91 protein-coding genes and 2 tRNA genes are annotated in these 82,699 nt (G+C 49.0%); 25 read left to right on the top strand and 68 right to left on the bottom strand.

The window, feature by feature from the left end; all coding sequences use genetic code 11:
• Together AAB417_02560 and lepB are read right to left on the bottom strand one after the other, a co-directional pair.
• Positions 1-2,522 (bottom strand): hypothetical protein (locus AAB417_02560; GenBank protein MEK7630884.1); only part of this gene is annotated, 2,522 nt, incomplete at its 3' end.
• 241 nt (positions 2,523-2,763) lie between these two features.
• Entirely contained in the window at positions 2,764-3,258 is a 495-nt protein-coding gene (lepB, locus tag AAB417_02555; protein MEK7630883.1) for a signal peptidase I, read from the bottom strand.
• Between the two features lie 52 nt (positions 3,259-3,310).
• Between lepB and AAB417_02550 the strand changes: the two genes are divergently transcribed.
• From AAB417_02550 to fmt, 3 genes are read left to right on the top strand one after another with little or no spacing between them, the layout of a single operon-like run.
• Entirely contained in the window at positions 3,311-5,164 is a 1,854-nt protein-coding gene (locus AAB417_02550; protein MEK7630882.1) for a hypothetical protein, read from the top strand.
• Positions 5,165-5,171: 7 nt separating this feature from the next.
• On the top strand, positions 5,172-5,714 hold the full coding sequence (locus AAB417_02545) for a peptide deformylase (protein MEK7630881.1): 543 nt from the start codon (positions 5,172-5,174) through the stop codon (positions 5,712-5,714).
• The gene (gene fmt, locus AAB417_02540) at positions 5,711-6,637 is read left to right on the top strand and encodes a methionyl-tRNA formyltransferase (protein ID MEK7630880.1); all 927 of its coding nucleotides are present in this window, start codon (positions 5,711-5,713) and stop codon (positions 6,635-6,637) included. The genes AAB417_02545 and fmt overlap by 4 nt, the downstream gene beginning before the upstream one ends.
• A gap of 1 nt (position 6,638) precedes the next feature.
• On the opposite strand, the gene AAB417_02535 is transcribed toward fmt, so the two are convergent.
• From AAB417_02535 to AAB417_02515, 5 genes are read right to left on the bottom strand one after another with little or no spacing between them, the layout of a single operon-like run.
• Entirely contained in the window at positions 6,639-8,087 is a 1,449-nt protein-coding gene (locus AAB417_02535; protein ID MEK7630879.1) for a PKD domain-containing protein, read from the bottom strand.
• Positions 8,088-8,144: 57 nt separating this feature from the next.
• The gene (locus AAB417_02530; protein MEK7630878.1) at positions 8,145-9,161 is read right to left on the bottom strand and encodes a cellulase family glycosylhydrolase; all 1,017 of its coding nucleotides are present in this window, start codon (positions 9,159-9,161) and stop codon (positions 8,145-8,147) included.
• Positions 9,158-10,054, bottom strand: a complete 897-nt coding sequence (locus AAB417_02525) for a DMT family transporter (GenBank protein ID MEK7630877.1) — start codon at positions 10,052-10,054, stop codon at positions 9,158-9,160. Before AAB417_02525 ends, AAB417_02530 begins: the two co-directional genes overlap by 4 nt.
• Positions 10,054-10,344, bottom strand: a complete 291-nt coding sequence (locus AAB417_02520) for a hypothetical protein (GenBank protein ID MEK7630876.1) — start codon at positions 10,342-10,344, stop codon at positions 10,054-10,056. Before AAB417_02520 ends, AAB417_02525 begins: the two co-directional genes overlap by 1 nt.
• Positions 10,341-10,856 carry a hypothetical protein gene (locus AAB417_02515; protein ID MEK7630875.1) on the bottom strand — a complete coding sequence of 172 codons (516 nt, stop codon included), beginning with the start codon at positions 10,854-10,856 and terminating at the stop codon, positions 10,341-10,343. Before AAB417_02515 ends, AAB417_02520 begins: the two co-directional genes overlap by 4 nt.
• An 87-nt stretch (positions 10,857-10,943) precedes the next feature.
• Here AAB417_02515 and AAB417_02510 point away from each other — a divergent pair, with 87 nt between their 5' ends.
• On the top strand, positions 10,944-11,360 hold the full coding sequence (locus AAB417_02510; protein MEK7630874.1) for a DoxX family protein: 417 nt from the start codon (positions 10,944-10,946) through the stop codon (positions 11,358-11,360).
• Here the strand turns inward: AAB417_02510 and AAB417_02505 are convergent.
• Positions 11,341-11,748: a cupredoxin domain-containing protein gene (locus tag AAB417_02505; protein MEK7630873.1), complete on the bottom strand. Its 408-nt coding sequence runs from the start codon at positions 11,746-11,748 to the stop codon at positions 11,341-11,343. The genes AAB417_02510 and AAB417_02505 overlap by 20 nt on opposite strands.
• Before the next feature lie 77 nt (positions 11,749-11,825).
• Here AAB417_02505 and AAB417_02500 point away from each other — a divergent pair, with 77 nt between their 5' ends.
• Entirely contained in the window at positions 11,826-14,225 is a 2,400-nt protein-coding gene (locus tag AAB417_02500) for a heavy metal translocating P-type ATPase (protein MEK7630872.1), read from the top strand.
• A 14-nt stretch (positions 14,226-14,239) separates the two neighbouring features.
• A complete protein-coding gene (locus AAB417_02495) occupies positions 14,240-14,458 on the top strand; it encodes a heavy metal-associated domain-containing protein (protein MEK7630871.1) in 219 nt (72 codons plus the stop codon).
• A gap of 3 nt (positions 14,459-14,461) precedes the next feature.
• On the opposite strand, the gene AAB417_02490 is transcribed toward AAB417_02495, so the two are convergent.
• From AAB417_02490 to AAB417_02480, 3 genes are read right to left on the bottom strand one after another with little or no spacing between them, the layout of a single operon-like run.
• Positions 14,462-15,220 carry a hypothetical protein gene (locus tag AAB417_02490; GenBank protein MEK7630870.1) on the bottom strand — a complete coding sequence of 253 codons (759 nt, stop codon included), beginning with the start codon at positions 15,218-15,220 and terminating at the stop codon, positions 14,462-14,464.
• An 8-nt stretch (positions 15,221-15,228) separates the two neighbouring features.
• A complete protein-coding gene (locus AAB417_02485; protein ID MEK7630869.1) occupies positions 15,229-15,408 on the bottom strand; it encodes a hypothetical protein in 180 nt (59 codons plus the stop codon).
• A gap of 5 nt (positions 15,409-15,413) precedes the next feature.
• On the bottom strand, positions 15,414-17,339 hold the full coding sequence (locus AAB417_02480) for a cytochrome c biogenesis protein CcdA (protein ID MEK7630868.1): 1,926 nt from the start codon (positions 17,337-17,339) through the stop codon (positions 15,414-15,416).
• Between the two features lie 92 nt (positions 17,340-17,431).
• Here AAB417_02480 and AAB417_02475 point away from each other — a divergent pair, with 92 nt between their 5' ends.
• Positions 17,432-18,427 (top strand): hypothetical protein, encoded by a 996-nt coding sequence (locus tag AAB417_02475; protein MEK7630867.1) that lies wholly within the window; start codon positions 17,432-17,434, stop codon positions 18,425-18,427.
• Positions 18,428-18,511: 84 nt separating this feature from the next.
• On the opposite strand, the gene AAB417_02470 is transcribed toward AAB417_02475, so the two are convergent.
• The 8 genes from AAB417_02470 to AAB417_02435 form a co-directional block, all read right to left on the bottom strand.
• Positions 18,512-19,579 carry a prohibitin family protein gene (locus AAB417_02470; GenBank protein MEK7630866.1) on the bottom strand — a complete coding sequence of 356 codons (1,068 nt, stop codon included), beginning with the start codon at positions 19,577-19,579 and terminating at the stop codon, positions 18,512-18,514.
• A gap of 155 nt (positions 19,580-19,734) precedes the next feature.
• A complete protein-coding gene (locus AAB417_02465; GenBank protein MEK7630865.1) occupies positions 19,735-21,687 on the bottom strand; it encodes a hypothetical protein in 1,953 nt (650 codons plus the stop codon).
• Position 21,688: 1 nt separating this feature from the next.
• Positions 21,689-24,193, bottom strand: coding sequence for a lamin tail domain-containing protein (locus AAB417_02460; protein MEK7630864.1), 2,505 nt, complete (start codon positions 24,191-24,193; stop codon positions 21,689-21,691).
• A 3-nt stretch (positions 24,194-24,196) separates the two neighbouring features.
• Positions 24,197-24,619, bottom strand: a complete 423-nt coding sequence (locus AAB417_02455; protein MEK7630863.1) for a signal peptidase I — start codon at positions 24,617-24,619, stop codon at positions 24,197-24,199.
• Positions 24,620-24,628: 9 nt separating this feature from the next.
• Positions 24,629-25,123: a hypothetical protein gene (locus tag AAB417_02450; GenBank protein MEK7630862.1), complete on the bottom strand. Its 495-nt coding sequence runs from the start codon at positions 25,121-25,123 to the stop codon at positions 24,629-24,631.
• Between the two features lie 132 nt (positions 25,124-25,255).
• Positions 25,256-26,011, bottom strand: coding sequence for a hypothetical protein (locus tag AAB417_02445; protein MEK7630861.1), 756 nt, complete (start codon positions 26,009-26,011; stop codon positions 25,256-25,258).
• 35 nt (positions 26,012-26,046) lie between these two features.
• On the bottom strand, positions 26,047-26,853 hold the full coding sequence (locus AAB417_02440) for a hypothetical protein (GenBank protein ID MEK7630860.1): 807 nt from the start codon (positions 26,851-26,853) through the stop codon (positions 26,047-26,049).
• 194 nt (positions 26,854-27,047) lie between these two features.
• Entirely contained in the window at positions 27,048-28,451 is a 1,404-nt protein-coding gene (locus AAB417_02435) for a vWA domain-containing protein (GenBank protein MEK7630859.1), read from the bottom strand.
• Between the two features lie 522 nt (positions 28,452-28,973).
• On the opposite strand from AAB417_02435, the gene AAB417_02430 reads away from it, so the two are divergent.
• Positions 28,974-29,762: an undecaprenyl-diphosphate phosphatase gene (locus AAB417_02430; protein MEK7630858.1), complete on the top strand. Its 789-nt coding sequence runs from the start codon at positions 28,974-28,976 to the stop codon at positions 29,760-29,762.
• On the opposite strand, the gene AAB417_02425 is transcribed toward AAB417_02430, so the two are convergent.
• The 8 genes from AAB417_02425 to lexA form a co-directional block, all read right to left on the bottom strand.
• The gene (locus AAB417_02425; protein MEK7630857.1) at positions 29,759-30,370 is read right to left on the bottom strand and encodes a VTT domain-containing protein; all 612 of its coding nucleotides are present in this window, start codon (positions 30,368-30,370) and stop codon (positions 29,759-29,761) included. The two genes, AAB417_02430 and AAB417_02425, sit on opposite strands and share 4 nt — an antisense overlap.
• A 91-nt stretch (positions 30,371-30,461) precedes the next feature.
• Positions 30,462-30,665, bottom strand: a complete 204-nt coding sequence (locus tag AAB417_02420) for a hypothetical protein (GenBank protein ID MEK7630856.1) — start codon at positions 30,663-30,665, stop codon at positions 30,462-30,464.
• A gap of 116 nt (positions 30,666-30,781) precedes the next feature.
• The gene (locus AAB417_02415) at positions 30,782-31,300 is read right to left on the bottom strand and encodes a hypothetical protein (GenBank protein ID MEK7630855.1); all 519 of its coding nucleotides are present in this window, start codon (positions 31,298-31,300) and stop codon (positions 30,782-30,784) included.
• Positions 31,300-31,968, bottom strand: a complete 669-nt coding sequence (locus AAB417_02410; GenBank protein ID MEK7630854.1) for a DUF3105 domain-containing protein — start codon at positions 31,966-31,968, stop codon at positions 31,300-31,302. Before AAB417_02410 ends, AAB417_02415 begins: the two co-directional genes overlap by 1 nt.
• 18 nt (positions 31,969-31,986) lie before the next feature.
• The gene (locus tag AAB417_02405; protein MEK7630853.1) at positions 31,987-32,778 is read right to left on the bottom strand and encodes a PD-(D/E)XK nuclease family protein; all 792 of its coding nucleotides are present in this window, start codon (positions 32,776-32,778) and stop codon (positions 31,987-31,989) included.
• Positions 32,778-33,248: a thioredoxin-dependent thiol peroxidase gene (gene bcp, locus AAB417_02400; GenBank protein MEK7630852.1), complete on the bottom strand. Its 471-nt coding sequence runs from the start codon at positions 33,246-33,248 to the stop codon at positions 32,778-32,780. Before bcp ends, AAB417_02405 begins: the two co-directional genes overlap by 1 nt.
• A 5-nt stretch (positions 33,249-33,253) precedes the next feature.
• Positions 33,254-33,451, bottom strand: a complete 198-nt coding sequence (locus tag AAB417_02395; GenBank protein ID MEK7630851.1) for a hypothetical protein — start codon at positions 33,449-33,451, stop codon at positions 33,254-33,256.
• A 7-nt stretch (positions 33,452-33,458) separates the two neighbouring features.
• A complete protein-coding gene (gene lexA / locus AAB417_02390; protein MEK7630850.1) occupies positions 33,459-34,028 on the bottom strand; it encodes a transcriptional repressor LexA in 570 nt (189 codons plus the stop codon).
• A 119-nt stretch (positions 34,029-34,147) separates the two neighbouring features.
• Between lexA and AAB417_02385 the strand changes: the two genes are divergently transcribed.
• From AAB417_02385 to AAB417_02365, 5 genes are all read left to right on the top strand, one after another.
• A complete protein-coding gene (locus AAB417_02385; protein MEK7630849.1) occupies positions 34,148-34,486 on the top strand; it encodes a hypothetical protein in 339 nt (112 codons plus the stop codon).
• 280 nt (positions 34,487-34,766) lie between these two features.
• On the top strand, positions 34,767-34,922 hold the full coding sequence (locus AAB417_02380; GenBank protein ID MEK7630848.1) for a hypothetical protein: 156 nt from the start codon (positions 34,767-34,769) through the stop codon (positions 34,920-34,922).
• Positions 34,923-35,002: 80 nt separating this feature from the next.
• Positions 35,003-35,317, top strand: coding sequence for a hypothetical protein (locus AAB417_02375; protein MEK7630847.1), 315 nt, complete (start codon positions 35,003-35,005; stop codon positions 35,315-35,317).
• Positions 35,318-35,342: 25 nt separating this feature from the next.
• Complete coding sequence (locus AAB417_02370; protein MEK7630846.1) at positions 35,343-35,534, top strand: hypothetical protein; 192 nt, start codon at positions 35,343-35,345, stop codon at positions 35,532-35,534.
• Between the two features lie 98 nt (positions 35,535-35,632).
• Positions 35,633-35,764, top strand: a complete 132-nt coding sequence (locus tag AAB417_02365; protein MEK7630845.1) for a hypothetical protein — start codon at positions 35,633-35,635, stop codon at positions 35,762-35,764.
• A gap of 167 nt (positions 35,765-35,931) precedes the next feature.
• Here the strand turns inward: AAB417_02365 and AAB417_02360 are convergent, their stop codons facing one another.
• Genes AAB417_02360 through AAB417_02350 form a run of 3 tightly spaced genes read right to left on the bottom strand, consistent with a single transcriptional unit; the run spans position 35,932 to position 38,302 of the window.
• Entirely contained in the window at positions 35,932-36,648 is a 717-nt protein-coding gene (locus AAB417_02360; GenBank protein ID MEK7630844.1) for a GDSL-type esterase/lipase family protein, read from the bottom strand.
• Positions 36,649-36,906 (bottom strand): MGMT family protein, encoded by a 258-nt coding sequence (locus AAB417_02355; GenBank protein ID MEK7630843.1) that lies wholly within the window; start codon positions 36,904-36,906, stop codon positions 36,649-36,651. It abuts the gene before it with no gap.
• A 4-nt stretch (positions 36,907-36,910) separates the two neighbouring features.
• Entirely contained in the window at positions 36,911-38,302 is a 1,392-nt protein-coding gene (locus AAB417_02350; GenBank protein MEK7630842.1) for a leucyl aminopeptidase family protein, read from the bottom strand.
• Between the two features lie 53 nt (positions 38,303-38,355).
• On the opposite strand from AAB417_02350, the gene AAB417_02345 reads away from it, so the two are divergent.
• Together AAB417_02345 and AAB417_02340 are read left to right on the top strand one after the other, a co-directional pair.
• Positions 38,356-39,585, top strand: a complete 1,230-nt coding sequence (locus AAB417_02345) for a diadenylate cyclase (GenBank protein ID MEK7630841.1) — start codon at positions 38,356-38,358, stop codon at positions 39,583-39,585.
• A gap of 107 nt (positions 39,586-39,692) precedes the next feature.
• The gene (locus AAB417_02340; GenBank protein MEK7630840.1) at positions 39,693-40,535 is read left to right on the top strand and encodes a hypothetical protein; all 843 of its coding nucleotides are present in this window, start codon (positions 39,693-39,695) and stop codon (positions 40,533-40,535) included.
• 66 nt (positions 40,536-40,601) lie between these two features.
• Here the strand turns inward: AAB417_02340 and AAB417_02335 are convergent, their stop codons facing one another.
• The 17 genes from AAB417_02335 to AAB417_02255 form a co-directional block, all read right to left on the bottom strand.
• Positions 40,602-42,293, bottom strand: coding sequence for a SulP family inorganic anion transporter (locus tag AAB417_02335; GenBank protein ID MEK7630839.1), 1,692 nt, complete (start codon positions 42,291-42,293; stop codon positions 40,602-40,604).
• An 11-nt stretch (positions 42,294-42,304) separates the two neighbouring features.
• Entirely contained in the window at positions 42,305-42,544 is a 240-nt protein-coding gene (locus AAB417_02330) for a F0F1 ATP synthase subunit epsilon (protein MEK7630838.1), read from the bottom strand.
• The gene (atpD, locus tag AAB417_02325) at positions 42,541-43,917 is read right to left on the bottom strand and encodes a F0F1 ATP synthase subunit beta (protein ID MEK7630837.1); all 1,377 of its coding nucleotides are present in this window, start codon (positions 43,915-43,917) and stop codon (positions 42,541-42,543) included. Before atpD ends, AAB417_02330 begins: the two co-directional genes overlap by 4 nt.
• On the bottom strand, positions 43,917-44,840 hold the full coding sequence (gene atpG, locus AAB417_02320) for an ATP synthase F1 subunit gamma (GenBank protein MEK7630836.1): 924 nt from the start codon (positions 44,838-44,840) through the stop codon (positions 43,917-43,919). The genes atpD and atpG overlap by 1 nt, the downstream gene beginning before the upstream one ends.
• A 1-nt stretch (position 44,841) precedes the next feature.
• Complete coding sequence (atpA, locus tag AAB417_02315) at positions 44,842-46,368, bottom strand: F0F1 ATP synthase subunit alpha (protein MEK7630835.1); 1,527 nt, start codon at positions 46,366-46,368, stop codon at positions 44,842-44,844.
• Positions 46,369-46,377: 9 nt separating this feature from the next.
• Positions 46,378-46,755: a F0F1 ATP synthase subunit delta gene (locus AAB417_02310; GenBank protein MEK7630834.1), complete on the bottom strand. Its 378-nt coding sequence runs from the start codon at positions 46,753-46,755 to the stop codon at positions 46,378-46,380.
• A complete protein-coding gene (locus tag AAB417_02305; protein ID MEK7630833.1) occupies positions 46,752-47,261 on the bottom strand; it encodes a hypothetical protein in 510 nt (169 codons plus the stop codon). The genes AAB417_02310 and AAB417_02305 overlap by 4 nt, the downstream gene beginning before the upstream one ends.
• Before the next feature lie 20 nt (positions 47,262-47,281).
• Positions 47,282-47,521: an ATP synthase F0 subunit C gene (atpE, locus tag AAB417_02300; GenBank protein ID MEK7630832.1), complete on the bottom strand. Its 240-nt coding sequence runs from the start codon at positions 47,519-47,521 to the stop codon at positions 47,282-47,284.
• A gap of 45 nt (positions 47,522-47,566) precedes the next feature.
• Positions 47,567-48,313, bottom strand: a complete 747-nt coding sequence (gene atpB, locus AAB417_02295) for a F0F1 ATP synthase subunit A (protein MEK7630831.1) — start codon at positions 48,311-48,313, stop codon at positions 47,567-47,569.
• A 380-nt stretch (positions 48,314-48,693) separates the two neighbouring features.
• Positions 48,694-49,383 (bottom strand): HAD-IB family phosphatase, encoded by a 690-nt coding sequence (locus AAB417_02290; GenBank protein MEK7630830.1) that lies wholly within the window; start codon positions 49,381-49,383, stop codon positions 48,694-48,696.
• Positions 49,384-49,386: 3 nt separating this feature from the next.
• Positions 49,387-51,387 carry a hypothetical protein gene (locus AAB417_02285; GenBank protein ID MEK7630829.1) on the bottom strand — a complete coding sequence of 667 codons (2,001 nt, stop codon included), beginning with the start codon at positions 51,385-51,387 and terminating at the stop codon, positions 49,387-49,389.
• A 109-nt stretch (positions 51,388-51,496) separates the two neighbouring features.
• Positions 51,497-52,267 carry an ABC transporter permease gene (locus AAB417_02280; GenBank protein MEK7630828.1) on the bottom strand — a complete coding sequence of 257 codons (771 nt, stop codon included), beginning with the start codon at positions 52,265-52,267 and terminating at the stop codon, positions 51,497-51,499.
• A complete protein-coding gene (locus AAB417_02275; protein ID MEK7630827.1) occupies positions 52,264-52,992 on the bottom strand; it encodes an ABC transporter ATP-binding protein in 729 nt (242 codons plus the stop codon). Before AAB417_02275 ends, AAB417_02280 begins: the two co-directional genes overlap by 4 nt.
• Positions 52,993-52,997: 5 nt before the next feature.
• Positions 52,998-53,405 (bottom strand): methionine--tRNA ligase subunit beta, encoded by a 408-nt coding sequence (gene metG / locus AAB417_02270; GenBank protein MEK7630826.1) that lies wholly within the window; start codon positions 53,403-53,405, stop codon positions 52,998-53,000.
• A complete protein-coding gene (tgt, locus tag AAB417_02265) occupies positions 53,380-54,522 on the bottom strand; it encodes a tRNA guanosine(34) transglycosylase Tgt (protein ID MEK7630825.1) in 1,143 nt (380 codons plus the stop codon). The genes metG and tgt overlap by 26 nt, the downstream gene beginning before the upstream one ends.
• Before the next feature lie 30 nt (positions 54,523-54,552).
• Positions 54,553-56,454 (bottom strand): hypothetical protein, encoded by a 1,902-nt coding sequence (locus AAB417_02260; GenBank protein ID MEK7630824.1) that lies wholly within the window; start codon positions 56,452-56,454, stop codon positions 54,553-54,555.
• 16 nt (positions 56,455-56,470) lie between these two features.
• The gene (locus tag AAB417_02255; protein MEK7630823.1) at positions 56,471-56,809 is read right to left on the bottom strand and encodes a 4a-hydroxytetrahydrobiopterin dehydratase; all 339 of its coding nucleotides are present in this window, start codon (positions 56,807-56,809) and stop codon (positions 56,471-56,473) included.
• 103 nt (positions 56,810-56,912) lie between these two features.
• On the opposite strand from AAB417_02255, the gene AAB417_02250 reads away from it, so the two are divergent.
• Positions 56,913-57,140: a hypothetical protein gene (locus AAB417_02250; protein MEK7630822.1), complete on the top strand. Its 228-nt coding sequence runs from the start codon at positions 56,913-56,915 to the stop codon at positions 57,138-57,140.
• Here AAB417_02250 and AAB417_02245 read toward each other — a convergent pair.
• The 11 genes from AAB417_02245 to AAB417_02195 all read right to left on the bottom strand — a co-directional run bounded on the left by AAB417_02245 (position 57,137) and on the right by AAB417_02195 (position 64,731).
• Positions 57,137-57,739, bottom strand: coding sequence for a DedA family protein (locus AAB417_02245; GenBank protein MEK7630821.1), 603 nt, complete (start codon positions 57,737-57,739; stop codon positions 57,137-57,139). The two genes, AAB417_02250 and AAB417_02245, sit on opposite strands and share 4 nt — an antisense overlap.
• 67 nt (positions 57,740-57,806) lie before the next feature.
• Positions 57,807-58,727 carry a methyltransferase domain-containing protein gene (locus AAB417_02240; GenBank protein MEK7630820.1) on the bottom strand — a complete coding sequence of 307 codons (921 nt, stop codon included), beginning with the start codon at positions 58,725-58,727 and terminating at the stop codon, positions 57,807-57,809.
• A gap of 68 nt (positions 58,728-58,795) precedes the next feature.
• Complete coding sequence (gene queA, locus AAB417_02235; protein ID MEK7630819.1) at positions 58,796-59,845, bottom strand: tRNA preQ1(34) S-adenosylmethionine ribosyltransferase-isomerase QueA; 1,050 nt, start codon at positions 59,843-59,845, stop codon at positions 58,796-58,798.
• Complete coding sequence (locus AAB417_02230) at positions 59,842-60,555, bottom strand: RsmE family RNA methyltransferase (GenBank protein ID MEK7630818.1); 714 nt, start codon at positions 60,553-60,555, stop codon at positions 59,842-59,844. Before AAB417_02230 ends, queA begins: the two co-directional genes overlap by 4 nt.
• Complete coding sequence (locus AAB417_02225; GenBank protein MEK7630817.1) at positions 60,548-61,111, bottom strand: Gmad2 immunoglobulin-like domain-containing protein; 564 nt, start codon at positions 61,109-61,111, stop codon at positions 60,548-60,550. The genes AAB417_02230 and AAB417_02225 overlap by 8 nt, the downstream gene beginning before the upstream one ends.
• Before the next feature lie 2 nt (positions 61,112-61,113).
• On the bottom strand, positions 61,114-61,743 hold the full coding sequence (locus AAB417_02220) for a rhomboid family intramembrane serine protease (GenBank protein MEK7630816.1): 630 nt from the start codon (positions 61,741-61,743) through the stop codon (positions 61,114-61,116).
• 65 nt (positions 61,744-61,808) lie between these two features.
• On the bottom strand, positions 61,809-62,030 hold the full coding sequence (locus AAB417_02215; protein MEK7630815.1) for a DUF378 domain-containing protein: 222 nt from the start codon (positions 62,028-62,030) through the stop codon (positions 61,809-61,811).
• Between the two features lie 120 nt (positions 62,031-62,150).
• Positions 62,151-62,477 (bottom strand): hypothetical protein, encoded by a 327-nt coding sequence (locus tag AAB417_02210; GenBank protein MEK7630814.1) that lies wholly within the window; start codon positions 62,475-62,477, stop codon positions 62,151-62,153.
• Between the two features lie 274 nt (positions 62,478-62,751).
• A complete protein-coding gene (locus AAB417_02205; GenBank protein MEK7630813.1) occupies positions 62,752-63,504 on the bottom strand; it encodes a hypothetical protein in 753 nt (250 codons plus the stop codon).
• On the bottom strand, positions 63,488-64,177 hold the full coding sequence (locus AAB417_02200; GenBank protein MEK7630812.1) for a hypothetical protein: 690 nt from the start codon (positions 64,175-64,177) through the stop codon (positions 63,488-63,490). Before AAB417_02200 ends, AAB417_02205 begins: the two co-directional genes overlap by 17 nt.
• Positions 64,178-64,182: 5 nt before the next feature.
• Positions 64,183-64,731 (bottom strand): RNA polymerase sigma factor, encoded by a 549-nt coding sequence (locus tag AAB417_02195; GenBank protein MEK7630811.1) that lies wholly within the window; start codon positions 64,729-64,731, stop codon positions 64,183-64,185.
• A gap of 98 nt (positions 64,732-64,829) precedes the next feature.
• Here AAB417_02195 and obgE point away from each other — a divergent pair, with 98 nt between their 5' ends.
• The gene (obgE, locus tag AAB417_02190; protein ID MEK7630810.1) at positions 64,830-65,804 is read left to right on the top strand and encodes a GTPase ObgE; all 975 of its coding nucleotides are present in this window, start codon (positions 64,830-64,832) and stop codon (positions 65,802-65,804) included.
• On the opposite strand, the gene AAB417_02185 is transcribed toward obgE, so the two are convergent.
• Positions 65,801-67,036: an N-acetylmuramoyl-L-alanine amidase gene (locus AAB417_02185; protein MEK7630809.1), complete on the bottom strand. Its 1,236-nt coding sequence runs from the start codon at positions 67,034-67,036 to the stop codon at positions 65,801-65,803. The two genes, obgE and AAB417_02185, sit on opposite strands and share 4 nt — an antisense overlap.
• A gap of 173 nt (positions 67,037-67,209) precedes the next feature.
• Here AAB417_02185 and AAB417_02180 point away from each other — a divergent pair.
• The 5 genes from AAB417_02180 to zwf all read left to right on the top strand — a co-directional run bounded on the left by AAB417_02180 (position 67,210) and on the right by zwf (position 71,211).
• A tRNA-Asn gene (locus AAB417_02180) sits at positions 67,210-67,284 on the top strand.
• 25 nt (positions 67,285-67,309) lie between these two features.
• Positions 67,310-67,435: a hypothetical protein gene (locus AAB417_02175; GenBank protein ID MEK7630808.1), complete on the top strand. Its 126-nt coding sequence runs from the start codon at positions 67,310-67,312 to the stop codon at positions 67,433-67,435.
• Positions 67,436-67,520: 85 nt separating this feature from the next.
• Positions 67,521-67,733 (top strand): hypothetical protein, encoded by a 213-nt coding sequence (locus AAB417_02170; protein MEK7630807.1) that lies wholly within the window; start codon positions 67,521-67,523, stop codon positions 67,731-67,733.
• A 119-nt stretch (positions 67,734-67,852) separates the two neighbouring features.
• Complete coding sequence (locus AAB417_02165) at positions 67,853-68,428, top strand: DUF2585 family protein (protein ID MEK7630806.1); 576 nt, start codon at positions 67,853-67,855, stop codon at positions 68,426-68,428.
• Between the two features lie 425 nt (positions 68,429-68,853).
• Positions 68,854-71,211, top strand: a complete 2,358-nt coding sequence (zwf, locus tag AAB417_02160; protein MEK7630805.1) for a glucose-6-phosphate dehydrogenase — start codon at positions 68,854-68,856, stop codon at positions 71,209-71,211.
• Here the strand turns inward: zwf and AAB417_02155 are convergent, their stop codons facing one another.
• From AAB417_02155 to mltG, 8 genes are read right to left on the bottom strand one after another with little or no spacing between them, the layout of a single operon-like run.
• Positions 71,212-72,426 (bottom strand): sigma-70 family RNA polymerase sigma factor, encoded by a 1,215-nt coding sequence (locus AAB417_02155; protein MEK7630804.1) that lies wholly within the window; start codon positions 72,424-72,426, stop codon positions 71,212-71,214. It abuts the gene before it with no gap.
• Positions 72,392-74,191: a DNA primase gene (gene dnaG / locus AAB417_02150; protein ID MEK7630803.1), complete on the bottom strand. Its 1,800-nt coding sequence runs from the start codon at positions 74,189-74,191 to the stop codon at positions 72,392-72,394. Before dnaG ends, AAB417_02155 begins: the two co-directional genes overlap by 35 nt.
• A gap of 3 nt (positions 74,192-74,194) precedes the next feature.
• Positions 74,195-75,448, bottom strand: coding sequence for a tyrosine--tRNA ligase (tyrS, locus tag AAB417_02145; protein ID MEK7630802.1), 1,254 nt, complete (start codon positions 75,446-75,448; stop codon positions 74,195-74,197).
• A gap of 40 nt (positions 75,449-75,488) precedes the next feature.
• Positions 75,489-76,028 (bottom strand): DUF4199 domain-containing protein, encoded by a 540-nt coding sequence (locus tag AAB417_02140; GenBank protein ID MEK7630801.1) that lies wholly within the window; start codon positions 76,026-76,028, stop codon positions 75,489-75,491.
• A 13-nt stretch (positions 76,029-76,041) separates the two neighbouring features.
• Positions 76,042-76,674 carry a 2,3-bisphosphoglycerate-dependent phosphoglycerate mutase gene (locus tag AAB417_02135; GenBank protein MEK7630800.1) on the bottom strand — a complete coding sequence of 211 codons (633 nt, stop codon included), beginning with the start codon at positions 76,672-76,674 and terminating at the stop codon, positions 76,042-76,044.
• A gap of 1 nt (position 76,675) precedes the next feature.
• Positions 76,676-77,953, bottom strand: a complete 1,278-nt coding sequence (gene eno / locus AAB417_02130) for a phosphopyruvate hydratase (GenBank protein MEK7630799.1) — start codon at positions 77,951-77,953, stop codon at positions 76,676-76,678.
• Positions 77,954-78,012: 59 nt separating this feature from the next.
• Entirely contained in the window at positions 78,013-79,614 is a 1,602-nt protein-coding gene (locus tag AAB417_02125) for a fused MFS/spermidine synthase (protein ID MEK7630798.1), read from the bottom strand.
• Entirely contained in the window at positions 79,611-80,654 is a 1,044-nt protein-coding gene (gene mltG / locus AAB417_02120) for an endolytic transglycosylase MltG (protein MEK7630797.1), read from the bottom strand. The genes AAB417_02125 and mltG overlap by 4 nt, the downstream gene beginning before the upstream one ends.
• Before the next feature lie 83 nt (positions 80,655-80,737).
• Here mltG and AAB417_02115 point away from each other — a divergent pair, with 83 nt between their 5' ends.
• Positions 80,738-81,139, top strand: coding sequence for a hypothetical protein (locus tag AAB417_02115; protein MEK7630796.1), 402 nt, complete (start codon positions 80,738-80,740; stop codon positions 81,137-81,139).
• An 82-nt stretch (positions 81,140-81,221) separates the two neighbouring features.
• Here the strand turns inward: AAB417_02115 and AAB417_02110 are convergent, their stop codons facing one another.
• Complete coding sequence (locus AAB417_02110; GenBank protein ID MEK7630795.1) at positions 81,222-81,452, bottom strand: hypothetical protein; 231 nt, start codon at positions 81,450-81,452, stop codon at positions 81,222-81,224.
• Positions 81,453-81,541: 89 nt separating this feature from the next.
• Here AAB417_02110 and AAB417_02105 point away from each other — a divergent pair.
• Both AAB417_02105 and AAB417_02100 read left to right on the top strand, forming a co-directional pair.
• Positions 81,542-81,626: transfer RNA gene (locus AAB417_02105), tRNA-Ser, on the top strand.
• A 144-nt stretch (positions 81,627-81,770) separates the two neighbouring features.
• Positions 81,771-82,699 (top strand): RNA-binding domain-containing protein (locus AAB417_02100; protein MEK7630794.1); only part of this gene is annotated, 929 nt, incomplete at its 3' end.

The following is an 82,699-nucleotide window of genomic DNA, read 5'->3' as shown; positions in this document are numbered from 1 at the left end:
CCATCAGCCGTGGTCGCATTCCCTACTCCAAGACCACCAGAGATGTAGGTGTCACCCGAGACAGCGAGTACGGCGAGGGGTTGTGAGGTTGTCGCGGCAAAGATGTTTGAGTAACCGATGAGTGTTGCTCCCTGTACCGTTGATGAGGCATATATGGAAGAGCCGGTGGTGGTCGCGAAGATGTCACCCATGGAGTAGAGGTTGGTTTTGACATCGAAGCGAGTGCCGGTGAGTGCAAGGTTGTTGCCAGCCGTGTAGGTGGTGTCGGTATCAGCATCAGTGCCACAGATGATCGCGCCATTCGCATCGGTATCAAGAGTACTTGCTCCCGTACATGAAAGAATATGTTCGAGGCGGATAGAGTCAGCAACTATTCCTCCTCCGGTGAAGGTGGAAGTACCGGTGTTTGCTTTGATGAGGTTGCCGAATACTCCGTAACTTGATGTTTCAAGTACACCATCAGCCGTGGTCGCATTCCCTACTCCAAGACCACCAGAGATGTAGGTGTCAGCAGTTGCTGATCCTGCGCCTCCCAAAGCAAACCCCGCGAGAGGTTGCGAAGTGGTACCGCCAGCAAAAAGATTTGAACCTAGCCACACATTACCTGAAGCATGTAGAGTACTCGAGGCATTTATCGACTCGGAGACAGTCAGTGACCCAGCGATTGAAGATGACGCCGAAGAGACAAAACCATCGGCAAAGCGAAAAGCAAACTGATCGACAGTTGATGAAGCGGTAAAGTACTTTGTACCGCTAAACGCGCGATACACGAGATTAGGTACCGTAGAACCACCGCCCGTAGCATCAGTACCACAGATGATAAGACCTGCGGCATTGGTATCAAGAGAATCACAACTGATAGTGCTTGTACTCGTCAGGGGCCCCACCTTGAGAGCGCCTGTGATAATCGCGTCTCCTTCTACACTTAAAACACGCGCGGGCGATGTCGTACCAAGACCCAATGAGCTATAACCAAAAATATTACCCGAAGCCTGTATAGTACTTGATGCGTATACAGAGCCCGAAGAAGTAGCAAAAATATTGCCGAGGGAATAAAGATTAGTATCAAGATTAAAAGTGGTACCATCGAGAGAAATATTTTTGCCATCAAAATAAGTAGTGCCGGCCGCACAACTACCATTCCCCGCAGTACATACCGTAGATCCATTAAAAGTAAATGCAGTACCCTTGGCGAAAATTTTACTAGATCCTGCTGCACCAAGATTAACCGTTTTCCCATACGCGCCGAAATCACCTGCTACCTCAAGCACTATATCAAACGAGCCAAACTTTGCTGACAGCCCACCATTGTGCATACTCATACCTTGAAAGACGCTCTGACCATCCACAAGTAAATTATTCCCGCGTAAACTTTGAGTCGCATAGATTTGGGGAGCATATATTTCTTTTGTACCCATGATCGTCTCACCTTGTAGGATTCTCGCAGTCACATAATCTTGCGCAAAAAGATTTCGCGTATTGATATCGCCATGTACCTTAAGGCCCTTTGAAAATACTGCGTCACCCAATACCGCAAGACCCCCATCAACCTGCAATGATTGCAAGAGATGAGTAGCTCCTTTTACCAAGAGCGTCTTACCCACCTCGACCTTGCCCTCCAAGTACACATCGTCATAGGTGATATTGCCGTTTTTAGTTACAAACGCTAATGTCATTTGTTCGGTAGAAATACCATCGAGAAAATCAGCGTTGAGATTTTCTACTTTTGTCATCGAACGCACTTTAATCGGTGCAGTACCATCTGTGATATTTGAGATCAACTGACCGCCGGCTTCGATAGTATTATCAGAGATTACATTGCCATAGATTGCTACATTGCCATTTTTATCAAGCAACAAAACTTCATTGGCATGCGTACCCGCGCGATGACCCATCAATGTTTCGGAATCGCGTATTTTTTCATACGCCGCGAAGATAGCATCGTCTGCCGCACTCAACAATACACGCGCGGGAGAAAGCACCAACAATATGACAAGAAAAAATAAAATCGTGAATGTGCGCTTGTTGGTGATTATTTCTTTTGCCTCCTTTTTGATGCGGCGCCATAAGCGATGTGTAAAACCAAAATGACCTTCGATAGAGACATCCATGAAAGCCATAAATTTGCCGATAAACTTTTCAAAAAGCGTATCGCTTTTGAGGTCGAGAGATGAATCGAGTTGAGGATAAATTTCAAGTGATTTCTTTTCTTGTTTTTGTGCTGGCTCTGCGACATCTTCCCATGCGCGCAATTCTGCAGGACCTGCAGTGGTAAAGTGTGCCTCTGGTTTTTGGAAGAGTGTCGTGGCATAGGTATCGAGCATCGATACGCTCGAATTGCGTTGGGCAATTTGCTTTGCCAAATACTTGCGCACGGCCTCTTTGGTTGTATACCAGTTGCGTCCAATTTTTTTTGATTCAATTTTGCCCTTACGACAAAGCAAACTCAAATACTCCGTGCTGTACGGAGTGTCTTGAGATGCTTCCGATACGGGAATAAATTCTTGCTTTTTTTCTTTCATATCAGTCATCCGATGATGTATCGGATACCTGATTTATATTGTAAATGAAAGAAAAAAAGGAGATAGCGATAAATCTCCCTTTTTAGCAAATCCTTGTGGAAAGAATAATACTTTAGAAAAATGTTTTGATCGCTCTGGAGTCCTTTTATGCCCTCTGGTGACTTCTTATTGTATTCATATTTTTTCTTAAAACATTGATAGAGATTATATAAACATTACTAACCTTACTATACAAACATTACTAATTATTAAAAAAAGCTATCCGAGAAAATGGATAGATTCTCGCTATTGGTGCACCAATAATATGGCGCGTATCGATAAGACCATAAAAGTCTTGTGTAGCATGATCTGGCATCACAAATACCTCATGCGCATCGATTTTTCCAACGCCTGGCAGAGTCAATGTAACCGTACCAAAGAGCGGCAATTCCTTGATAGCTGTATCTCCGTCCTTATCTGTTATAGAAACTATGCCATCACTGATGGTAATACGCTCTTCCGGTAGGGCAATAATGCGCCTTAAAGAGCGCTCGCTCTTTAAGCTATCCCTAAACACAATGACTGTATTGCGATGAAAAGCGGCAAAACGATTGATCAGCAATACATCTCCTTTATAAAACTCAGGCGCCATAGCATTATCAGCAACCACAAATGGCTGTACGGCTATATACCGCGTCATAATACTAATAAAAAGCGCAAAAATAAATATTTTGGCAAAAAGTATCGCGTACTTCATACCCCTATGGTAGGACTTGTGAGAATCCTTGCAAGACCCCTACAATGAACAAATGCACATTGTTTCTGTGAGCCCCCTCGTACCATTACCGCGAAAGTATGCGGGTGCTTTAAGTTATTTTGCAAAAGAGACTATTGCCTCTGGCACTCTCGTGTTGGTGCCATTTCAGAAGCGCATCATACCCGCAATGGTACTCGCGAGCGAACCGCTCTCGGAAAAAAAGATTGCGATCAAAAAAGGAGCATTTGCGCTCAAGCGTATTCATAAAATTTTTGCATCAAATAACATTATACATCCTTCTCTGGTCTCCATCGCACGCGATCTTGCAAACTACTACCAAGAGCCGGTCGGGCAAATCGTAAAACTTTTTTTCCCTACTTTTTTTCTGAACACGCCGCCCGTAACGCGCGCGCTTGAAATCCCTCCTCAAGTACTCCAGCATCAACACCCTACGATCGTCTTGGGATCGTTCGCTGAACGCATCGCGTATTACTCAACTGCTGTTCGGGAAGCATACGCGAAAAAACAATCAATCATTATTTTCGCCCCAACGCTCGCGGTACTAGAATACATCGCCTCATCGCTCTCTCACTTACCACTCAATCTTGTCGTTCTTCATGGATCACTTACACCGAAACAAACGCGTCTCGCGTGTGAACGCATTGTTGCAAAAACATCTCCATCACTCGTCATCGCCTCCCCTCTCGCACTTGGTCTTCTTTCTGGATTTGAAGATATCATCATCATTGAAGATTCCGACTCCCCTCACTACTCGCGTAAGGAACGCCCGCGCATTCATACTGCTAAAGCATTGACTCTCTTTGCGCAACATATCCGTGCAAAATGTATCGAAGGAAAGATGCTGCCAAGTATGCGAGATTTAAAAGATGAACGACAGCTCCAATACCTTTCGTCACGCATCAAACCACACGCACCAGGTGCTCTCATTGACATGCGTCAACAAAAAAATCCGATCATCTCTGGCGAGCTTTTGGCGCTCCTGACCACCCAAACTGAGCGAACGCTTTTATTTACCACACGAAAAGGATTTTATACTTTCATTATATGTAGCGATTGCAGTACACTCCTTGTCTGCCCTGGATGCCAAGTTCCTCTGGTCATGCACGATAGTGGGAAACGCCTGTATCACTGTCACCGATGTGAGCGTGAACTGCCGCCTGAAATTCCCTGCCCCAACTGTAAGGGGTGGAATCTCCGTGGATATGGTATAGGCACGCAACGCGTAGCCGAAGAGCTTAAGGCGCTTGGAGTTGTTCGACCATTCTGGATCTATGATGATACTGTGGCACCAAACAAAACTACACGGGAAAAAATTATAACTCAATTTCTTGCGTCGTCTAATGGTATTTTGATAGGTACTGACGCATTACTTGAAGAACCGCGCCTCATGGCATCTCACGGCGCCGTGGTGAACCTTGACAACCTATTCTCAATACCTGATTTCAGAATCAACGAACGCGTGCTCTCCATACTGCTTAAACTCTCGGGCAAAGTATCGGAATCATTTATCTGGGTACAAACACGATTCCCTCTCCATCAACTCTTTGGGCACTTTATACGCCAAGATACCAAGGGTTTTCTGCAAACAGAATGCATGGAGCGCGTACAAGCCCAATTGCCACCCGCGGTACTTTTTATCAAAGCAACCTTGCACGATGCACAACGAGATCGTCGTGATGCAAAAGTAAAAGAACTCGAAAGTCTTATCTCCGGGCACGCCGAATATGTCTCAAGCTACGCGGCATTCAACGATACCTCTCGCCATCACCTTCTTATTAGTATCAATGAGCACCAATGGACAGAAAACGCCGAAGACCTCAAAGGTATTCTTGCTACCCATGCGGACCAGTGGGACATTGTCGTCGATCCAGAAAATATCTTATAGTAATGCCATGACCTCACTCATCGTCACTCTACCCAATACGATACTGCGCAGGACGGCGAAACCTGTAGCCAAAGAAGAATTTGGTTCGCCCGAACTTGCGAGCATTCTTCGTGATATGTCAGGAACGCTGCGCAAAACGCCTGACGGCATTGGTATTGCGGCCCCTCAAATAGGCATCTCAAAGCAAATATTTCTTGCGTCCGAAGAGGCTCTTGCCATCGATGAAGGTTGGGAGCCAAAAGACGCGACTGAAGAAAAGGCAAAGAAAAAAAGTTGGAAATATGTCATATTTATCAATCCTACGATTCTTAAAATCGCTTCAAAAAAAGTAGCAGGCACCGAGGGATGCTTGAGTATCCCGAAGACTTACGGCATTGTGCCCCGCGCGGAAAAAATACGCGTACGGGCATATGACGAAACCGGCAAAGCATTTGAGCGAGGTGCTACCAAGCTCTTTGCTCGCCTCTTGCAACATGAGATTGACCACCTTGGTGGTACGCTCTTTATCGATCACGCTACCAAGATCACCAAGATTAAAGACACTAAATGAAAAAAACTCGCGTAGTATTTTTTGGCAATAGTGCTTTTTCGGTGACGATACTCGACGCGCTCGTGCGCGCAGATTTTGATATCGTCGCAGTTATCGCAAGTCCTGATGAACCGAGCGGACGAGGACACGCACTCACCGCTCCCCCAGTAGCACTCTACGCGAAAGATCGCGCAATCCCTCTTGTGCAAGCAAAACGCGTAGCAAACAATGATGTCCCTGCGTGCGATCTTGGTATTATCGCTTCATACGGACATATCATACCAAATGATATTTTGGATATTCCCACGCATGGAACGCTCAATGTGCATCCTTCACTCTTACCGCACTACCGCGGCCCGACACCCATACAAACGGCACTTGCTAACGGTGACGATACTACAGGCATTACCATCATGCTCACCGATAAAGAGGTTGATCATGGCCCTCTCATAGCCCAAGAACAAGTAGCTATAGATGACACTGATGATGCGCTCACGCTCGAAGAAAAACTCGCGCAGAGAAGCGCCGATCTTTTGGTGTGTGCTATCCCCCTTTGGATTAAAGGCACGATACAAGCGCGTGAGCAAAATCATACAGCTGCGACTTTCACCAAAATGCTCACTAAAGAATCGGGACATATCGATTGGAACCAGCCCGCACAAAACATTATCAACGCCGTCCGCGCGTACAAGGCATGGCCAACATGCTGGAACATACTTGGCGGAAAAAATTTTAAAATACTAGAAGCCTTAATTACTGACATACCGCGGACTGAAAATGAAACGCCGGGCGATCTGGTCACTCGTGACAAACAGGTCTACGCCGTAGCACAAGATTTTTTGATACACCTCAAAACAATACAGCCATCGGGCAGTAAGCCGATGGCTGGTAGTGCGTTTCTCGCGGGACTGCGCGAGGACACCGCGAATCTAAAACTTCTATAATCTATTGTGAGACGCTCACGGGCATGGTTGCAGTAAAGCCATTCCAACTTGCCAGTATTTTTGTTGATCCGACTTGCTTACCTTCTGCGATGACATAGGTGCCACAGTAACTATAAACCGATTCGGGAGCCATGCACCCTGGCATCGCATATTGAAACCCTATGATACTAGAGTTCTCGACACTAAATCTTGCGTCTACGCGATAAGAGGCGGGCATTACTTGTGCACACGCCATACCAGTAGGACAGGACGGCATCGCGGGCTGAAAATATGCCGCAACCCCCTGTGTCTGACCCACTCTAAGATTCATCGAGTCCGGTCGAAAATACAAAGACCCGTTGGCGATTTTCTCGCCCACCTGAATAGTCATGCTTGATTTTGCCTCTTGCCCTGCGTTGTCACTCACGACAAAGCGTATCGTATAGGCCCCCGCTCGAGCATATGAATGAGTAAAGGTTGTCGTCTGCGCGTTAGTAGCACCCCCTTCTCGGCCAGAAATATCTGAAGGACTCGCATAATTATTCTCATCACCCCACATCACTGAGTAACGCAAGCTCGCGCGCTCAGGATCGTATGCCTCGATTATCCATCCGCCCACTTCGCCGACACTAAGCTGTGTAGGACCTTTGACGCTTTTGATAACGGGCGGCTGATTGGTAGTTGAGTCTTCTTTTCCTATTTTAAATGTTGCCTTACTCTCACTGATCTCAGAGAGTGTGATTGGCAAACCCATCACATCAATAGTCTGGCCACGCGCCATTGTATACTCCTGACGAAAACTTGGCGCGCCCAAGCAACGCGGATCAGCATCTATCCCACATCCACCCGGCGTTGCAACCTCAATCTGAGCAAATATCGGTGAAATACACGGTGTCGTGATACACACGATTTTGGTAAGCGAGATATGTTTAAGAGTAATCGTCATATTTTGATAGTTAACTACGCGCGCAGTGGTATTGGGTGTAATCGTAAAGACTGCAGGCGTTTTGACATCGATATTTTGCCCGGTCACTGGTGGGCGCGTACACCCATAGAGCGCGTTGAGTTTTGCGCGGGTACCTTTGCCTACATATCCAGTACCGTTTGAGAGCCCTACGGGGCGCAAGATGTCATCACGATATTTTTCTTGAAACGCCGTTACACTTGCGGCAAGCGTCTCATCAAAATCGGCGCTCGCGTCTCTTCGTGTATAGATGCCTTCGCGGCGCAATACTTCTTTGAGCTCCATCGTAGCATTATTCTTATCTCCGATGCGTAAGTTTTGTTCAAAGCTATAGCACCATACATTGCCCTGCCCCTCGACGCTCGCGAGCTCTTTGCGCAATGTCATTAGCTTTGTCTCGATCTCCTTAATCTCAGCACGAATTTCATCTGCGGTTCTTGCCGAGACAAATGATATTAAGGGTACAACGAGTACCCCCATCGCTACGATAATAAATATTTTTTTCATACTCTAGTTTACTAAACCTAATAATGATTGATTCATAAGGTATAACGACCCAAAACCTTATTTGTGACTTTCATGGAAAAGTGTGCGCGCATCTTCCCAAAGCTCTGGTTCACCCTTTGTTTTGAGTGAGTACCAAAATTCAACCCCCCAGAAATAAAAAGTATCGAATCCTGTTTTAGTGGCATAGGCAGTCATGGCCGGTAAGTCATCGTCGCCAAAAGATTTCTCGCGCTCCTCACGCGTAAAATGTTGAGCATCTCCAGGCCCCCACGGCTCTGCTTGTAGTTCGATAACAACCCCCTGCCTCTTGCCTGCAAAAAGCTCCGCTGCCGCGCGCTTCAGACGGAAAAATGACGGCGGCAAAGGATAAGTGATATAGCCAATGCGCCCATTATAGATAGTACGGTACATAGTCGTACCAAAAATATCCGCGCGCGACATGGCCGGCACCCACATGGAAAGCTCTCCCGAATCGGTAATCATGATAGGTCGTGATGGATCGAGCTCGCGCACGAGTGCTATCTCGCGATCAAGAAATTCTTTGCGAAACGGCGGACAAACGCCAAATGGCAAAAAAGGCTCATTCTCAACTTGCCACGCCACTACCTGCGGGAAGCTTCGATAACGCTCGACCGCCATACGCATATAGCGCAACAGAAACTCGTCTTTTTCTATATCGGGCATGCCGTAGGTCCACGGCGCCTCATGACACTCCGGCCAACGCGGTACCTTGCGACCAATCGCCATGATAACCTTTGCGTCCATATCGCCCGCACGCGCCAACATATAATCATAATCATCAAAAGACCATTGATCCCGCTGATGCTCGACTTCGGGCCAATACACCGGTATACGCAGATGCCGCACACCCAAATCTTGCAACACCGCCTCATAAGTCTCAATCCATGAAAGCCCCATAGAACGGGCGTAAATATGTGAGAATGTCACCCCCCATATGCGCGGCTCTTGTACAGGTATGCGTAAAACCAAAACGCCCACTACCAAACAAACAAACAGCACCACCCCAACTAACATGCGCAGTATTCGGCGATGCTTTTTTTTCTGATACCTCATGCGATAAAGAGCAAATATGAAGCTACACCAAGCGCCGCCACCCCCGACAACTTCATGAGCGCGGCGCCACGCGAGAAGTCTTCTGCCTTATACTGTGGCAATAGATGCGAGAGAACACCTGCTAGTAAAAACGCGAATAAATATTCAAAACTACCCAACGCATGCACAAGGGAAACCGATATCTTTGCAAGCGCCAAGTTGATCAAAAAAAGACCTGCCGCACCGATAAGTTTGTTGAGACCGAAGATCGCGATACCCCGCCGCGCGGGGCGCTTGGCACCCCTAAGCGCGCGGCGCACACTTGGAAACAATATCAATGAGAGTGCAAAAAGAATAAGCCCAAATCGCGTCCAGATAAGCCCATTGATAAAAGACGGCGTCGCGTCAAAAACAATACGCGCAGATACAAAGTGTACTGAAAGAGCAAAAGCGGCGGCGAGAGTCCATCCACCCAACAGTGCGCTGAAAAGCATATGCCCCCTACCCTCCCATGCGAGTAATACGCCGCCCAAAATCAAAAGCGCGAATACTCCAAAATTCCAGCCATCTACCCGTTCACCCAGCACTTTTGCCGAAAGTGCGATAGTGATAAATGGCGCAATACCGACAAAGAGCGGCACAACACGCGATACTTCAAAGCGGCGCAACGCACTATAAAAACAATATAATGATATACCAAACGCAACTCCCGACAACAACGCCCACCCCATGATTTTGAGCGGCAAGAGATGAAATCCGAACGGCGCGAACAAAATAATAAAACTGCTTAAAATCCCCGTCCATACGGTATAGACTCGAGGATCGGGAATAGTGCGTGCTAAAAGACCCTTATCAATAATTTTAGAAAGTGCTGAACAAAAATATCCTACAAGCGCGATAGCTGGCCAGATCATTATTGATTTCCTAGTAATACCTGAATATCCGCTAATCCTTCACCGGCCGTGTGAAGCTCAATGGCACGCAAATCTCTTTCGATAGCATCTGGATCGATAGAATCGCCCGATGAAAGCGTCTGTTCGATTACTGGATCATATATCATTTGTGGCATCTCAGATGCTGCGGCATTTGTCGTCGGCTCTACTATCCGTACCACATCGCGCATCCAAAGCACACTAAAGGTCGTAAGCGCCGAGACAAGCACGATAGTTACTATAGATAAGTGATGCTTGATACGCGAAATCATTGGATCTCCTTGAGTTTGAGTACTACACCCATCAGCATTGTATGCGCGCCCCGCATCGGGATTGCTACTTCCTTTTCAAATCGACCGCGCATCCTACCCATCCGCGTACGCGGTGTTGCCTGTAGATCAAAGATAAAAATATTTTCAAAATCACCCTTGATGCTACTAAGCGCCGCTCGACTTTCGGCAAGACGCGTACGCGCGTGCGCGAGCTTCGTTCTTAATTGCTGAGCATCACCCATAAGTTCACGCGCGGCGATCGCCCGTTCAACGCGCCCCGCTTCATGTTCAAAACGAATATTGGTTGCCAATATTCGATTATATGTTGAACTAAAGTGGTCTTTGAGCTTACTGCGCACATCAGCTCCAATCGTGTATTCAGGCGCAGGACTTTGAAAATCAATGAACTTGAGCTCGCTCGCCAAAAAAACTTCTCGTGGTCCTGCGTACACAAAAGCAACATGTGCGAGACCAAAAACAAGAGTACTCATTGCGATAAAACGCCATGACATGCGTCTATTTTAGGGTGAGTGCACTCCACAAGCTATGCATATCTTATCCACACGATATACAGTGATTTTCCATATATACTTACTCTTATGGAACGGTTTAACAATATTGGTAGAAAACTCTCATGGCTTGCACCCATCATTCTACGGCTTGGGCTTGCCGTTGTTTTTATACTTTTTGCGATTCATAAACTTACACCAGCAAGCGCAGGGCAAGGAGCCGCCGAGATCGAACAACTCTTTGGCATAGGGCGTGAGCTCTCACGGCCTCTCAATTTTTATACAGGTATTTTAGAAGCACTCATAGCGCTCGCGCTCATCACCGGTATTCAGGTGCGTCTTGCTGGCTTTCTTGCGGGCGGTATGATAACCACTATTTTTGTAGCGTATGTAAACTTTAAAGGACTTAAACTGACTCCTGATCTCTACCGTGATGTGGGGCTTGCCGCCGCTGGCTTTGCGGTATTTCTGTTGGGTAACGATCGTCCTACTCCTCGTGGACGATGAGCTTGCCTATTTGGTCATAATGACCATCGCCACAAGCGACCGAGCAATAAAATTGAAACTCCCCTTTTTCTGAAGCAATAAATGTCACGGTTGTCGTACTCTTGGGGAAAAGGCGTTCATTGACGGCGAAGTTATCAATGCCGATGCCATGATCATAGATATCTTGATTATAGATATGCAAAATCACCTTGGCTCCGCGTTTAGTCTCAAGCGTGTTGGGCTCAAACCGCCATTTGTCTGCGAGTGATATCATATTGCGCTCAAGTACCGTCACACCATCCCACGCGACAGCTCCAACATCTTTCGGACGGTAATACTTTTCGTAGACAATGCCGCTACCAATCAAAAGCGCTCCAAATAAAAGAAAAATGATATATTTGTTACCCATATGTATGCACAGGGAGCTTTGCGTTCCCGTGATAAGATAGAGTTAATAGTATTACTATAGCATATTTCTCACTCTATATGGCAACCATTCGTCAAAGTTATCGAGTACAGGGCATGCACTGCGCAAACTGCCAAGTACTCATCAATAAAATTCTTTCAGCGCAAAAGGGCGTCACCAAGGCAAACGCAAACTACAGCTCAGAGCGCCTCATCGTCGAATATGACCCCACCACCATCACACTCGAGGCAATACGGGGCCTTCTCAAAAAACTGGGCTATGGGCTTATCGTACCCAAAGAGGGCGCCCTCGAAGAGGAAGAAGTAGAAAAACACCGCTTGGCAGAGATACTGCACCTGCGTAATCGCACGATTATTTCGTTTCTGCTCGCTACCCCCATTATTCTCTACTATATGGCGGTGCATATGCTCAATCTCCAACACGGCCATGCACTTTGCGCCGGTGGTGATGCGATCATCAAAGTTATCGATGGCGCGTGCACCAATGGCACCTTCATAGATCTCAATTGGGTATACCTCATCATGACCACACCCATCCAGTTTTTTGTGGCATGGCCATTCTACCGCAACGCCTTTACCGCGCTACGCGTAGGATCGACCAATATGGATGTACTCGTGGTATTGGGAACCACTACCGCGTATCTTCTGTCGGCATTTGGATTTTTCTTCTCGATGACATTCAAACTTAGCCCTGACTCATTCTTTTACCAACAACTATGGCAAGGATTGAGCCACCCGTATTGGGAATCTTCTGCCGCACTCATATCGTTTCTTATTCTTGGCCGCTACTTTGAAGCCCGAGCCAAAGGTCAGGCATCGAGCGCTATCCGCAAACTCTTAAAACTCGCCCCTCAAGACGCTATCGTCATCCGAGATGGCAAAGAAGTCACGGTAAAGATTGGGGACATCCAGATTGGCGATGTATTTTTGGTAAAACCGGGTGAAAAAGTAGCTACTGATGGCTTAGTTATTGAGGGTGAGACGGCTATCGACGAGAAAATCATCACCGGAGAGTCAATCCCCGTCAATAAAAAAGCTGGCGATCAGGTCATCGGAGCAACTGTAAATAGCTACGGGCTCCTCAAATGCCGCGCATCCAAAGTAGGTAAAGATACACTCCTTCATCAGATCGTAAAGATGGTAGAAGAGGCGCAAAGCGCTCGTGCTCCTATCCAAGACTTTACTGACAGGGTATCTGAATACTTTGTACCTACTATAGTAGTCATTGCACTCTTGTCATTCTTCTATTGGTATTACATCGCGGGCAAGATTATTGCTGTCGCACTCTTGGCCGCTGTCTCTGTGCTTGTGATCTCGTGTCCGTGCGCGATGGGTCTGGCGACGCCAACCGCCATCATGGTAGGTACGGGGCGTGGTGCCGAGTTTGGCGTACTCCTCAAAGGTGGTGAGGCGCTCGAAAAAACCCGCTCGCTCAATGCTATAGCATTTGATAAAACAGGTACGCTCACAAAAGGTGAGCTATCAGTTACTGATGTAGTTCCCATGGGCGGGATGTCACGCGATGAGGTGCTTAAGATTGCGGCAACTGCTGAGCGCGGATCAGAACATCCGCTCGCCCAAGCGGTAGTGAAAGCCGCCAAAGATTTGAACCCCCCGGAACCCAAAGAGTTCAAAAACGTTTCAGGCAAAGGAGTTTCAGCTCTTTATGAAGGTAAGGTAGTTCTCGTCGGCAATGACGAAATGATGAAATCGATGAACATTGATTATATCGCGGGCGAGAAAGACTTGGATCGCCTGCAGGACGAAGCGAAGACCGCCGTCTTTATCGCCTACGACGGTAAGCTGATAGGAGTTCTCGCTATGGCTGATACGCTCAAAGAACACGCCAAGGAAACTATTGCCGAGCTCAAAAAACGCGGTCTTGAAATCATCATGATCACAGGTGATAACCAAAAAACCGCAGAAGCCATCGCCAAGATGGTGGGTATTGATCGCGTCATGGCAAAAGTATTACCAGAGAAAAAAGAAGAAGTGATCAAAGAACTCCAGCGCCAAGGGAAGAAAGTAGCTATGGTTGGTGACGGAGTGAACGACTCCCCCGCTCTCGCACAAGCCGAGGTGGGCATCGCTGTCGGCTCCGGTACTGATGTGGCAATCGAGACTGGTAGTATTGTGCTGATCAAAGATGACTTGCGTGATATTGTCACAGCGCTCGATCTCTCACGCAAAACGATTCGCAAGATTTGGCAAAATCTTTTCTGGGCGTTTATTTATAACATCGTGGGTATTCCGCTGGCGGCAGGTCTTCTCTTCTATATCGGGCAAAATTATCCTGCCTTTGTCGCCAGTCTCCCATGGGGCAAGAGTGCGTTTAATGCCTTTCTCAAACCTGAATATGCCGGCTTTGCTATGGCGTTTAGCTCGGTATCGGTAGTAGGCAACTCTTTACTTCTGAAATACTTTCGTGAACCCAAGATTGCACGAGAAAAAACGGCGTAGTACCATAACTCTATATGGCAATCGTAAAAAAACAATTTGATGTAGGTGGTATGCATTGTGGCTCATGTGCGGCGGGTATCCAAATGGTCCTTTCAACCCAAGACGGTATTCAAAACGCCTCAGTGAGCTGGGACACCAAATCAGGTGAAGTAGAGTTTGATGATTCAAAAGTGACCGTAGAGCAAATCCAAAAATCGGTCTCCGAGCTCGGCTATTCAGCTACAGCAAAGTAGCCCCTACTCGCTTCCTTCTTTAAACTTTTTGATAGCTCCGTAGTCTGCAGTAGGCATACGGAAGCTTTTTATTTCGGTATCTTGAGCTTTACGATACCCGTGTCCTTGCGATAAGATTCTACCCCCAACGGCATCAGCAACCTCTGGCACCATGAGCTGCCTACCAAGACGCTTTAGTATTGCTGTCTCAAAAAGCGCGAGTGACTCCTGCTCTACATCGGCATTGCCAAGTTGAGCTGTCGTTTCATTGAGACGCATCGAGATGACCTCTTCGGGAGACAATACATAAAGACCTGACTCGAGCTCACCGGTCACCTCGGGACGAAAACCGAGCACGATTCCATTGGCATTTTCCCACCATCTAATGGGTCCTGTGCTCTTACCAAACTCACCACTCACTTCAAGATGCTCTTCTTTACGCGTCCACCAGTCAATACCGCCTTCAAAATCTTCAAGCTCGGCATCTGGAGTCAGTACCAAAATATCGGTATCTTTGCGACGCGCGAGATCCTGCGGCCTCGCAGAGCGCCATACGGCCTCGGCAAGGCCGCCTATCAGCACGCCTGATACTCCTTTTTCTTTCAAAATCGCGTTGCCTACCTTAATCCCCTCAAAACCACGCACGGCATCAGGCATTTCTGGATGACGCAAAGCTTGCTCCAAGCGTAAAAGCGCCTTGAGTTCTGCTTTGTATTGAGGTCGTATCTCGGGCTTTTGTTCAAGATGGAAACCGAGGGTGGGGCGTCCTTCAAATCCAGGCATATGCCATTCTAAACACTAAATACGATAAGTGACCAGATTAATGCTGCAGATATAGTGAGCGCTAAAAGACCTGCGATCAACGCCTGCACGAGTGTTATTTTCTTTTTACGAAATGCAATGCCAGCAAGTGACGGGCCTACTATAAAAAACAAAAGCGATGCCGCCCAAAGTATTCCGAAAATATCCATAAAAATTAGTGGTTATGCGCACCTGCCTCCATCATGGTGGCACCTTCGGGTCCTTGGGTAACCGCGATATCAAAGGTAGTGGTGTAAACATCGCCATCACGCGAGAACTGCGCAAATACACGATAAAGCCCCGGATACGGGAAAGCGGTATGTGCATCGATCATAGGACCAAATGACGCATCTGCGGGCACCTGGTGACCATAGCCCGGTACTTCACCGTGTGTATGGAGGAAATAGCCAAGGTCATAGCTCCAAATAGCCAGATGCATGGGCGCGCCGAGATATGAGACCATATCGCCCACTGGCTTACCGCTATCGTCAGTCATCGTATATTCGAGGTGTGCGGGCACGCCTGACTGGATTTGATCTGGATTTGTCTTGAGACTGACAGCGAATCCTTTGAACTTTTCTTCGCGCATGATATTTTTTACAATCGCTACTGGTTCTGGCTTGCCACCTACAACAGTTATAGTATTGCGCACGGTGCCCTCGTGATTTTTATGCGAAAATCCGGTCGCGAGTGAATAGGTACCGGCCCTTGGGAATGTAACATATATCGGAAACTCTCCCTTGGCGCGCATCTCGTCGGTGATTGGTCCAAAATCATCAGGGTGAACATGCATAAAGGTCTTCAAATCTTCGGAGACAATGATGACATGTATCAAACGCTCGTGCTCTTCTTTGAGATCTTGAAGGGGCAAACCTTTTTCATCTTTGAGCGCAATTGATATCTTTGTCATCTCGCCCGGCTTAGACATGATAGGATCAGTATTCACACTGCTATTGAAAACTGTCGCCATATCCATATGCTTCGTATGAAATTGGAAATTGTGCGGTAGTACCCATCCAAAAAGCGTATAAAGACCGACTGCAAGCCAAACGATAAAACTGAGATAGGTACGCGAGTCGTGTATCTTATGATCTCGCTCCGCCTCAGGTGCCGCATATGCCTCGCGGCGCTTGCGTAACCAAAGCCAGACAAACGGCACAAGCCAAATAGTCACCATTATATAACTCCCAATCCATAGATTACCGGGGGGAGGAGCTTCATGCGCATGGCCGAGTTTGCCTATATTTGACCCTAAAATGGTCGTAATCGCCTCCTCTTGCGTCACGCTCTCTAGGTATGTATGAATGCCTGAATAGACATACCAATCATGAGTAAAAGTACCGAGGGTAAAGAGAAAACCCGCGATAAAGATCATTGCCCAACCAGTTGATTTCTCGACTTTGGTGCGGTGTTTTACCAAAAATCCGGTGGCGTTTACGCCCAAAATTGCATAAAAAGTCAGTATAAAGAGTGGCGTCACGCGCCCGAGCGCCTGTACTACCATGATGAGCCACCCCTGAAACGCGCTGCCGCTCACCAAAATCTGCGGGATTATGACACCATTGAAAAGCGGATTGGGGCACCCCACGCCCACATTGCCCAAAAAGAGTCCGAGTAAAAACGCTTTTACAAATTCTTGTTGTTTTTGGATAAAGTCAGGAAACGCGCCACTGTAGGTTGGCATCTTGAACCCACGCAAACCAATATCATGAAATGCAAACAAAAGCCCCATGGCGCCCGCAAACATATACATCCAATTTTTTGCCGTCTCAGCACTGCCCAAAAATGTCTGACCGATGGCACCTAACAACGCTCCGTAAAAACTGAGTGTGAGCGTCACGCCCGCGGCAAAAGCGGCCGCAATACCAATACCTCGTATATAGCCTTTGCCCATCGCGAGTGGTACCACCACAAACGCGAGCGGCAGCGTACACGGCAAAAAGATCATAGTAAGACCCACCGCATAGTCATACAAATAGAAGAAGGCGCTATCGGTCGAGGGAGACGCGAAAAACACCCATCGGAGCCCGATGGCAAACACTGCTGTCAAAATAACGGTAAGGACAAGAAGCGGAAGGCGCGTCTTTTGGCTTTCTTCCATGCCATTAGTATAGCAAGGTACAAACAAAAACCCCTTGTTGATAAAAAGTCACATGATTGCCGTGCCGGCAAAAATACGCTACGGATAATGACATGCGGAGATTGCTTGTTGGTACGATGATACTCACAACTCTGGGCGCCCTTGCGTCCTTTTTTTGGTACGCCAATACACTAGCGTTTTTTACCCAAGAGTTTCGTGATGCGTCGCCGAGTGAGCATCATGCCCTTTTTGAGAAGTATTATGGCAAACTCACTGCAAATCAAATGGCAACAGCTATCGAAAGTACCTCAGGTATTTGCCATGGGCAGACACACGAACTCGGTAAAGTGGTCTACGCGCATACCAAAGATATAGGCGAAGCATTTCGCGAGTGTGGTAAATCATGTACCGAAGGATGTTTTCATGGCGTACTCATGGCGGCACTTGGCGCTGACAACGCCGCTGGCATCAAAGATGGCCAACATATAAAGCTCGCGGACCTCTCCGCCAAAGTAAGCGATATTTGTGCGACCGCGCAAGACCATCGGCCAGGCAACTGTGCCCATGGCATCGGACATGCGTTTACCTATCTTGCTGACTATCGCCCTGACATCGCGTTGCCGCTCTGCGAATCATTCCCTACCCTGCCGCTCAAATTTTACTGCGCGGGAGGCACCTATATGGAGTTTGATATGAATAAATACGACCTTGTGTGCGACGACACCACGCCCTACACAGCCGTATGCTGGACCTACAAAGCGCGGCACTTTATTGGCAAGACGAAAAGTTTTGGGGAAGCATCCGAAAAATGCCTCGCACTCCCCGGCCTCCAGCGACGCGGATGTTTTCGCGGACTTGGGTTTATGTATATGGGCACCGTCGAGAACTACCCCGATCTTTTGCCAAGCATCTGCAACGCTGGAGATTTAGATGACAAAATCGTATGTATTGAGGGTGTTATCGAAAAACTAGCAGACGCGCACGAAGCACGCGCGATAGAGGCATGTAAATATTTTGGTGAGCCACTCCGTGCCGCTTGCGACCGCGCAGCGCGCGATAAACTCTACGCGCTCGATAAACCCTTTGAGCGATATCTAAAAGCTGAATAAAAAACAGCCCTCGGCAAGATTTGCGCTGCGCGCATTTCTTACCGAGGGCTTTACTACTTTGTGTGTTCCTACCGTACCGCCTGACTACTTCGCGGCGGGAGCTGACAGTGGTGGGATCTGTAAGATCATCCCACTCCCCACCCCCTCCACCATAGGGCGGGCGCCATTCCACTTCTCGATGGCGCGCCACTGGATGAGCTCGGGCGTAATCGACTTCGCCACGAGCAAGTTTGCCTCGGCTTCCGCCTTGGCATTCAAGAGCCGCGCGGCCGCCGTGCCGTTTGCCTTGGCGACCGCCTTTTGAGCCTCGGCCGTTTCCTGCCGGAGCTCGTTCTCGACACGGATCGCATCCTGCGTCGCCTTCACCTTCGCGTTGAGCGCGGTGGTGACGGCTTCGGGCGGACGCGGCGCACCGATCACACCGAACTGCTCGATGACCACGCCGTACTGCGCGAGCTGGTCATTGACCCGCTTCCTGACAGCGAGCATGAACTCTTCGCGCTTGACGCCCATGTGCTGCTCGGCACCATAGAGCGGGCCGACATCATTGAAGTGATCACGCGCCACATTCCGCAGGAACCCGTGCGTGAAGGTCTCCAGATCGTCCGACCTGAACTTCACGTAGAACGACGGGACCTTGGCCGCGTCGAGGTACCACGAGATCGAAAGGTCGATCGCGATGGCGAGGCCGTCCTTGTCCGAGAAGATGATCTCCTCGTTGTTCGGACTACCCTCCTGCGTGTTGTGCGTCCAGACCGCGGTCTGGACGAAGGTTGGGTACTCGAGGACATCCTGCGTGGCCGGATTGTACCAGATGACGCCGGTCTGGGCGGTATAGTCTTGCACCCCCTTTTCCGACCCCATCTGGTTGACCACGATGCCCACGTGACCGGGCTCGATGCGCGTGCATCCGCCCATCATGCCGACGGCCGTGATGATGAGCGCGACACTCAAGTACTCCTTGAGATACTCGAGCCCGCGGGCCGCCGCTTTGCGACCGCGCGGCAGCCAGAGCGCCACGATGACCACGATGAGCGCGAACCCGAGCAACACTTGGATGTCGCTCTTGGCGCTCAAGAGACTGAACGCCCAGTTCACACCGATGAGCGTCGCGAACAGCGTGAACGCCCACACCACAAACTTCGTCTGCATCTTTTCTCCTCCTTCTTCCCATGCCTGCCTTTTGGCTAGGACTTACTGGGATCTATGGTTTTGGAACACGAAAAATCAAGTTACAACTGAAAGGCATTGTACACTATATTTACTTGTTTGTCAATACCCTACCGAGTATTGAAAATTATGAATTATTAAGGGTTAAGACCGAAATCGGCACAGCTTTGCCACATTGGCTGGGGTTCTGCGTCCGCGCACGCACCTATATTATCAACACCATTGGCGTCTGCTGGAAATATCGTGCCGGTGTTGGTAACGCCTGTACACGAAGTCAGATTATTAGTGCCATCAGTACTATTGGTACCGGTTGCATCGGCAGATATAACGCTGTTGGTGCCATTGGTAACGGCTCCCTGATACGCACGGATAAAGTTGGAACCGCCATGACTGCCGCCACCGCTTGAGCGCGCATCGAGTGTCGGGCCGAAGTCAGCATTGAGACCGAGGCGCGAGAGAAAAATATTTTTACCGCTTGCGAGATTGATAGCGCCGTACGGAATAGTATCGTTGGCATTACGCGCCTCTACATCAAACGCCCGATCGCTACCTGAAATATTTCCCGAAAGAGATCGTACATCCACAAGACCGCCATTGGAACCGCTCGAGAACGCCTTTGCCGATATTGCACCAAAGCTATCATAGGTACCTTTGCCATGACCTCGCACCGTGATATCTTTTTCTGCCTGCACGCGCACTGCGCCGGGTTTATAGTGTCCTGAGATCCATGAGATGAGTCCTCCCCACATGCTCTTGGTAGAACCACTGTATGAGAAATGCGGATAGAGAGGTTGCGTAGTATTGGCATTGACTGCCACGGATCCGGCAAACGATGCGACATTGATCTTTGGCTGTGATTTTGGATTTGGTGAATTGATAGATGCACGACCCAATACTAAACCGTTGATTTCAATATTGCCTACATCACACGCGAGCAAATTGATAGTGCGCGCACCCGCATGCCTACCCCAATCATCTACCCAACCGTCTTTACCTTGAGTGATGTCTCCGCACCACGCGGCAACCGTGATATTGCCAGGACGCCTCAGTGACGCGCCTTGCTGATTGCGGATCAAACCATTGATCTTGGCATTGTGGCCCGTGTTGATGACGATATCGCCTGCGTCTTGGTTAGTCGAATGTACGATAATCTCTGAACTCGCGTCAGCGACAAGATCACACTTGGTTTTGATCATAATACCCGGCGCGTATTTCGAATTGCCAGTGCCTACCGGCACAGTGGTCAGCGTCACGCCCGATCCAAAATGTATTGATTTGCCGCCGGTATCAAAGATGGCATTCCACCCCGAGGGCGTTGAACTCGCTTTGCTATACATAAAATATGGCTGTAACGCGGGGTCACCAATATACGCAGGTGGGTTTTGATTGAAATCAATCGAGATGTCATTTGCTACCTCAATAACAATAGGCTGACCATCGGGACCGAGCTCGCAGGTCGGGCACTTTTTGTTGTAACTAATACTCAACACTTCTACCACGAGATCGCAACCAAATACTTGACCATTCATTGATGGGTCAAGCTGATAATGTTCGGGCACGGAGTTGGTCTGATCACACTGGCCACGAAAACACGGCGTATGCAGATCAATCACCCAATTGTCTTCGATATCGTTGTCAGATTTTGCAAGGCGCCCGTACGCAATGCTCGATGGCGCATCAGGGTCATGATACGCAGGAATGCTTGTATCGTTGGCTGGCGTATTGTCAGCGGTTTTTGAAAGATACGGGCAAAGCGACGGATAGCAACGAGTAAGGTCATTGGGGAAATGGCTGCAATACTCGCGCTCCTCGGGCGAATCGATGCGCGGTTTTGGTTTTTGTACAATGCGATACTCTACATCATCCAAAATATCCTCGCCCAAAAATGAGTCTGAAAGATTTACTACCAAGGGCTTATAGTGTACTTCGCCGGGAAATACCGTTTCAAACGAAATAATATTTGGCGAGATCGAAAGATTCGCATCGATAGAGACTACCTGCGCGCCTACCTGCACAGTGCTTACCAGTACACCGACGATAATCAACACGCCGAGCGCGCCCAATACTTTTGGCTGTAAAAGTTTTTTCATATTATTGTGTCTCCCCCGTGCTTACTTCTGGCGCTGGCGATTCGGCTACAGGAGCAGGCGCTTCTGGTGCTGGTGCCTCTACTAACGGTGCGGGAGTTTCTTCTGGAGTAATCTCTGCTGGGGGCGTGGACACTTCTGGAGTTTCTGCCGTCTCTGTTACTTCGGTATTTTCAGTAGGAGGTGTACCGTCGTCGCCATTGTTTACGGGCGCTTCTTCCACAATCGCTACTGCAGGCTCTTCAACCTTTGCCTTTTCTTCTTCGGGCGCGATCGTTGCCGCCTCGCTCGCAGGCGTGGGTTCAGAGACTGGAGAAAACTCAGGAGGTGTCAGATCAAGGGTTTCGCGAGACAAGAATATCACCGCGATATCACTAAAAAGAACAGAGGCGTCAGGAGTAAAGAAAAAATTATTTTCCTCGCCGGGCGTACCTTCGGGGTCAATCCAGTTTGAGGAGCCGTCAGGAATGCGTGCAAAAGATTTGTTGTCGCCAGCGACTGCAGTATAGGTATGACTATCGACGAGTACACCGCCGCTACCTACCGGACCACTAAAGAGTCGTACCGTATCACCTGTTGAGTTGTTGAGCTCAAAGTCACCATCACCATCGCGATACACGACAAGGCGTCCATGTGAAGGAATAATCGTATCGCCCGTATTGGTGCGCACGCCATTAATCTCGAGCTCATTTGCATTGCTCGCGTCATAAAGCCACCAGCTTGCCACATCAACTGAGCTGTTGGTTGGGTTAAAGAGCTCTACCCACTCACCATCGAGCGCGCCACCTGCAGTCCCCTGATCAGATCCTGATGGATTTGGTACAAATTCATTGATGAGAATATGCGAAGTCGATTCAAATGGTTGGCGCGGTCCGCAGGAAATTTCAGATGGCAGCTCTGAATAATCGACGGTCACATTGGAATCAAGACGCACCGCTGCGTTAGCATCGGCGTCAGTGCCGGTGCCATGAGCTGCAAATGCCGCCCAAATGGTACGATCTGAATGTACATGGATATCACCATTTGATGCGTAGAGTACTACTTTGCCAAGATCAGAATTATTTGAAGCTGTCTCAATGGCCGCATCGTCACCCGCTACTGCGCCCTTGATCGAGATTAAGAGAAACGCGCCACCATCTATTGAACCGTTGAATGATACATTGGAGCCGATATCAACCGTACCATCAACGACAATTGCTACGAACTTTTTACCAAAGCCATTGTCTTGTGTGATAACAGTATTTGACCCAATATTCAAATTGCCATGAATATAGATCGGGCCTTTGACGAGTAGCGTATTACCACTACCAAAGGTCACATTGCCCATGATTTCGGTAGGACCCATCTGAATACCCACGGTATTGTTCGGGAAGTTAAAGCTCCCTGCGATAGCGCCACCATCAGCCGCGCGTGCTTTCCATTCGCTGATCATGACATCAGGCAGGTTTGCGGTGCTGGCATTTTCCAAAATATCTTCTGACACATTGATGCCGTCATCAACCTGATCAGTCGAGGTAGCACTACCGTTGATAGCCACATTAGACGCGCCCGTGGTGCGTTCGATATCATCGTTTGAACGCGCATCACCGTTGATAGTGACATTGGACGCGAGAGCGATATCATCATTGTTCTCGGAGATCGCGCCTGCCGCTTGTACCGCGAGTCCTGATGTCCAGTTGATTGTCTTTGGGCTGCACATAAAGGCGCTCTCAGCATTGAAAAAATCTACCGCTTCAGTCTCGGTACCTGAAATCACCACATTGACTGTCTTGGGGCTAATATAATCCCATCCGTCGCGCGACTCTTCTTCGAGCGTATAAATATCGGGTGCGAGACCAGCAAATGAATAATATCCCTGCGCGTTAGTCACCGTTGAGGTCGCAAAAGTTGAAGTGGCGATTTGAATCTGCCAACCAGCTATTGGAAAATCACCGGGTGTGAGCGTGCCCGATCGATCAACATCGTGATACTTAAAGCCCTGCACCATACCCGCGGTATGTGGGAATGTATATATTTCTGTCGTTACAAAACTACCATGCGCGTCACTGCCCGCGCCATCACACGCAATCGCTTTGATGACGGTGTCTTGTGTGACCTGCAAAGGGCCTTGCGGCTTTGGCCCACCAAAGGTATCTCCGCATACGGGGTCAGGTGCACCGAACGGATCTGCAGTGAAAGTGAGTGTATAAAAAATATGCGTCGCGTCAGTGTCACTATCGTCAATGATGATATCAACGGGTTCGATGTACTCGCCACCGGCAGGCGTGACGACAGGTGGATCGATGCGTGCCACCTCGGCCTTTACATCAACGACATGCGCCTCAAATGCCACGAACGCGTGCGCGTTTGCCAACACTAAGGTGACCGCCAAGAAGCCCGCGAGAAGTTGTTTCTGAATAGTAAGAAAAACGCGAAACGCGCCACGTGAATTACGCTCAAAGATTTCAATCTTTGAGCCCCGAGGTTTGATTTTTTTTATGTCTGACATAATCACGATGCGCTTTGGCATAGCTTAGCGTTGAGATGCATACATAGTAATGTGCCCGAGGTACGGGATTCGAGCATTCTTGCCCCATACCTGATGTGTGCGACCTACTACATCTTCATACTTTACGGGGTCGTCTTCCGTAAAGTTTGCGTCGCCCTTCGTCACCAGCGTGTTCTCTCCCAATCTCACCACACGGTGGATGGTAAACCCACTCGGGTTTTTCCATACCACAATGTCACCGATGCGTAGATCACCCTTGCCTACGCCTTCGATAAAGACCAAATCTCCCGTGTGGAGTACCGGCCACATCGAGCCCGAGGTAATCGCGGCCATAGGATACGGCGTATGCAGATACCACGAGAGAAATCGCGGCAACCCAAAGAGCACGCCAGCCACAATGGCAACATACACGGCAAGATTGAGGAGAAAAAAGAGCGCGCGCTTCATAATCAGGACTTAAAAGAATGGTGCGGGAATCTTAAAGACGAATACCCGACCAGTGTATTTCGTACCGACTGGCGCTGAAGCAGGCATATAGACCGTAAACTCGACCTGTTGCTCTTGGCCTTTTCGAAGAATAAAATTATTTTTCTCAAGCGTCATAAGACCGCTGATTGATCCGAGTCGCAATACGCTGACAAACATCGGCACCGGTGTTGAATTATTTATCGTCACCGTGCGCGCTGACCGCGTACCTTGTGAGAGATCGCCAAAATCAAGTTTTTCGGTAGTGGGGTTTACGCCGACTCTTCCTTGTCCTTCTATCACGCGCACTTCTGCCTGATACTTGTTGGCATCAAGTGTGACATAAAATACGAAGAGGAAGACGACAAGAAATATAATGCCTAAGATTTTTTCATGAGTCTTGAGCTTCTCGCCCGTCTTGCGTTCCCACCAGCCCTTTTTTTTCTCTGGTTCCGAGCTATCAAGGTTCCAAATTTCTTCTGCCATAATCTGTATGTTGAGAGACTTCTTAACCTATGCACCGCCGCGCCGATCAGTGCCTCTATGATAACCACAGAGATATCTCTCGCCCCGCCTCCCTTGGAAAACCCAAAGAAAGCGCGGGCCAAAGATTTAGGATTAGTAAATTTTGGTGACTTCAACCCAGAGATCACAGCCCAAGACCTCGTGTTCGAGGCTCGGCGGCAGCATAAAGTCATCTGGATCAGCTTCTGGATTTTTTGAGTGAACAAAATCTGCCCAGTCTTGCGCGCAGAATCCGTTGAAGCACGGTACCGAAAGATCAATCGTCCAGGTATCTGACGGGTCGTTGCCGACCGTGTTACCCGGCGTGTTGAACTTTACGATAGTCCCTGTCGCTGACTCGAGCTCCGGATTGTGAAATGACGGAAGCCCGTGGTCATTGAACTTGTTTTTGCCCGTGCTGGGATTGTTGTCAGGATGCTTTGAGAGATACGGACACAGCGTTGGATAGCAGTTTACATAAAATGCGTCCCACGCTGGCGTGCTCGTCGCATATCCGCGGTAGAGCGGATCAGGAATGTTGTGGTGGCACCAATCACGCGCCTCCTCAACACCTGCACTGGCCACAAAAGATTCTTTCGGCTTTGGCTTCTGCTTGATTACATAGTCAACCTTTCCTACTCGCTGCTGCGTGGTCTCAGAAAAAGACTGGCTGAATGCGATAAAGAAAGACGACTCGAGATATTCTTGCGGAAAAACCGTGCCGAATTGAAGCGATTGAGGATGCACATAGAGCGCGTTCTCAATCTTTGCGGTCACATTGATGACATGCGCTTCAAACGCAGCAAAAAGGGGTAGGGTGACGATCGCCACCCCCAAAGCTCCTACCGCTACAAAGATTTTGCTTTTCATAAGAGTTTAGGTACCCCTTTAAACTGTTAATAGATTTAGTTGTCTGTTGGAGTTTCGCTCACGCCGGTTACCTCAACCCAGAGATCGCAACCAAACACTTTGTGTTCGTTTGAGATTGGCTGAGTGTAGGCTGCTGGATCTGCGTCAGGGTTTACACCATGAACAAAATCAGCCCAGTCTTGTGCGCAGTAACCGCCAAAGCAAGGTACTGCAAGGTCAATCAACCAAGTGTCTTTGACATCGTTGCCAATCTTTGAAAGACGGCCACGAACTTCAGTCCAAGTGATAGTTGATGAAGCGGCATCGATAACCCATGGTGCATGGAATGATGCAAGAGCGCCATCTTCATATCCGCCCTGTGCAAGCTTCTCTGAATGCTTTGAGAGGTATGGGCAAAGGTTTGGAAGAACACCCCAAGTCTCGGCCTGTGCAAGCTCGCGAGGTGCAGAACCACAATCAACCCATGGCTTGCCGTCTGCGTCAAACTTGATGTGACCAGTGCCGGTAAAATCATGAACGCCATTGTGATCTGCATCTGAAAGATCAATCACGGTGCCATTCTGTGAAGTGATTGCGCACTTCGGCTTTTGGCGAATCATGTACTCTACATCGTCAACACGGTCTTCGTCCTTAAATGATTGAGAAAGCTCAATCATGACGGGCTTCTCAAGTTTTTCTTGTGGGAACACAGTACCGAAATTGAGAAACTGCGGATCAACTTTGAGCGCGTTCTCAATCTTTGCGGTGACATTGATGACATGGGCTTCGAATGCTGCAAACAACGGAAGGGTTGCGGCAGTGATTGCGATAGCGCCAAGTCCTAATACGATTTTTTTCTTCATAATATGATAAGTATTTTATGACTTAGCTAAATAATATTTTCGCGCATCTGTATCTTGTATATCGACCTTTGTCATCCGTGCCCCTTAGATGCGCTCGGGCTTCGGAATTGTTTGCTTTTAATTTTGACCGAAAGTAATTCCGGCCAAATCCCCGCCCCTCTCTTTTTGAGACTGGGGGCGGAGTTTGGCTACAACTAGTCTTCGCAGTTTACGATGTCTGCAAGCGTTGTGTTGAGAGTACCAAAGTCACCTGCAAAGTAGTGATCTTCACCACTTGCGATAGTCTTCAGATAATCTGCGTCTACACCACTTCCAACACCGACTACATAGATTTCAATGCCTGCTGCCTTGGCTGCGGTTGCTGCTGCCAAAGCTTCTGCATCGGCCTCTCCTGCACTGCAAGAGCCGTCAGCACAGACATTTGGTATGCCGTCGGTTACGATCACCATAAAGTCTGGCGCATCAGCTCGGTCGCGAATACTTTCGAGCTCGAGCTTTGCCTCATTGATACCAGCGGTCATATTTGTCGAACCGCTTGAGACTAATGTGTCGATTGCCGCCTTCACCAATACTTCATCATCAGTCAAAACCTGATCTAAGGTTCCGAGTGAAGCAAAGCTTGATTGGCCTGCGTGCGGTCCATCAAGAGCAAGTACCAAGGCATCAACGAACGCCTTGAGGGCAGTTCTGACTGCTGCCATGTTGGTACTGCCGATGCTACCTGATCGGTCAACAACCAGCATCAAGTCAATTTTCTTGTTGCAACCAAGGCCTGGAAGGCTGATGCCTGTTACTTCTACCCAAAGATCACAACCGAAAATCTTGTGTTCGTTTGCGATTGGTTGGGTATAGGCTGCTGGGTTTGCGTCAGGGTTTATGCCATGCACAAACTCTTCCCAATCTTGTGCGCAGTAACCACCAAAACATGGTACGGCAAGGTCAATGGTCCAAAGGTCTTTGGTGTCTTTTTGAGACTTTGCGAGGTGACCCTTGGTGTCATTCCATACAATGCCATTTTCAATGATTGACCATGGCTTGTGGAACGAATCCATATGACCATCGTTGAGCGCGCCAACGGTGTTGGTCGCATCTTGGTCGTCTTTGCCATCAGGATGCTTTGAAATGTATGGGCAAAGCATTGGAAGAGCGCCCCAAGTCTCGCCTTGTGCAAGCTCGCGAGGTGCAGGACCACAGTTAACCCATGAAGTTTCAACTGCATCGGTAGCTGGGTTGTCACCAACTACCACATGGCCAGTGCCCGTGTAGAGGTGATTTTTGCCATCTTGATCGAGGGTTGCATCAAATGAGGTGCCCCCAAGAGTCGTGATAGCGCACTTTGGCTTTTGGCGAATAATATAGCTGACATCGTCTACGCGATTTTCGTCCAAGAACGACTGCGAGAGATTGATATCGAGCGACTTATCGAGGTGTTCTTGTGGAAACACCGTTCCGAAATCGAGGTAACCGAGCGGTACATTGAGGGCATTTTCGATCTTTGCGGTGACATTGATCACATGCGCTTCAAATGCGGCAAAAAGCGGAAGTATCGCTACTCCGACTGCCAGTGCTACGGCTCCAGAAAGAATTTTTCTTTTCATGCCGTTAATAAAGCTTATAACTGATAATATTTTCTCGGCCATGCACTCGCATGCGCTGCCGTTCAAATTTCAACCGGGGGTTAGCTGGCACTCAAATCTCACGGATACCGCTCGACAAGTCGAATAGTATTCCATGAGACTGGCGCAGGCGCCAGCTCACCTCCGGCAAAAATCAAAAAGGCGCGGGCATCTGACATTGACCGAAAAACCTGCGCCATATTTTTGTTAAGGACAAAGCGACAGTGCTCGCCTCGAACCATTCTTAACAAATCAATAAAGTAAGTGTCAAGAAAAAATACAAAAAAACTTATCCACTTTTGTGGATATCGGTAAATATGTTGCCTACACGCGCAAAAACTTCTCTTGACTGATTTACTATTTTTCAGGATTGCGTTTTTTTGAGACCACATAGGACAGAAGTTGGCAAATATCTTTTTGCAAAATATTTACTTCGTGTAGGGTCATTCCTACTCCTGCGCGACTTCATTGTCAATCCTTGACGAGTAAGGCATCATAGGTGATATGCAAAGCTATGTGATTGCGACACTTTTGGGCATCGTGCAGGGGTTTACTGAATTTTTGCCCGTATCATCCACCGGACATCTCATCATCTTTGAAAGTTTTTTTGGTATTGCCGCAGCTGATGCCGTACCGTTTGATGTCGCCGTACACCTTGCGACAGTCCTTGCGGTCATCTGGTATTTTCGCGCTGATTGGTTGCATCTCATAAAATCATTTACTTCGCGCATCGATACGCGTGGCAGGCAGCTCCTGCTCAATATCATCTTGGGTACTATACCGGCCGGTATCGCGGGTATTTTATTTGAAGATACCATCACCAATACCTTTCGTACCTCTCTTGCGGTCGCCATAGGGCTTATCGCGGGTAGCGCGCTGATAGCGGGTGCCGAATATATGCGCCACCGCCGTAATCACGATAGCGGTATGATCTTGCCATACGAGGGGTTTATCATCGGTATATTTCAAGCGCTCGCACTCTTTCCGGGCATTTCTCGTTCAGGGGCAACGATTTCTGGAGGTTTACTCCTCGGCAAAACGCGTGTTGAAGCCACTCATTATTCGTTTTTACTCTCTACACCTATCATCATTGCCGCCAGTCTCAAGACAATTGTCGCGCGACCCGAGATAGTTATTACGGGACCCAATATCTTTGGCTTTATCGCCGCGTTTGTATCAGCCATCGCCGCTATCAACCTGATCACTAAAATAGCCGAGCGCTCAACGCTGATGCCGTTTGTGTACTATCGCCTCGCACTCGCGGGCGCCATCATCATCACACTCGCGCTCTAGCGTGAGCGCCTTTTGTGTGCCAAATACTCACGCCCTACATGAAATACGCCCGGCAACATCGAGACCGTGATGATCACTAAAATAATCGGTATCAGATACTGATCAACGCCCGGCACAAACGCACCCAAGAAATACCCGATGAGCGGCATACCGATAGCCCACAACACCGCGCCGATAATATTATAAAACAAAAAAATTGGGTAATGCATATGCCCTACGCCCGCCACGATAGGCGCGAAGGTACGGATCACAGGAGTGAAGCGCGCGAGCACCAAGGTTTTGGCGCCGTGTACTTTGTAAAATTCTTCGGCCCTGCGGACATGGTCTTTGTGAAAAAAAATCGAATCATCTTTTTTAAAAATACGCGGGCCCACGCGCCTACCAAATGCGTAGCCCACATTGTCACCCAAGATGGCCGCAGAAAATACTAGCGGTACCAAAAACCAAATATTGAGCAAACCTTGCGATGCCAAAAATCCAGCGGTAAACAGTAGTGAATCCCCCGGCAAAAAGAAACCGACAAAGAGTCCTGATTCGGCAAATACAATAGCAAAAAGGCCAATGTATCCGGCCGTCTTAATCAAAAAGACTGGTTCGAGAAAACCCATAGAGTAGCTTTCTTAGTGTAGCAGGAAAAGATTTTTGAGAAAACAAAAACCCTCCCGCAACTGCGGGAGGGTTTTTGTTGCTGATTTCCGCTTAGCGGCGGAAGCCGCCGCCTCCACCACCGCCACCTCCGCGAGGTTGACGATTGCGGTTGCAGTCGCGACAGAAGATGCGGCCGTAGGTTCCATCGTCACGCTTTGTGGGCGCAAACGGAAGCTCGGTCACTGCATTGCCACAGCTTGCGCAGGTGATTCCCAATGATGTAACATCGTGGATCTCACGCGCTGGTCGTTGCATATCCATGTGAATGTGCCGTTGCCTAGTTTTCCTTATAATCCTCCTTCGAGCTAGGCAAACGACTTCTTGTTTCTCAAACTCTGAACATTGCCTAATCGTTGAGTGCGTCTACTATGCTATATTTCGCCCTTGCGTGCAAGCACTATCTTTGTGAATATCGCGCCCAGAAACAACCCGCCAAAACCCCATAGCGCAAAAGACTTATCGCCACCTGCCTCTTGTGCTGGCTGCACATCGAGCAAATAATCTGATGCGCTCATGACTTTCGTAGGACTATCCACAAACGCAAAATCGATATAGATCTCATGGAATCCTACCTCACGAAAGGTATACGAGTACCCAAGCGTCGAGCGCTCGGCTTTGATGTTTTTTTCTTCAAAAATAAACTGCGGCTCGTCGCCCGGACTTGCAAGCCGTGCTACACGCAGATTGATGATCGCGTCTTTATCGGATACATTGCCTGACGCAATATCAGATATTGAGATCAACAATTTGGTAGGCACGCCCATGCGTGGTGTAAACGGCGCGCGCGACATACTGACAATGTATGTACCATCAACTACGCGTTGCTCACCACCATGCGCGCCCGCTACTAGTGGAAGGGCGAGCATGAGTGCGAGTAATATTTTTTTCATTAGTATTCCTTGCCCGTCATGAATGGCACTTTTTCAGGGCCCTTATCACGATACCGATCAATAAAATCTTGTACGCGTACAGTGTCAAAACTGCCATCGGCGTTGAGATTAAACGAATCAAGATGATTCCATGCCGCCAAAGCTACATCGGTTTCATTTGCGGCACGCACCGAGACTACCATATAGGTGTTTTTACGAGCAAGCTCTTTGAGCGCTTCTTTTGTGGCATCAGGAATACTTGGCTTGTATGAAATCCAAATACGACCATGCTCGAGTGAGTGCACCACGCCCTCCTCTGGTAATTCTTTGTCATAGATACCATCGCGCTGGGGGTCAGGCCAATGTGGACCTGATACGGGTGGGTTTGATTTCCAAGTGGTAGTCTTCTCGCCCTCTTTGGTGTGGTCTTGCCCACCGTCTTCGATAGTGCGTGAGTAATCGGTACCAAGCTGACGCTCCTCTGGCATTGATTGATAGACAAAATATCCACCACCGACGACAAGTAAAATAACAATGACCCCAAAGCCAATCTTTTTGACCTTGCGCATCTGTACGCGGCGTAGCGCTACGGCATCACGCGCGGCGCGCTCTGCGGCACGCTGATCTTTTTTGGTAGAACCTTGTTCCGGTGTGTTTTGATTTTGAGGTTGTGTTTGTTCGTTTTCCATAGAGACTAGTATAGAAAATCACGGGCCAAAAAGCGAGTTTTGTTTTTTGACGCGGGGTTTTTTGCCAAGCGGTTTGAGGGCGCGCTCTGCCTCTGCACGATACAGACAATATTGGCAGCCGACACCTGACGCGGGCAAAACATCACTCGAGAGCGTTTTATGAATCTCTTTGATGGTGCGCTCGAGCCATGAATCATCACCCGTATACGGGATAATCTTTACATCAAACTCAAGCTTGGCATCAAACGCGGCACGATCACGCTTGCCGTTGGCGTAGACAAAATAGCCCGTATCAGAAACTTTAAAACCCACGCGGCGCAGGAGCCACTGGTAGATTTCCATCTGCCGCTTGTAACCATCTTGCCAGTCAGCATCAAGCGTCACTTCACCCTCTTTGCTCGTAGCTTTGTAATCAACGACATGGAGCTCACCTTTGGGATTAACCCAAATATCATCAACTGCACCCGTGATGATAAAATTGGTCGCTGGGTGGTGGTATTGCACACCCACAAAGTTTTCGCGCCACCGGCCCATCTCTGGATGGTCAAATGGTATAGCATCAACACCGTATGACTCCATGAGTGGGTGCGCGCTTCCCTTGGCGCGATGCACATCAAATTCTTTTTTGAGTAAATGATCTACCGCGCTGTTGAGGTTAAATGGATACCCGTCAGGCTCACTGACACCCAAGCGACGGTCAAGATACGAACAGCGCTGGCAACGCATATAATTTTCGATCTTTGAGCGCGAAAATCGAAAAGGCGCTGCGGATGCGGGATCGTAAATATTTGATCTGCGTTTGACGGCCATCAGATTGATTTATGATCAGCAAGCACCTGCTCGGCGTGCTCTTTGGGTTTGACCTCGCTATATATCTTAGCGATTTTGCCTTCGGGATTTATGAGAAACGACATGCGGCGCGTGCCCATATAGGTACGGCCCATAAACTTTTTTTCACCCCACACGCCGTAGGCCTCTACCATCTTTTTGTCTTCATCAGCCAACAGTGGAAATGGCAATTGAAACTTTTTGGCAAATTTTTCGTGTGAGGTAATCGAGTCAGTAGAAACGCCCACTATCGCTATCTTTGATTTTTTGAAATCAGTAGCGTTGTCACGAATAGCACAGGCCTCAACGGTGCATCCCGGGGTATTGTCTTTCGGATAAAAATAAATAAGCAACCACCTGCCTGCATATTCTTTGAGTGAGTGATTGACGCCTGATTGGTCGGGCAAATTAAATACTGGTGCTTTTGATCCTTCTCTAATCGTATGTGCCATGATCTCTAGTGTAGCGAGATCAGCGAAGAAAACCAACCCGAGCGAATGCCGCCCCTCTCAAGACGCCCAAGCTGCGTGACGAGCATACGGTGACGCTGTGCTTCTCTCTGGTATGACTTGCCACGCAAAATCTTGATATCAATGCGGTCATTGACCCGGCCTATCTCGTGTACGATGCTTTTGTGAAGTTGTGTTTTGCTCATATGATTGTTAACGATATTTTCTGATAATGCCGGTGACGACCGCGCCTATGTTGAGTGACTGTTCTGCAAATATTGGTTTAAAATTTCTATTGGCAGGTTCGAGATAGGTAGTGCCGTTTTTCTTTCGTAAATATTTCATAGTCCACCCGCCATCAATCTCCGCTATCACGATATCCCCTTCCTTTGCTTGCTTGCCATGCTCGGCTACCACCAGATCACCATCGCGTATACCCGCATCAATCATCGAATCGCCTTTTACGGTCAGTACATAGGTGCGATCTCTATTTCTAATCAAAAGCTGATCGATGCTGATCATCTCGGCGGCTTCTTCGGCGAGCGATGGAATACCGGCCTCTACCACACCGAGCATGCGTACTTCGCCAAGCATGCGAGTTGGCACCAAGCGGCCTTGCGAGTCTTTGTCGAGCACACCCATATCAATCAATTTATCAATCACTTTTGATGCGGCGTTTTTTGATTTGAACCCGAGGAGGGTCGCGATCTCGCCGTAGCTCGGCATGCGCCGATTGCCCTCATAAAAACTCATGATTTTTGATTTGTATTGCTCGATGCTCATGCATATATCATAGGTGAACGCTCGTTCACCACACAAGTGCTTGGCGCCAAAAAGCTGTGGACAACGAAAATATCTTTACAAAATAAGCAAAAAATGATTTGGTGAAAACGGAGGTGGCCATGTCTGCGAAACTAATTAGACTTGATCCAGAGCGACGCGACCCCAACCGCACCTACGGCGTACCCGAGACACATACGCGACGCGTCATACCCATCAGTGAGCGGCGACAAAGCGCGCTGGCAAAGATCGCCAAAGCGCAGACTAGCAACAACCGCATGCTGTGGGTGGTGATAGCGCTACTTATCTTGCTGGCGGTGATGATCTCGATGACGCTCTACCGCGTATCAAACGCACCCGCGCTCGTGCGCCCTACGCGCGAGACGCCCAGCATCCAGACCCTACGGAGACACATCCGCGGGGTCATTTTTTATATTGACAAAAGAGTAAAAAACAGGTAAGATATTTTCTGAACTCAGAACCTTGGAGGAAGTATCGTGTTGTTGCAAGTTCTTGGATTCGTTGCGGTCTGTGGTGCGTCACTGTTTGGCCTCGGCTACTTCGTAGCCAACGCCATCGAACAATCAAACGAAGAGATCTGGGAGTACAACAAGGAGGAGTGATGACCGTGGCAATGTGGGCTGGTGTCGTCGTCGCGGTGGCGCTGGTGCTACTGCTCGTGGGCGCGCTTCTTTCAAATAGACAAGATCGCAAGCGCTCTGGCGGAGTAGACTGATGATCGTGAAGATCATCCTAGGCGGCACCGTAATGGCACTCCTCGCCGTTGGCCTTGGCCGACGCATCAAACAAGCCGCCAAAGACCTCGAAGTCTTGGCAGACCAAGAGTACAAAGAACGCGAAGAGCGCCTCGGGCGCACCAAACCCCCGCAGCACTAGCAAGTGCTCGGGGGGATTTTTTATATAGACAGCACAATAAGATATATGATACACTAACTTTGCACTAGGAATTAGTATATATGCCTAAAATAAAAGAAACTTCCGAAAAACGGAGACCTACCAGCTTCGCGCTTAAACCAGCGATGAGCCGCCTTGTCACAGAACGCGCAAAAGTATGGAAGCGAAGCCGCTCTTCATATCTCGAAGAGCTTATACTTGCGGAATCTGGTAAAGCGTCAACTATTCCATTGCGCCCTATCTCTACCCGCACGCCAACATCTACCGAATTGCAGGCGATCAAAAAAGGCCGCGCATCAGAGTCCATGACTATTGATGACTTCTTTGCTCATGTGGAATATCTCGCTTCGCAAAAGAGCGGCAAAAAATATCGCTAAAGCTCCACAAAAAGAGCGCGAGCATATGGAACATGCGATCCGAGACATGTATGCGGATCCGCTCGCTGGTGATACGATAAAGCTCAAAGGATTAGAGACAAGCTATCGGCGCAGGGTTGGCGCTTGGCGTATTCTTTTTGACCTCTATACGAAAGACTGTCTTGTCGATATTACCGCAATCGAGCGACGTGCTTCTACCACCTACCGAAAACGATAAATATAGACAAACAGGCGTTTGTATGGCACTAATATATCGAACTTGATCTTCAACAACGAGAGCGAAGAGCTCTCCTGACAAAGGAAAGGATAGAGATCATGAACTCGAACGCAAAGCGACCGACCGGCAAGATGGACATCTGGGCGATGCTCAACCACACGGCGATCCTACTCGCCTTCCTCATCGGCTTCCTCGCCGACAACGCGGACTGCCGTTTCCAGTCTTACTAGCGCGGGGTGTAGAAGCTACTCAAACACCTTCCAAGATACGCTTCAGATCTCCGAAGTGGCTCTCCCGTTCTCCGAACCCCTCGCGTACCCGCTCACCATCGGCCTCGCACCCTGATCGTCGCGCACAGCGCGACTCACGCCAACCGGCAACACCGGTTGGCATTTTTTTATTCAAAATTTACTTTTGCATCGAGCGCATCTGCCCACAGCTTGTATCCAGCATCACTCGGATGAAAAAGATCGCTCGCATAATATACATACGGCTCATCGCGAAACTGCGTACCACCAAGCGCATAAATATCGATATGCGTTATTTTTTTATCACTCGCAACGCGCGCGGCAAGCACACTTAGTTTGGGACTTTTAGTCGCCCAATATTTACGCAGTGGATACGGCACTATCAGCACATCGCCCAAATCACCCGGGGTCAGCAGCACTACACGCTTTGCTTTTTGTGATACCGCGCCAAGCGCACCTGACAAGTCTCGTTCAACACTCGCCCACTCGGTACCATGCGTCACATCATTGCCACCTATCGATATGATGGCAAGGTCACTGTGCCCCATACTCTCAATCTGACGCGCAAGGTCAGCGGTGCGCGCGCCTACCACACCTTTATTTTGTACATCAAAAGAATAGTTGTTTTTGTGTCGTTCTAAAAATTGATAGTGATAGGTTTTAGTATAGCCACTCGCTCCTGTACCTACCGCCGTACTATCACCCAAAATTGTGACTGATAGTTTTTTCTCGCCACCTGCAATCACATAATCTTGCCGAGGGGTTGAGCTCATGAGCAACTTCGCGCGTCGCAAATAAAACCAAAAACGCGCGCCAGACGCGAGTGTATAAACTACCAAAAATATAATAATCGCCTTGAGTATCATTTAGAGAAGTATATATCCTTCAGCTCGTAACTTTTTTTCTTTGACGCGCGTGCCACCCATACTATATCCGCCTATCTTGCCGTCAGTGCGTATCACCCGATGACACGGAATCCGTGGGCTGCGATTGGTGCCGATGATATTACCCACCGCACGCTGTGCACGCGGGCTACCCGCGCGACGAGCTACCTCGCTATAGGTGAGCACCTTACCCCGAGGAATCTTTTTTACTATTGCAAAAACTTTATCGCGAAATGTCACCTATCTATTGTGACTCAAGAAAGGCGATGAGTAAACGCATGGGCTCACCGGTTGAACCCTTGGCCAAAAAATCGCCTTCCGCAGAACTCATACGCGGCGCCATATCGATATGCACCCACGGCGTACCTTTGATAAATTGCCACAAAAACATTGCGCCCTCAATGGCGCCTGCTCCGCGCGTTTTGCTCGAATTGGTCACATCAGCAAAGGTGCCCTTGATCATGCTCTCGTATTCTTCCCACAGTGGAAACGGCCAGACATAGTCGCCAGACTTTTCACCGAGCTCGCGTATTTTTTTCTCAAGTATTTCGTCAGTGGCAAAAAATGCTGACGCTTTTTGCCCGAGTGCTACTTGGGCCGCACCTGTCAGTGTGGCTACATCGATAACAACTTCGGGTTTGTAGCGTTTTGAATATTCAAGCGCGTCTGCGAGTACCACGCGGCCTTCGGCATCAGTGTGGCCGATCTCAATCGTCTTGCCATTCATAGTACGCAATACATCACCCATACGATAACTTCTACCTGACGGCATATTTTCTGCGGCAGGTACGAGCGCCACAATATTGCGCTTCACACCCAGCTTGGCTGCAGCAGTAATCGCATGGATGACAGCCGCCCCTCCTGACATATCCATATGCATCTCTTCCATCGACATACCCGGTTTGAGATTGAGCCCTCCTGTATCAAAAGTGATTCCTTTGCCGACGAGCACGATAGGTTTTTGCCCCAACTCGCCTGCCATATACTCCATCACGATAAACTTTGGTTCAGAGTCTGATCCTTTGCCAACGCCAAGAATACCGCCCATGCCCAAAAGCTCCATCTCGATCACACCGAGTACCTGCACATTGATATCCGTATCGTCTGCCGCGTCCATCGCCGCCTTGGCGAGTACTGCGGGCGTCATCTCACCTCCCGGCGTATTGGCAAGCTCACGCATTTTATTTATCTCGCCAGATATAATCTGACCCCTACGAAAACCTTCGCGCATGTCTTTGCTTTTGGCGCCTTTGATAGTTATTTTTTCTACGAGATTCCAACCTTCTTTGGGTTTGGTTTTGTAGCGGATAAACTCAAAGTTTGCGAGCTGCATGTTGATAGCCGCCATCTGACCAACATCGCGTATGGGAAGTGCCAAGTTTGCAAACGCAAAGTCATTCATATCTATTGCTAACTGTTTGATGCGGTTTTGCTTGGCGATTGTGATCACGCGGCGAAAGAGTGTCTGGAGCTTGCGGCGCGTCATCTTTTTGAATGCATCTACACCAATACGAATCTCGCGGCTACCCGTTTTGGTACGCGTAACCTCGGTGTCTTTTGACTCAACGGGCACCACACGGGCAATATCCTTGCCCTTAGGAAGCTGGTCGGCAAAGCTAAAAGTGATTGACTTCATCGCCATAACCCTAGCAGGTGGAAGGGCTTTTTTCAATATGGTAGAGTAGTCGTATGCCAGAGGTACTTGCGGTGATTTTACCCTTCTCAAAGCTCGCGCGTGAATTATATTTCACCGATGTTTTTGATGTACTCATGGTCACCGTCATCATGTACGCGGGACTCATGCTCTTTCGGCGCACGCGATCAAACTCGGTATTTGCGGGTATCGCGATCGTAGTCGGTATTTATGCCTTCTCGCAAGTATTCAATCTCTATCTAACCTCGCTCATACTCCGCGCATTCTTTGGCGCATTCATCGTAGTGCTCGTAGTAATCTTTCAGGATGAACTGCGTAGGTTTTTTGAATTTCTCGCACTCCTTGGCACGCGCCGCGAACAGCGCGACGAAGCTATGGAAGTCTCGCCACTCATCAACAGCTTGTTGCAGGCCGCGACTAACCTTGCGTATCGCAAGATTGGCGCACTCGTCATCATCGCTGGCGCGGAAAATATCGACCGGCATGTTGAAGGTGGGCGTGTGGTTGACGGCATCGTCTCACAAGAACTACTCGAGAGTATTTTTGATCCGACCTCACCCGGACATGATGGTGCCGTCATCATCAGACACAATCGTATCGCCATACTGGGCACGCACCTGCCGCTCTCGCATGATTTCGATCAAATAGGCAAATTTGGCACGCGACATGCAGCGGGCCTGGGTATCGCCGAACGCTCTGACGCGCTCGCACTCATCGTATCGGAAGAACGCGGGCAGATATCAATCGCGCAAAACGGTAAGCTCGAAACCTTTGATGACATCGGCAAAGTAGAAGATAGAATGCGAGATTTTTTCCGTGTAAAATTTCCGCGCGAGGCCTCACCCATTTGGCACAATATCGTACGCAGAAATACGAAAGAAAAAGTGGGCGCACTCGCGATCTCTCTGGTTCTTTGGTTTTTCTTGGTGTACCAAACGGGTACGATTAGGCGTGATTTTGTTGTACCCATCACCTATCGCAATCTGAGCGAAACGCTGGTGGTAGAAAACTCAAACCCCAAAACGATCACGATCACACTCGAATCGCGCGGACGCGCGTTTGACCAACTTGACCCTGCATCACTCGAAGTATTGGTTGACGCAATCGGGTTTGCTCCCGGCAAACGAAAACTAGTCATCGATGACAATATGGTCAAACGGCCTCTGACCTTTTCAGTCATCTCACTCTCCCCGCCAAACATCCAGCTGACCATCGGCAAATCTCCTGAAGTAATAGAAGTCAATCTAGTACCCGAGCGCCCCTAGCGCGTCATTGACAACCCTCCCGCGCGGGGGTTTACTTGACATGGAGAAGGAACCGCGAGGTTCCTTTTGTGTTTAGAACCTTTCAAGCCAAGTAATATGGAGGGGATGTGAAAAAAGAGGGCCTCGCAACCAACAGCGCCCGAGCACGGCTTGCCAAGCTCATACCACCGCAGTACTGTGCTCATCTGCCTGACGCAGATTACCGCGCCATACGATTCTACCGGCACCCGAACGTCCGCGTCCTCGATGACGTAGCGCATGACCAGCTTGAGCTGGAAAAAGGCGTGATCGTCATCATGTGCCCTGACGGCGACCGGTTTTTGGGTGGACTCCTGTCTATCGCAGGCATGTTCGCCACCAAGCACCGGTGGAGCACGCGCATCGCAAGCTGGATGAAGCGTACCTCGCTACTCTTCATCTGGGCGTTCCTGTACATCTACCCACGCATGCACGTGATGAGCTGGCATGCGGGCGCGCACCGACTGGTACGCGGATCACGTACCAACATCCAAGGCCGCGCGACCGACAAGGACCTGCTCGCCGAAATCATGGACGCGATCGCGCTCAAGGGCATCTACCAGATCGTATTGTTCGACCACTGCTCATGTCTCAAGCTCGCCAAGCACAAGTTCACTATCGATGAGCAATTCCATGACCTCATCGTCGCTCGCGACCGGATCGTCGCCGAATACGAAAGAGTCCGTACGGCAGAAGCCGTCAGACTCGCCGAAAATGGTGAGCTGGAAAAGGCGACATCTCTTCCGCGGCTCAAGGTGACCTGCATGTGTCAGGTCGACTACGGCAAAAAGTCCGGCTGGTGGCGACGGCGCAAACTCCGCACCTACTACCTCGATCCCAAGCAGCTCACGGAAGTCGATGCGACGAAAGTCGATCCGAGGCGCAACCCCAAGATCGCCGACGTTCTCACCGAATACATCATGGCCGCCTAGGCGACCACAACGCACAAGGCCCACGCAATAGTATTGCATGGGCCTTTTTTCTTTTTCTGCTAAGTATTATTGATACTCGTGCGCGACGTTGAGATCAAACCCGAGCTTTTCGAGCGCATCGGCGGTATGAGGAAATACCTGATCATTTTTTTCGAGCCTCTTGAATGCATGACTCTGACGCAAGATATGAATCGTTAAATCATTGGCTCCGGTGATATATACTTTTCTGCCGCGTTGCTCGATGATTGAGATAATTTCATCAAACGCGTCAACTCCATCAAGATCGACGAAATACAATTCTCGCAGACGCAAAATGATATTTTCATACCCATTGAGATTGAGTTCAAATCGCGAGATGTGCGCCTGACTATCAACATAGGTCAAATGCCCCTTGATAGAATATACCAGCGTGTGAGAGTTTTGTGTGATCTGGCCAATGTCATGACCAGAGAGCCGGCCTACGATTTTTTTGTTGGTATCGTTGATTACAAGATCAAACTGACCGCGCGAGAGCGTATCAAGAAAGAGTACGAGCGACACCGCAGCACCCACCAAGATACCAGCGATTGGATCTTCATAAATAGTGATGCTGGCGACCACAAGCGAGATGATAAAACTCTTTTTATCAATCACCCACATGCGGCGGAAATGCTCGCGCTCAACCATACGCACCGCGACTGTCACCAATATCGCCGCGATTACCGCGAGCGGTATATATTGAAACGACGATAAAAGCGCAAACGAGATAAGGGCCACGAACAACGAGCTCATCACCGCGGATGACTTGTGTGTGCCGCCGCTTTTGATATTGAGCGCGGTACGCGCGAGAGCGGCAGTAGCGGGAATGCCACCGGCGAATCCTGATGCAAGGTTTGCGAGGCCCAACCCCAACATTTCATTGCGTTTGTTGTGCTTGGTCTTGGTCATGCCATCAGCGATTTTTGCCGAAAGCATGGTCTCTAAAATAGCGATAAGCGCGATCGTCGTCGCGACAACAAACAAAGATCGGTCAATGTGGAATTGAAAAGAATACGGCAAGAAAAGCCGTGGAGCAATATCAGCATAGCGCATGCCGAGTGTTTGTAACCCCAAAGCTACTGTACCTGTTGCAGACAAATATCCGAGAAGAATACCGAAAGGCGTCAAAATAACAGCCGCGGGCAAATGCGGCATTTTCGGTATCTTCTTCCAAACGCGCTCGATCGTAAACATTAAAAAAAAGAAAGTGGCGAAAGTGAGAATAGCAGCAAGAGACGAATCGCCGATGTGGCGGAAAGATTCAATAAGGTTGTCGATAAAAGCTTCATGCTTGGGAAGTCCTGACAGCCCGAACGCAAAGTTAAACTGATTGAGCCCAATGATAAAGGCAACACCGAGTGTAAACCCTTGTATAGTGTTTGCGGGGATATAGATCAAATAACGTTCCAAGCGAAAAAACCACGCCACCAAGATAAGCGCTCCAACCAGCATTGAGAGAAGCCACAAACTATTGGCGCCGTGTATAAATACAAATGTTGCTAGTAAGCCCGAGAGCGCGCCCGTGGGACCGGTAATATTGTAATTACTGCCACCAAAAATACCTGCGATGACACCCGCCCAGATAGCGGTCACGATGCCTTGGGTTGGTGTAGCTCCTGCAGCAACTGCGAGTGATATAGAAAGAGGAATAGCGACCAGCGAGACTGTAAGCGCGGCTTTCCAATTGTGCTTTGCTTCTGCAAAAAAATGGGAAAATCCTGAAGGCGTATGTCTTTCCATAAAAGAAGGATTTAGTTGATAAGCAATATAAGCTCGTTCTGATCGTTCATCTCTAAAAATCCTGATTCAATCGGTATATCGCGTCTGTCGCCTGCCACCTGTTCGATAGTCATAACTCCCTTGGCAAGTACCGTCATGAGTGGATGATGGTGATCGAGCACCGTGATCTCACCTAACGCGCTTTTTGCATTGAGTGATTTAGCATCGCCTTCAAACTCAATACCTCGAGGTGAGAGAATGCGCAACATCATACAGACTCCTCGCCGAGCGCGCCCTTCATATAGAAGAAGTCTTCGGGCTTGTCATCATACTCGCCTGCCAATATTGCTTTGAAACTCTCGATTGTTTTGGCGAGCGGTACAAACTGACCTGAGATGCCGGTGAATGTCTCGCCCACAAAAAATGGCTGAGACAAAAAGCGCTGAACCTTGCGTGCGCGCGATACCAAGAGTCGATCTTCGTCAGAGAGTTCTTCAAGACCCAAGATGGCGATGATATCTTGGAGTTCTTTATAACGCTGGAGCACCTGCTGTACACCACGCGCCGTATTGTAGTGCTCTTCACCTACGATCTTGGGATCGAGCGCGCCTGATGATGATGCAAGCGGATCGACCGCGGGATAGATACCGATCTCAGTAAGTGCGCGGGAGAGTACAATGGTCGAATCAAGGTGCGCAAATGACGCGGCAGGCGCTGGATCCGTAATGTCATCTGCCGGTACATAAATCGCCTGCACGGATGTGATTGAACCTTTTTTGGTCGATGTAATGCGTTCCTGTAATGCGCCCATCTCGGATGCGAGCGTTGGTTGGTATCCTACCGCAGACGGCAGACGACCCAACAATGTCGATACCTCGGAGCCCGCCTGACTAAAACGAAAAATATTGTCGATAAACAACAGCATGTCTTTTTGTTCTTCATCACGAAAATATTCAGCCATGGTGAGTGCGGTGAGTGCCACACGCAAGCGCGCACCGGGTACTTCATTCATCTGACCGAAGACGAGCGCGGTTTTATCGAGAACACCTGACTCCTGCATTTCTTTATACAAGTCATTGCCCTCGCGTGTGCGTTCGCCTACCCCCGCAAATATTGACGCGCCGCCTGACTCTTCGGCCACATTGCGGATGAGCTCCATAAGCAATACGGTCTTGCCTACACCGGCACCGCCAAACAGACCGATCTTGCCACCTTTGATAAAGGGCGCGAGCAAGTCGATGACTTTGATGCCAGTTTCAAATACTTCGGTCTTGGTTGACTGCTCGTCGAGTCCGGGGGCGGCACGGTGAATGGGCCAGCGTTTTTCAAACACCATGTCTTTTTTCTTGGCATCGAGTGGGCGGCCCAATACATCGAACAAATTGCCGAGTACCTCTTTGCCTACAGGCACCATGACTGGCGCGCCCGTATCGCGCACCGCTGTACCGCGTATCAAACCGTCTGTGCTCGAAAGTGCCACCGCGCGTACGCGGCCGGGCTCGAGGTGACGCGCGACCTCCGCTACAATCTCGCCGCCTGCAGACTCAATGACAAGCGCGTCCAATAAACGCGGGAGTTTTACTTTGTCAGGAAACTCTACATCGACGACAGGACCGATAACTTGAATAATTTTTCCGTTGGTGATCATGCGTTCTCCAGTGCATTTTGTGTGCCGGTAATCTCGATGATTTCTTTAGTGATAGCTGCCTGCCGCGCTTTGTTATATGAAAGGGTCAGGGCGCTCGCAAGATCGTCAGCGTTGTCCGATGCGGTCTTCATAGCGACACGACGGGCTGAATGCTCCGACGCGTTTGCCTCTAACACCAAATGATACACCTGCATGCGGAGCAAATATGGCATCAGTATATCAAATAAAACTTGTGGTGACGGTTCAAGGATATATGAAATATCGCTGATATCGCGCGCCGTATCTTTTGCTATCTGGGCGTATCGGCCACGCTCGGGTGTAATCTCACGAATGGTTTCCTCTAACTTTTCAAAATTGGTCGGTAAGAACTCGCGTACCGACACATCTTGTTTGAGGGTTGTACGGAAATGCGTAGAGATGGTAAGTACACGATCCCACTCCTGACCGGCAAATCCGCGCACTACCACACCAGCTACATGTGCCACCTCATCAAACGCGACGATGTCGCCAAATCCTGAAAAACTACCAGCAAGCTCGAGTCCGCGCATTTGCGCGTAGCGCTCTACTTTTTTGCCAATAGCCAAAATCGCTACGGGATTTTTTGCTGATTCTCTGTTGATAAGAATTTCAGCAGCACGCAACACCTGAGCGTTGAACGCGCCCGTGAGCCCCCTATCAGACGCCATCACTACGATGAGTGTTTTTTTGACGGGACGCGCAGTCGTCCACGGTGTCTCGCCTGCGAGTTTTGCTACCTTACGCAAAAGTCGCAACGCCTCGATAGCATACGGACGCGTGCGGAGTGCTACCTCTTGGGATTTGCGCATTTTGGTCGCTGACACCACCTCCATCGCCTTGGTGATGGTACCGACATTTTTTACGGCGGCTTTGCGTGTTTTAAGACTTTGGAGCGATTCCATATTATTTTGTAAACACTTCTATAAACGATTTGATAGCACCCACCAGCGCGGCTTCGGTCTCGTCATCAATCATACGAGTTGACGCGATCTTTGTGAAAATATCGCCTTGCATTGATTCGATATACTGCAACAAGCCCGCCTCAAACTCTTTAATGCGAGGGCGTGGAATCTCATCGACATACCCACCGAGTGCGGCAAACAAGATAACCGCTTCGCGCTCAAACGCGAGCGGTTGGAGATCAGACTGCTTGAGCACTTCGGTCAAAATCTGCCCACGGTGAATTTTTGCTTTGGTAGCATCATCGAGGTCAGATGCAAACTGCACAAAGGCCTCAAGCTCACGAAATTGCGCGAGCTCAAGACGCAAACGGCCTGCTACTTTTTTGATCGCCTTAGTTTGTGCTGCAGATCCCACACGCGAGACCGAAAGACCTACATTGACCGCGGGGCGCAAACCCTTGGTAAACAAATCGGATTCAAGATAAATCTGCCCGTCAGTGATGGAGATGACATTGGTAGGCACATACGCCGAGATGTCACCGAGCTTGGTCTCGATGATGGGGAGCGCAGTCAGCGACCCGCCACCAAACTCGCGCGAGAGACGCGCGGCTCGTTCAAGTAAACGCGAATGCAAAAAGAAAATATCACCTGGATACGCCTCGCGTCCTGGCGGACGGCGCAACAAGAGCGAGAGCTCGCGATACGCGTCAGCGTGTTTTGAAAGATCGTCATAAACAACCAGCACATCTTTACCCTGATCCATAAAATATTCGCCGATAGCACACCCAGCGAATGGTGCTAAATACTGCAATGCCGCAGGAGCTGATGCCGGTGCAGAAACCACAATAGTATATTTAAGCGCGTCAGCTTCTTCGAGTACGCGTATGATGCGCGCGATCTTTGCGCTCTTCTGACCGATCGCTACATAGATACAAATGGGGCGATTTGATTCATTTTTCTGATTTAAAATAGTATCGATAGCAATCGCGGTCTTACCAGTCTGACGATCGCCAATAATAAGCTCGCGCTGCCCTCTACCAATCGGGATCATCGCATCGATAGCTTTGATGCCGGTATGTAATGGCACATTGACTGATTCACGCGCGACGACTGATGGTGCCTTGCGCTCGAGTGGCGCGGTTTCTGCATCATCAATATCTTTGAAAAGTGCGCCTTTGCCGTCGACGGCAACTCCCAACGGACTGACGGCGCGACCGATCATCTCTTTGCCGACAGGGATCGAAAGGATCGCACCCGTACCGCGTACCTTTGCGCCAACGCGCACAGCAGTCGGCTCACCGAGCAACACCGCACCGATAAAATGTTCTTCGAGGTTAAACGCGACAGCAAAAATATCACCGTCGGGCGTCTCGACGACCAAAAGCTCTTGCGATTGTGCTTTGGAAAGCCCTGAAATTTTAGTGATGCCGTCACCAGCTTCTACGACCGTACCTACCGCCTCCAAGCTAGGTTCGTCACGAAAACCGGCGATTTCTTTTTTTAGTTTTTCAACAAGGTCGTATTGCATAATTATTATTTAACGAAAAAGTTTTTTGATGCGTCGCGCAGCAGTCTGATCAAACTCGCGTTCACCATCAATAGTAATACGCACGCCAGCCGCGAGCTCGGGTTCGGTACGAAAGACTACTTCATCATGTTTTGTAAAAAGGGTGCGAAACGAATCGAGTATAGATTTTTTGTGACGGCGTGCAAATGCTATCTCGACAAGCCTACCGCCCACGCGTCTGCGCAGGGTCTCACGCACCGCCTCTATAATCTCCGGCACGCGACGAACATCCCCCCGTCTTCGTACCGCGGCAAAAAATCGCTTGATGATACCTTCATGAGCCGCCGCAGACGCGCCCGCGAGTGACTCAATAAGTGCCTTGGCATAGATACGAGGAGTGTACTTCATAGCGCTTTTTGTTTGCGTATATAGGTGACCGCCTCACTGATAAGCTTGTCATCTACCTTGGCGGGCTCAGTCTCGATCGCTTTTGCAAGAGCATTGCGTACGAGTGAGCGCGCGGAATCTGCAAATTTTTCAAACTCTTCGCGTTCTCGCTGTGCTATCACTTCAAGTGCCGCGCGGCGCAATTCTTCCGCGCGCGTGTCGGCTTTGTGAACGATATCGGTGGCGCGCACCTCTGCCTTTTGCTCTGCACCACGAATGATAGCAAACGCCTGTTTGTCCGCCTCAAGCGTGCGTTCGTGTAAAACCGCGTCAATCTCACCGAGTTTTTGCTTTGCCTCATCGGCGTCATGCAAGCCTTCTTCTATCTTCTCACGACGATCGCGCATGATACGCAAGAGCGGACGCCACACCAAGAATGTGAGTGCAGTAAGCAAGACAAAAAAGTTCGCTCCTTGCGATAGCAGAAGTTTCCAGTTGATGCCCAGCTGGCTCGCAAGCTCACTCATAGATAGCGTTTTTTATTTTGTTATTCGACGAATTTGATGACCAACGATACGACAAGCGCATAAATAGCGATTGCCTCTGCGAACGCGATTGCCAAGATCATGGCAGTCTGAATCTTTGGTGCTGCCTCAGGGTTGCGGCCCATGGCATCGACACCCTTAGAACCCATCCAACCAATTGCGATCGCGGGTGCGATAGTGCCTACGCCCATGATAAATGCGATCGACATCATTTTTACTACTTCGGGACTCATTGCTTCCATATTAGTATTTTTTCAAAAGTGATAAGTAATGACCTTTTATCTCGCTTAGTGGGATGCTTCTTTGTTTACCGCCATCGCGACAAAAACCATTGTCAGCATGGCGAAAATAAACGCCTGAATAAATCCTACAAAAACTTCAAGGAAAAGAAACGGGAGCGGCACACCGTACGGTACCAAAAATCCGATAATGATGAGCAGCACCTCGCCCGCAAATACATTGCCGAAGAGTCGAAACGAGAATGAGATTATCTTAACAAATTCAGCGATAAATTCAAGGAGACCCACAAAGGTCAGTATGGGGTTTTTGAGTGTAAAATATTTTGAAAAGTGACGCGTAAAACCTATGGCGAGTACGCCAAAGAATTGTATCGAGAATACTGATATGATAGCGAGCGCGATGGTGAAATTAAGATCAGCCGCCGGCGCACGCAAGAGTGGCACAAACAGATGATGGCCATCATGTACCGCATGAATGCCCAGCGAACCCACGATGGGCAAAAGGCCGAACCAATTGGAAATCATGATAAACAAAAAAATAGTCGCGATAAGTGGAAAATATTTTTCTGAGGCATGACGGTTGCCAAAAACCGAATCCATGACACCCAAGAGCCACTCCATCAAAAGCTCAAACATACTCTGTAGCTTGCCAGGTATAATCGAAATCTTTCTATATACGAGCATTGCTACAAATAACAAAACGACAAGCGTAATGACCGAAAGCAAAAAAGAATTCGTCACAGAAAATGTGCCGATATGAAAAAGTTCCTCTGCTTTGATGGAGATTTCAGTCATGAATATGACTATCATGCCAAAAAATAAGCATGTTTGACTATTGACTTTTAGTTAAAAATATAGTATAGTGCTTCTATAGAGGAGGATGGTACTTTGGCAAAACAAAGCGAGTACGAGGAACCGCCGTGCCCCAACCATAGCAAGGCCACCGAAGAATGCAGTACGCTCTGCATCCAACCAGACGCACATGCTAAGCCCCTTGGACCCGAACGACTTGGTAACTGCGTAGAGCACGCCCTGCCGCTCAAGCGCGGCCTTCTGCGCAGATTCCCCCAGCGGGTGCTGTGCCGCGGATGCCTCGCCAACTTTTGACCTCGCCCAAGGCGAGCAAGCCCGCCCCAGCCGCTTACGATCATCAGATCGTAAGCGGCTTTCACTTTTTATGCAGAAAGCTTATATATCATATCTTTGCGCTCGACAACAATCTCCCAACCATTGCGCCGAGCCGCCTGATACATTTTTTTATTTGGATTAAAACAAATAGCGCGATCTACTTTTTTGAGTACTGGGATATCCGCCTCCGTATCCCCTACCCCCACCGAACCCTTGAGGGTGAGATTTTCTTTGGCGACCGCGCGTAGAAGAAGTTTTGCCTTATCAGTCGCTAGATCCGCATTGAGTACCTTGCCCGTAAACCTACCCTTGCCGTCAAGCTCGTACATACGACCGTACACTTTATCAAAACCATACTCGCGACAAAACAAATCCAAAATATCTTTTGGTGAATTTGAGATCGCAAGTAAAAAATAATTTTTGCGCCCTAACTCGCTCAATAGTTCACGCGTAAAGCGGTAGGTACGGTGCTTATGTATATCAATCACCTGTTGCGAGATGCGCAATAATTTGTCTGATGATAATCCGCGGATATGAAGAGTAAACGCACGCACCACCGCCATGATGTATGCCTCGTAGTCACCCTTACGATCAAGCCAATCAACTTTTGCCTTGGCATATACGCGCGCGGCACTCTTGGGAAATACGCGTTCTGCGATCAGCGTATCGACAAGCTCAATGAGTAAGCTTGAGCGAAAGATCGTACCGTCGACATCAAATACCGCGACTTTGCGCATGCGTTATATTTCTATATTCATGGTGGGCTTTTCGCTGGTTTTGCCGTAGCCGCATTGTGGGCCGGGGTCTTGCACGCGCGTACCGTCGGTGGCTACTACCAAACCCTCTAGCGCATGCCAATGATCAGCGCCACAGCCAACTTCACTTTCAATTTTTAATTGATCTACGGGCAAATATTTGCCGTTGTATTGGATTACTTTTATTTTCTTTTTTTGGACTTCTATTATATCCGTGCCAGTTCCACCCGTAGTATCTCCTGCTGGTGGAGGAGGAGATATGCGTGGATCAGTCATGGGAGGCGGGGGAGATTTCTTGTCTTCAGGGCATTTGAGTGCGCCTGGTTTGCCGTCAGCGCCATTGGGCTTGCCGAGGCCGCCTTTGCCGCCGCCGCCAGGTCCGCAACCGTCACCGCCTTTGCCGCCATTGCCACCCGTCTCGTCTTGCACGATGCCATCGGCACCGTCACCAGTAGTTCCTTTGCCTGCCTTGCCTATCTTGGCGACCGCATTGCCACCGTTGCCGCCACTACCACCTTTCGGTTTGAGCGGGCAGCTGCCGCCAACGCCACCTTCAGCCGCGCGTGCATTGGCATCGCCACCATCGCCACCTACTGCTTCACCCGCTGCACCAGTCACTTTTAGTGAAGCGTCACCTCCTTTGCCGCCGGTCGCATTGGCACTGCCACCTTTGCCACCATGGCATTTGCATCCGCTACCGTTGCCGCCCTTGCCAGGCTTGGCGACAGCCAAACCACCTTCACCGCCTTCGACTTTTTCAACCACCACACTCGCGAGACCCTCTACTGCACCCAAGGCCGCAAGTTCTTTTTTATTTTTGCCACCATCGCCGCCCGTGGCAATCGCGTCGCCACCTTTGCTACCGGGGCATGCGTCAGTACCGGGCTTACCGATGGCTGTGGCAAAACCGCCCTGACCACCCACGCCTGGTACGATATGAAAACTATTGATGACAATCTTGTCGCCGGCTGTCATTTTGAAATTGCCAGCAGCACCGCCTGCGCCACCGGTCGCCTGGCCCGGATCGCAATCAGCAGTAGTTTCCGCATCCCCTCCCTTGCCGCCGTCACCGAGTTCTAACCTAAAATTATCAATCGTGATATTTGCCGCGTTCACACGCATGCGAAATGCGTCTTCACCTTTGCTACCGCGCGCGCTACATGACTTGCCGATGTCATCATCGCCGTCTCTACCATCGGGGCCGAGTAGGTGAAAATCTTTTATCGCGACATTGCCCTTGTCTCCGAAATCAAAATTGAGCAAAATCTTTTTAATATCTTTTGGTGGCGTAGGCACCGAGACGCCACTTGGTGAGGCGCCTCCATTGCCAACAGTCCACCGACCGCTCAACAATACTTGAGGCAACAGATTACCGTCTTTATCGCGCGCACCCTGTGCATGCGCCTCGCGAATCAAACCAAGTGATGAAAAATCTATCGGTTGGCCGTTGAGACTAATCTTTTGCGTCGCACCTTCGATAAACGGACCTACGCGCGTACCCGCACCCGTGTTGGTACCCGCCTCGATAAAGAGCGCATCAATCTCGCCTTGCGTCTTTTTCGCCGCAGATACGCTCGAGACAATCTGCACCGAACCGTTTGATATAACCTCGGCATCCTTACTAAATGTCACGGGACCGGCGACCACGAGCAACACGCCTGAGCCGTCAGTACTATTGTCAGGCCGCATACATTCGATGCGCTGATTGACCTCGAGCGCACCCGTGACCGATATCATTATGGGGCCATCATCGCACGAGAGTACACCATCAATCTTGAGATCACCCTCAACCGCAACCGATGCGCCTTTTTGCAACACCATCTTGTGGTCCGTGGCGATAACCTGATTGCCAGTGAACTTGGTATCAGTCGCTATAGGGTCAATAATGAGTTTTTCTTCGGGCGCGTTTTTATTGCTGCCCACATACCAATACCCGCCAATTGATACAAAAAGTACGACAAGGACAATGAGGATTTTTTTATTCATAGCAAGTTAAGAAAGCTGGTAAGCGATTACCCATAGACTAGCAAAAAAGGCCGTCTCGCGTCCAAGCGTTAAAAAATAGACTGATAATCAGCCTATTTGTCAAGATTTTTTATTCGCGGATCTTATACCCAATCTTGAAGAGATACCACACCCAGTAGCCGAGGCCGAGGATGAGTCCTACGGTGAGTGTCATACCCACAAGCATATTTGATTCGGAAATGCCAAGCATCGTATAGCGGAGCCCATCAACAAAATAGAAGAACGGATTGAGACGCACAATCCACTGGAGAAATGGCGGCATCATGTGTATTGAGTTAAATACCCCGCCCAAAAAAGTTAGTGGAGTAATAATGAAAATACTGGGCAATGAAAGTTGCTCAAAATTTTTCGCCCACAACGCGACCAACATACCCGCGAGTGAGAAAATGGTCGAGATGGCCGCAGCATAGATCAGCATCAAGAAAAAGTGAGCAATAGTTGCTTGTGTAAAGAATACGCCGATAGCATATACACCGGCACCTACGATGACGCCTCGCACGACGCCTCCTGCCAAAAATCCGATAATCATCTCAAGATACGAGAGTGGTGCTACCAAAAGCTCATCGATGGAACGAAACCATTTCATAATGTAGAGCGATGTCGAGGTATGCGAAAATGCCGAGTTCATAATATTCATCATCACAATGCCTGGTAGCACAAAATCGATGTACGACACGCCCGCGATCGTATCAATGCGCTGACCTACGATATGCCCAAAAATTAAAATATAGAGAAGTGCGGAAATCCACGGTGCGCCAAGCGTCTGAATCCATACGCGAAACATGCGCCCCGTCTCGCGTGCGACAAATGTTTGTAATCCTATCCAGTTTGGCTTGTTCATAATGATTTGCCGTCTTTGGTAATTTCCAAGTATGTCTGTTCAAGTTTTCTGCCACCCGAGGTAAACTCGCTCTTGTCCCCTATTGCTGCGATTTTACCACCATTGATAATCGCGATACGGTTGCACAAAAACTCTACCTCTTCTAAATAATGTGAAGTAAGTAAAATAGTCTTGCCGGCTTTATTGAGATCTTGTAGATATCGCCACAAGTCATGACGCATCTCAACATCCACGCCAGCGGTCGGCTCATCGAGGATCAAAAGATCGGGATTGTGTACCATGGCGCGCGCGAGCATTACGCGGCGCTTGAGCCCCCCTGAAAGCTCCATAAAACTTTTTTTACTATGCACACCGAGCTCAAAGCGTTCGAGTACATCATCAACACTCTTTTTACGCGAAGCGCTTGAGATGCCATAATAACCACCTACATACCACAAAATATCATACGCAGTCGCAAAAATATCGACATTGAAATCTTGAGGCGCCAGACCAATCTTTTTGCGCGCCTCGCGATAATCTGCCACTACATCGATACCAAACACTTTGATGGTACCGCCCTGAAATGACGCAATGCCAGTTGTGCATTTGATCGTTGTCGTCTTACCCGCGCCATTAGGGCCTAGGAAACCGAAAAACTCCCCCGGCTCTATTGAGAACGAGATTTCTTTGACCGCATCGGTAGATCCGTACGATTTACGCAAATTTTGTATGTCGAGTGCTTTCATAAAAATTATTTTATGGTAGAGCCCGGTGGTACCTCTCTATCAGGAGTTAAGAGCACCGGCACATCGGCACCTGCGGCCAACAACATACCCTGGCTCTCTAGCCCCATAAGTTTTCTTGGTTCAAGGTTGATAACCACCACAATCTGACGACTAATCAAATCTTCGGGTGTATACCCTTTGCCGATGCCCGCTACAATCTGGCGAGGTTTTTCGATACCTGCCTCGTCAGTCTCGCCTACATCGACTGAAAAACGAATCAACTTATCAGAACCTTCAACGCGCTCAGCGGCACGGATAGTACCTACGCGCAGTTCTGTCTTTATAAAATCTTCGTATGAGATCATTGTGTCTTCTATAATGCTATGCCGAGTGGTGTTTTGGCAACACTTAGATACACCCCGCGCGAATCTCATCACGCACGCGCGCGACCGTAGCGTTGAAATAAAACAGATTGTGCATCGAGAGCAGTGACATCGCGGTCATCTCGCCCGCGCGCCAGAGGTGTGTAATATACGAACGCGAATAGGTCTTGCATACTTCGCACGCGCATTTTTTATCAAGAGGCTTTTGATCTTTGAGGTATGCGACTTTCTTCATATCAAGCTTGCCGGTACTGGTATACGCAAACCCGCGGCGTGCGTAGTGCGTCGGCACGATACAATCAAAAGTGTCCGCGCCCGCTTTGATAATCGGTACAATGTCTTCAGGGTAGCCAATGCCGAGGAGATGGCGCGGTTTATCTTCAGGTAGCTCATCGACTACCCAACCGACCATACGCGTCATAGCACTCTTGTCATCGCCAAACTCGCCACCGATACCAATACCATCAAACGGCAACGCGCCCGTAAAACGCGCGCTCGCACGGCGCAAATCCTCAAACTTGCCACCCTGCACAATGCCGTAGAGAGCCTGCTTTGATGTCTTCTTTTTATATTTGAGACAAAGTGTAGCCCACAGGTGACTGCGCTCGAGCGACCGCTCGGTATACGCATGGTCGGCAATGGGCGAGGTACATTCGTCAAAGGCAAAAATAATATCAGCGCCGAGCTGTTCTTGGATGCGCATCGATTCACGCGGACCAATAAAAATCTTGGCGCCATCAATCGGTGAGCGAAACTCGACACCTGCGTCAGTGATGCGCAATTTTTGCGGCTGTTGGCCGGTTTTGATCACTTTATTGCTTTTTTCTTTGAGCATTTTGCCCGTACCAAAATCCTGTCCGAACCCGAGACTAAATACTTGAAACCCGCCCGAGTCAGTCATGAGCGGCCGTGGCCACTGCATAAACTTGTGAAGCCCGCCCGCGCGCGCAACTGTTTTTTCACCAGGGCGCAGATGAAGATGAAAAGTATTGGCAATCAAAAGCTGCGCGCCAGCTGCGAGTGCGTCTTTTGATGTCAGCGTTTTGACAACCGCGCGCGTAGCTACCGGTACGAACGCGGGCGTCTCAATCTCGCCGTGAGCGGTGCGCAAAATCCCGAGTCGAGCTCGGGATTTTTTTGATTTTTTTGTGATACGAAAAGAAAACATTATCGGGCAATCATACGGCAAAGTGTCGTCTTACTCAAGCTTGCCGCCACGCCAGACAAGGATTGAGAGCTTGTCGGTAGGAATTGCGAGCGGGCGATTTTTATAGGTAAACGAAAGACCTACTTGCTGTTGCCAGTTATCAATCACGAATAAATCTTCTCTACTCTTGCCTTTGAAGTGTCTAACATCAACGCCTGCGGGAATATTAGAAATACCGACACGGTACATATAGACAGGGTTGCGCGCCCACCAGTTTTTTTCATTGCGTTTTTCAACGATCATTTGTACCGCCACATTGAGTACTCCAGCTACTTCCTGACCTGTCTCAAATGGACGCATGATGTCGAGTTTCGCGCCGAGTAAAAATGCTTGGCGTTCTAAAACATAACTATTCGCCACCCCCCAATACGCGTGGCCACCGTTTGACTCCCCCAAAAACATCGGCTGACTATTGAGTAAGTAACGCCCAAAACTCGGAAAGCGCGTGCGCGTTCCGGCAGGATCGATCGTATCGTTTGCGTCGTTTACAAAACCGCTGATCAAAAATGCGCGCGGATAGATATCGTGCACGCCCTCGATGACAGACTCTGCGGGCAACCGATCTTGCAATAGGCGCGCGACAGAGAGCATGTCGCCAAAATCTTGACGCGCGTAAATATCGAGATAATGTGCATTGGCCTTATACTCGTCGCGATTGCGCGCAACCCAATCAAGAAGATGCGCGGTGTTGGCAGTATTTTCCGTACCATCAGGATTAAAGAGTGGACCACCCTCGGTAATCAAATGTGGCCGTGAATAATATCCTATGCGTCCACCAGCCGCCGTGGTCGATGCCGCAAATGTCGGCAGCGTAGGAAGATAACGAGAGTGCATCTGACTCATATCAATACAACAACCGACCAATTCGCCCGGCAATGGTGGCGGCACCGCATACTGTGGCGGCCCTGCGTAGGTACTCATCTGACCCCAAAACTGCATCCAAGGAAAATATTTGTGAGTTTTATTCCAAAGAGTCTGGAGATCGTTGCTATTAAACGCGGTACGATTTTCAAGCTGTACATTAATCCAGCCGTGTGAATTATTGATCCAATCAGGATATGTTGGTTTTTCGATTCTCGCGATTTTCAATTGACGGTCAAGCCACGTGCGATATTTATCGAGCGCTGTCTGCCAAGGTTCTGCAGCACCCGCCGTCTTCTTCTTTTTTACTTTTGCTATCAAAGCAGAGTATGTGGTCGGCGTATTGAGTGGTACGTCTTGCTCATAGCGCAACACCATACGGTTGAGCGAATAGAGTGGCGTGACAGTGCGCGGAGGCCAATTTGCGGCAGCAAGAATCTTTGCCTCAATATCATTGGCTGCGACTAACAGTGGCGCATAGGTAGGCCCTGGATATTCCCAACCCTGCCAACCCCACTCGATGAGGCCTTTGTCTTGCTGGGCCGCACCCAACATAAGCGTATGGTAAATAACGGTATCGGCGCGCAGAGGATCAGAACTAAGTGGATTGCGTGTCATCTCCCATGGGAAATACACTTGGTTGATTGTGCGCACTTTAGTCTTTAGCGTAAGTTGCCACTGGTCACGCCCTGCGCGAATGACTGTAGCGTCGATATCTATATCACTCACCGTGCCGCTATCGGGCACTGGGTATTGTTTAAGTACGCTATCAGAAAATTTAACCGCGAAACTCGGATACTTGCTGGGCAACACTGATGCGGCTAGTGGCGCGAATGTCACCGGTACATCATCGGCCGCGAGAGCACTCATCTCTGCTACATCCTCAGATACAGTACTACTCAATACTTCTGCAAGACCAGCATCAACCGCCGAAAGATAGATATCATACCGCCAACCTACAAACGCAGCAAAAAGAAAAACAGAACATGCGAGCGCAACTACGATGATACGACTATCAAGTACTCGATACATTAACTTTAGTATACCTCTATCCCAACAAATGTTCTATTTTAGCCGCGAGAATAAAATCATTTTCCGAAAGGCCTTTGATGGCATGCGTCCAAAGCTCAATGGTCACTATACTATATGATATATGAATATCAGGATGATGTCCTTCATGTTCAGCTAAATCCGCTACTTTATTCACAAATCCGATGGCGTCACGAAATGTACCGAACTCAAATATACAACTTATTTTAAGAGCATCGGATGAAAGGTCCCATGTCGCACGGAGATCGGAGACTTGGCGTATCGCCTGCTCGCGCGTAAGTGGCTGGGTACCGCCTTCGCACGGCGCACATTTTTTATCGAGGAGTGACTCGGTCATTACTTATAGTATTGCATGACCTAGAAAAACGGGCAAAGAAGAAATTATGCAAGAGATTGACTTTTTAGTCAAAAAATCTTACGAATAGAAAAGAAGGGAGTACATGATGAGAACCAAAAAACCGTGCTCGCCCAACGGCTATCACGATATGCGCGTCGTCTCCATGCAACGCATCAGCCACGCCGAAGATTCGGAGATCGCAGGGCTCGGCCGCCTCTACGCGAAGTGGGACGAGGTCCGCACGCGCGAGCGTTGCCTATCGTGCAAACTCGAGCGCACCATCACCACGCGCGAAAACTTTCGCCAGCATCACAGCCCGCCACCCACCTAGTGGCGGCTTTCTTTTTCCAGAGCTTCAATCACCTCTTTGCTGTTCATATACTTATAGAAAATACCTACGACAACGAGTGCTACGAGCGAAAGCACCAATGCGTACGCGCCGAAAATATCTTCCGTTTTGCCAAAGAAATACCCAATAGCCAAAAAGATAAGTGACCACAACCACGATGACACAAAAATAATCGGTACAAAGAGCGCGCGGTTCATATGAGATAAGCCTGCAGGAATAGGTGCGAACACTTTGATGGCTGGGAGCATCTTTGCCAAAAATAAAAACCACGCGCCACGCCTGCGAAATGCGATGACTACTTTTTTGACCTCGCGTTCGGGGAACATCGCCCATTTGGTAATGTACGAAAGACCATACGCTCGCACCACTTCGTAGAGCATGATATTGCCGATCGTATTACCAAGCGCTCCAATAAGAGAGACGAAGATAATATTGAGATGACCGAGTGATACGAAATACCCGGCGACGATATATAAAATCTGACTCGACGGAAAGCTAATAAAACCATTGGCGATCATCAGCAAGAAAACGCCCAGATACCCAAGCGCCTGCAAAATCGATTCAAATGGTACAGCAAACATATTTGTATTGTTCTTGATTAAAAAGAAAAACACCAGCTCCCCTGCGGGAAACTGGTGATGATTGTCGTCAGACGGCCTCGCCATCCTTGATTGGAGGCTTCTCTGCTGTGACAAAGATGTACTCGAGGAGTCCTCGCTCGTAGAGTTTGAGTACTGCGGTATCGATGATCGATCCACCCACGACGCCCTGCCAAAAACCCCTCACCTTCATGGTCTGCCACAAAGCTTCTGACTGGCGATGATCGGCGACGTAGCCGGGAATCACATCAGCCCCACGGCGCTCGACATGAATCTTGTAGAAACCCGCGTTACGAAGACGGCGAATGTATCCATCGCGCCCGTAGATGTTTTTCTCCGGCACATGCCAGAGGCGAGCACCTTGCCGCACCAGCATGCGCTCAAAGAAGGTTGCGGGATCGCGCTCGAGCGAGTAGTCAGCGAGCACGATTCGTCCGCCCGGCTTGAGCACACGATACGCTTCGTGAAAGAAGCGTTCCCGCGTATCAAAATGAGGCGGAGACTCGAGCCCGATGACGTGAGTGAACGACGCCTCAGAGAACGAAAGTGCCGTAGCACTCCCATGCTGAAACATCATCTTGGTCTCGGGTACGCCCATCCGTGCGGCGCGTTCTTGCGCGCGGCGCACGTGGGCATAGGTCACATCGATCCCCACGATCCGATCAGGCGCCCAGCGCTCGAGCCAGACGATGTCTTGGGTTCCATTGCCGAAGCCCACATCGAGCACGATGCTCTGGCGCGTAAACTCGGCGAGTTTACCCATGTAGTAAGCCTCTTCAAGGGTGGCTTCCTCGTAGGTCATGCCGACGCGCGTGCGAAGGCCAAACGACAGAAATCCCCCGCGCACATCGTGGTAGCTATCGCCACCCGTGCTATAGAACCGCTCAACTTGTCGCTCCTGCGATCCGTCAGGCCAGTGCTCGCGCCCTCCTCGGCGTGGCAATACCTGCGTACGACCTAAAGCCTGCATCTATACCTCCTTGGTTAGGAACAAACCTTTTGCGATTATACCACGGATAAACAGTAAAGGCGAGCCCTCTATCGGATCAGCATCGCATCACCAAATGAATAGAACCTAAACTTTTTGCGTATAGCGATTTTATACAAATCCGCGATACGACGTTTTGCACGCTTGTGCTGCAACAATGCATCAACAAGCAACATGAGTGATGATTGGGGTAAATGAAAATTTGTAATCAGCCCGTCAATAATACGAAATCGAAATGGCGGGTAGATAAAAATATCAGTAGCGCCGTTGCCAGCTCGTAGAGCACCTGCGCGCGCCGCACTCTCGAGCGCTCGCACAGCGGTAGTGCCTACCGCGATGGTGGGATAGCCGCTTTTCTTTTGAGTAGTGATGCGGCGCGCGGCCTCTGATGATATCTCATAATATTCAGTAAATAGTTTTTTGGTGCGTAGCTCGCGCTCGCCAAATGGCGCAAAGGTGCCCATACCTACATGGAGCGCTATACGAGCTGATTCAATATGCTTTTTTTTGAGTGAAGTAAAAACATTCGGAGTAAAATGCAGTGACGCGGTAGGGGCGGCGACTGACGCGGCCTGCTTTGCAAACACACTTTGATATCGCTCACGCAGTACACGCTCGGACATATTGCCGCCTGCAAGATACTTTGGTATTGGCGTCTCACCCGCGCGCTGCAAAAACCCGATGAGCGCGTCACGCGAAATACTTGGCTTGAGAAAAAAGATTTTATCTTTTTGATCTACTACTTTGAAAAAATGCCGCGCATCGGCACGCAGTATCTGACCGACCGTCACCTTACGATCAACAAGCGCCCTAAGAGACCCGTGCCCTTGCCATTCATTGATAAGTAATAACGCTATCACCTTACCGCCTGTCTCTTTGGTGAGCGAGAGGCGCGCTGGCACTACTTTGGTCTCGTTAAGCACAAGCAATGTTTTCGCAGGCAAATACTGTGCGATATTATGAAATGTATCGAACGCGATCGTGTCAGTCACCGTGTCATATATAAATAACTTGGAGCGATCGCGTACGCTCGCGGGTCGCCGCGCGACCAATGATTCAGGTAGACGATACTCATACCGACTCAAATCGGCACTGTTCATAAAAGTCCGTGCGCGCCCAGATAGACGGCGATAGTAGCGGCAGTCTCTGCGCGCAATACTAATCCTCCCAAGCTTGCGATGACGCACCCGGCATCATGCGCGCCTGCCAGTTCTTGGGCGTCCCAACCTCCTTCGGGGCCTACAAACAACGCTATCGAAGTACCTTTTTTTGCGGTAGGTATATCGGTAAGCGCAATACCAGAGCTATCAAAAAAAACTACGCGCCCTGCCGCTTTTGCCGCGTCGAGAGCTTCGCCAAAAGTCATCATATCTTCAAGTACCGGCGTATGTGCTCTACCAGACTGTTCGGAGGCCTCGCGCATAATCGTCTCGAGACGCGCTCGCTTCATACCTTTTTTTACCGTACGCGCGGACTCAATAGGCACGATGCGCGCGATCCCCGCCTCGGTCGCCTTCTGGACGACAAATTCAAAGTGTTCATGTTTGAGCATTGATGCGTAGAGCGTCGCCTCGATGGGCACTTCGCGCGTGACGGTCGCACGATCCAGAAGCTCAACAGACACCGAACGCGTTCCATATGCGAGTATCTTCGCGCGCGCCTCGCTACCCTTGCCATCACCCAAAACAATCTCTTGGCCTTCCCGCAGACGCAATACATTTTTGCACTGATTGAAAAATGCCCCATCGCGTACAAGAAGATGAGAATCTGCAAGATTAAACGAACCGATAAACCGGTGTTTTCTACTCAAAGGTAAGTGGAATGACGAGCGCGTCATCATGTTCAGGCATACCTGAAGGATTGTCTTTATGCAATGTGAGCGTGCCATTGTTTGTCGTGGGTGTACCTGAAAACGCGAGAGTCGCCACATACGGCACGAACTGAGTGGTCATCCACTCGCCCTCTGCTTGCGCGACACCTTCGGCAAGGACAGCGCCGTTGCCATCTTTGAGTACAATGGGAAACGATGCTTCAAAAAACCAATTGCCACGCGCCTCTCCTTTGACCAACAAGGGCACACCCTTTTTGATAGCGCTACCGGGACGCGGCCAATTGATACGAATTAAATCGATCTTATCGATCTCGTTGCCGACATCTTTGGCAAATGACTTTGAACCCGCATGACATTGTGGTGGATATGATTCGGAGACTGGAAACCCGAGGCGAACGCAATCATCAAAAGTATTTACCGCCTGCACCTTTTGCCACGCAAATACCATGCACCAATCATCTTCGCATGCGAACAAGAAAAATCCTACGACGACGATACCGAGAGCGACAATGCCTAAAAGAATTTTTGAATTCATATCTATAGTTTACCGCGCTTTGGCGTGAACGCAAAGTGGATTACGCCCCCCGCAAATGTAGCTATGCATACAGCCGAGAAATAGATGAAAAAATCGGCTGAAAACAGTATGGAAAGCACGAAGATCACAAAGAGCCACAATGCTAAAACCAAAAGTGCTGGTAACTCTTCAAAGTCTCTTACGACTACATTGCCATAATGAGAAACTCGCTTACGACCATGTGTCTCAGCAACCCATGCGCCTACAACTCCACCAATGCCAGCAAATGACCCCGTCAGCACAAGTCCTTGCCCCCATGCAAACAAACTAAAGGCAATAAACGACACAAGCGACGCGCCCATAAATACTACTAAAAAATGTTGTGCGCCTTGTCTCTTTTCAAACGGCCCGCCAAGTACAAGCAAGAAAAGCACCTCAACTGCAAGAAACATACTATTTTCGTGTATACCGAGCGACGAAACGATACGGTACCATTCACCGACCGAAAGCATTTTTTCTGGTATAAAACCAAACTGCTCAAGCGCTTGTACAATAGCAAACGAGGTACGCGAAAAAATAAACGCGAGGAATATGATACTGAACAATAACGCAAATGCTGTTACTACCGGTGGGCGTGGCTGTATGCGTTGCATACCCGCTATCATATCACAGCAAAACAAAAACACTCGGGGGTAGTGCCGAGTGTTTTCGTACAAGGTTACATTGTCTGCGAACTGCTGTTGCACATCTTGCAGGATGACTTGTGCGTGACAAGCTCAAAGACTGCTGAGAGTGCGACGAGCGCGTAGACCGCTTTGGCAGGAGTTGAATCCATACCGCCTAAAAATTTTGCGCCAACCTCGAAGCCGAAAAGGTAAAGCCCCCAATTAAGACCGCCCACAACCAAGAGGATAAACGCAACCATGTGAAGCGCTTTCATTAGATAAAGTTATAGAGAAAGGTTCTGATAAAAAACCGACCTTTAATAATGAAAGTAACCTATCTCCAGTATACTCGCATTTATAAAAGCCAACAAAGTATGAAAAAGGGCCTCTTATGTCTAGGAGGCCCGCCTCTTGCGGATGATATCGAGCTTGCGTCGGGTCGTGGCCGCCGCCTTGCGTGACCTAGTAAAGTGCCAAAGGCGCACTGCCCCATGCTTTCCGCGCTTGTTGAAGACGCGAAACTCGATCTGCAGGCTCTGCTTGCTTTGCTGGAGGCGCGCCACGAATGCGTAGTCGCAACGCCAGAGTGTACGCAGAATACCGTCCTCACAGCGCACATTGCGCTCGAGAAAGATGTCGTCTCCGAGCTCGCGCGCGATGACTTCATTGGTATGCGCACGGAGCGGCTCGACATACCATGTATAGACAGGTTTTTGCTTCATCCTATCCTCCCTAAGAGCTACCGTTCGATAGCTACCACACCACTATTTCTTTATAAGTCAATATGCACAGGGTTTTTGAAAAACTTTCCTACTCGTGCCACAGTTAAGAAAGAAGGGGGCGTTTATGAATTTTGTCATCGTACTCGGCTCCATTGGATTGGTGCTTGCCGTCACATCAGCTCTCTGCTGTACAGAGATTCGATATCGCCGCGATCGCCACTGACATAAAAGTCCCCCACCACCATGGTGCGGGACCTTTTCATTTGTATATGATTTATGCGCCGAGTACTACTTTCAATTCTTGGCGTGCTTTGCGTGCTGCACTCTCGTATGCCTCACGAGCTTCACGAAATGCCTCTTGGCGTTTGCGCGCGAGTCCGTCGAGACCGACGCCCAATCGATTGGCATCACGACGATCGCCCTCAAAACTACGCTGCATAGTCTGAAGTTTTTTGTTAAGCGTCTGACGCACATCTTTGATCTGCTTACCTGACAAGCAGGCATCTTTTGCTTGTTTGATGGCCGCTTGTTCTGAAGCGCGGAAATCAGCCGCCGCTTTCTCAAGACCGCCCTTGCGTGAACCAATCATGCTCTTTACATCAGTCTGAAAAGTTTTGAGTGCAGCATCGATAGCTGCGCGGCGCTTTGCGGTTGCCGCATCCATCGCTGCGCGAAACTTTTCTACCGCCTGTTTTTTGGCATCGGTATCCGCGCGCTCGAGTAACTTCGCATAATGCTCTTTACGATTGTCATCCCATTTATCGCGCGTAGTATCAAGACGCTCCATGGTCGATGACGCGTGTTTCAAAAATGTCTCTAAACGATTATCTTTGAGTCGGCGAAACTGATCTTCTCTATTGCTAATGCGCTTTTCGAGATTGGTTGAAATCGTACCAACACGATCGCAAAAATCTTTGCCGTTAGATGTTGAGGTTGCGGTTTGTGCTGCAACGCTCAAAGGCCCTGCGAGCGTCAATGCTACAAGCGTTGCTGCGATATATTGAGTTGTTTTATAGTTCTTGTTCATAAAAGTTTTTGTATGCATATGCACCATCATCTGCAATAAATGCCGCGATATCAGCGTCACCGGCAGCAAACATCGCCTCTTCTTCCGAGAAACTCTCGGCGAATGCTGATACTGCATCATCAGCGTTGCCAGTAGCAGGTGGCGCTGCCTGCATCGCCATCATCTGGGGTGCTACCCCTGATTTCATAGCGACACCGGCGGCGTCGCCATACTCGGACACCAAGATGCCTTCATCTGCAACCTGCGAAAGCGTCCTGCCGTCTTGTGAGATTTCTGGCGCTTGCGCCGGATCACCCGGGCGGTTCGCCGTAAATATCACAAGCAGAAGAGCCATGGCCGCTACTGGTACCGCGATGCGTGCGTGTACCGAAACGACATCAAATGCATATGTCAGTGAGCTAGTAATAGAGGAGAATACCCCTCGCTTTGAATAACGAGTGGAATTCTTTTCTGTGACATTCTCTATGATCGAAGAAAGAAATTCTTTTGGTGGCACGGTGGCATCAGCATCGCGCGCGATAGCACTCATCATACGCAAAACACCCACGATTTCTTCTTTGTGTCCAGAGAATTTTTTAATAATATCTTCGGGAGATGCGCCCGACTCAAAGAGACTCAATGCGGTATCGAGCTCTGTCTCTGTCATCGGGTTGTGATTTGTCTGCTTGTTCATATTTTTTAAGTAAAATGTCCTCGCAATGTTTTGAGAGCCCGTAGCTGCATTTGACGCACCGCGGCCTCTGACTTGCCCATGATATGCGCTGTCTCGCGTACCGACATATCGTTGATAAACCGGAGTACGATTACTTCGCGTTGATCGCCCTCGAGCTTTGCGATCGCTTTGTGCGCGAGCGTATGATTTTCCATCTTCGATACCAACTCATGCGGATCGGCATCATTGTCACGGATGAGAGCCGCATGCTCGATGGGTATATCTTTTTTCTTGCGCCAATAATCGATCAAGGTATTGCGTGCGATTGTGTAAAAGTACGCGAGCGGATCTACTTTTTGCTGTTCAAAACGGCCTACCGACGCAAATGCTTTGATAAATACATTTTGCACAATATCTTCCGTTTCTTCACGCGAACGCACACGGTAAAAGATATAGCGCCAAATCGGGGTAAAGTATTCAGCATAAAGCTCGCCGAACGCATCACGGTCGCCGTCTTTGGCACGAGCAATCAGCTCGCGAGGATCGTTTTTTTTACTAGTGCTATCTCCATTCATAAAGTATAACGGTCATGTGACGGTTATGTGACGCTACCTATCATATCGCCCTCAGACCCTTCTGGAAAGCGACTATCCGCGCTATACTGGGCGCGCATATGCTTGTCGATGATGTAACCATAAAAGTGCGCGCGGGCAAAGGAGGTAAAGGCTCTGTCGCGTTCAATAAAAATATGATGTCACTCGGACCCACGGGTGGGTCAGGCGGACATGGTGGCGATGTGATCTTTGAGGGTGTCTCTGACCTCTCGACGCTCAACCAATTTCGCTACAAAAAAGAACTCGCGGCGGAAGACGGGCTTTTTGGTCGCGACCAATTTCGCGACGGTCACAAAGGCAAAAATTCGATACTCAAAGTGCCGGTCGGCACCGTCATCCATAATCTTTCCAAAAAGACTGACCTTGAGCTCACCATGATTGGCGAGCAATTTGTCATCGCCAAAGGTGGTCTTGGTGGCAAGGGTAATTTTCATTTTAGATCATCACGCAACACCACGCCCAAACAATCACAACCTGGATTACCGGGCGAAGAAGCCGTATTGCGCCTCGAGCTCAAACTTATCGCTGATATTGGTTTTATAGGATTCCCCAATGTGGGTAAATCAAGCCTGCTCAACGAACTCACCCGCGCGCAGAGTCGCGTGGCAAACTATCCATTTACCACACTCGAACCGCACTTGGGTGTCTGGTATGACCTGATACTCGCTGACATCCCCGGCCTTATCGAGGGCGCATCGGAAGGCAAGGGCCTCGGTATCAAATTTTTGCGCCATGTAGAACGCACGCGCGTTCTGTTTCATTTTATATCCGCGGAGTCGGAAGACCCAGCAGACGACTACGCTGTCATCCGCAAAGAACTTGGCAAACACAGCAAAGAACTCTTGGAAAAAACAGAGTATCTTTTTGTCAGTAAAAGCGACACCAAAACTGACAAAGAGCTTAAAAAAATCATTACCGTGCTCAAAAAGAAAAATAAAACGGCGTCACTCCTCTCTATACACGACACTGACGCGATAAAACGCGTAGAGAAAATCCTACAAAAAATAACAAAAGAAAAACATAAGGCCGCCTAATTGCGCCCAAAGACTTCGTTGAGCTTTTTGGCGGTCGCGACCCCGACGCGACCTGACGGCGCATCCCCACCTAAGATCTCTGCGGCATACCGCTGCTGAAACATACGCACCGCAAGCTCAGTGCATGCACCAAATGAGCCGGTGAGCGGACAATCAACGAGTGATTTGCCGGGCGGTGGATACAAACCATCTTTTTTGAGAGCTGCCTGTAGTGCGAGTACACTTGCTGATCCCTTGATACCTTTTTCAAGCCCGTCAGACCAACGATAGGGCAAGAGTGCCGTTTGGCTAGCGATATAGTTAGGAGAGTTTTTCTCAAAATGTTTTTTTACCGCACGATAGGTTTGAAACGCAAGCTCCTGCATCATAGGGTTGCGTGTCGCCTCATAGATATATTGTGGCTCATAGATATATCCGTACTCCACAAGTACCGACGCACTCTTGAGCGACGCGTTGGCACCGAGCGCGATAAGCTCTTGGTCTTCGATCACGCCATCACGCTCAAGTGGAAGTGTGCTTGGACCAATGGTATTTTTTAATTCATCAAAAAGCGTGCGTGCAAGATCTTTACTCGCATCAGCGTTGCCGTATTGTTTTTCAGGCACATAGATAGAAAATCCCGTATGGTCACCTGCGCGGCCACGATGCCCCGGATAGTCGTTGAAATGTACATGCAATACGATATCGACATCGTTTTCATTTGCCCATTTGTTGATGCCGTAGAGACGAAACGCTATCTCGCTTGAAACGCTATTGCGCTCGATCGATACATTGCGCTCCAAAAAATTGTGCGCTTTGAGCGTCTCCATTTTTTTCTGCGCGATATTTTTAAAGACAATGATATCGTCACGACGCTTGGTAAAATACTCAAAAAGCGCAGGCGCGTATTGCCCCGTAGTCGTATCGCGCGCGACGATAGTCTCAAACCGAGAATCTTTTTTGAAATACGCCTCGAGGTTACGCGACGCCTCAAGCGTGAGGTCAGACTCGCGCACGTGGCGCCACTCGCCTCCTCCGTATTCGTTGTCATGCCCCGGTACAATAAGCATTTTTATTTTTTCAGTCATATAGGCCTTGTGTAGGTCGGGCGTACTAATAGTGATAGGAAAGACCGAACCCAAAAGCCGATCAGAGAGTGAAAAACCGAGACTGTCGCCGATAAGCATCACGAACACAAACGAGGCGAACAAAACCCCCGCGAGCGAAAGAAAAACAGCGATAGCACGCAACATACTGTGCCTTTTATTGTACACCACTCGCTTGAAATTCCGCTGTAGATACCGTATGATTGGGGGCATATTATTCCGCGGTAGCTCAGCGGTGGAGGTCAAAAGCAAACCGCTTTGCTTTTGACGGCTGTTCAGCCGGTTGCGAAACCGCTATGCTATAGAGGTAAAAAATATATTCCGCGGTAGCTCAGCGGTAGAGCAACCGGCTGTTAACCGGTGGGTCCCTGGTTCGAATCCAGGCCGCGGAGCCAGAAAATTATTTATAAAAAAATCTTTATGGCAAAACGAGCTGCTGGGCTCAAAGCCCACAAAAAATCAAACCACTCGCCGAAGACAAAAAAGCGTCTCGAGATCAAGCGTCAAATGCTCGCGAAACTCGCCGCAAAGCGCCGTCGCAGGTAAATCATATACAGCAGAAAAACCACAAACTTCCCGTTTGCGATTTTTTGTTGTGATTGCTAGGGTACATACAGAAAGGAGATCTTCAATGGCATATATTGCTCAAGACGGCAGCACGATCATCGAGCTCGAATTCGCCCGCAATGGAAAACTTGACGGCACTTTTCGAGTTTCAGCGGAGACGCCGGGTATCGCTGGAGACCTGCAGATCATGCTCATCGACGAGAACCGACTCATGAAAAAACACCCGCGGCAGTGGTCACTCACCGCCAAAGCTGAGCCGCTTTTGAAAAAATCATGAAAGACGCGGCTGACGCTTGGTGAGAGCGCGGCCATCTGATAGACGACCGATCCAAGTCAACCGCCTGACACAGTCGGCGCGGTTTTTTCTTTGTACGAAATAGGCTCTATACTATAGGTATGCCTCTGAGCATCAGCACCAAAACACTTGTCCTCATATCAATCGCGCTTATCGCGATCCAAGGAGTTATTTTATTTTCGATGGATCGTACACCGTTTTGTAAGTGTGGTGATATTGGTCTATGGGGTGGAGTGTATCTGAACTCGCAAATGTCGCAACAGCTTGCCGACATTTATACACCATCGCATTTTTTGCATGGTGTTGGATTTTTCTGGATATTGTGGCTCATTCGCAAGAAAATACCGATGTCGCTCGCCACCATGCTCGCGGTCGCAATTGCTGTTGAAGCTGGTTGGGAGATTTTAGAAAATACCGAGTTTATCATCAATCGTTATCGTTCGGTGACTATCTCCTTTGACTACTATGGTGATAGTATTTTCAACTCGCTTTCCGATACACTCTTTATGGTTTTTGGATTTTTGTTTGCATGGCGTACGCCTGCTTGGGCATCGATTGGTGCCCTGCTCGTGCTCGAGCTTGGAGTTTTATGGCTTATTCGTGACAATCTTACTCTCAATATTTTAATGCTCGTCTATCCGCTCGATGCCGTGCGCATCTGGCAGGCGGGCGGATAAAAAACTTCATATAAAAAAATCGCCGTGGAGCCCCGATGGGCCCCACGGCGTGGTGCGATCTACTTTGCGACGCAACCTTTCTCAACGACTGCCATTCCTACTCCGGTACCAGCGTACGCAACATAGACCAGATTTCCAGTGACCTTGTCGCACACAACACTGACAGACACCCAGTCGAGCTCGATCACTCTCTCCTCCCCGGGTTGAGTCATCCTGGGCGTCGCGCAAGCAACGCCCAGGAGCACACTCCCGATTACAGCGAGCGCACTCACTATCGCCCTGACAGCCAGCATAAAAATCCTTTCTCGAGATGACCGACTTCCACTCGGCACTCGTTGGAACTGCTTAAATTGCATATTAAACTATAATGTTATTTTTGTCAATAGCTAGTTGAGGAGCCCGCGAAAACACGCTACAGTACCCCTATGCCTATCGATCCTGCGAAAAATATCCCCACCGTATTTGTGGTTTTTGGCGCTACCGGCGACTTGATGGCGCGGAAAATCGTCCCTGCCCTTCATCTCCTCGCAGCGCAAAAAGTGCTCCCATCGATGTTTCGCGTGTTAGGCGTTGCGCGCAAACCCCTTTCAAACGAAGAGTTTCGCAAACATGTCTCGGCAATTCTTGAAAAACAAAAGATTGATATCGCGGGCGCCGCATCTTTTCTTGAATCTTTTGAATACGCAGAAGGACATTTTGAAGTCGAGAATGATTACAAAAAAATAGCCGAGCGTCTGCGTACCATCGATGAGAAATGGGGCGTATGCTCAAACAAGCTTTTCTATCTTGCCGTTCCCCCCGACTTTTTTGAAACGCTCGCACGCAACCTTTCCTCGTCAGGTCTTACTGAACCCTGCAGCCCCGAGGAAGGCTGGACTCGCATCATCGTCGAAAAACCTTTTGGCAAAGACCTTGCTACTGCCGAGCGCCTCGACGCACTCTTGGGCACGCTCTACCGCGAAGAGCAAATCTATCGTATCGATCACTATCTCGCCAAAGAAATGCTGCAAAATATTTTGACCTTTCGGTTTTCAAATAATCTTTTTGAAAACAGCTGGTCAAATCGTTTTATCGAGCGCATCGATATCCGTGTACATGAGAGCGTAGGCGTTGAAGAGCGTGGCATGTTTTATGAAAGCGTCGGCGCATTGCGTGATGTCGGACAAAATCATCTTTTACAGATGCTCGCACTCGTCACCATGGAGCGGCCTGCAAGCTTTGATCATGGTGCTATTCGCAAAAAGCGTGCGGAGATTTTAGAAGAACTCAGGACGCTCTCACCCGCCGAAATACCCGAGGCGACCTTTCGCGCACAGTATACGGGCTACCGGTCGATTACAGGTGTGTCGGCTAATTCTGATGTAGAGACATATTTTAAGATACGCGCGTATCTCAAAGCTCCGCTCTGGCGCTCAGTGCCGATCTTTATCGAGAGTGGCAAACGCCTTGGCCCCGCACAAAAAGAAATTATAGTCACCTTCCGACACACCACACCATGCTTTTGCCCGTCTGACGGGCTGCATCATAAAAACACCATAACCTTCGCACTCGAACCGGCTGAGGCGATCCGCGTAGAATTTTGGTCAAAAAAACCTGGATTTGATTTTGGTACTGAACGCCGAGCGCTCGATTTTTTATACCGTTCTGAAGAGAAAAAAACACAGTATGTAGAAGAGTACGCAAAGCTACTCCGTGATTGCATCACGGGCGATCAAACACTCTTTCTCTCAACCGAAGAGATTAAAGCCATGTGGCGCTTTACTGACCCTATTATAGAAGCATGGCAAAGTGGCGCGGTACCGCTCGCCTCGTACGCGCCCGATACAACGACTATCACCTCTGACGCCGCACGCGTAGAACGGTGGAGTGAAAATATCGCCGGCATGGAGCGCGTCATCGGCATCATAGGACTCGGTAAAATGGGAAAGAATATCGCCCTGCGTCTTGCTGAAAAGGGCTGGCGGGTGGTGGCGCATGATCCTGCGTTTGCAGGCGAACTGCATGGCATTGAGGTCACGAAATCTCTCGCTGATCTTGTAGGCGGTCTCTCAGCGCAAAAAATTATCTGGAGCATGGTACCGGCCGGCAAAGCCACCGAAGAAGTTATATTTGGAGCAGACGGACTCTCGGGGCTTCTGAAAAGAGGTGATATCATCATCGACGGCGGCAACTCACTTTACAAAGATTCGCAACGCCGCGCTAAAGACCTCGAAAAGATTGGTATCGAGTTTCTTGATGTTGGCACCTCTGGCGGGCCCTCGGGCGCACGCAACGGCGCCTCGCTCATGGTAGGTGGCAAGCGCGAAATATTTGATAAGCTTGAAGGCCTTTTTCAAGATCTAGCAGTTGGCGGCGGATATGTTTATGCGGGAAGTGCGGGCGCTGGCCACTTTGTAAAAATGGTACACAATGGAATTGAATACGGCATGATGCAGGCACTCGCAGAAGGATTCGCCATACTCAAAGCGTCAGATTACAGACTTGATCTCTCGGAAGTTGCCGCGGTCTATAACCACGGTAGTGTCATTGAGTCACGCCTTGTGGGCTGGCTACAGGACGCACTAGAAATCTACGGCGATGATCTATTAGAGATATCGGGATCGGTCGCTCATACTGGTGAAGGCACATGGACGGTAGATGCCGCCCGCGAGCTGGGTATTAAAACAAAAGTTATTGAAGACGCACTCCAATTTCGCATTGATTCAGAAAAAAACCCGAGCTACACAGGCAAGATTTTGTCTGCACTCCGCAATCGCTTTGGCGGTCACGAAGCCAAAAAATAATTAGTATCCCTGGATCTTTTTGGCGCTTTCGTGTTGGCGGATTTTTTCGATGGCTTTGGCTTCAATCTGGCGAATGCGCTCGCGCGTAACGCCAAACTCTTTACCTACTTCTTCGAGGGTGCGTACAATGCCATCATCAAGCCCAAAACGAAGTTTTAAAATCTTTTGTTCGCGAGGAAGTAAATCGCTAATGATGTCATTGATATGATCACGCAACAGACCGCGTGAAGTTTCTTCCGATGGCGAGAGCATCTTGTCGTCTTCAATAAAATCGCCAAGTGTAGAGTCCTCTTCGTCCTCACCTACCGGTGTATAGAGTGATACGGGGTCTTGCGAGATTTTCATGATGTAGTAGATCTTTTCTACCGGCAAAACCATCTCGGAGGCGATTTCTTCAGGCAACGGCTCTCTACCCAAATCTTGGGTCAGGCGACGGCGTACCTGCTGAAACTTTGAGATGGTCTCCACCATATGCACGGGAATACGAATGGTGCGCGCTTGATCAGCAATCGCGCGCGTGACGGCCTGCCTAATCCACCAAGTTGCATAGGTTGAAAACTTAAAACCTCTTCGCCAATCAAATTTTTCTACCGCACGAAAAAGACCAATGTTGCCTTCTTGAATCAAATCGAGAAGCGAGAGGTTTGATGAGCGGCCCACATAACGCTTGGCGATAGAAACCACGAGACGCAAGTTTGCCTGTGTGAGCTTACTCTTCGCATCCTCATCTCCCTTCTCAATACGCATAGCAAGCTGACGCTCTTCCTCACCTTTGAGCAATGAGATGCGCCCAATCTCGCGTAGATACATCTGTACCGAATCTTGCGAACTATCCTTTTCAAGTCGAGGTACCGCTGATGCGCGCTTGCCTTTTTTAACCACAGGGGCCTTTTCGTCTACTTCAATGAGCTCTTGGGCCTCTAAAACATCGACGCTACCCGCCGCAAAACGAGAATACAAATCTTCGAGGAGCATGATATTGTCCTCGATAGTAGGGAACGCGTTTAAGATTTCTTTGTAAGTGATGAACCCGCGCGCCTTACCGCGCAGTACAAGTTCATCCATCTGCGCCTCTACAGATAGTTTTTTCTTTTCCTGTTTAAGAGCCTTACCTTTCGCGCCTTTTTTGGGTTTTATTTTTTTGACGGGCGCTTTTTTGGGTTTTGGCTTTGCTTTTGGTTTAACGCTTTTCTTTTTTATTTTTTTGGTCGCCATAATTTAAATGATGTATCGCTGTAGCTAAATGAGTAGTAAGTGTTTGAAACTCTGCCATACGCGCATGTGAAGCGGAGAGGTCACCGACTCGTTCGAGTTCGGCGATCTCTTCACGAAGACGCATGAGTTTGTCTTTGATAGACAGCTCGCGCCACGAGTGCAATAAATTGGCAAATTCTTCGTCGCGCCGAGGTAAGTGCCCCGAGAGTATTTCCGCCTCCATGAGATAGCGGTTTGCCGCACCTCGTACATCTTCCCGAAGCTCTCCTAAAATCTCCTCAATCGTAGCCGAGGAAGAGCGCTTTGTCAAAGCAGAAAATATCTCTGCGGTAGACGCAAGAGCGCATTCGTGACGCTCAGGTAGGTCACCGAGTGCGACAAGTTGCGGCTCAAGCAACAAGTAGCCCGCTATGCGTTCTTCGAGCTTGGCTTTGCGTGATTGAGCTACCTCGGGCGCTACGCGTACTTCTTGGGTAAATACTGGCGGTGCACTTGACCCCGCTTTGTATTTACCGAGCTCGCGCCAGAGGGCGTCTTCGCGCACGCCGAGCACACGAGAAAGCTCGGAGACCCAATGCGATTTTTCTATCTCGTTTGGAATATCGGCTACCAGCGGTAAAATCTCCTCACCTATCTTTTTCTTGGCGATAGGGTCGGATGGTGAGAGGCCCGCTGACGCGCGTTTGAGAAAAAAAGCGATACTTTCTACCGAACCCTCTACAAACTCGCGCCAACGCTCGGGGCTTTGCGTCACAATATCAGCCGGATCTTTGCCACCCTCAATTGCTACAATGCGTACATGAAAATCATGCTTGTGCGCGAGACCTACTGCTCTGCGCGACGCTTCAACGCCTGCGGCATCCACATCAAACGAAAAAACAGCAGTATCAGTAAGCCGGCGCAACGCGCCCATATGCGAATCAGTCAACGCCGTGCCCGAGACCCCGACCGCATTGGTAATGCCCGCCTGATGCGACATGATGCAATCCATATACCCTTCAACGATGACAGCACGCTTTTGGTGATGAATGTTTGATTTTGCCTTGCCAAGACCGTACAGATATTTTGATTTGTCATACAGCGGTGTTTGCGGTGTATTGATATATTTTGCAGCCTCTGCGCTCTTTGACGCTTCACCAAAAATACGCCCGCCAAACCCGATCACCCGTCCTGTCGCGTCTTCGAGTGGAAATATAATGCGCGAACGAAAACGGTCATAGGGCCCGCGTGAGCCCTGCACGGAGAGCCCTGCTTTATCAATCTCGGCCTCTGTATACCCTTTGCGTGCCAAATGCTCGCTTGTCACTCGCCAACTATCGGGCGCAAACCCCACACGAAACTGCGTGATTGATTCGGGTAACATACCGCGATCAATGAGATATTGTTTGACATCAGCGGCGCTCGTGAGATTTGATTCAAAAAACTTTGTCGCCTCCTCGGTCAATTCAAGTAAACGCGATCTCTCTGAATATTCTTCACGATGAAATTCTGCGAGCACGATGCCAGTGCGTTCAGCAAGCAGACGCAATGCCTCAGGAAATTCGATGCCGTCAATCTCCATGACAAACGCAAAAATATCACCCCCCTTGCCACATCCAAAGCAATGCCACGAATCGCGCGCAGGTGAGACATAAAACGATGGCGTTTTTTCTGAATGAAACGGGCAACGCGCCTTAAAATTGATACCTGACTTTTCAAGCTTCAAATACCCCGAGACAAGCGAGACGATATCGAGGCGTGATTTTATCTCGGATGTTTGGCTCATACGCTACTCGTTAAAACGAAAGAGATGAAGCTTGCCAACTTTAATGATATCGCCCGCGCGCACCAAATCAGCTTGATTGCCAAGTATCTCTTCGGCGCCCCCGGTAAGTCGCCGTATAGCGCGCTGGGAGATAAGTGCACGAATCTGCGAGCGTGAATATTCGTCACCGAGCGCACGCATGAGCGCGTCGAAGAGCGGCGCGGGTAATACCTTTATGCGTATATCGATAGCGTCTAATGTATTGAATTCTTTGCGAGAAAACTTGCGTTCAAAATTTGCACGCATCTCTTTCGCCGATTTCTCACCGTAAAAAAGAGACACGATAAGCATGGCGAGCTGTTTTTTCGCCTCAAACGGATTTATCTTGATAAACGCGCGCAGTTCATCAAGTTCGTCTTCTCGGATATCACCGAAGCTTACAAAATAACTCTCTGTAATCTCATCGGGAATGCTCATGACAAGACCAAACTGATCTTCCGCGGACGCCGAGAGGGCGATATAGTTACCAAAACTTTTTGACATCTTTCGGCCATCACCAGCCGTGCCTTCGATGAGTGGCGTAGTAAGCACGATTTCCGGCTTCATCCCACGCGCCCCCATCACTGACCGCGCCTGCATAAAGTTCAAGAGCTGATCGATGCCACCCACTTCGATATCAGCTTTGAGCTCCACTGAATCGATAGCCATAAGAGAGGCGTAGTTTGCCTCACGCAAGCTGACGGGTGAGCCGGCCTTAAGTCGCGCGCGAAAATCTTCGCGCTGGGCAACTTCACCAAAACTGATCGCGCCGATTAGCTCAAAAAATTCCGCCAACCGCATACGCGAGAGCCATTTGGAGTTTTGATGTACTTTGATTTTTTTTAAATCAAGAAGCGGCGCTACTTGCTTGGTGTAGGTTTTGATATTTGCGGCGATTTCTTTATCGGTAATCTCGCGGCGATTGTCGGTACGGCCTGATGGATCGCCTATCTTGCCCGTAAAATCGCCGACCACAAAATGCACCTCATGACCCGCGCGCGCGAAAAGACGCAACAGCATAAGTGGAACCGCATGCCCCAAGTGAATCTCCGCGCCCGTAGCGTCAATGCCAAACTTTACGCGGAGTTTGTGCTTTGTGTTCAACAATTCTTCGAGTCCTTCGCGCGTGACTACCTCGCGACATTTGGGACGCACGAGCGCCAAAAAATCATCGGCGGATATTTTGCCGAGTGACTGCTTTGAGCGCTCTTCGAGACGAGTGAACCAATCACCTTCCATAGTGATGAGTATAACGGCTTTTTCGTATCTTTCAAAACTGTTATACCTCGTCTATCACCGGAGGACGCTTTTGCAAGAAATACGCGAGAATTGCTGAGATCAACACGCCTTCAAAAGTCACGCCAGCCAAGATAAATACCGTCTGCTGGGGAAACGAATTGGTAGTACGAAGATGATCGAGCGTATCACGAATCTCACCTACGGGCTTGCCTTGCTGTTCAAGACTTATGCGTACTACTTCAATATTTTTATCTAAAAAAGACGGGTTGATAAGTGTATTGTATGCGAGCATGAAGCTTGCCAAGATGACAGCGGTGATCATGCCCATCAAGAGGCCTGAACGAACACCTTGGCGCATGGTAAAAAATCCCCCGCCCCGCTCAAGCTTCCACTGACGCAAAGCAAAAAAATATATTATAAATGGAATAATCGAAGCGCCGTAGCCCGAATATGCGCCGATATCCAAGCGCGTCGTATGAAACCCCAAGAGAAACTCGGCCAGCATATACAGACATACGAGCCCGCCTGCCAACAGGCCGAACCTGAGCTCGATACGAATATCATCAGCGATAGCGATCATGGTATTGCTACCATTATACTTTGTTTGGATTTGCCGCGCGAATTTCTTTGGCGACACATACACCCCTTTCATCAAATGCATAACAATGTGCCTCTGCCGTACCAAGCTCAACATCGGCGATTGCTTCGTCAGAAAGTTCCTCAATATGCTTGATGAGCGCGCGCAGTGAGTTGCCATGTGCGACAATGAGCACGTTGTGGCCGTCACGCAACTGAGGCTTGATGGACTCTTCAAAATACATTGAAACACGGCCGTGGACGTCTTTGAGTGTCTCGCCCTCGGGTACCGGATGATCCCATCCGCGTCTGATTTTAGAAAATTCTTCCTCACCTACCTCATCACGCACTTGCCATTTGTTTTTTCCTGTATGCACACCGTAGTGGCGTTCGTTGAGCGCGGGACTCGTCGCTACCTCATGGTCGTCAAGATTTGACTCAATCTCTTGGTGGATATGATTAAAAGTTTGGCGCGCTCGTTTGAGTGCTGAGACGTGCGCGCGGTGTACGGGAATATCGGCGAGCGCCTTGCCTGCGCTCTCGGCTTCTTTGACGCCTTCGGGTGCCGAGTCTACATCGGTCCAGCCAGTCCACAAGCCGAGCTTGTTCCATTCGGATTTTCCATGTCGAACTAAAATAAGATATGCCATATTATTTTTTCCCTGCGTACTTTGCCCAATCGCCCAACAGCTCTGCAATGCGCAAGAGTTCATTGTACTTAGCGACACGATCAGTGCGTGACATTGATCCGGTTTTAATCTGACCAGCACCGAGACCTACCGCCAGATGCGCGATAGCGACATCTTCCGTCTCACCTGAACGATGCGAGATAATAGCGCGCCAGCCATTTTCATGAGCGGTATCAACCGCATCAATCGTCTCGGTGAGCGTACCGATCTGATTTACTTTGATAAGAATTGCGTTACCGGCCTTTTCTTTGATACCGCGCTCAAGAAACGTTTTATTGGTGACGAGCAAATCGTCACCCACCAGCTGCAAGGCACCTCCGAGCTCGCGCGTCATGTGCACCCAGCCCGCCCAGTCATCTTCAGCCAGACCATCCTCTATTGAGATGATAGGATAGCGCGCGGCAAGATCTTTATACCACGCGACCATTTCTTCTGATGACAATGTTTTGCCGTCAGCAGAAAGAATATACTTGCCGTTTTCAAAAAGTTCGCTCGATGCGACATCAAGCGCACAAAAAACATCAACGCCGAATTTGTAGCCCGCAGCAGCCGTGGCCTCCTCGATAAGTGAGAGTGCCTCGGCATTGCCACCCTTTACTGCAGGCGCATAGCCACCCTCATCGCCAACCGTAGTACCGTATCCATGTTTTTTCATGGCTTTGCCGAGTGCATGAAAGATTTCCGTCGCCATGCGCACGGCGTCAGGAAATGTCACCGCGCCTTGCGGCACAATCATAAACTCTTGGATATCAGTCGAGTTGGCTGCGTGCTTGCCGCCATTGATAATATTGACAAGAGGTACTGGTAAACTGTACTGGCGTTTTACACGCGAAAGACCGTACACATATTCAAAAAACGGTACACCTGCCTCGAGCGCTGATGCGCGAGCAGCGGCGAGCGATACCGCCAAGATAGCATTGGCGCCAAGCTTGCTTTTGTTTGCCGTGCCATCAAGATCGATCATCGCCTTATCAAGCGCCTTTTGGTCACGCGCGTCAGATCCAATAAGTTTGGGTGCAATTACTTCGTGTACGTTGCGTACAGCGTGTAAGACGCCTTTGCCGCCGAAACGTTGCCTGTCGCCGTCGCGAAGCTCGACTGCTTCATGTGTACCAGTCGATGCGCCCGATGGGACCGCAGCACGACCCATGATGCCGTTTTCCAATATAACATCTGCCTCGACGGTCGGGTTGCCTCGTGAATCCATGATTTCTCTTGCGGTAATTTTTTTGATGTTCATAAGCAAAAATTATACACCAGAGTGATGCACTACTCAACCTGTGAATAGTAAAAGCGAGGCTAACTTACCACCTTTTTATAAAGCTCAATATAGGTAGGAAAATACTCACGCATAAGACCTGCCATCATATACTCGATAGGAGCGAAATCATCGGTCAATAAACGCCTTGCGGGAATACTGATAGTAGAAGTATCAACCAACGTACTAGACAGAAATCGATTCTTGTCGAGTGCATTGAACTTTTGCACCAGTGCGCCATGCGAAAGGGCGACCTCACTCTTAACGCCGAGAACGGTGATATTTTGAGTTTTTGCGTAATCATGCCCGAAAGCAAGAATATATGTATTAGGAAAAGCACTCCGCATAGTGGCGTAGATACTCTCAAACATGACTGCGTTCGGCCCTTCGAGCGTTCCTGCAAAATTGACAGCATAGACGCCATTTGGTGACAGATATCTTTTTATATTTTTATTGAACTCCTGCGTCAACAAATACCACGGCACAGAAATAAAAGAATTGTACGCATCGCCGTAAATAAGATCGAATGTTTCTGTGGGCGCACTCTTGGTACGCGCAAATCTCACGCGGGCATCACCGATCTCGGTCTCTATAGCGTGAGAGCTCACATTGAAATATTCTCTACCAACCTTGGCAACTTCAGGATCAATCTCGCCTACCGTGATATTTGCATCAGGATACTGTTTTCTCAAATTAATAGGCAATGTATAAGCGCCCGCTCCGATAACGTATATATCTTTTACTGAATCGGAAAAAGCAGCGAAGGCGGGTGCTGCGTCAGTATAAAATCTCTGCGACGGTCGTGCGGTCTGTACACTATGCGTATCGATATCCAAAAAAAGGATTCTGTTGTCCCCGTATACAGGAAAGAGTTTATAATCAACGACGCGCATATCATAATACGCAGTCTCTTTATGAAAAATAATTTTGTTTGATTCTGGCTCGGATTGCGCCTGCGAGCTGATGATCAGCGCCGCAAGACAGGCGGCTACCACCAGCATGAGTAGGATGTCGCGGCCGACTATTCGAGGCTGATGCCTAAAGTTCTGTAGATAGAAAAAATAAAAAACGGCTACCAATATAAAAACTACAAGACGCACGGTAGCGGCACTACCGATAGTAGGGATAAAATAAAAACCTGTGGCGAACACGCCCACAATACTGCCGAGCGACCATAGGCCTGAGAGTAGCCCGTATTTCTTTCCGATATCATGCACACTATCAACATATGATTTAAAGATGATGGGAGCGAGCGTGCCAATGGCTACGGCCGGCATCAAGAAAAGAGTCGCGCTCACCGCAACTGATAACTCCATCAGCGAGAATGATTGACGAAGAAGACCGGGGACATATTTTGATAGCGGAAGTATCGTATACACAAAAAACGCCGCGCTCAAAAATGAAAAAGCTATAATCTTTTGTCCATAGTTTTTAATAGAGCGATCCGCGAGCCACCCTCCCAAAAAACTTCCTATCGACAAACCCAAGAGCGTTATCCCGATAACCGATGTCCACGTAAAGATAGATGAGCCAATGATGGGGGCGACTATCCTTGATGAGGTGATCTCTATAACCATCAACGAAAATCCTGCTACAAAAGTAGCGACATAGTATGGCACGGCATGAGACGACAGATGCTTCATCGTAAATAGGTATCAATATTCTTCTTGTGCTCTTCGTAGGTTTTCGCGCAATGAATCTGCTTGTCAGGTGAATGGAGATAAAAAAGACAATCGGTCTTTGCGGGAAATAATACTGCGTTGATCGCATCAAGACTTGGATTTGCGATTGGATGTGGTGGCAACCCATCAAACAAATATGTATTGTACGGCGAATTTATTTTTTTATCTTCGATTTTTACCGGTTCCCACCAACCGCCCTTGAGACTATAGGAGGTGAGCTGCGCGCCGGTAGGCACCGCGCCGTAGTGATCACGCGAATCGCGCGCGTACTGCAATGTAGCATCGATACCGAGCCGCATGGGTTTTTTGGCAAGAAGCCGATTCCACAAGACACCTGCGATAATCGGCATATCGTCTTTGCCGCCCGCTTCGCGTTGTACGAGTGATGCGATTTTTAAAAGTGTGGGCCAACGAATATTTTGCTTGACCGCCTCTTTGGCGAGTGGGGCAAACTTTTCATTGAACCGCGCACGAAGACGATCAGCCACTTGGGCCGGCGTATCGTCTTTTGGTATCAGATAGGTATCACCGAAATACACTCCCTCAATCTCATCTGGCTTTAATGCCGTATGCTTTGTCACCCATTCTATTTCTTGTGCGTCCGTCCAGCCGAGCTCGCGCGCGAGCACATTGGCCATCTGTTCTTTGCGATATCCTTCAGGCAACGAGACCCACACGAGCGCGGGGCCTTTTGTAAAAATATCGGCCAGCACCCACGCATCAATCGTCTTTGCGATCATATAGCCGCCGGGCTTGATGCTGGCAGTACCATTCCACCAGAGCGCTATCCGAAACGCGCGCGGTGATTTGATAAAGCCGTCGGATGAAAGTCGGCTGATAACATCGCCTGTACCGATATCTTCGGCGATCGTAAATTGCATGTAGGCGATATCGCCCTCGGCTTCTTGTGGTGCGCCAAACGCGCCGAGATACAACCACGCAACGATAACGGCGAGAATTAAACCGACTATAGTGGCGATAGTGAATCTGTTTACTCGCATCTCACTATTGTAAGCTATAGCTTGCGCCTCGCAAGGCTTCTATGCTATATCAGTTCTAGAACTGAACCCTCAACCATGGAGGAATGATGAACGCTAGTGCAAGCAAAGGATTGCTCGCGGCACTGATCTTGACGCTGACGCTACTGAGTGCGTGCGGAGGAGGTGGCGACAACTGTCCCTCATGCCATGACGATGCACGCGGCGACGGATACGGAGGCCTCGTCTTCGGCAGCGCGGGCGATGACAGCAACGCACGCGACCTGAAAGACGAGTGTGGATTCGACATCTACAACAACCACAATGGAGGTGGTGGCGACACCCTCGAGATCGCTGGCTGCTACTCTGGCGGCACGCCAGGGCTCGTGCTGGCCTGGGCCTACCAGAGCTTTTCGAGCTACCGCATCTGCAACCCCGGCTACTCTGGAGATCTCTCCACTCCGCTCGCCCCCGGCGAGTGTCGCGTGATCGGAAGCTACTTCCGCTGAAGTGCAGACAACAAAGCCGGCGTCCCTCTTGGGATGCCGGCGATTTTTTTATTATTTATTATATTGAGTAAGATTTTTTGCGCTAATCGCGATGCGATGGAAGCCAGTCCATCAAGCGTTTGCGATGCTTTTCGATTGACCATTCGTTCTTGTCTTTGAAGAGCATGGGGTGGAGTTTTTGAAAATCTTTGAGATTTTCGAGAGTTACTTTGGGAAAGCCTGTGGGAATGCTTTTATTATATGCATCGAGAAAGACCATCAGGGTGGTCATCTCTTGGTTGCCTTCCAGTACATAATCACGGCGCTTGACCATTGACTTGAGTATTGCATAAAAAAAGCTCAAAAACAAGGCGGCAAAAACGCTCTCGCCACAACCAAAAAATCTGCTATTATTGCATAGCTGGAGGCGTCGCATAGTGGTCTAGTGCGCTCGCTTGGAAAGCGAGTATGCTGAAAGGCATCGGAGGTTCGAATCCTCCCGCCTCCGCAGAAAGAAACTTCCGAATCCGAAAGGTTGACGGTTTTTGCTTAGGTTTTACAAAATTGCTTACATCGAAAAATAAAAAATTAGTACCAGAGAGAACGCTAGTCTAGTCTGTTAAAAATGCTAAATTTTTGCTAAAATCATTTTATGGACGAACCAAAGGTCAAACAAACCATTGAGGAAACTATAAGATTGGGTTCAGAAACCTCCAGCGTTGAGTTTAAAGACGCTCGCGGTGGATTTCCTCGTGATACATGGAAAACCATTTCCGCTTTTTCTCATCGTCCCGGTGGCGGTTTCATTGTCTTTGGTGTTACAGAAGACAGGTCAAGAAATTCTATGGAAGCCACTGGAATTACTGAGCTTGCAGTTTTGCAAGAGAAGATGAGTAACGTAGTGAGTACGCAAATGAGCGTTGTTATCCGTCCAGAATATTTTCCAATGACTCTAGGCGGAAAGACGATACTCGCAATTTATATTTCTGAATGTTCTGACCAACACAAACCGTGTTATCACAAGGATACAGGCATGCCTAACGGTGCTTATGTACGCGATGGCAATACAGATAGAAAAATTACGCATGAGGAAATGCTGCGATTTCTTGATAACGCTAAGCTTTCAAAATTTGATAGTACGCAAGCATCGGATACCCAACTTAGCGATCTATCAGAAAAGAAAATGTATGACCTTCTCACCCGAATGGGGCAAAGGACAAATCGCGATGCTCGCATTGAGGAAATAGCCTTTGATCTGCTTAAAAATCTTGGCATAGCTGACACATTTGATGGCGGGAACTTTCCAACTATTGCGGGTTTTCTTATTTTTGCAAAGGAGAAGCCACAACTCAAACGATCCTTCAATCGCTACATTGTTCGTTGCGTAAAATATAAAGGATCAAATGTTGCAACTGATATCATAGATAAAGCGGATATAGATGGAACGCTAAATGAACAAATCGATACGATGCAGAAGTTTATATTGCGTAACATACGGACAAGTGCTCAAATCGTGGGTACAAAACGAGTTGAGCGGTATGAGTATCCTGAAAAAGCTATCCGAGAAATTGTGGCCAACGC

The organism is Patescibacteria group bacterium, assembly GCA_038064855.1.
Lineage (GTDB): Bacteria > Patescibacteriota > Minisyncoccia > Ryanbacterales > GWA2-47-10b > SICQ01.
The sequence above is the reverse complement of the archived record's forward strand: the minus strand, read 5'-3'. Positions and strand labels throughout refer to the sequence as shown.

Coding starts and splice junctions, on each gene's coding strand:
- dnaG (MEK7630803.1), bottom strand. CDS start 74,191: ATGAGCCAAACATCCGAGATAAAATCACGCCTCGATATCGTCTCGCTT.
- AAB417_02370 (MEK7630846.1), top strand. CDS start 35,343: ATGGAACATGCGATCCGAGACATGTATGCGGATCCGCTCGCTGGTGAT.
- AAB417_02195 (MEK7630811.1), bottom strand. CDS start 64,731: ATGAATGGAGATAGCACTAGTAAAAAAAACGATCCTCGCGAGCTGATT.
- AAB417_02405 (MEK7630853.1), bottom strand. CDS start 32,778: ATGGCCGTCAAACGCAGATCAAATATTTACGATCCCGCATCCGCAGCG.
- AAB417_02365 (MEK7630845.1), top strand. CDS start 35,633: ATGAACTCGAACGCAAAGCGACCGACCGGCAAGATGGACATCTGGGCG.
- lexA (MEK7630850.1), bottom strand. CDS start 34,028: ATGAGCATCGAGCAATACAAATCAAAAATCATGAGTTTTTATGAGGGC.
- atpB (MEK7630831.1), bottom strand. CDS start 48,313: ATGACTGAAATCTCCATCAAAGCAGAGGAACTTTTTCATATCGGCACA.
- fmt (MEK7630880.1), top strand. CDS start 5,711: ATGAAAAAAACTCGCGTAGTATTTTTTGGCAATAGTGCTTTTTCGGTG.
- queA (MEK7630819.1), bottom strand. CDS start 59,845: ATGAACAGTGCCGATTTGAGTCGGTATGAGTATCGTCTACCTGAATCA.
- AAB417_02360 (MEK7630844.1), bottom strand. CDS start 36,648: ATGATACTCAAGGCGATTATTATATTTTTGGTAGTTTATACACTCGCG.
- AAB417_02445 (MEK7630861.1), bottom strand. CDS start 26,011: ATGAAAAGCAAAATCTTTGTAGCGGTAGGAGCTTTGGGGGTGGCGATC.
- AAB417_02285 (MEK7630829.1), bottom strand. CDS start 51,387: ATGAATAAAAAAATCCTCATTGTCCTTGTCGTACTTTTTGTATCAATT.
- AAB417_02505 (MEK7630873.1), bottom strand. CDS start 11,748: ATGGGTAACAAATATATCATTTTTCTTTTATTTGGAGCGCTTTTGATT.
- AAB417_02500 (MEK7630872.1), top strand. CDS start 11,826: ATGGCAACCATTCGTCAAAGTTATCGAGTACAGGGCATGCACTGCGCA.
- AAB417_02425 (MEK7630857.1), bottom strand. CDS start 30,370: ATGGGTTTTCTCGAACCAGTCTTTTTGATTAAGACGGCCGGATACATT.
- AAB417_02225 (MEK7630817.1), bottom strand. CDS start 61,111: ATGAATTCAAAAATTCTTTTAGGCATTGTCGCTCTCGGTATCGTCGTC.
- AAB417_02495 (MEK7630871.1), top strand. CDS start 14,240: ATGGCAATCGTAAAAAAACAATTTGATGTAGGTGGTATGCATTGTGGC.
- AAB417_02460 (MEK7630864.1), bottom strand. CDS start 24,193: ATGCCAAAGCGCATCGTGATTATGTCAGACATAAAAAAAATCAAACCT.
- AAB417_02260 (MEK7630824.1), bottom strand. CDS start 56,454: ATGTATCGAGTACTTGATAGTCGTATCATCGTAGTTGCGCTCGCATGT.
- AAB417_02490 (MEK7630870.1), bottom strand. CDS start 15,220: ATGCCTGGATTTGAAGGACGCCCCACCCTCGGTTTCCATCTTGAACAA.
- AAB417_02530 (MEK7630878.1), bottom strand. CDS start 9,161: ATGAGGTATCAGAAAAAAAAGCATCGCCGAATACTGCGCATGTTAGTT.
- lepB (MEK7630883.1), bottom strand. CDS start 3,258: ATGAAGTACGCGATACTTTTTGCCAAAATATTTATTTTTGCGCTTTTT.
- AAB417_02550 (MEK7630882.1), top strand. CDS start 3,311: ATGCACATTGTTTCTGTGAGCCCCCTCGTACCATTACCGCGAAAGTAT.
- AAB417_02140 (MEK7630801.1), bottom strand. CDS start 76,028: ATGATCGCTATCGCTGATGATATTCGTATCGAGCTCAGGTTCGGCCTG.
- AAB417_02420 (MEK7630856.1), bottom strand. CDS start 30,665: ATGCAACGACCAGCGCGTGAGATCCACGATGTTACATCATTGGGAATC.
- AAB417_02350 (MEK7630842.1), bottom strand. CDS start 38,302: ATGAAGTCAATCACTTTTAGCTTTGCCGACCAGCTTCCTAAGGGCAAG.
- AAB417_02310 (MEK7630834.1), bottom strand. CDS start 46,755: ATGAAGTACACTCCTCGTATCTATGCCAAGGCACTTATTGAGTCACTC.
- AAB417_02375 (MEK7630847.1), top strand. CDS start 35,003: ATGCCTAAAATAAAAGAAACTTCCGAAAAACGGAGACCTACCAGCTTC.
- AAB417_02475 (MEK7630867.1), top strand. CDS start 17,432: ATGCGGAGATTGCTTGTTGGTACGATGATACTCACAACTCTGGGCGCC.
- eno (MEK7630799.1), bottom strand. CDS start 77,953: ATGAACATCAAAAAAATTACCGCAAGAGAAATCATGGATTCACGAGGC.
- AAB417_02515 (MEK7630875.1), bottom strand. CDS start 10,856: ATGTCATGGCGTTTTATCGCAATGAGTACTCTTGTTTTTGGTCTCGCA.
- AAB417_02280 (MEK7630828.1), bottom strand. CDS start 52,267: ATGAACAAGCCAAACTGGATAGGATTACAAACATTTGTCGCACGCGAG.
- AAB417_02165 (MEK7630806.1), top strand. CDS start 67,853: ATGCCTCTGAGCATCAGCACCAAAACACTTGTCCTCATATCAATCGCG.
- obgE (MEK7630810.1), top strand. CDS start 64,830: ATGCTTGTCGATGATGTAACCATAAAAGTGCGCGCGGGCAAAGGAGGT.
- atpE (MEK7630832.1), bottom strand. CDS start 47,521: ATGGAAGCAATGAGTCCCGAAGTAGTAAAAATGATGTCGATCGCATTT.
- tgt (MEK7630825.1), bottom strand. CDS start 54,522: ATGTTTTCTTTTCGTATCACAAAAAAATCAAAAAAATCCCGAGCTCGA.
- AAB417_02210 (MEK7630814.1), bottom strand. CDS start 62,477: ATGAAGCAAAAACCTGTCTATACATGGTATGTCGAGCCGCTCCGTGCG.
- AAB417_02275 (MEK7630827.1), bottom strand. CDS start 52,992: ATGAAAGCACTCGACATACAAAATTTGCGTAAATCGTACGGATCTACC.
- AAB417_02470 (MEK7630866.1), bottom strand. CDS start 19,579: ATGCAGACGAAGTTTGTGGTGTGGGCGTTCACGCTGTTCGCGACGCTC.
- tyrS (MEK7630802.1), bottom strand. CDS start 75,448: ATGGAAGGTGATTGGTTCACTCGTCTCGAAGAGCGCTCAAAGCAGTCA.
- bcp (MEK7630852.1), bottom strand. CDS start 33,248: ATGGCACATACGATTAGAGAAGGATCAAAAGCACCAGTATTTAATTTG.
- AAB417_02430 (MEK7630858.1), top strand. CDS start 28,974: ATGCAAAGCTATGTGATTGCGACACTTTTGGGCATCGTGCAGGGGTTT.
- AAB417_02440 (MEK7630860.1), bottom strand. CDS start 26,853: ATGAAGAAAAAAATCGTATTAGGACTTGGCGCTATCGCAATCACTGCC.
- AAB417_02450 (MEK7630862.1), bottom strand. CDS start 25,123: ATGGCAGAAGAAATTTGGAACCTTGATAGCTCGGAACCAGAGAAAAAA.
- AAB417_02155 (MEK7630804.1), bottom strand. CDS start 72,426: ATGGCGACCAAAAAAATAAAAAAGAAAAGCGTTAAACCAAAAGCAAAG.
- AAB417_02535 (MEK7630879.1), bottom strand. CDS start 8,087: ATGAAAAAAATATTTATTATCGTAGCGATGGGGGTACTCGTTGTACCC.
- AAB417_02305 (MEK7630833.1), bottom strand. CDS start 47,261: ATGAGTGAGCTTGCGAGCCAGCTGGGCATCAACTGGAAACTTCTGCTA.
- AAB417_02465 (MEK7630865.1), bottom strand. CDS start 21,687: ATGAAAAAACTTTTACAGCCAAAAGTATTGGGCGCGCTCGGCGTGTTG.
- AAB417_02510 (MEK7630874.1), top strand. CDS start 10,944: ATGGAACGGTTTAACAATATTGGTAGAAAACTCTCATGGCTTGCACCC.
- AAB417_02485 (MEK7630869.1), bottom strand. CDS start 15,408: ATGGATATTTTCGGAATACTTTGGGCGGCATCGCTTTTGTTTTTTATA.
- AAB417_02545 (MEK7630881.1), top strand. CDS start 5,172: ATGACCTCACTCATCGTCACTCTACCCAATACGATACTGCGCAGGACG.
- AAB417_02185 (MEK7630809.1), bottom strand. CDS start 67,036: ATGTTGCGTGCTATCGCTGTTTTTCTTTCGCTCGCGGGGGTTTTGTTC.
- AAB417_02395 (MEK7630851.1), bottom strand. CDS start 33,451: ATGAGCAAAACACAACTTCACAAAAGCATCGTACACGAGATAGGCCGG.
- AAB417_02110 (MEK7630795.1), bottom strand. CDS start 81,452: ATGGTCAAGCGCCGTGATTATGTACTGGAAGGCAACCAAGAGATGACC.
- atpG (MEK7630836.1), bottom strand. CDS start 44,840: ATGGAATCGCTCCAAAGTCTTAAAACACGCAAAGCCGCCGTAAAAAAT.
- atpA (MEK7630835.1), bottom strand. CDS start 46,368: ATGCAATACGACCTTGTTGAAAAACTAAAAAAAGAAATCGCCGGTTTT.
- AAB417_02245 (MEK7630821.1), bottom strand. CDS start 57,739: ATGTTTGCTGTACCATTTGAATCGATTTTGCAGGCGCTTGGGTATCTG.
- AAB417_02255 (MEK7630823.1), bottom strand. CDS start 56,809: ATGACCGAGTCACTCCTCGATAAAAAATGTGCGCCGTGCGAAGGCGGT.
- AAB417_02385 (MEK7630849.1), top strand. CDS start 34,148: ATGTCTGCGAAACTAATTAGACTTGATCCAGAGCGACGCGACCCCAAC.
- AAB417_02205 (MEK7630813.1), bottom strand. CDS start 63,504: ATGAACAAGAACTATAAAACAACTCAATATATCGCAGCAACGCTTGTA.
- AAB417_02290 (MEK7630830.1), bottom strand. CDS start 49,383: ATGCGCAAAGTCGCGGTATTTGATGTCGACGGTACGATCTTTCGCTCA.
- AAB417_02520 (MEK7630876.1), bottom strand. CDS start 10,344: ATGATTTCGCGTATCAAGCATCACTTATCTATAGTAACTATCGTGCTT.
- AAB417_02220 (MEK7630816.1), bottom strand. CDS start 61,743: ATGCAACGCATACAGCCACGCCCACCGGTAGTAACAGCATTTGCGTTA.
- AAB417_02125 (MEK7630798.1), bottom strand. CDS start 79,614: ATGAAGCATCTGTCGTCTCATGCCGTGCCATACTATGTCGCTACTTTT.
- AAB417_02335 (MEK7630839.1), bottom strand. CDS start 42,293: ATGGAAAGACATACGCCTTCAGGATTTTCCCATTTTTTTGCAGAAGCA.
- AAB417_02330 (MEK7630838.1), bottom strand. CDS start 42,544: ATGATGTTGCGCATTCTCTCACCTCGAGGTATTGAGTTTGAAGGCGAT.
- AAB417_02175 (MEK7630808.1), top strand. CDS start 67,310: ATGGCAAAACGAGCTGCTGGGCTCAAAGCCCACAAAAAATCAAACCAC.
- AAB417_02480 (MEK7630868.1), bottom strand. CDS start 17,339: ATGGAAGAAAGCCAAAAGACGCGCCTTCCGCTTCTTGTCCTTACCGTT.
- AAB417_02250 (MEK7630822.1), top strand. CDS start 56,913: ATGATGAGAACCAAAAAACCGTGCTCGCCCAACGGCTATCACGATATG.
- AAB417_02200 (MEK7630812.1), bottom strand. CDS start 64,177: ATGAACAAGCAGACAAATCACAACCCGATGACAGAGACAGAGCTCGAT.
- metG (MEK7630826.1), bottom strand. CDS start 53,405: ATGAGATTCGCGCGGGGTGTATCTAAGTGTTGCCAAAACACCACTCGG.
- AAB417_02135 (MEK7630800.1), bottom strand. CDS start 76,674: ATGGCATATCTTATTTTAGTTCGACATGGAAAATCCGAATGGAACAAG.
- AAB417_02435 (MEK7630859.1), bottom strand. CDS start 28,451: ATGAAAAGAAAAATTCTTTCTGGAGCCGTAGCACTGGCAGTCGGAGTA.
- zwf (MEK7630805.1), top strand. CDS start 68,854: ATGCCTATCGATCCTGCGAAAAATATCCCCACCGTATTTGTGGTTTTT.
- AAB417_02115 (MEK7630796.1), top strand. CDS start 80,738: ATGATGAACGCTAGTGCAAGCAAAGGATTGCTCGCGGCACTGATCTTG.
- AAB417_02455 (MEK7630863.1), bottom strand. CDS start 24,619: ATGAAGCGCGCGCTCTTTTTTCTCCTCAATCTTGCCGTGTATGTTGCC.
- AAB417_02240 (MEK7630820.1), bottom strand. CDS start 58,727: ATGCAGGCTTTAGGTCGTACGCAGGTATTGCCACGCCGAGGAGGGCGC.
- AAB417_02525 (MEK7630877.1), bottom strand. CDS start 10,054: ATGATCTGGCCAGCTATCGCGCTTGTAGGATATTTTTGTTCAGCACTT.
- AAB417_02415 (MEK7630855.1), bottom strand. CDS start 31,300: ATGAAAAAAATATTACTCGCACTCATGCTCGCCCTTCCACTAGTAGCG.
- AAB417_02170 (MEK7630807.1), top strand. CDS start 67,521: ATGGCATATATTGCTCAAGACGGCAGCACGATCATCGAGCTCGAATTC.
- AAB417_02215 (MEK7630815.1), bottom strand. CDS start 62,030: ATGAAAGCGCTTCACATGGTTGCGTTTATCCTCTTGGTTGTGGGCGGT.
- mltG (MEK7630797.1), bottom strand. CDS start 80,654: ATGCGAGTAAACAGATTCACTATCGCCACTATAGTCGGTTTAATTCTC.
- AAB417_02345 (MEK7630841.1), top strand. CDS start 38,356: ATGCCAGAGGTACTTGCGGTGATTTTACCCTTCTCAAAGCTCGCGCGT.
- AAB417_02410 (MEK7630854.1), bottom strand. CDS start 31,968: ATGGAAAACGAACAAACACAACCTCAAAATCAAAACACACCGGAACAA.